Here is a 115,343-nt window from a genome sequence, read left to right as displayed (position 1 = left end):
ACCCGGTTTTGTTACCGGTGTTGCCAAGTTGATCGTGTGAAGTAAGAACCATGAGTATTTTCATAGGGCACCTTAACTGCCTGGATAATCGTAAACACCCGCGTGATCCGGCAAACGCATCAGCGGGGACTGGTCCTCGTACTAGACCAGACGCCCTCCCCTTCGTTTCCCCCCAGCAATGGCCCCTGACAGCCGGCAGGCCTTATCCGATCGATTTACTGGCCCGGCGTGTAGTCCAAACCGCCGGTCCGGAAGCTTTTCCCTGGCTTGAACCAGGGATGGTCGGCGGGGCAGAATACTGGATATATAACTAGCAAGTAGCCCCATGCAGATTCCTTCCGGCCCTGAATTTTACTATCTGGCCAACTTTCTCACCGCGATGGACTGGATCTCGTCTCGCTATGACGATTTGCTTGATGAGCAGGAACGCCAGTTCATAACGGATTTCCGAACCCTGGCGCTTCCCGCCCAGGCGTTGCTGGTGCGTCTGGTCATGCGTAAAGGGCCGCATTTTCGTCGCAGCAAACTGAGTTATGCGGAGATTGGCGATATCGATGCCGCAGCCGAGCCGCTCCTCGAGCTCGGCTGGATAAGCACCCAAGCGCCGCTGACGATTACCGAAACACTAGCGCTACTGCGCCGGGACGAAGCGGCTATCTGTTTTGCGGAGATCGCTCCGTTACGCTCGGCGGCAAAAAATGTGATGTATCAGTTGCTCGCTGACGCCTGTCCCGGTGCGCAGTCGTTCACCGATTGGTGCCCAGCGTTGAACGACGTGCTCTTTACGCTCGTTGTAAGCGATCTCTGCGACCGGTTGCGGCTGATATTTTTCGGTAATCTGCGGCAAACCTGGTCAGAGTTTGTGCTTGCCGACTTGGGCATCTTTCGTTACGAGCAGGTTTCAATATCCCGGGAGTCACGCGGATTTGGCTGCCGTACAGATGTCGAGCAGTACTTACATATCCATCGCTGCCGGGAGGACGTTGAAAGCCAGATGCCCATCGAGCAGGTGCTCGAACGTCTCGGCACGCTAGAGTGCGCAAACCCTTATGTGCGCAATCGATACGCCAAGCTGTTATTTGCTATGGCGCGTCAGCTTGAACGCGCGGGTGAATCCTGCCTGGCACTGGAGCTATACGAGCGCAGCCGATACAGCGGTGCACGCCAGCGCCGCGTGCGTATTCTGGAAAAATGTGAACGGTATGGCGAGGCCTATGCGCTCGCTCGGGAGGCGCTTGCTGATCCGGAAAGCGATACCGAGCAGCAGCTGGTCGAGCGCGCGCTCCACAGGGTGGCGCGAAAACTGGGAGTCTCCACTACGCAAATACCTAAACGTCTCGCTGAAAACAGGATTGACTTGAGTCTGCCGGGCCCGGCTCCGTTTACCGTCGAGTTACTGGTGCGGGACCATCTGGCCCGGCCCGACGCGCCAGTTCATTACGTCGAGAATGCACTCATCAGCAGCCTGTTTGGGCTGTTGTGCTGGGAAGCGATATTTGCGCCACTGCCCGGTGCCTTCTTCCATCCATTCCATAACGCACCGGTGGACCTGCACAGTCCTGATTTCCGGCACCGGCGCGCCGATCTGTTTGATGCGTGCCTGGGGCAGCTCGATTCCGATGCCTACAAAGACAGCATCTGGCGCACCTGGGAGGCCAAATACGGCATTCAGTCACCCTTCGTGTTCTGGGGAGCCCTGTCCCCCGAACTCCTCGAGCAAGCCCTCGCCTGTCTTCCCGCAGCACATCTGCGCATCTGGATGGAGCGGCTGCTGTGTGATGTACGGGCCAACCGTGCCGGAATGCCGGATCTCATCCAGTTCTGGCCCGCCGAACAACGCTATCGGATGATCGAGGTCAAAGGGCCCGGCGACCGACTGCAGGATAACCAGCGGCGCTGGCTCGCCCTATGTGCCCAGCACGACATGCCGGTTGACGTCTGTTACGTGCAATGGGCCAGCGCGTGAATTACCGGATTGCCGTGCGCGCGCTCTGCGAGTTCACCGCCAAGGAAGGTGATCTGGACCTGCGCTTCACCCCCGCACCCACGGCGCAGGAAGGCATTGCCGGTCACAAGACAGTCACTTCCCGACGTGGCGTTAATTACCTGTGCGAGGTTGCATTGGCGGGTAGCTACTCCGGATTGCTGGTGACTGGCCGGGCCGATGGTTACGACCCTGATCTAAATCTGTTGGAAGAGATCAAAACCCACCGCGGCGATGTATCGCGCATTCCGCAAAACCATCGCTTGCTGCACTGGGCTCAAGCCAAGGTCTATGGCTGGCTGCTCTGCGAAATGCAGGAGCTGGAAGAGATCGATCTGGCAATTGTGTACTTCAATGTCATCAGCCAGAAGGAAACGGTATTTCGCGAGCGCTTCGGTGTAGAAACCTTGCGCGATTTTTTCGAGCTGCAGTGCCAGCGTTTCCTTGCCTGGGCGAAACAGGAAGCGGCACATCGAACAGCGCGGGATGGAAGTTTGACAGCACTGCAGTTTCCGCATGCCAGCTTTCGCCAAGGGCAGCGCCAGCTGGCCGAATCCGTGTATCGCGCAGCGCGGGACGGCCAGACACTGATGGCTCAGGCCACCACCGGCATAGGCAAAACGCTGGGCACGCTGTTTCCACAGCTCAAGGCTTTTCCGGAGCAACAGCTCGATCGCCTGTTCTTTCTGACCGCCAAAACGCCCGGCCGGAGGCTCGCACTGGATGCTCTGTCGACCCTGCGCGAACAGGATCCGGACATGCCGCTGCGCGTACTGGAACACGTTGCCCGCGACAAGGCCTGCGAGTATCCGGACCGTGCTTGCCACGGCGAGTCCTGCCCCTTGGCACAGGGGTTTTACGACCGTCTGCCCATCGCCCGGTCGGCTGCACTGGCCCGGCGCGTATTGACCCAGCAGGTGGTACGGGAGGTCGCGCTGGAACATCAGGTGTGTCCTTACTACCTCAGTCAGGAGCTGTGCCGCTGGGCCGACGTCGTGGTTTGTGACTACAACTATTACTTCGACATGAGCGCCCTGCTCTACGGGCTCACGGTCCTTAACGACTGGCGCGTCACGCTGCTGGTGGACGAAGCACACAACCTGATTGACCGGGCGCGCGGCATGTATACCGCCGAGCTGAATCAGGCGCGTTTCAATGATGTGCGCAAGCTGGCGCCAGCTGGACTAAAGACGGCGCTGGACCGCGTAGGACGGCATTGGAATCAGTTACACCGGGATCAGGACGCCGATTACCAGATATACCCCGGCATCGCTGACCTGTTCATTGCGGCGTTGCAGAAAGCGGTAAGCGCCATCACGGATCACCTGACCGACCAGCCCACCGGCAACGATGGCTCGCTGCTGCGTTTTTATCTGGACGCCATGTTGTTCTGTCGTTTGGCAGAAGCCTACGGCCCGCATTCACTGTTTGATATTTCCCGCCATCCAGGCAACTACAAGCGCACCCTGTCGACGCTCTGTGTACGCAATATCGTGCCGGCGCCCTTTCTGGCGCCTCGTTTCGCCGCAGCCCACAGCACGACGCTGTTTTCCGCCACGCTCAGCCCGCAAAACTATTACGCCGACCTGCTCGGCCTGCCCCAGCAGTCGCGGTGGCTGAACGTGCAGTCACCCTTTGCAGCAGAGCAACTCGACGTACGCATTATCGCTAATCTTTCGACTCGCTACCGGGATCGCGAGGCGAGCCTGGCACCGATAGCCCGGTTGATGGCGGAACAGTTTGAAGGTCAGCGAGGTAACTATCTGGCGTTCTTCAGTAGCTACGCCTATCTGGAGCAGGTGCTGGATCGCTTCCAGCGCGATTACCCGGATGTTCCGGTCTGGGCGCAGTCACGCAACATGAACGAAACCGATCGACATGCCTTTCTGGCGCGTTTCAGCGCTCACTCGGAAGGGATCGGCTTCGCGGTACTGGGCGGTGCCTTTGGCGAAGGGATTGATCTTCCCGGCGACCGCTTGATCGGCGCCTTCATCGCCACGCTGGGTCTGCCGCAGATCAACCCGATCAACGAAGAGATCAAGGCCCGCATGCAGTCGATGTTCGGTAACGGCTACGAATACGCCTACCTGTACCCGGGGATGCAGAAAGTGGTGCAGGCGGCGGGACGGGTAATCCGCTCCACCGAGGATCGTGGTGTGGTGTATCTGCTCGACGACCGTTTTGGCCAGGCAAACACCCGCCACTTGTTCCCCGACTGGTGGCGGCCGGTCCGCCAGCTGATTGAAATCAGGCCGCATGCTTCCAGCCGCCATGAACCCGAAGGGAGAATCGATCAGCTGTTTCCCTGAGGCCTGTTAACGGTTGAGCATGAAAGTATCGTATTTCAGCTCATCCAGCGCGCGGTTCAAACGCACCAGCGCCACGAACACGCAACACACCAGCGATACGGTGAAACCGTAACCGAAGAAGCTCGGGCCGAGATACTGGCTCAGCAGCGTCAACAGAGTGTTGAGCACAACGAATAGACCGCACAGCTGAAGTACGACCACCCGCTTGTCCAGATAGAAGAACACGTTCAACAACGCCATGAAGACGACCTGCACGCTGACACCTACCAGGTCGACGTAGAACAGCGGCAGGTAATACCGCGACATACCAAGCCAGTCCAGCAGGTTCGGCGCGAACAGCAGAAGCAGGACCACCGTGAGCCCCTGCACCTTGCATATTTCCTGCAGGCCCTGACGGATCGATAGCGTCATTTCGTTTTTCAGATGACCGATGTGCTGCAATGTTTCGCCATCGCGGATCGCCCGAAACAACCGTTCGTACCACTCGGCGAAGTCGGTTTCGATGCGCACCAGAAACACTGCCATGCCTGGGATGATCGCCAGATAAGCGAGAAAGATCGGCAAGTCGTACAGCATCGAGGCGCGGAGCGGCCCCACGATCTGATCCGACGTCGCCGGATTGAACCAGAAAATCAGCTTGTCAATCCAGATTCCGAGGTTGTAGCAGAAGCCCGTCAAGAGGAGACTGAGGAAGATCTTGTTGCGGTCGAGAAAGTCGAAGGCTATCAATCGGTCGGAATCGTAGTCGCGGACGATATCGAAAAGGAACATGAAAAATAGACAGCCGTGTCCGATCAATAGCGCCAGCAACAAGCCGTCCACCGCCCAATGCCTGAGCAGGAAGGCGCTAGCCACCATGACCGAATAACCGCCGGCCATTATCAGCAGGATGCGGTTATAGGCTTTCATGCCGGACAGGAAAATGATCACCAACCACAGATTGCAGAGCACGACGAAGTTGGCCAGGACCAGTAAACGGTAAACGAAAGGTTCATCAAACACGGTGATCAGCACCGCGCAGCCCAACACACCTGCCCCCAGTGTTACCAATAGCAGTATGCCCAGCAGATTTGGCAGTATGACTTCTGCTCGCTTTTGAAACAGCTGATCAGAAACGAAGCGCGTAAAGAACAGTTGCAACCCACCCGTTACGATCAGCGAACTGGCCATGAGGTAGGTCACTGTCACCAGAAACTGGCGCACCAGCGATTGCGAGCCGACTACTCCGACGCTCAACAAGCCGATCAGCATCACGCTGATGATCGAGAGCACCCATGGTCCTGAACTGATCAGCCCTGCATAGACATAGGCTCTAAGGGTTGCGGTGTAGGAATCTCGGGTGAGGATTTTTCGAAGTTCGAAGCCGATACCAGCCATTCGGTATTCTCCATGGCAACATAGTAAATATCGCGATAGCAGGCGAGCATCATCGCTTCACCGTAGTATCGATTAACCCGAGCGAGCCCACTGGCCTGAGCCGCTTGCCAGCGTGTCGGGTCCAGTAACAGATCGAGAATTGCCCGTGCAGTAGCCTGCGGATCGGCGATTGCCACCACCTCCCCGGCGCGTCCGAGCGCGTGATCTTCCCACGTACCTCCTTCAATGAGCTCCCGGCAGGACCCCACATCGGTGCTGACCACTGGCGTGCCGGCACACCAGGCCTCGAGAATAACCAGCGGCTGAGCTTCACTGATCGATGTGAGCACCATGACACCCAGCTGCGGGAGGATTTCCTGAATATTCTGGAACCCGAGGAAGCGTACCTTGCCTTCCAGCCCCAGGCTCGCGACCAGACTGTGGCATTCGGCGGCATACGCAGGATCCTCATCCTCGGGACCTACGATCCAGGCCTCGGCCTCTGGCATCGCGCTAACTACTCCACGAATCGCCCGAATGAAGGTTTTGAGGTCCTTGATCGGAACCACTCGCCCTATAAAACCCACCACAGGGGCGATGCCTTCAGCGCGCTGCGCCAGCCCATCCCGCCAGCGTTGCAGGTCGATACCGTTAGGGATAATGCGGGTTCGCGTCGGGTCGGCACCATCGTTAATCTGCCGTTGCCGGTTACCTGCGTAAAGGGAGATGATCGGATCGGCCGAACGATAGGTAAGCAGGCCGATGCGCTCGAAATAGCGAATCCACAGCGAACGAATGTAGCCAGTACCGGCGTCGAGCCCTCCACCGAGGGCTTCCATTGGATCCTCCCCGATCCAGCTGGCCTGCGCCAGATCAATCTTGCGTTCCTTGGTATAGATGCCGTGCTCGCTGAGCACATATTCGCAGCCCCACAGTTGCTTGAGTATGCAACCAAGCAGACCTGCATAACCGGTAGAAATGGAATGCAGGACTCGCGCCTTTGGAAACTGGCGAGCCGCCTGGGCAAGCATTACCAGAGGTGCCTGGATGGATCTCAAGGTCCAGAAAAAATCGATGAATGACGGATCGCTGCAATGGCTGCGGTAGCCATCGGTGACAATGTCCCAGTTTTCATGGCTGTGCAGCACATCGTCGAGGCCGATTTTCCCTTCAGCCAGAGTAGCCAGTAACGCATCACCCGTTGCCTCGTCAGGCGCATCCGGATGGTGTAGAAAGCGGTATAAACTCAGCAGCTGATCGCGCGGTGCATTTCGTTTAGGGCGTCTGCTTTTACGCCCATGGGGCTGCCACGATTCTTCAATGTACAGTTCTTCGATGTGTACGACGTTGGCAGGAATGTCATATCGCCGCTGGGAATAGGCGTCGCGCTTCCCACCGATGAAAATGACGCTGAATGTCAGCTCCGGAAGTCCCAGAATCATTTGGTTGACCCAACTGGACACACCTCCGCGCACGTAGGGCCAGGTGCCTTCAAGCAGCAGACAAATATCAGCCTTGGGCACTTCATCAGTGGCAAGCGAACGCGTCATATCCAATACCTCGCCAATTCGGTGAAAGGTGGCCGCCTGAGTACATCGCTCGACAAACTGACAAGTAGCCCCGGCACTTCGGCGTATTCGGCAGAAAGAAAAGCGGCTTCAGCTCGAAACGGCGTGAGTTTTTCCGTCGAGATCCCCCCCTGCTCCGCCCGCCTCAAAAAGAGCTTGGCGTCGTACGGCAGCCCTTGCTCCAGCGCAATGCGGGCGCCCAACAATTCCAACTCGGGATTCGGTGAGGATTCCAAGGCCGTTTCCAGGTGGTTCCGGGCCTGCATCAGCACGTGCTGCAATACGCTGCCCTGGGCCAGCCCCAGATAACTCAACTCCCAATACCAGCGTGCCAGCGCGGCATGCAAAGCGGCTTTCTGGCTATCGTCAGCAGTAGTCAGCCGCGTCAGCAGCGCCTCAATCCGCTCGTTGATCTGTGTCTCCTGCTGATCAAGCATTGAATAAGCAAGAAGCCGAACGTCATCGATCGGGTCCCTTAACGCCAATTTGAGAATAGACACGGCTGATTTTCCGACCATGCGGCGGGTGGCTAGCAGCGCGGCAAGGCGTTGCTCCGGATCGGGCGCCAATTTGACAACGTCGTGCAAACTACCGTCATTGAACAAGGGCGACAGCTGCTGAGCGGAAGGACGAAATGGGAGTTGCGGTGCGCTTAGCGCCCGCCAGGCCTGGTTTTCGCGCCGACGCTGACGCCATAGAGCTGGCATCAATGCCAACAGAATTCCCAGCGCACCGAGCCCGGGGATAAAGAACGCCAAGCTGAATAACAATAATGGCGCCCATGGCAAGGGTCGTTGATAACGCGCCGGCAAGACTTGCCATAGCCCCGTTGCCAGCAACACACAGGCCAGGCTGTGCAACAGTAGAAAATACCGGAGCCCATCGGCCAGTTCGGGAGTCAGGCCAAGATGCGTCCAGCCGCCGACCTCAATCACAACGGCGCTCAGGATCAAGGCTCCGCTAGATAGCAATCTGACCTTCATTCAGCTCGCACTCCTTGAACAGGAATTCACGTAATGCGCTGCGGGAGCCGGTGGTCGGCAACTCGAATTGTCTGACCACAACCTCGAGTTCCAGCAGGGTGTAGCCAGGACCAAATCGCTTCGTCAGCAGTTGCTCCAGGCGCGCGACAAACCCACCCACACCCGTTTGCGGCGTAAGCGGCATAAGAATAAGCAGACAGTCGTGCCCACGCCCGTTGCGCACGCGCAGATGCAGATCCAGACCGCGCTGACTCTCGAAAAACAACCGCATCAGGTCCTCGTCGACCTCCGGCAGTTCAAGCAGACACAGCGTTCCTGGCAATCGATGACGTTCCGCATCCAGCAGTGAGCGGTACAGGTGTTGCGAAAAGCTCTGCATATCTGCGCCCGGTAGCTGCAATGCCCGTGGATCGCTCTGGAGCAGATCGGCAGCGTGCCCGGCCAGCAGAACCAGCAAGCTCAGCGTCTTATCGTTGAACAGGAAAAACGGCATCTGGCGCACGGCCAGCAGTGCGATCAGGTTGCCGTGGGTATCGATCAAAGGAATGCATGCCTGCAGCGAGGAAAAAGTTTTCTCTTCTCCACGCTCAATGGAATCAGCACCCACACTCACCAGATCTCCGCGATCAACGCACAGCCTGATCATCCGGTCATCTGCGTCGATTTCTCCCATTTCGCCGATCGTCGCAAGGGGCCAGGGCAGCACCTGCTGCTCTTTGTTGACGGCGTACAAGCCGGCCACTCGCAACGAACCATATTGACCGAGCAGGCTGATGATGGGCTCGGCCATCCAGATCAAAGCCTCGTCGGGGGTTTTCACCTCCCGCATACGTTCGCGCAGCAGCAGCAACGAGCTGCGCAAACTCTGGTCACTCCCTGCCACCCGCTGCTCCAGACGGTCATGGGAAATACGCAACATCTGGTGCGCACGCGTAAACTCGTCAAGGCGATACTGGCGATAATCGTTGGCCATCTTCAGACGTTCGAGGCGACGTCCCCATAAGTCGCGAAACTCGCCTACCAACATGCTGCTGACCAACACGCCGATGATGTATGGCCCCGGCAGCTCGTCATAGAGCGGCCCGTAAAAACGTAGCAATAACAACGTAAAGACCAGTAACGAGGCACTGACCAGGGCCTTGAAAAAACCGTAGCGCACGCCGAGCAATAAAGGAGCAAGCATCGGCCAGGGAAATCCGAAAACCTGAAGCGGGTCGCCAGGTGCCAGCCAAAACCCAAGAGCCAACACCAGCGCAGTAAAACCCAGTGTTTCGGCCCAGGCGGTTAGGCTGCCGACCTGGGGAGCAAGGCTGTCTTCCTTGTGCGAAAGATCGATATCCATCATTCAATCCGCAGGTCATCAACCAGCTCAGCCAGAACCTTCTGTGCGGTACCCGCCAGGCTTTCCCGGGACCATCCGGCACGTGCCGCGCTATTACTCCAGATAACCTTGCCCGTGGAAGGGTCAATCACGCGTAGGCTGATTCCCACGGCAGGCTCTCCGTCCAGACCGTTCTTGTACTGCCATTCCTCGACGCTTCCGCTGACCACATAATCAAAATCCTGCTGTCGGGCCCAGGCCATGGCCTCGGCGAAGCGGGTCTGATCATCGAGCAGCACTGCATCCTGCTTCTCTGAAAACGGGTAAACCTGCGGCTGGATATTTTCTTTGCTGAGGATGCTGAGCAAGATCTGTTCGCTACGCTCACCTGCCTGGGGCGCCTGCGAATAGTTGATGATAGGCATCAGCCCCCAGTCGGCATCAGCCGGCAGAACCGGACTCTCCTTGCTGGTAATACTGGTGCAACCGGTGGCAAGCAAAGTCGCCATTGCCAGGCTCAGACAACGTATGGATTGCATAGTGTTTCTCCTTGATAAAGTCAGCGTCCGAAACGCCGGCTGTAAGATAATCCCAATGACCCGCCAGGGGAGCCGTCGCTGCCACGCGGCGCGGACTGATACCCCAGAGTTAGTGCCAGTTCGTCGTCACCCGCCACGCCGGTGCCCACGCCAGTGGTCACACCGTAAGTGAACTCACGCTCTGTCCATTCCCAACCGGCTTGCACATCAAACAACCAGGTGAATTGCGCCTCGGTTCGGTTGAGCGCGCCCGGCGCGCCACGTCGCAGCGTACTGCCGAGATAAATCTGGCCGTAACGACTCTGTACAAGGTCTTCAGAACCAGGCTGGTCGAAAGCAAGCGGCCCGTCATCCACCAGGTCCGACAAGGATGAGTCATCCAGCTGATTGTTCTGATAATCGAGGCCAGCGCGGGTAATCCAGGTGGGTCCGCGGAACTGTTGCACCTGGCTGAGTTCCAGACTGAGTGCTTGTCCTTGCCCGAGATGCTCTCCCGACCGGGTCGAAAAAGCCTTGTGCGCGACAGACCAGGACAGCTGATCGCGCGCAGAGATGCCATGGCTCCCTGCCAACCACAGTGAGTCCTCACGACCCAGCGCACGCATTAACCCGCTATCCAGGTTTTCCCGGTGCCAATTGAAACCGAGTTCCAGTTCGTCACGTGCGCCAAGCTGCCATTTCCGCGATAGCCCGAAGCCGCTACGGTCGTCATCATGCCGGGAGCTGTTATCCAGCGATAATGAAAAGGCGCCGTTATCCAGCGACCGTTGCAACGTCAGTGAAACGTTGGATTCAGCGCCCATGGCCCTTTCATCAAGGCTGACGGCCTGATAACGCTCCCGCGCAAGTCTCAGGCTGGCATACCAGGTATCGTTGACGTACCGGGCCATAAGCAACTCTGGTCCGGACAGCTCTAGCCCGCCAAAATCCCGGCGTAACCACCCAAGGCGAATCCCCTGAGGTTGCTGTTCGAGGATATCGGTGGCCATCAGTCGCAGCGGCCCGTTGATCAGCGCGGAGGAACTCTGGCCAAGATTTCCCAACGCGGTGCTCAGAGCCTCACTGTTTCGCCGAAGCAAAGACAGTGCGCCAGCTTTCTGAACAGGGTCCAGTTCGTTTCTGGCCAGAGCCTGCTCGAGCATTTGACGGTTGTACTGGCGCAGCCCCTGCTGAAGCTGTTCATAACGATCAATCTTCACGCCACGACCGCGCGCCCAGGCTAACCATTGATCCTTCACAGACGCCTGGTTCGTGTTGTCCAGATGAGCCAGTACCTGATCGAACCAGAGCTGCAACATCAGCGGATTGTCATCACGTCGCGTTGCTGCTGATCGCTGTGCATAAAGCCCCGACCGGGTACTCGCAACCAGCCGCAACCACGTTGCATACCGCTCCGGTGACGTTTCAGCTGCTTCCTGCTCAAACCGATCGAGTAGCGACTTGCGTAAACGCAGCGCCTGGTCGGAGCGGCCAGCGCCCTCCAGCGCGTCGGCATAGGCTGCCCTGATCAGCAGGTCTTCCGGCTGTCCACGCAGATAGAAGTGATACCAGGCCAGCGCCTGATCATAGCGGCCGAGCATCTGGTTGGCGGCAGCAAAAGGCAACCACAGGTTGCCTGAATGGATCGCGACGATACGCCACTCGTGTAGCAGATCAGCCAGCTCCCGAGTGCGTCCGTGGTCAATCAGAAACCACATCAGCCGTTCGCGAAATACGCCGACAGATGGCGATTGCCGGGCGCCGCGGCGGTAGATTCGCTCTGCATCATCGAGTCGATTCTGATGCTCCGCCAACGCGCCGTAAGCCAACATGACCTTTGGCAGGCTGACGATAGCGGGATCGCGTTCGGCATCGGCCAATAGCTCGGCGATCAGCTCGAAATCGTTATAGGTTTCGGCCAGCTCAAGGGCATTGACGAGACGCTCCGTTTTCCCACGCATGCGCCAGCTGGCAACTGTCAGATCAAGCGCCTTGCGTGGCGCTTCAATGCGGTACAACTCGATCAGCTCCGATTCTTCGCTGTATTGAAGACCGATGTTTCGCTGACGCATGGTTTCGTATGCGTGGCGCAACTGCCCGTCATTTTCCAGCTCCCAGGCTAATCCTGCCCGGGTACGCCAATAATCAGGGTCGGCTACGCCTTCTGTATCAATGTCCAGAACACGCCAGGCCTCATTGGCTTGATACAACTTCCAGTGCACGCTGGCCCACTCGACCCGTTCAGCAATGCTTAGCTGAAATTGCTCTGCCATGGCCTGCCAGGCTTCTGCTTCGGCCTCATATTGCAAGGTGTTTTCGAGGTTCTGAATCAGCCGGACCCAGCCAAGCCGGTGCTCGGGGTAGGCTTGAAGATAGTCACGCAGCCAGCCCTCAGCCCTTGTCGGGGTCCCGCGAGACTCATGTGCGTAGATCAGCGCATCGAGCTCCTCATCGCTCAGCTGTCTTTTGGCGGTCAATTCGGTAAGCAGCGGCAGGCCACGCTTGAAATCGAAAATCTGAAAGGCCAAACGCCACACATAATCCTGTAATTGTGGATCGGGCCGCAGCCGGAGGTAGGCAATCCACAGCGTCAGAGCATCAGAGTTGAGACCGTTCCACTCGGCCACCTGTGCCATCTGACGTTTCAGTTCGGCATCATCCGGGCGCAGCTGTAACAGCAAGCTTCCCGCCTCCCACGCGCCCGGCATATCTCCGGAGGCCAGGGCAAAATCCAGGGAGGCCTGTACTGCGTCGGGATCGGTAGGGTGGAGCTGCTGCCAACGCGCAACAATAGGCGCCGCCAGATCCAGGCGTGCCAGTGACATCGCCACGTTGCGGCCCTGCTCCAACCACGTGCGGTCAGATGTCGAGCTGGTCAGCAGGTCCAGCTCGGCAACCAGCGTCAGGGTCGCGTCCTCTTCCCGTCCGATCTCCAGAAGCGCTGAGTAGGCTTTGCGAGCAAAGGCTAAACGCTTCTCGGGATTTCGGTTTTCTTCCAGCAGTATCAAATACATCTCACTGGCCTTGCGAGGCTGATTGCTCGCCTGATACCACTGCGCTGCGGCTTCGAGATATTCGCTGCGATCCAGCGGCTGCGCCTGCGCAAGTTCCTGATAGATATCCGCAGCCAGCCAGGGCTGCTCGAAGCTGAGCGCCAGCTGTGCCAGGGTCAGCGACCGGGACGCGGGCAAGTTGCTGCGATCGAAGGCAGGCAACTGGTTCTGGATCGCTTCTATTCTGTCGGGTTGCTCGGCCTGCAATGCCGTCTGCGCATCGATTAACAGTCGAAAGAAATCCGCCAGTAATGGCTCGGTTTCTTGCCAGTCGAGCAGGTGAAGCCGCGCGCGATCATACTGACCCAGGTCGATGAGCAGCTGCACTAACTCCTGACGCAGTTGCGTTGCCTCAGGACTCTGGGCAAGCATCAGCTCGGCATAACTGGCCGAGACGGCATCTGCGCCCCGCCCATCCGGCAGGAAAGCTTCTTCCTTTGCCAGTACCAACACCAGCAACACCAATACGGCGACAGCGGCCACTACCAGTGTACGGAGCCGTAGCAGCCGGACGGGTTTAGTCGCAGAGGAGTAGCGCATCGCGGACCTCGCTGGTGTCGAAATCGAAATGCCAGAGGCCCTGCTCCTGGCGCCCCGCTTGTCGCGTTCCGCCGACGCTAACCTTGCAAGGTCTGTCTGACCGTACTGAAAAACTCAGGGGTAAGGCGCCGGCAAAGGTGAAGCGCACCCGGTTTTCAGCGTCATAGTCCCACCGCAGCAACGGTAGATTGGCCTCTTCCAGCGCGGGTGCAGGGTCGCGTTCTGAACGCAGCACTAATCGGGCGCGATCAGCACTGAGGTGCACATAACGGCCTTGGGGTAAATCACGCACCCCAGCCACGCCAGAGGACTGCATCAGATCAGGCCAGCCGAGCGCGGGGTCCAGCCGCACGGTGCGCAAACCTTGCAGGGAGCGAATCTGCCACGAGCCGTCTGCAGCCAGAGCCAGCGAGGCGCTATGCAGTCCAAACACGCGTTGCAGATAATCACTCATCCAGAGAGAGAGAGGTTGCTGCGCGAGCATGTATTGGTAGATCTCGTCCATGACCTTGATCGAAGCCTGCTTGGTACCGGAGTAAAAGTGGTAGTACAGATGCAGGCCACGGAATCGGCGCGGCGTATCGGTCAACTCAAAGGTTTCGATCACACCGCGAAACCCGTAATAAGGCCCGTGCCACAGATTGGTGTACACGTTCTCATTGATGATCGGGGCGTACACGTGCAGACCGCCCGCTGTCGGCCTCAGCAGAGGAGAGAGCCCGGTCAGTGAAGGTTCAGCGTAGGTCAGCTTTGTCGTTCCGCCGTTGACGTTGAGCAAACCTGCCTCGTAGGTGAGACGCAGGGTCTCGGCATCCGGCATCGCGTCACCGCTCCAGAACATCACCTTTACCGGCTTACCGGCGGGAGCAAGCTGTTCGTTGATGTACCGGGTCGAACCGATAATCTCCCGCCTGAAGTCCAGCTTTTCGTAGCCGGGAATCTCCATGTGAAAACCGTATTCCGGGTTGAATCCCTCCCGCTTGCTCGCCACTTCCGGCTGCCAGAAAAACGGGTGGCTGAAAGAATGTGAAGCGACTTCCACCCGATCTTCTGCAAAGATCTTCCTGGCGATGGGTTCCAGCTCGTCCGCCAGCTCAGGGAAGGCGCCAGCGGGGCTGACCTCGCCTTCCACAATCGATACGGACGTGAGCAGCGGATAAGGCTTGATGAAAGCATCCAGAACCTGCTGGCCTGCGAAAGGCGTGCCGGGTATCTCGGCTCGGGATGGAAACCCGTCGCCATCGATATGCACCGTAGCAATACGTCGACCGTTCTCTGTGCTGACGTCAGGCGCAGGGATCGGCGGCAGGCGCAAGGTCTGCTGCAGAAAGGCAAAAGGATCCAGAATCCAGCGGCGGGTTTCGCCTCCTTCTTCCAGCACATAGGGCGCCAACGCCATGCCGCCCCAGTCCGCAACGACGAGCGGCGAGTATTCCTTGCCTGCTCCATCGCGGATCAACAGTGCCGTTCTCAGCTGATCCCCTCGTACGGAAACTGGCAGCAGTCCACGGGTACGGGGCGATAAAGGCGCTTCGAACTGTCCGAGTAACCCGGCGTCATGTTCGATGATTTCAGCACCGGTCTGCACGGTATCACTGGACCGACGCAGCCCCAGATGGCGCAACAAAGCGGCATCCTCAACGGGTAATCCAGCCATGAACACCAGGGGGACTTTTTCATCCAGCCGCGCAGTTAGCCACCCGTAGAAGTTTTCACTTTGCAGCGGCACGCCGCTGGTCATCCACACGACGATCCCAGCATAAAAACCGACGCCTCGCTTCATCGGCAGCGTGCCATCCACCGGCAGGTAATCCACCCGATATCCCAGGTACTCGAGCAGTCCCCCCAACAAGTGATGACCAGAGCTCTGATCCAGAGTCCCTTCGCTGGGATCGTAGAGCATGGCGATACGGCGCGGTTGCACCTCCAGGGTGCTGATGCCGAGGTAATCGAGTTCAGGGGTGGTAACGAAGGGTATATAGCCTTCTGCATGCAACCGTTTGGCCAGCTTGCGTGCTTCAGTCCTACGGTGTGGCGGCAGGTAATCGATAGCGATAATCGGAATGCCGCGCTTGCGCAAAGGCTCAAGCTGGTCGACCAGCCAATCCCGATCCGCCCGGGGCACCTTCCTGAACCGTTTAGTGCCGGCGTCCCACCCCTGATAGATAGATTCCGCCGCGACAGCCGCGACGGTATCGCCCACCTCATCCATTACTTCAAAGCCGCGGTTGAAAATCAGCCGGAGATGGGGAAAGCGTTTTTTCATATCGAGCAATAACTCGACCAGAGCGTCTCTTTGAGCCTTGCGCTCCGCTTCCGGAAGCAGAGTGAAACTGTCCAGCGTGTCCAGGAACAGGCCGCTATATCCCTGCTCGTAGAAGTTGCCCGCCTCGGCCATCAGATGGTTACGCCAGCCGGTGGTCGTCAGGTCCATCACCTGACTGTCCCAGGCAGCATTGCGCGTTGGAGAAGCGAATTCCCGAAGCGATGGATTCCTTTGCGCATCATGTGGATCCAGTTCGCCTACCGACAGGTACGCGAAGGGTTGAGATCCCTGGGCACGAATATAGGTGACATCATCCCTATCGAAGTGCTCAGGCTCGACCACCAACCAGTCGAATTGCGCCAGCTCCGGCAATGGAGGCCTGTCGCCGTACCAGAAGCCTACGCTGGTCGGAGCGAGCGGTTCAGCTCGAGCTAATAAAGTGAATAAACACAGAGCGAACAGCGTTCCGACCGATAAGCGGAATCGTCCCTGGCGTAACCGCCTTTCCATTGCTGTGCCTTACTGTAGAAGTGTGATTGTTCCGAATGCCGCTGCCCTTCAGGGAGCGAATGGCGTCAATAAACGCTCCATTTCTTCGTTACTCAAGCGGACATGTCAAAATACTAGCAGCAGTTCAAAACTTGACTAGAAATCGGCCTGAAAATTTGGGATGGATTACTCGCAAGTCTCGCCTGGTGCGACCTTAGGGACGTGCTTCACATCCCCGGAGCAAGCACTGAACACGATTCCTCTACAACATCAAAACGATGTCATAACGATGACTTTTGCCACGTAAAACAGTTACTTTCGCCTGGCTAAAATTCCGGTTGAGACCGAAAGTAACGATTTCCAGCCACCAAGGACGGTGAGCGATCGGGTATAACTGTTACAATACCGGCCCTCGCGCATGCTCAAGCGCGGCATCAACGCCTTGTGCGCAACCATGATCGTTGATCACCTAGTCGGATATACCTAGCAGGCCTCAGCCAATGCCCCTGGAATCATCAACCCAACCAGTCCTCCCTCGACCCGAACCTGCACGCCGCTTCTGCGTTGCCCCGATGATGGACTGGTCTGACCGACACTATCGCTACTTCGCTCGCTTGATCAGCCGGCACGCGCTGCTCTATACCGAGATGGTGACGACCGGGGCGATAATCCATGGCGATCGTCAGCGCTTCCTGGGGTATTCCGCGGAGGAACAACCGCTGGCGCTTCAACTGGGCGGCAGCAATGCCCAGGAATTGGCGACGTGCGCGGCGTTGGCGCAGACAGCCGGTTTCGCCGAGGTAAACCTGAACGTCGGCTGCCCCAGTGATCGGGTACAGAACAACTTGATTGGCGCCTGCCTGATGGCGCGCCCTGATCTGGTAGCTGAAGGCGTCAAGGCAATGCAGGACGCTTCTGATCTACCGATCACCGTGAAACACCGGATTGGTATAAACGGCCGGGACAGCTATTCGGCGTTGCGCGATTTCGTTGGGCAGGTACACGAGGCCGGTTGCCAGACGTTCATTGTCCACGCGCGAATCGCCATCCTTGAAGGGCTTTCGCCCAAAGAAAATCGCGATATTCCGCCGCTTCGCTATGAGGTGGTCCACCAGCTCAAGAATGATTTCCCCGCGCTGGAAATCATTATCAATGGCGGACTGACACAGCTCGGGGCAATGACCGAGCAACTGCAGCACGTGGACGGCGTGATGATCGGACGCGAGGCCTATCACAACCCCTACATGATGGCCGACGTCGATCGCCTCTTTTATGACGACCCCCGGCCGGTGCCGGGCCGGGTTGATGTACTCAAAGCAATGCGTCCCTATATTGAACAACATCTTGAGCGCGGCGGAATGATGAATCACATCACCCGGCATATGCTTGGGCTGTTCCAGGGTTTGCCCGGTGCGCGGCATTTCCGGCGTGAATTGAGCAGCTCCCTGCACCGTACAGACCAGCCGCTTGCGCTCTATGATCGATTGATCGACGAGATGTCACAACGGCTCGCGCCACGGGATTGCTCCGCCTGATCGCCATGGGGTAAGGTCAAGGCATATTCGTCTCTCGCGGAACCGTCCATGACCAGCAAACTAGACAGCCTCAAGCAGCTTACTCAGATTGTCGCCGACACCGGCGACATCAATGCAATCCGAACCCTGCAACCCGTCGATGCGACCACCAACCCGTCGCTGATGCTCAAAGCTGCCAGCCAGAGCGAATATAAAGACATGCTCGAGCAAGCCGTTCGACAATCGACTGGCGGTTTTGAACGCGCCAGCGATGCGTGCGACCACTTTGCCGTAGCGCTCGGATGCGAGATCCTGAAGCTCGTTCCGGGCAGAGTTTCCACCGAAGTGGATGCGCGACTCTCATTCGATCGTCAAGCGACCCTCGACAAGGCCCGGCGCCTCATACAGCGCTACGAGGAAGCGGGCGTGACCCGGGACCGCGTGCTGATCAAGATCGCTTCGACCTGGGAAGGCATTCAAGCTGCGGCGGAACTGGAGAAAGAAGGCATCCAGTGCAACCTGACTCTGCTGTTCTCCTTCGCCCAGGCCCAGGCATGTGCGGATGCAGGCGTCTACCTGATATCGCCCTTCGTTGGCCGCATCTATGACTGGTACAAGCAGCACGAACAGCGGGACTATGTCGGCCAGGAAGATCCGGGCGTTCAGTCGGTCGCGCGTATCTACCGCTACTTCAAGCAGCATATGTACGCAACCGTAGTGATGGGCGCGAGCTTCCGGAACCTTAGTCAGATCGAGGCGCTTGCCGGTTGTGATCGTCTGACCATCAGTCCTGCTTTGCTGCAACAGCTATCAGATGAGCAAGGCGAGCTTGCCCGCTCCAGCCTGCTTGAACCTGGCGCAGGCGAGCCGCGGGTGATGCTCAACGAGGCGGACTTCCGCTGGTCACACAACGAAGACGCCATGGCTACCGAAAAACTGGCCGAGGGTATTCGTGCATTTGCAGCGGATCAGATCAAGCTGGAGCGACTAATGGCCGAACGAGCCAGATCAGTCGCCTGATTCGAGGGTACTGACTAGGTCACGGAAGGCCTCGCGGTTGTTATCGTTGAGGTTCATCAGAATCCGATGCGCCTCCAGGACCTTTTCCTTCACGACCGCTTCCGAAAGAACCTGGCCGGGCAGGTCTTCCAGCTCTACGCTGGAAGGCGCGGCTTCGGACAGGATATTGAACACCTGATCGAATCCCATGCTCTGCAACAGACGGTTCATATCGTCGTGATTGGACACCAGCGTCGGCAATAAACCGACCTTCTGCCTGGAAAGGTTGGACAGCTTTGCCAACAGGCCCAACGAGGTACTGTCGATATTTTCTGTCTCTGTCAGATCGATGATGATCGAGTCGAAACTGAGCGCACTGAAAATTTTCTCGATATACGCATCCAGCGCCGCACACAAGGTCAGGCGTACGTCACCGATGAACTTCAGGACAAAGGTGCCCTCCGATTCCGCGAACTGGATCTTGCCAGTAGTCATCATCTCGGGTTCCTGCTTAGCACCAGTAGGGAAATGTCATCCGGCATCGCTTGCCCGGGTACCAGGCCAAGTTCGGCCAAAATTTTGGGGAACTCGCCATCCGCCTGTTCGACCAGACCGGGCAGACGCGCTTCCTTTTCCCTAAGGGTAGCCCCTTCCAGACAATCGAGCACTCCGTCAGAGCACAGCGTCAGGCTGAAATGCTCAGGCAGACTGATCTGGTAGTTATCGTAAACCGCGTCATCGAACAGCCCGACAGGTCGTCCCTTTCCCTGCAGGTATTCCGCCTTGCCATCAATATAAAGTACCGGCAATGGCAGGTGCCCTCCAATGCTGTAGGTCAGCGTATGGGAGGTCTCGTCAATCACGCCGCCGAGCATGGTGACGTGCTTGCCAAGCTTGCAGCTGATCAGGCTGCGGTTGATATGCCCGAGAACGTCCGAAGGCTGGAACGCGATAGGTCCGCTGTTTTCCTGTCGACGCTGCTCATACAACAAGCGCGTTGTCATGAACTTGAGCAGGACCGTAACAAAGGCCGAAGACGCGCCGTGCCCGGAAACATCGGCCAGATAGAAGGCGAGCTGGGTGTCGGATACGCGAAAATAATCAACAAAATCACCGGAAAGATACAACGACGGAATGATCCGGTGTTCCAGACGGTACTGACCACTGGACCAGGGGCTTGCCGGCAGCATGTTCAGTTGTACCTGACGTCCTGCGGCTTGATCGTCCTTGAGTTCCTGCAAGTGGTTTTCAAGTTCGCGGTTGGCCCGTTCAAGGCGCTCGCGGATACGCTGGTTCTCGACTTTCAATCGCGTACGGTCAAGCGACCGCTGCACCGCGTGCTCAAGTACCGCCGGATCGTTGAAGGGCTTGATCAGATAGTCGCTGGCACCGAGGCGCAAGGCCTCTACCACGTCGTTCATGATGCCCGCAGCCGACATCACGATAACGGCGGTGTCGGGCGCGTCGTCGATAAGCTGGCGAATCAGTTCGAAACCGCACATGTCTTCGATGTGCAAATCACACATGACAAGTTCCGGCCTGTGCTTCACGAACAGTTGGAGCCCTTGCTCCGCGCGGCTTGCCTGTAATACATCAAAGCCGCTGTTTTCCAGATAACCGGTTACTTGTTGACGCGATGCATCGTCGTCATCAATGACCAGTAAAGTCGTGCCAGGAAGCTGCATAGAGTCCCTACGTCAATACCATGGTACAAGTGAGTCCCACAGCCACAGGGTGTGTGCCGTGTCAGGATTGCCTGACGCTTTCAAGGGGCAAACAGTACTCCCATCCAATGCGCCAGGCAACCGCTGCCAGGTCACGAAAACAGAGGTGCGAGGCTTTCGCATCTCAGAATTCGTCTACCACCTCTCCGTCACGCACACGGTACTCACGGTTTTGCAAAAAAGCATTGCGAACAAAGGTATAGCGATCACCGCGAATCAGCCTTTCCTGCCCCAACAATGCCGCCCGGGTATCAAGTATGTCTGTACCAAATGCAGTATTGCGCGTTGGGACGTGATCGACCTGACCCGTATAGGTGTATCCGATGAAACTCTCGGGCAAACGCGAACCGGCATCACGCACAGTCGAAGGGCCGAGCAAGGGTATAACCACGTAAGGGCCGCTCGGTGCCCCCCAGCTACCAATGGTCTGTCCCAGATCCTCGTCATTGCGTTGCAAACCCATGCGCGTAGCGACGTCGAAGATCCCCACTACACCCAGGGTCGAGTTCAACAGGAACCGCGAAAGATCCACGCTTGCATCATGAAACTTGCCCTGCAGGGTGTTATTGACCAGATTTCTGGGCTCGCCCAGATTACTGAATACATTGGTAACGCCGTCGTTGAGCATCTCAGGCATCACCGCGTTATAACCTTTCGCCAGAGGCTTGAGCGTGTAGGTATCTATCGTGTCGTTAAAGCGAAACACCGCACGATTGAAGGGTTCCCATGGGTCCGGATTGGTATATTCATCAGCATACTCATCGTAGCTGTCCTGTGCGAAGGCCGGCGTCATACCCAGAAGCGAGGCTGCGCAAGCCAGGGCCCATGGGGTAACAGACTTCAATTTATTCATACAGCGTCTCCAATTGCAGCGATCAACCTGGCCAGTTCGGGATACTCCGTGGTCCGCGAATTGTAATCGAAATAAACGCACCATAAGTGGATTCCGTCGTCAGTGGGGGAAACGCACCCCTGTCCGGGAAGCCGAGAAGCTGGGGTGCCAGCGGTACCGGATGAACCTGGTCGGCGAGCTGTATAGGAACCGGGGCTTTTTTGAATGTACCGATTTTTTTCCTGCGGCACGCAGATCATCCGGCAACAGTTCTGGTCCGATAGTATGCCGGCGAGGTTGGTCGCAGCGGTGTTCACCCACGCAGAACGCGCTCTGTGCGAGAACCTGACCGGTATGACCGGGCGGCGCGACGCTGGCCGGAAAGACAGGGTATAGTGCAAAAAGATCGCCAACGCAGGAGTAGTGAAGATGGCCGAGCAGCATCTGAAAGAACAACTGGAGTCACTGGAAGAAATGCTGGGTGACCCTGAAGCGCCCTTGTCGGCCGAAGAACGCGACTCGCTTCAACAACTTGCGACCAATATCAAAGCCAGACTGATAGCCAGAGACGCGAATGAGGAAGCTGAAGCAGACCCGACACTGGTGGACGGTGTGAACCTGATGGTCGAACGGCTTGAGGCCAGCCACCCGACCACAGCGGCAACCCTGCGCAGTGTTATGCAAACGCTGGTAGATATCGGCGTCTGAAGCCACTCAGCCCGGCGCGCTTCAGGCCGGGCTCCCCTAGCCGGGCTCCCCTGAACGTCACCAAACTTACTGCCTGGCCAGACGGAAGTTATCCGGCGGACCCGGTTCGGTAGAACGGTATGGATTGATATCCAGCCCGCCCCGCCGCACATAACGAGCGTAAACCGTCAGCTCGCAGCGACTGCCGAGCAAGGTATACACATCCGTGAAGATACGCTCCACACATTGCTCATGAAAATCGGCCTGCTGACGAAACGACAACAGGTATTTCAGCAAGCTCTTCCTGTCCAGGCGGGCACCCGCATAGCTGATCACCACACTGCCCCAATCAGGCTGGCAAGTCACAGGGCAATTGGATTTGAACAGATGGGTATATAAGGTTTCCCTGATACGGCTGGCATTCGGCGCCAGCGTCAACAGATCCGCATCATATTCGTATTGATCGATTTCCACGACCTGATCATCCAGGCATTCACCCGGAAGTTCAGCCATACCGGCGCGGTACAGCTGATCCATCGTCAACAGCTTGACCATTACCGGGCCCTGCGCAGTTACCGACAGATCAGACTCGAGTGTACGCAGCACCTCGTGGCGATCCCGAAACACTGTCTGATTGAACGAATTCAGATACAGCTTGAAGGATTTCGACTCAACGATCCGCTGCGCAGTGATCGGAAAGACGAACTCGGCAGCAGCCACCTCCGGCTTGCCCGATGGCGTGAGCCAGGACAGCTCATAACAGTTCCAGACATCTGCACCACTGAACGGCAGGTCGTCCGGGTTGAGTCCCAGCTCACGCCACTTGGGCAGCCGCGAAATCGGAAAGAGTAGAGACGGGGTGTAAACACTTACGTAAGCACTTGATTTACCAAGCGGCGATTGCTCTGCCGGGTGCTCATTCATAACATTTCTCCATGCCGGGCCGGCAGCATACCCTGCGCCGCCCGCCCAGCCAACCAGCGCTACTGGCGCATCCCGGTGCCGCGTTTGAGCAGCCAGTAACTGAAGCAATACAGCACGGCAACGAACACCAGCATCAACACCAGCGCTACACCGATATGGATATCCGACACACCCAGAATGCCGTAGCGAAACGCGTTGACCATATGCAGGATCGGATTGATCAAGGATACCTTCTGCCAGAACTCGGGCAGCATGTTGATCGAATAGAACACACCGCCCAGATAGGTCAGAGGCGTCAGCACAAAGGTGGGCACTATCGAAATGTCATCGAAGTTGCGTGCGAAGGTCGCATTGATGAACCCGCCCAGCGCAAAGACCAGCGAGGTAAAGAAAACCACTGTAATCGTCAGCCCGACGTGCTGCACCTGCAACCGGGTGAAGAACAGCGACATCAGCGTGACGATCAGACCGACCGCCAGGCCCCTGGCCACGCCACCGAAGGTATAGCCGAGCAGAATGACGTGCGGCGACACCGGCGCCACCATCAGTTCCTCGATTGAGCGCTGAAATTTGGTGCTGAAGAAGCTCGACACCACGTTCGAATAGCTATTGGTGATGACCGACATCATGATCAGGCCGGGGACGATGTAATCGATGTAGGGGTAACCATCCATTTCACCGATACGGCTGCCAATCAGGTTGCCGAAGATAACGAAGTACAGCGCCATGGTGATGCCCGGCGGCAACAAGGTCTGCGGCCAGATGCGCGAGAAACGACGCACTTCCTTTGACAGGATCGTGACAAAAGCGACCCAACCACTACGCCAGTGAGACATCAGGCCACTCCCTTTTCAGCGTTTTCATCCACCAGGGTCAAGAACAGCTCTTCGAGCCGGTTGCTCTTGTTACGCAAGCTCAGCACCTCGATCCCCTGCCCGGCCAGTTCGACAAACAGGCCGTTCATACCCTGCGCCTTGTCAATCTGCACCTCCAGGGTGTGCTCATCAACCAACCGGCACGGGTAAGCATCCAGCACGGGCGCCGCCTGCAGGCTTTCGCGGCAATCCAGCAGGAAGGTTTCGACGTGCAGCTCCTTGAGCAGACGGCGCATGCTGGTGTTATAGATGATGCGACCCTGATCGATAATGGCGATGTTCTTGCACAGCTGCTCGGCTTCCTCCAGATAATGCGTGGTCAGGATGATGGTCACACCCTGCGCGTTGATCTCCTGCAGGAACTGCCACATCGACCGACGGATCTCGATATCCACACCCGCTGTCGGCTCATCGAGAATCAGCAGACGCGGCTCATGGATGAGCGCCCGGGCAATCATCAGCCGACGCTTCATGCCGCCGGAAAGCATGCGTGATGCAACGTCACGCTTGTCCCACAGACTCAGGCGCTTGAGATACTTTTCTGCGCGCTGGGCAGCTTCCCCGGCAGGAATGCCATAGTAGCCAGCCTGATTGACCAGGATATCCATCGCCTTCTCGAACTGACTGAAATTGAACTCCTGCGGCACAACACCTATACAGCGTTTGGCCGCCATCAGGTCGGTATCAATGTCATGACCGAAGACACTCACTTGACCCGCTGTCTTGGTAACCAGCGATGAGAGGATGCCGATGGTGGTGGATTTTCCCGCCCCGTTGGGTCCCAACAGGGCAAAGAAATCCCCCTGCTGCACGTCCAGATTGATGCCTTTGAGAGCGGTAAACCCGTTGCCGTAGGTTTTTTCCAGCCCCTGGATACTTATAGCTGAGGTCATGCAAACGTTTCCGGCCTTGAGAGTCGATGGCTAATGATGGGGGCGCGGGTCGAAAAATCAAGACCTTGCGCTGGGTAATGACCAGATGCGGATCTGGTGCGAGCACAACAACCTGCGCACTCCTATCTGGCGGTCGCATCATCAAGCAAGACACCGTCAGCCCGGAGCTAACGTGAAGCTGCCCGTTCTGTCGCGGCTATACAACCCCGACAGACCCTCGCGCTTTAACCGGCTATGCTAGGGTTTGTTGACGTTTCACTACGGCCGCGTCCACGGCATTTCAGGTCACGCGTCAAATGACGTTATAGCGCTGCGGAAATTGGTAAGGCAGCAACCATTACCTAGCCCTGCGCCTAGCGGATCGCTGCCCGACCTTGCGCCCTCTACACAACGCGGCTCGTGATGAAACGTCAACAGACTTCAATTTCTGGACATTCCTCAATCGAAGGAGCGCTAAATGGTGACCCTGCTCTGGCTTATCGGCCTGTTACTCTGCATCACCGTGCTGGCTCACATGCGCAGCGGCTTGCTGAACGGGTGCATAGCCACCGCGGTATATCTACTGGCCATGACTGTATTCAGCCCCGCGCACTGGCTCTTGATGCTGGTCCTGTGGGTGATTTTCCTTGGTATTGCGATTCCGTTGAATCTGCCTGACTGGCGGCGCGCCAACATCAGCACACCGACTTTTCACTGGTTCAGAAAGGTGCTACCCCCTATCTCCGATACCGAACAGGAAGCGCTCGAAGCCGGCACCGTCTGGTGGGACCGCGAATTGTTCAACGGTCGCCCTGACTGGAACAAACTGCACGCGTTTCCGCGCCCGGCCCTGACCACAGAGGAACAGAATTTCATTGATGGTCCGGTCGAGCAGCTCTGCGCCATGACCCGTGAATGGGAGGTCACTACAGCTTTTCAGGACTTACCCCTGGATGTGTGGGAGTTCATCAAGGAAAACGGCTTCTTCGGCCTGATCATCCCCAAGGAACACGGCGGCAAAGGCTTCTCGGCCTTTGCCCACTCGCAGATCGTCATGAAACTCGCCAGCCGCAGCGGCGACCTTGGCTCCACCGTCATGGTACCCAACTCGCTCGGCCCCGCTGAGCTACTCCTGCAATACGGGACCGACGAACAGAAGAATCATTACCTGCCCCGCCTGGCAGCGGGCAAGGAAGTACCCTGCTTTGCACTGACCTCACCCGAAGCAGGTTCGGACGCTGGCGCCATGCCCGATAAAGGCATCGTCTGCATGGGCGAATGGGAAGGCAAGCAAACCCTCGGGCTGCGCGTTACCTGGGAAAAGCGTTACATCACCCTCGGCCCGGTGGCTACATTGCTGGGGCTGGCGTTCAAGGTATACGACCCCGAACACCTGCTAGGCGAAGAAGAAGAGCGCGGCATCTCGCTGGCTTTGATTCCAACCGAAACCCCCGGCGTCGAGATCGGGCGCAGGCATTTCCCGCTGAACGCAGCCTTCATGAACGGTCCGAACTCAGGCACCGATGTGTTTATCCCCATGGACTATCTGATCGGCGGACAGGACATGATTGGTCAAGGCTGGGTCATGCTGATGAACTGCCTGTCGGTAGGCCGTTCCATCTCCCTGCCCGCCGGCAGTACGGGTGCGGCCAAGATGGCAAGCATGACGACCGGTGCCTATGCACGCATTCGCCAGCAGTTCGGTCTGCCCATCGGCGAATTCGAAGGCGTGCAGGAAGCACTCGCCCGGATCGGCGGCAACGCTTATGTCATGGATGCGGCACGGCGCATGACCGCTGGCGCCATCGACCAGGGCGAAAAGCCATCGGTGCTGTCTGCAGTGGTCAAGTACCATCTGACCGAACGGATGCGCCAGTGCCTGAATGATGCAATGGATGTGCACGGCGGCAAGGGCATTTGCATGGGTCCAAAGAACTACCTGGGCCGCGCCTATCAGTCGATCCCCATTTCGATCACCGTCGAGGGAGCGAACATCCTTACCCGCAGCATGATGATCTTCGGACAGGGAGCCATCCGCTGCCATCCGTATCTGCTGCAAGAAATGACCGCCACCCAGGATCCTGATGTGAACAGTGGGATCGAGCGCTTCGACAAGCTGTTGTTCGAGCATGTCGGCTTCGGCGTCAGCAACGCTGCCAGCAGTCTGCTGCTTGGGCTCACCGGCGGGATGCTGGCCAAGACGCCCGGGAATGCCGAGACCAAAGGCTATTACCAGCAGCTCTCCCGCCTGGCGGCCGCATTCGCCACACTGGCCGACACGACCATGCTGATGCTGGGCGGAGAGTTGAAGCGCCGCGAGCGTCTTTCAGCCCGCCTGGGTGATGTGCTCAGCAATCTGTATCTGGCCAGCGCCACGCTCAAGCATTACCACGACCAGGGCTCGCCCGAGGAGGATCTGCCGTTCGTACGCTGGGGGGTTGAGGATCTGCTTGCCCGCACCGAGCAATCCATGCATGAAATATTGCTCAATTTCCCGAACCGGGTTGCAGGCGTGCTGCTGCGCATTGTGGTATTCCCGCTCGGACGCCACCTCGCTCCCCCCAGCGACCGAACCGGCGCGGAGATAGCCCGGCGTCTGATGACACCCGGGGCGTCGCGGGATCGCTTGCTGGCGGGCTGCTACCGCAGCAACGACCCTGAGGATGTCACCGGCTTGCTGAACAGTACCCTTGAACAGGTTATCGCCGCTGATGCACTGACTGCACGCATGCGCAAGGCCAGCAAAGCAGGTGACATTGAAGCAGACCCGCAGCAAGATCCCGTGGCCGCTGCACTGGCCAGCGGGACAATTAATGAAGCCGAGGCCGAGCAGCTCAACGCTGCGATAGCCGCGAGACGCGCAGTGATCGAGGTTGATGACTTTTCCGCCGAGGAAATGAACCCTCAGCACGACACCTCTGTTCCGCTTAAAACCTGAGCCCGAAAAGAGCGATGCCGGCCAGCGTGCCGGCATCGCCGGGCCCGGTCTTTATACGCCCTTCCACACTCATTCAGTACGTCTTCTGCTAGACTCCCGCGCTTGTTTAGGAGACACCGATGAACACTTCACTGCCCTACCACACCTATCACCTGGCGCTTCTGAAGAGCCTGTTCGATACCTTGCGCGCCCAGTCCGTTTTGATGGAACAGGTCCCTGAGGAAAGCAATATTCTCTTCCTCGAGCGCTTCGACGAGCTGATCACCGAACTCGAAGCAGGCAATGACGACGCAATGCAGCAAGGACAGGAGATAATCTGTCAGATCATTTCGCGCTACCCACAGATCGCGCACATGATTCCCCGTGATCTGCTGTGGTATTTCGGCGGCGATTGTCTGCACTTCATGCCGGACGAAGAAATCGCCCTGTATCAGCTTCTCGACGAGCATCAGGCCGAGGCTGAAGCGCGCGGCGAGGCCTTCGATTGGGCACAAGCCAAACAATTATTGATGAGCAAACCGGGCCAGAGCTGAATCGACCAGGCTGAGTGCGCAAGCGCTCAGCTTTGAGCGCCAAATTACGGACACAAAAAAGCCGTCACATGGACGGCTTCTTTGATGAATCTGGAGCGGGAAACGAGACTCGAACTCGCGACCCCGACCTTGGCAAGGTCGTGCTCTACCAACTGAGCTATTCCCGCAAAACTGACGCCGAAGTGGCGTCCCCTAGGGGACTCGAACCCCTGTTACCGCCGTGAAAGGGCGGTGTCCTAGGCCACTAGACGAAGGGGACGTATCCGGACTTCACAGTGCCGAGGTAAATTACCCTGGCTACTTGCTGCTCCCGTGTTTCAATGTTCGCTGCAAGTGGCGCGCATTTTAGGCAGGGTCCTGAGAACCGTCAACCCCCCAACCTGATATTTTTTCAGGTTTTTTTCGTGCGCCGCGAAATATCTGGGATTGCGGGCAGCCAGGTCTGGTTCGGCATTACCCTTCCCTCCCTGAACTACCGAATCTAGCCTCGCCTGTGCTGATTTGCGAACTGCGACACAGAAATTCCTGCTTGCAACGTTCCCTGTTTAGTTCGATGCTTGGGCCTCTACCACGCACATCACCCAAGGAAGAGAGATCGATCGTGTCCCCTTTAGTTATTGGAGCCCTGGTAGCTGGCGGCGTGCTGATCCTTATCAGCATCGGTTTCATCAGCCACAGTCTTGAGCGCGCACGATTGGAGCGCGCCCGTCAGATTGCCGAACTGAACGCTCGCATCAGATACTGTTCTTCCCTCGGCAGTGAATTGCCCGGCCAGTTCATGACGGTCGAGCTGAAGTCCCTGCTGCTGACCATCGAAGAACATCTGTTAACGCAACTTCTGAAGCTGGACCGGAAGAACACCAAAGCTGAAAACCAACTTGCGATGATCCGCCAGCAGCTGACCACCGGGGATCTGAGTATCGGCAATACGCCGGTAGCCATCACCAACGAGACCCAGGCCCGCGACGTTCGCCTTCAGCTGGAGAACCTGCACAAGCTGCTTGCCCAGGCTCATAAGGACGGCCTGTTGGACAGTGCCACCCTGCAGCAATGGGTAGCCAGGATCCGTCAGCATATCGTGACCATCAACCTGGAGATGTTCCAGGCTCTTGCCAATCAAGCACTGCAACAAGGCAAGCCACGCGTAGCCAAATTGCAGTATGAGCGGGCGGTGGCGTTTCTGCAGAAGCAGAACGATCCGGCGTGCGCCGACTTGCTTACGCAGATGCGCCACAAGCTCAAAGAAGCCGAGCAGGCCGCCATTCGGACCGAACAGACTACCGACCCGGCAAACAGTGAACTGCTCGCCGGTCTGGACGCGCTTGAAGAAGATGATGAAGCCTGGAAAAAACGATCCGTGTACGATGACTGATGACTAGGGAAGCGCTGAACAATTCCCCGCGCTCTCTGGCGGCCGTTGAGTACCGCATGCGCGTGTCGCTGGCGTTTACGATCTAGCGACCACGGCATGTAAGAACCTCTGGGCCCTTGCTCATAACAACATAACGGAGCCCCCGCATGGCACTGACCCTTTATGGCGCGATTCTCTCCCCCTTCGTTCGCAAGGTCCGCATTCTGCTTGCCGAGATCGGACAGGAATATGAACTGGTCACGGTCAACCCCTTCGGCCAACCCGACTGGTATTACAAGATCAACCCGCTCGGCCGCGTCCCGGCCATACAGGATGGGGATCTCACACTGGCTGACTCTGCCGTTATCGCACAGTACCTGCATGAAAGCCGCGGCAGCTCGTTATACGGGACGACGCCAGAGCAGGCTGCAAGGATCCGCTGGCTGGAGAAATACGCCGATTATGAAGTGGCGCCCTTTGCGACTTTCACCGTGTTCTATAACCGGATCGTCCGGCCACTGAAGGGCGAGACCACCGACGAGCAACTGGTGAAGACAGCCTTGAGCGAAAAGCTACCGCCGCTGTTTGATTACCTTGAAGCTCAACTGGGCGATGATGACTATCTTGTCGGTGATCAGCTCAGCATGGCTGATATAGCAGTGGCCTGTCAGTTGATCAACTTCGGGCACGGCGGCGAAACGCTCGACCCGCAACGCTGGCCCGGTCTGGCGGGATTGCTCGACCGCGTCAGCGCACGCCCCGGCATCGCTGACCGCCTGACCGAGGAGCGTGAGCTGCTGGCCAAGATAGCGGCGCACGCTGCCCAGAAACAGCCGAGCTGAAATAAGTCTAATCTGGGCAGCGCTCCGGGCCACAGAATGCAAGTAATGGTCCAGCGCTTCCCTAGACCTCCAGCAAAGCCCGCCCTACCCAGGAGCGGGCGAACTGGTAGGCGCAACGCCCGTTTCGATTACCCCGCGCCAACGCCCAGCGTATCGCTTCCTTCTTCAATTCCTCAGTCCATTGCCAGGTCAGATCATGCTCGCTCGCCAGCGCGCCGAGCCAATGCTGAACCACTTCAAGATAATGCTCCTGGGAGAATGGATAGAACGACACCCATAACCCAAAGCGGTCCGATAACGCGATCTTCTCCTCGATTGCTTCACCTGGATGCAGCTCGCCATCAACCATCGCAGCCCCTTGATTATCGCTACGCTGTTCGGGCAACAGGTGCCGCCTGTTGGAGGTAGCGTAGAGCAGCAGATTGTCCGGGGTGGTCTCCAGCGTTCCATCGAGGACGGTCTTCAGGGTCTTGTATGCACTGTCATCCGCCTCGAACGCCAGATCGTCGCAAAACAACAGAAACTGCCAGGGCAGCGAGCGTACCTGCTCGATAAGCGCAGGCAGATGCACCAGATCATTCTTGTCGATCTCGATCAGACGCAGACTGCAATCTGCATACTCGCTCAGCAGGGCTCTGATCAGCGACGACTTCCCCGTGCCCCGTGCACCCCACAACAACGCGTTGTTGGCAGGCAGACCCTTCACGAACTGCTCGGTATTAGCCCGCAATAGCTCTTTCTGACGCTCCACGCCGACCAAGTCGGCTAGCCCTGTGTGTTTCCCTACCGTCAGCGGCCGCAACCAACCCTGGTCGCCCTGCCCCATCCAGCGCGCGGCCAGCGTCGCCTTCCAGTCAATGGCTACCGGAGCTGGCGGGAATGTCTTTTCAAAGCGATCCATGAAACTCGACGCACGTTTCATGAACTCTCCGGGAGTCATTTCATTCATACCTGTATTCCTGTTTGTAAAATGACTTAGCATGCCACGTCTAACGCGAACGACCGACACCATTCCATCACCAGGCAGCGGGAACCAAGCTAATCTGATGGCGAAAGCACACCGCAGGATGACCCGTGAACCATATACGTTTTACTGATCGCCTATCCTTCAAACAGGCGCGACAGGGTGTTCTGGCAGCTTTCGTTCTGGGCACCCTGCTTGGGCTGATCCAGGTGGGACTCGATTACCGGGCCGAAGACGCCGCGATCGACAGTGAAATCGCGGCGCAGATAAATGTCAGTCTGGGTCCGGCTTCACGCATCGCCTACAACGTCGATACCGAGCTTGCCCGCGAGCTGACCACCGGCTTGCTGCAGTCCCCGCCGATCATACGTGCTGAAATCATTGATGATACGGGCGTAGCCCTCGCCAGCGTGAGTCGGCCGATGCTCGCCAGCCGTTATCGCGCAGTCAGTGACGCGCTATTCGAGCCCGTACGCAATTACTCGCACCCCCTATACGTGGAACACGTACCCGACGAGCTGCTCGGCCATCTGGTAATCGAGGTAGACACCTTTCACCAGGGCGCGCAATTTCTGCGCCGCGCAGGCCTCACGCTGGTCTCCAACTTTATCCTGTGTCTGGTTCTGTCGCTGATACTGGTCGTGCTGTTTTACGGCATGCTGACCAAGCCATTGGTGCGCCTGATCACCGACCTGCTCGGCATGACAAGCGAGCATGAACGGAGTCGACTGCCCTGTCCCGCCGGGCATGAACGGGATGAAATTGGCGCGCTGGTCGAGGTCATCAATCAGCAACTGCATAGCATTGATGTCAATTTGCGGCAGAAGCTGCGTGCCGAGGATCGGCTCCGCCAGTATCTCGAAGAGCTGGAAACCATTGTCGAGGCGCGCACTACCGAACTGCAGAGTGCCAACCGCCAGCTGCGCGTATCCAATCAGGAGTTGGAGCGCTCCCGTCAGGAAGCATTGGAAACAGCGAGCTCCAGGGCCGCGTTCCTGGCTGCCATGAGCCATGAGATACGCACACCGATCAATGGCCTGCTTGGCATGATTGGCCTTGCCCTGGATAGCCCTCTCAATGACGAACAACGCCAGCAGCTATCCATCGCCTACGACTCCGGCAAGATTCTCGTCGAACTGCTCAATGACATTCTCGATCTGTCCAAGTTTGAAGCCGGCAAGCTGCAGCTGGAGGAAATCCCCTTCGACCTGGGCGCTCTGCTGGAAGACACCACCAGCCTGCTTTCCCAGAACGCCTACAAGCGTGATATCGAACTGAGCTGCCGGATCGATCCAGCGTTGCCCGGCATGATGCTGGGCGACCCCATGCGTATCCGGCAGATCATCAGCAACCTGCTCTCCAATGCGCTGAAATTCACCGAGCAGGGCCAGGTCTCCGTTTATCTGGCCGTACACCCCAACCGGGGCGGGCAGCAATGGGTGGACATCAGCGTGCGCGATACGGGCATCGGCATCCAGACGGAGGCGCTGGAGTCGGTATTCTCGCCCTTTACCCAGGCCGACGCGCAGATATCCCGGCGTTTTGGCGGGACCGGACTTGGTCTAGCGCTGTGCAAAAGCCTCGCAGACGCCATGCAAGGCACCCTGAAAGTGGAATCAGAACAAGGTCAGGGCAGCACCTTTACCGTGAGCCTGCCGCTCAAAACGCACAGTACCGGGCCCACCTTCCCGTTGCCCGCTCCGCGTAGCGTGTTGATCTGGAATCGCCTGGGCCGATTGCAAGGCAGTTTCCTGCTCGAACAACTCGAGCACTGGGGCATGCGCTGCGCCCTGATCAATTACAGCGACCAGATCCAGCCGCCGCTGAATAACCCTCCATTCGATCTCTGGTTACTCGACAGTCCCGAGGTCGCACATCAGCTCGCCGGCCAGCGTATGGAGATTCCACGCCTGCTGGTTTGCCCCTACACCGGCTGGTTGAGTACAACCGACGCGCGTGCCGCAGGCGTGCGCCAGCACGTAGCGAGCCCGCCCTCGCGCGCCCACCTGGCACGCGCCATTGATGATCTGTTCGCCCAACCCCTTACTAACACTGGCGGGGCTGTACTGACGCAGACACAAACCGGTTACACGGTTCTGCTGGTGGAGGATAATCTGGTCAACCAGATGGTCGCCAAAGGCATGCTGGGCCGCCTGGGGTACGACGTAGCCGTTGCAGAGCACGGCGAAGCCGCACTTCAGCGATTGCATGAGCGCGAATTCGATCTGGTACTGATGGATTGCAACATGCCGGTCATGGACGGCTACGAAACCACCCGGCGCATCCGCGAGCAAGCTCACTGGGCGACCCTGCCGGTCATTGCACTGACAGCCAACGCCCTGGAGGAGGACCGTGAGCGCTGTACCGAGGCCGGCATGGACGATTACCTGGTCAAACCCTTCAAACGGGAAGACTTGCAAGCGATGATGAACAAGTGGCTCGGCAACGACACAGGTCGCGCCGGTCCGGACACGCCTGCCAGCGATTAACTCCGGGCAAGCAGCGACTCGATATCCTTCGCCACTTGCTCCGGCTTGGTGGTCGGGGCGTAACGCTTCACTACCTGCCCCTCGCTGTTCACCAGAAACTTGGTGAAATTCCATTTGATACGCTTGCTGCCCAGCAAACCGGGCGCCTGGCTCTTCAGCTGGGTAAACAGCGGGTGTGCGCCGCTACCGTTTACCTCAATCTTCTTGAACAAGGGAAACGTAACGCCGAAACGCATCTCGCAAAACGAAGATATCGCCTGCTCATCCCCCGGCTCCTGCGAACCGAACTGATTGCAGGGAAAGCCAGCCACTCGCAGTCCCTTGTCCCCGTATGTCTTCCACAAGGTTTCGAGCCCCTGATACTGCGGCGTGAAACCGCATTTGCTGGCCGTATTGACCACCAGATACGCCTTGCCGCCCAGTTCAGCGAGACTGGTCTGGCGACCATCAATGGTCGTACAGGGAACGTGGAGCACATTGTTCTTGTTATTCATTGACGTTCTTCCGTTGAGTTAGTCGTTGCGCGGATGCAGCTTCAATGCCACCGAATTAATACAGTAGCGCAAACCAGTCGGCGGCGGACCATCCGGAAATACATGGCCAAGATGCGCATCACAACGGGCGCAGAGCACCTCGGTGCGAATCATGCCGTGACTGGTGTCCTGCTGTTCGGCAACCGCCTGCCCGTTTACCGGTTCGTAATAGCTCGGCCAACCACACCCGGCGTCGAACTGGGTAGCGGTATCAAACAAGGGCGCATCGCAGCAGATGCAATGGTATACGCCCGGCGTCGTATTGCTGTTGTAGATGCCTGTATAGGGTCGCTCTGTGCCTTTCAGGCGGCACACCTGAAACTGCGCCTCATCCAGCTGCTCGCGCCAGGCGTCCTCAGACTTGATGATCTTATCCATACTTCCTCCACACACTAGCGATTTTCAGACTTTCCCGATTATGGCTGCACGACGTATCATGCTCGCTCACTTTTCTGGCTTCGCGCTACGTCAGCCTTCAGGAACCCAAGGGAAACATCATGCAGGTTAGCAAGTCCAATAAATTGGCCAACGTCTGTTACGACATTCGCGGGCCCGTCCTGCACCATGCCAAACGGCTGGAAGAGGATGGTCACCGGATCCTCAAGCTGAATATTGGCAACCCTGCACCCTTTGGTTTCGAAGCCCCGGAGGAAATTCTCCAGGACATCATCCATAACCTGTCCACGGCTCAGGGCTACAGTGACTCCAAGGGTCTGTTCTCTGCGCGCAAGGCGGTCATGCACTACACGCAGACCAAGAACATCCCCGGCGTCACCATCGAGGATATCTATCTCGGTAACGGCGTGTCCGAGCTTATCGTGATGGCCATGCAGGGTCTGCTGAATAACTGCGATGAAGTGCTGATCCCGGCTCCCGATTACCCATTGTGGACCGCCGCCGTGAGTCTGTCCGGCGGCAAGCCGGTGCATTACCTGTGTGACGAGGAGTCCGACTGGTATCCAGACATCGAGGACATCCGCAGCAAGATCACGCCGAACACCCGCGCACTGGTCATCATCAATCCCAACAACCCCACCGGGGCTGTCTATTCGCGCGATATGCTCGAGCAGCTGGCGCAGGTTGCCCGGGAACATCACCTGGTCCTGCTCGCCGACGAAATCTACGACAAGATCCTGTACGACGGTATGGAACATGAGTCCATCGCCGCGGTGGCGCCGGACGTGTTCTGCCTGACCTTCAACGGGCTGTCCAAGTCCTATCGTGTGGCTGGCTTCCGTTCAGGCTGGATGATCATCAGCGGCCCCAAAGCCAAGGCTCACAGCTATATCGAAGGGCTGGATATTCTGTCCTCGATGCGCCTGTGCGCCAACGTACCGGCGCAGCACGCGATCCAGACTGCGCTGGGTGGCTATCAGAGCATCAATGATCTGGTGCTACCCGGTGGCCGGCTGCTTGAACAGCGTGACACGGCCTGGGAACTACTCAATGACATTCCCGGCGTGAGTTGCACCAAGCCGAAAGGCGCGCTTTATCTGTTCCCGAAACTGGATCCCAAGGTCTACCCAATCCATAACGACGAAAAAATGGTTCTGGATCTGTTGCTCAAGGAAAAAATCCTCATCGTTCAGGGCACGGCATTCAACTGGCCCTGGCCGGACCACTTCCGCATCGTGTCGCTACCGCGCAAGGATGACCTGGAAGTCGCGATCGGCCGGATCGCCAATTTCCTCAAGGATTACCGTCAGTAGATACTGCCGGGCGAGGCGAATATGGCCGACCTGCACATAGACGACTTCTACCGGGACGTAGCGGGGATCCTGCTTAGCCTGTACAACGGGTTCCCGTCACCGAGCATCCTTTTTGTCGAAGACCTCATCGGGCCGCACGAGCCCGATGCCTTTGGCGTTCCGGCACCCCGTCACCTCGCCTGTTTCAATGCGATGTTGTGGATGGCTGAAGAGGGCTTTCTGCGCTACAGCGATACCATTCGCCAGGAGGGGCTCGACCAGTGCAGCCTGACCGAGCGCGCCTTTCTCATGCTCTCGACGCCCGCGACAGACTGGCTTGACCAGACGTTACCTGCGAGCATTGCCCGGCAACGCGCTACGCCCGCCCAACGCCTGCGCGACGCGCTCGCCAGACAAAGCTCTACCGAGCTGGCAGAGATCGTTCAGCACTGCTTTGCGAGGGCGCCGGCACGCCGCTGAGCAATACACGATTTGAAATAGACTGCCGATTGAAAGCCGGACGGAATCCCCCAATATACCCACCAGTCAAAACGGGGACCTGAACGCATCAGAAGCAGGATGGAACCCTAATCGAATATCAAAGGAGTTATGAATAGATGATGCGCATCGTGCTGTTTCTGGCGACCAACCTGGCGATTATCCTGGTGGCCAGCGTCACTCTCAGCCTGCTGGGAGTTGGCAGTGTCCATGATGGTCAGGGCGGCATGAATTTGCAGTCGCTGCTCATTTTCTGCGCGGTCTTCGGCTTTGCTGGCTCCTTCATATCCCTGTTCATGTCCAAATGGATGGCCAAACGCGGTACAGGTACGCGCATTATCGACACGCCGCAGACCCGCCAGGAGCAGTGGTTGGTCGATATCGTTGCCGAACTGGCGCAGAAAGCCGGTATTGGTATGCCTGAGGTAGGCATCTTCCCTTCCCGCGCGCCTAACGCTTTTGCCACAGGCTGGAACAAGAACAACTCTCTGGTGGCCGTTTCCGAGGGCATGCTGCAACGCTTCAGCCCCAACGAAATCAAGGCCGTCATGGCCCACGAGATCGGCCACGTAGCCAATGGTGACATGGTCACCCTGACCCTGATTCAGGGCGTGGTGAACACCTTTGTCATGTTCTTCGCGCGCATCATCGGTAACTTCGTCGACCGCGCCGTGTTCAAGAACGAGAGCAGCGGACCGGGCATCGGCTATTTTGTCGCGACGATCTTCGCCGAGTTGGTACTGGGTATCCTCGCCAGCATTATCGTCATGTGGTTCTCGCGCCAGCGCGAATTCCGTGCGGACGCAGCCAGCGCGCAACTGGTCGGAAGCGGCATGATGATCGCAGCGCTGGAACGCCTGCGTGCGGAGCAAGGCATTCCGGTAGAAATGCCCGGCGAGATGACTGCCTTCGGCATCAATGGCAATCTGAAGAATGGGCTGGCAGGTCTATTGATGACCCACCCGCCGCTGGAGCAGCGCATCGCAGCACTGCGGGCCGGCAATTACTAAGCGAGCACTTCAGGCTCGCCGACGGCTTTGAAATAGACGCTCATCTGGCGTAGCGCAGGCGCGCTACACCCCCAGGGATGCGCCCGGCGCGGTCTGGGTTTGCCTGGGGTTGACGTGCGGCTCAGGCCGCGTTCGGACGCGCCGATAGGGTTTGCCTGGGGTTGTCGAGCGCCTGCTCGACGACAGGGTGTAGTCAGCGCAAACCTGGCCTAGCGCGGGTGCGCTACACCCAAAGCTATTCCGCTTCAGCCTTCCAGCTGACCGGATACAGCATCTCCTCCCGATACCCGCTCAACACCCGACGCAACCCGGTCAGACGCTGATCGAGATCCGCATCGCCGGTGTCGACCAGGAAAGGTCTGCCCTGCAGTGTTCTCAGCTTGGTTTTGGTGGCGACGACGAACAGGTTGTCGAGGCCTACGGCTTCAAGCACCCGCGGTGAAATCTGCTGGTTGCCACGGCCAAGAATATGCCCCTGTCCGCCGATCGCTGTGACCAGAATCCGCCATGCTCCCTGACTCACCAACTCCCACAGCTGCGCCTCGGTGGCATCGGCCAGAATCAGCTCGCCATTGCGCACAACATCGACGCCCAGCAATGTTCCCTGCAGACCCATGGCTTCAAGCAGACCCAGGTTGGTCGAGCCAGGCCCGAAGATCCAACCGTCCACGTCATCCTGAAGTTCCTGCAGCCAGGCGGCGACATCATCGAGAACCAGAGTTTCCTGCTCCCGACCGCCCTGTTTGACCTGCTGGACAAAACGCCCCTCCTCCGGAACCGATAGCTCACCATAGTGGCGCGTGCGCACCGATCCCTGGCGAAAGGCATCCTCGTCAATGTCACGTACCTCCGCTTCACCCAGACGCACCAGCTCGCCCTGTAACAGCAGCGCAACCAGCTCACCGGCAGCGCGCGGATTGACCGCATACACGCCGGAGTGGATCTTGACGCCCGCCGGGATGCCCAATGCCAGCTGTCCTGGCTGGATGCTGTTGCATACGTCACGCGCGGTGCCGTCACCGCCGGCAAACAGCAACAGATCAAGATCACATTCCTGCAGCAACCTGACCATGCGTTCGGTGTCGGCTGCGGTGGTCTCTGCAGTCGAGAGTTCGCCGACCACCTCATAGTCGAAGCCCATGCTGGCAAGCAGATCTTCACCCATCGCACCCGGCGCGCAGAAGAGTCGCAAACGCTCGCGCCAGGGTTCGATACGCTCCAGTGCCTGGCGCACGCGTTCGTGCGCGCGGGGCTCGATTCCCATGGCCAACGCCTCATGCGCTAAGCCATCGGAACCCTTCAACGCAGCCTGACCACCCAATCCAGCGAACGGATTGATAACCAGGCCCAGTTTAAAAGCCTCTTTCATTGGAATTTTCCTGGCCGTTTGGCTGTCACAAAGTTGCCACCTTTATGCCATACCCTGCCTTCGAGGGTCAGTTGCTAAGAAGTGTCGACCCATCATGCCGGATCGAGAGGAGCACCAACGACATGAGTTTACACACGCTGGACACCAGGAACGCTTGCCCGGACGAGAACAGTCTGAATACCGAGCCCGCCGGATACGTCATTGACGAACAGGGGCGTGAAATCGCCATTACCGAGCAGATGATCCAGCGAGCCTGCGCGGAGCTGGACCAGCATTGGCAACCGGTCAGTCCAGAACTGAACGAAAGCAGGGCCTGAAAACGCTAGGATCTGAATCCCGCCGCAGCCAGCCTGTCGGCCACCGGACGCTCCATCGGAGCGTCCATGCTGACGCGATAGAACGAATTCTCCCGCCGCAACGGATAGTGCTTTCGCAATAAATCAAATCCGCTACGTATCTCGCTGTCCGAGTCTGCCGTGCCAAGCATGGCTCTGAATCGGGCATCATCATCGCGCACGTCATATACCAGACGCAAAGCCCGGGCCAGCAGCCATGCGCTGGATGTCCCCGCGCTGACCCTGAGCTCTCCACTGCCATCGGAAGGCGCAATATCGTCCAGCCGTACGGTAGGCTTTTCTCCTAGAAACTGGCAAAGCGCCTGATAGATCTGCGCGGTGCCACGCAATTTGCCATCCAGGCTATAGCCTGCGATGTGCGGCGTCGCCAGGGCGCAGAGAGCGGCAAGCTCAGGGTCAACGAGTGGCTCATGTTCCCAGACATCGAGCGCTACCTGCAGGTCATCTCGCTGTTCAAGCAGAGCTTTCAGCGCCTGGTTGTCGATTACCGGGCCGCGACTGCTGTTGATCAACCAGGCGCCTGACCGCAATCTCGCCAGACGGTCAGTATTGAACAGGTGACGGGTTGGATACCGACCCGAATCAGTAAGCGGTACATGGCAGCTGATCACACCGGCTCGTTCGATCAGGGAATCCAGCCCGATAAATCCGGACTCCTGCTCTGACCGCGGCGGATCGCAAAGCAGGCATTCCACACCAAGCTGGCGCAGCGTCCGGGCAAGTCGCCCGCCCACCTGCCCGGCTCCGACAATTCCGACCACCTGTTGTTGCCAGTCAATGCCGGTGCGCTCGGAGAAAGCCAGCAAACAACTCAGCACATACTCCACTACCCCGCGGGCGTTACAGCCCGGAGCGCTGGCAACGCAGATTCCAGCCTTGTCCAGGCCGTGCAAATCAAGATGATCGGTGCCGATTGTACAGGTGCCGACGAAGCGCACTGTGCTCCCGGCCAGCATGGAAGCAGTGACCTTAGTCACCGAGCGCACCAGCAGTACATCTGCATGACGCACCGACGACGCGTCAATCTTGCGTCCGGGCAGGCGCGTGATGCGCCCGAAACCGGACATGAATTCATCAAGCAGAGGAATATTTTCGTCAGCAACAATATGCATGGGGAGTTCCGGTTTGCGCGGGTGGCTCATTGTCGGCCGCCGCCCGCTCGCCTGTCCAGCGACCGGGCGCTGGGTGCGATTAAAGCTGTTCGAGGCTAAAGGCACCCGCGGTGAGCTGGGTACCTGGCCGATAACAATCGAGCAGAGCCTGAATGAAACGCTGAGGCCGCTCGGGCACACCCTCAACCAGATAGCTGTGAACCTGAGCTACAACCCTGCGTTTGAATGGCAAAGGATCGGTCGGCTCGCCGCTGAGGTTATCCAGGCTGACACGGAAGGGATGGCCTGCCGCTTCGCAAAACAGCCACTCCAACGCCTGCGGCTTGACCTCAACCTGTTCAAAGGCCTGCTGCTGCTGCGCAGATCGACCGTCCGGTGCGTACCAATATCCGAAGTCAGGTAGCAGGCGCCGCTGCGGTCCTGCCACGCACCAGTGCGAAATCTCGTGCAGCGCACTGCGAAAGTAATCGCGGGTAAACAGAATGCGGTGATGCGGACTGGTTTGGTCTGCTGGCAGGTATTCCGGTTCGTCGGCACCAGGCACGAGTACGGTGTTGAAATCACTAGCGAAACAGTTCTCAAACAAGCGAACCAGATCTTTACAATCGTAGGTCATCTGCAGGTGGACAATATTGGGCAAATTGATAGGATGAGGCGCTTTTCTCAGACCATACCTTCATGACAATCGCTGAAAATACCGGCCGGTGGCGCCGCAGTGTAACAGAACTGCGCAGCCTGACCTGGCTGGCGCTACCTATTATCGCGGCGCAAATGTCGCATACTCTGCTTGGCTTCGTTGATACCGCGATGGCCGGCCGTGTCAGTGCCCTCGATCTGGCGGCCGTGGCGCTCGGCAACGCATTCTGGGTGCCGACCTTCCTGTTTCTCACCGGCGTATTGATGATCGTCACTTCGAAGGTGGCTGCCAGCAGCGGTCCGGCACAGATTGGCGATACCGGTGCCCTGGTGCGCCAGGGCGCATGGCTGGGGGTCGCCGTAGGCCTGGCCTGCGCAGCCTTTCTATGGTCGGTCGAGTCTGTCCTGCATGTAATGGATGTTCAGGACGACCTGATCCCTTTGACCATGGGCTATCTCAAGGCCGTAGCGCTCGGCTTCCCCGCAGTGGCGATTTACCAGGGTTTGCGCGGGTTGAGCGACGGGCTGTCACGCACCAAGCCCACTATGCTCATCGGTTTCGCCGGCCTGATACTCAACGTGCCACTGAACTACGTTCTGGTGTACGGCAAATTAGGCATGCCTGCTTTTGGCGCGATAGGCTGCGGGATTGCGACCGCAGTGGTCATGTGGTTCATGCTCGGTTGTATGCTGGTTTATCTGAAACGCTCCCCCGTCTACCGCGCCACTAAGCTGTTCGAGCGCTTCGACTGGCCACGCTGGCCAGCGCAACGGCACCTGTTAGGCCTGGGCTTGCCGATCGGCATTGCATTGTTCGCCGAGACCAGCATGTTCTGCGTCATCGCCTTGCTGATCGCCGGTCTGGGAGCTGAGGTGGTCGCGAGCCATCAGGTTGCGCTCAACTTCTCTTCCATTACCTTTATGGTGCCTTTCAGCCTGGGCCTGGCGATTACCGTTCGGGTCGGACATAACCTTGGCTTGAACGGCGCGCGAGCCGGCCTGTTTGCTGCAAAGGCCGGAATCCTCGCCTCGCTGGTGTATGCCGCCATTGCCGCCAGCCTGATGTTGGCCCTGGCGGACGCGATCCCGCTGCTCTACACGCGTAACCCGGAAGTCATCGCCCTCGCCTCCACCTTGTTCTTCTACGCAGCGCTATACCAGTTCTCGGATGCGGTTCAGGTCGCCTGTGCAGGTGCTCTGCGCGGCTATCAGGACACGCGCTTGCCCATGCTATTGACCATGATCGCCTACTGGGCGATCGGTTTGCCAAGCGGCTACATTCTTGGTCTGACCGATATCTGGGGACCTGCGCAGGGTCCCGCCGGATTCTGGCAGGGTCTGATTCTGGGCTTGACCGCTGCGGCCGTATTCTTGTCCATCCGCCTGGCAATCGTGGGGGCGCGGCGTAAACGCGACCAGCCCCATGGCGTCAGCCTGGCCGGTCGCGAGTAGCGCTTCAGACCTGCATCACCCGAACTGCCATACTGACAAGCTGTCATTGTGGTACCTGGGGAGGCCCTCGATGTTGCGCCTTGTCGTCATTCTGCTGGTTTGCGCGTTTGCGACTGCCTGTCAGCGCGCGCCGGAAGCAAGCAGGCAGATGGACAACTATCTTGACCGGGTCGGCCGCGTTCTCGGCCAGGACTGGCAGGCCTGGGATGAGGACACCTTGAGCCAGTACCGGTTGCCGTCGCGCAGAAACAGAATGCAACCGGTGCCTCAGCTTCGCCTGGGGATGATCGATCTGGTCGTTGAGTCGAACCAGTGCCCTGCCCTGCAACAGACCGTCGCACAGCGTAACAGCAGCCTCGGCAAGGTGATGCCCGGCAGCCACCTGCTTGCTTATGAGGGCGAGCTATTGCGCAATCTTGACGCCTGTATGGACATCATCAAGGACGACGCCGAACGCCGCGCACTGCACCAACAGCTCAGCGAGATCGCGGACATCAAACGGGCCAGTCTGCCCAGGGCCTTCTGGAATGCGCTGAACGCGAGCTCGGAATTCGAGCACTACATGCGCTTCGATAATCAACCGTTGCCTGTGAGTCAGGAGCCGCTTACTGATCACGGAGCCATAGATGCCCTGCGCCATCTGGCTGAAATCGGCCAGGCCCTGCCAGCGCGTCTGCCGCCAACGCAGTCGACGCTAGAACCCTTGTTCGAAGCCCTGCAGCGAAGCGATCGCAGCGGTCAGCTGATTCACAGCCTGGCACGCCTGAACCACACGCTGGACCAGGCCACCGCCATGTTGCGGGCGAGAGCGCCCGCCTTTCTGTGTCCATTGGGACAACCCACACGCCGTTCGCGCACGCTGCTGACTGTGTTCACCACGTTTTACGCTGGCGAGATCCAGCCACAGATGGCACAGGCCCAAAGACTCGGCCAACCCTGGCAGGCCGCGATCCTGCAGTTAGGCCACACGGCAGAAATCCCCAGCGCGACCGCAACCTATCTGCAGCGTCTCGCTGGTGAAGAGCGTTCCCTCTGGGAGCGTTATCAACGCAGTATCCAGGCGCATAGCGAAGCCTGGCAGGACGTGCTGGGCGCGTGCCAGCAGCGCCCGGGACAACCCGGCTGGGACGCCGGACGACGGGAATAGTACTGTGAGCCTCAGGCCTTGCGTATCAGATACCGGTAAGTACCGTCCTGCACGTCCTGTTCAACCAGCTGATGGCCGAGAAACTCACAGAATCGTGGAATGTCACGCTGGGTGGAAGGGTCCGTGGCGAGCACTTCAAGTAACTCGCCAACGCTGATATCGCGCACTGCATTGTGCAACATCATTACCGGTTCCGGGCACAGTAGCCCGCGAGTGTCCAGATGACGCATATCGGCTGGCTCGGTCATTACACTCTCGCTGGGTCAGCTTTCCTTATCGGACGCACCTTCAATACAGACAGCAAAGGTGAGCGCTTTAACGGAGTCCGAGAACAAGCTGTGACTCCGGGGGAAAAGGTTATCGAAAAAAGTACTTCTCTTGCCAGCAGCGCCGGCAGAGACAACACTATGGATATGCGGGATTAAACATCACTAAGGAAACTCCATGATCAAAGTGTTGATTGAGCGTGTAATTGCCGAAGGCCTGGAAGACCATTACGAAGCCGCGGCACGCAGAATCATCCAGCAAGCCATCCAATCACCAGGCTTCATTTCCGGCGAGTCATTCCGGGACCTGGAACGACCGAACCATCGCATCGTCATGGTGACCTGGCAGAATCGCCATTCGTGGGAGCGTTGGGAGAACTCCGACGGACGCCGGGACAGCCTCAACGAGTTCAGACCCATGTTGCTGGAAGACGAACGAATCACGCTGCTCGAGCCACTCTGATTCCTGTTGCAAAACCGCCGGATCCCGGGATCCGGCGGTGGGTAGATCTATTGCTGTACTGACTGCACTCGATAACTGCCGGCATGCAATACGCGCACGTGGCAGGTCACCTCTTCCCGGTCCGAGTACAGCTGTTTACACGAAATCGTCGCGCGTATACCCGCCTCGTCCAGCGCAGCCTGCACATGGTCAATACACTGCAACACTTCGAAGTAGCGGCGTTTCATCGGCAGCTTAAAATTCATGATGGCTTCGCGGCACCAGCCCCTGGACACCCACCGCGCCAGCAACGAACTGCTACGGGCCGGCTTGTCGACGATATCGCACACCATCCATTGCACCGGCACCTTGGGCTTGTACATATAGCCATCGGCCTCGACGTGTTCGACCTGACCGCTGTCCATCAGCTTGCGATCCATCGGACCGTTGTCCACCGCCACGACCTTCATGTGCCGGTTGACCATTTGCCAGGTCCAACCGCCCGGTGCTGCGCCGAGGTCAACTGCCAGCATGCCGGGTGCCAGACGACTGTCCCATTCATCCCGCGGGATGAAATGATGCCAGGCTTCTTCTAGCTTGAGCGTCGACCGGCTCGGCGCTTCGCGCGGCACCTTCAAACGTGGAATACCCATTGGCCAGGGCGCGGCGTTATCCGCCCAGGACCAGCCGACAAAGATCCGCTCTCCGCTCTCGAAACAAACATGCAGCCGCGGCGCATCGGTTTTGGTCGGGCGAATGAAACGCGTCTTCAGCAGCGCTGTTTCGAGCGGCTTGCCGAGCTTCTTTGTCAGCGCAGCCATTGCCTTGCCGTCGTTGGTATCGGCGGTCTCCAGCCACAGGCTGGAAGCCAGTGGCCCCTTGGAGCAGGCGGTGATAATCGGAGAGATCCGGTCATCAGCCGACACATCAAGCCAATCGCCCAGTGCCCACTGCCGAACAAAAATCAGATGGCGGAAATTCAGCTTGCGCATCAGGGTGGCAGCATCGCCCTCCCCCGGACACACAAAGCGCACCAGCGCCGTGCCTTCCCGCGTGACCGCATACCCCGCAATACCCTTGGCGGCAGCCAACTCCTGCATCTCGGCAGCGGCTTCGCCCTCGAAGCCCGGACGACAGTGCAACAACAATTCCTGCATGGAAAACCCCAGATAAGTAATCGGTCGCTACTTTACAGCGTACGCCGACGCGGAAGAAGGGAATTAGGCTCCCGTGACGCTTCCTGCGGGGATTGTTGACCGACGGCACCCACCCCGACGCGACGAGCGATCTCTCGCTCAAGAACAACGAAAATCAAACAGCCGCTGCCGTTCTTCGGTTATCCCGGGTGCTCGGCTGAATCAAACTCATCGTGTTAACGTTCAGCTTCTAGATGATTCATGATGAGCACAGCATGCTTGAGATCCGTCACCTTAGAACCCTCACCACCCTGCGCGAAGCTGAAAGCCTGGTCGAAGCATCGGAGCGCTTGCATCTGACGCAATCGGCCTTGTCACATCAACTCAAGAATCTGGAGGATGAGCTGGGTCTGCAGCTCTTCGTGCGCAAGACGCGGCCGGTGCGTTTCACCAGTGCGGGGTTGCGCCTGCTACGGTTGGCGGACAGCCTGTTGCCGCAACTACGCCAGGCCGAGCGCGACCTTCAACGTCTGGCCGGGGGACAGGCCGGACGCCTGCATATGGCGATCGAGTGCCATAGCTGTTTCCAGTGGCTAATGCCTACGATAGACCAGTTCCGCAATGCCTGGCCGGACGTGGAGGTGGATTTTGCCTCGGGTTTTTTCTTCGCTCCTCTCCCCGCGCTGGCCCGAGGCGAGCTTGATCTCGTGGTGACTTCTGATCCCCAGGAAATCGCCGGCATTACCTATGTCCCCTTGTTCACCTACGAGGCGCAACTGGCGATCAGCAACCAGCACCCGTTGATCAATCGCGCCTTTGTCGAGCCGGCGGACCTGGCTAACGAAACCCTGATCTGCTATCCGGTTGATCGGGAACGGCTGGATATCTTCAAGCACTTTCTAGAGCCTGCGGGCATTGAGCCACCTGCCGTACGCAACGCCGAGATGACAGTCATGATGATGCAGTTGGTGGCGTCCGGCCGGGGCGTGTGTTGCCTGCCGAACTGGGCCATGGCGGAGTATCTGCAACGTGGCTATGTCAGCGCCCGACCGCTGGGCCCAGACGGCCTGTTTGGCACCCTGTATGCCGCGGTGCGAGCCGACATGCTCGATACTTCTTATATGCAGGACTTCCTGCTTACAGCCAAGGACATCTCCTTCTCCACGCTCCCAGGGGTTACCGCCAAGTTACCCGGCTGACCGATTTCGACAACCGGTGGACATTCACCCGCTGACAACTCCATCGCCATGACGCCAGTTTGTCTTGAGCATGGTATTTCTCTGACGGCGCTCACGTTTTTAACCGGCTGCTCCCCCAATCGGGCGAGATCCAGCATCGCGCAGCTCAATATACATTGGTCGAATCCAGAGCCTGACTTGGGTCTCGGCCATAGCGCTCGGTAAGCAGTAACAATAAAAATCCACAGGATTCTTCCATGAACGCTTCCTTGCACAAACTTACCGCTGTTGCTTTTGGTCTGTTGCTGTCTTCTGGTGCGATGGCTTACAACCCGACTCCGCCGACCAACCCCGATCCCGATCCGAATCCCGGCGAAGGCTCCGGCTTTCCTTCCGTATCTGATTTCAGCCGCTCTGGATCATTCTCTACCACAAACGGCAACGAAGGCCCGAACTGCACGGTTTATCGTCCGCGCACCCTTGGCGACAACGGCCTCAAACACCCGATCATTCTCTGGGGTAACGGCACCGGCTCTTCACCCAGCACCTACAGCGCATTGCTGACTCATTGGGCCAGCCACGGTTTCGTCGTCGCAGCCGCACGCACCTCCAACGCCGGCTCGGGCGCAGAAATGATCGACTGCCTCGACTACCTTGTCGAGCAGAACGGCCGCAGCGGCGGCACCTATGGCGGCAAGCTGAACGTGAACCGCGTCGGTACTGCCGGTCACTCCCAGGGCGGTGGCGGCACCATCATGGCTGGTCAGGACAATCGCGTGACAGCCACCGCGCCGTTCCAGCCTTACACTATCGGACTGGGTCATCGTTCCTCCTCGCAAAGCAATCAGAACGGGCCGATGTTCCTCATGACTGGCGGTGCAGACACCATTGCCGCTCCAGCACGCAACGCCCAACCTGTATTCAACCGTGCCAACGTGCCTGTGTTCTGGGGCGAGCTGAATTCGGCCAGTCACTTTGAACCAGTAGGTAACGCAGGCGGATTCCGCGGGCCCTCCACGGCTTGGTTGCGTTATCACCTGATGGCCGACCAGAACGCGCGCAGTACCTTTTATGGCAACAACTGCACACTCTGTTCTGACCGCAGCTGGACCGTGCGTCGCAAAGATATCAACTGATAACCGGGTTTCACTTGGTTCCTCTCTTTTTGGCTGCTTAGGCAGCCTTTTTTTATGACACGCGTCTACAGCCCGATATTGACGCGCTCCTTGGGGGCCCGCCTCCAAAGCTCACCCAAATATGTCTCAGTTTCACCCGAACAGGCGACTGTGTATCAATTGGGAACGCGCTAGGGTTTGCTCCGTGAATGCGAAACACCGTCGTTGGAAGTAGCTGAAGAGCTCAATGATGAATCCCATAAGAAAGCTAAAAAAAGAGAGATCACCATGAAAGCACCCTTTTTGAAACTGACAAGCGTCGCCATCGGCGTTCTTCTTTCGGCCGGAGCCATGGCCTATAACCCACCTGGCGGAGGTGACGGCGGAAACGGCGGAGGCGGTGGTGGTGGCGATTTCCCATCCGTTTCCGACTTCAGCCGTGCTGGCTCATTCGCTACTACCAATGGCAACGAAGGTCCCAGCTGCAGCATTTATCGACCGCGCACTTTGGGTGAAGGCGGTCGACAGCACCCGATCATCCTTTGGGGTAACGGCACCGGCTCCAGCCCGACAACCTATCGCGGGCTGCTTGATCACTGGGCGAGCCATGGTTTCGTCGTAGCAGCAGCACGCACCTCCAATGCCGGATCAGGTCAGGAGATGATTGCCTGTCTCGATTATCTGGTTCAACAGAACGGCCGCAGCACCGGCACCTATGCTGGCAAATTGAACGTCAACCGCGTCGGTACCGCAGGTCACTCGCAAGGGGGCGGCGGTAGCATCATGGCGGGTCAGGACAGTCGTGTCACGGTTACAGCTCCGTTCCAGCCCTACACCATCGGCCTCGGGCATCGCTCCTCTTCGCAAAGCAACCAGAGCGGTCCGATGTTCCTGATGACAGGCAGCTCAGATACCATCGCCTCCCCTAGTCTGAACGCCGCACCGGTATTCCGTCGCGCCAACGTACCGGTATTCTGGGGCGAACTGGCACGGGCCAGCCATTTCGAGCCAGTAGGTAGCGCGGGCGGTTTCCGTGGTCCAGCTACCGCATGGTTCCGCTACCATCTGATGAGCGATGGCAACGCAGAAAGTACCTTCTATGGCAGCAACTGCGGCTTGTGTAGCGATCGTAGCTGGGATGTCGAGCGCAAGGGCATCAACTAACCGAAAGACGTAACGTCCCGGAGCCGGTTACCGAGAGGTAGCCGGCTTTTGCGTTTCTGGATCGTTCGATCCCCACCATACGACGTTTGATACATATTGCGTTTTTGTCTCAAATTCACCCTTTTGGGCGAGTGAATGTTGATTCACTCACGGCTAGTTTCGTACTCGCAATGAGCGCAGCAGATGTCAGGGAAGATCCTAGGTTCGAATTATCCCTACAATAATGCTAAGAGAGATCATGATGAATTTACCTGTAATGAAGCTTTCCGCTCTTACCCTCGGTCTTGCACTGTCCGCCAGCGCACTGGCTGGCAACCCTCCCGGTCAGAATCCTCCAGGCGATCTACCGGTCGATTCCGGCTTTCCAGCAGTAAGCGATTTCGCTGCGGACGGCCCGTTTGCTACAACCGCTAACAGCGAAGGCCCGAGCTGCCGTATCTCGCGCCCGCGCACTCTTGGCGAAGACGGCCTTAAACACCCGATCATCATCTGGGGTAACGGTACGGGTGGTGGTGCGACAACCTACGCCGGTCTGCATGAGCATTGGGCAAGCCACGGTTTCGTCGTAGCCGCAGCCACGACGGCCAATGCCGGCAGCGGAGAGGAAATGATTGCCTGCCTCGACTATCTGGTCCAACAGAACGGCCGCAGCGGTGGCACCTATGGCGGCAAGCTTGATCTGAACCGTGTCGGCGCATCCGGCCATTCGCAAGGCGGTGGCGGCACCATCATGGCCGGCCAGGACCCACGCATCACTACCACAGCACCCTTCCAGCCATACGTGCTCGGCCTGGGCCATGTATCGTCTTCGCAGCGCAATCAGAATGGTCCGATGTTCCTCATGACCGGCAGCGACGATACGCTGGCAGGCTCGACATTGAACGGACGTCCCGTTTTCCGCAACGCAAACGTTCCGGTTTTCTGGGGTGAGCTGCAGGGAGTCGATCACTTCGAACCCGTGGGCGATGCCGGTGGTTATCGTGGGCCCTCTACCGCCTGGTATCGCTACCAGTTGATGGGCGATCAGAACGCTGCCGGTGTCTTCGAAGGCTCCGACTGCACACTGTGCACATCACGTGACTGGGACGTTCAGAAGAAGAATTTCAACTGATATCAGGCTCTGACGAGCTAAAGCACAGCATGACCGACAGCCGGCTATCATCCGATAGCCGGCTTTTCTCTTGCCCTCACAATCAGGCTGACTATATCCCGACCAGCAAGTCATGACCTGACTGATCGCCCGGCAGACAAAGTGGCAACCCGGCCGAAGCGGATACAAACAACCACTGCATATTGACAAGGCACTAAACTGCGGAGTGTGTGCGAAGCGCACCAATAAACACGCGAAGCAGCATTTGCTACGTGCGCCAAATCCGGGACACTTCTATTCTTGGTATCAGCCTTGCTACTATAGGCGCCAACAATGACCATCCCGCTATCAAATAGGCAGTCAATATGAGCAAGCCGAACACCCCGTTGGCCCTGGCACTCTCGCAGCGTAAATCAGATGAACGCGCGACGCCGTTGAGTGCCTTTCGCATGGCGAGACGGTGGTGGTTGGAGGGTCGTAGGCTGAATCTTTCATTGCTGGCAGAAGAATTGGATATCGGTCGGGCGACGCTGATGCGCTGGGTGGGCAACAAGGATTTGCTGATGGGCGAGATTCTCTGGTCGCTCTACAAGGAAATCTATGACGAGGCGATCGAACGCGCGCAGCAGGATCCCAAGCTCGAAGGCATCGATTTTCTGTCTCGGATCTACAACGACATCAACGTTGCTCTGATCGAAGCAAAGCCCATGCACAACTTCCTGCACGCCGAACCGCAATGGGGGCTGCAGTTACTGACATCCAACGTGGCAGGCCTACAAAACCGCTTGATCGAGACCTGGCGCAAACTGTTCGAACAGGAAATACAAGCCGGCAGGATCAACCCTGAAATGGACGCCGAGAGCCTGGCTTATTTCATCATCCGTATCGGTGAGAGTGCCATCTACTGCGACCTGATCTGCGGCCGCACGCCTGATGCAAAACAGGCTGAGACGGCGTTCCGGCTACTGGTCAACGGTCACAGCCGCTAGACATTTCTAGCTTCGACGCAGCGGCCAATCCAGAATAAAGGCCGCACCATCCAACGTGGTGGAGCGCTCAACCCGAGCGCTTCCCTGATGCCAATAGATAATTCTACGCACGATAGCCAGCCCGAGTCCGTAACCGCCGGATGAGCGAGTGCGACTATCGTCCAGGCGCAGGAATGGCGTAAAGATTCGTTCCCGAAAGTCCTCATCAATGCCCGGACCATCATCCTCCACCATGATGATGCAGCGCTCATACTGCACTTGAGTAGTAACCAGTACGCGGCTCTTGGCGTAGCGCATCGCGTTGGTCACCAGATTGGCGACGGCGCGCTGCAGATAGCGCGATTCGGCTTCAACGTGAAGCGCCCTGCCCATCGAATGGTCATCGTGGCGCACCTCAAGCTGTTGATTCAGCGGAGCCAGTTCGCTGACTATCTGATCCACCATCGCAGGGACGTTGGTACGCTTGAAGGTCAGTTCGGGCGCGTCCTGATCCAGTCGCGCGTACACCAGAATTTCGTCCACCAGACCGTCCAGCTCGTTGAGATCGGCATCCATGCCTTCTACATACTTTCGTCGATCTTCCGGCCTTACCGCGGTATCGACCATTTCCAGACCGAACCGCAACCGCGCCACGGGCGTGCGTAATTCGTGGGATACCGCGCCGATCATCTCCTGTTGAATACGCATCAAACGTTGAAGATGCGTCGCCATCCGGTTGAATGCCCGGGCCAGACGGCCCACCGCATCGTTCCCTCGGGCATCCACCCGCGCGTTCAGGTTGCCTGCGGTGATATGCGCTGCCGCGGACTCAAGTGTCAGCAAACGTCTTTCCAACTGCCGGACCAACAAATAGATAAGCAAGCCGCAGAGCGCCAGCATCAACATACCGGTGATTAACAAGAGACCTGCGGGGTATTCGTTCATCTGATACAGCGGACCGAGACTCAGAATCCACTGGCTGTCCGGTATTTTCAGATAAAGTAGCACTGAATCGCCGTCCGGCCCGAGGGTCATTACGGTATCGCTTTCCTCCAGCCGGCGACGCTGATCAGGATCCAGGTCAGCCTCGCGAGCCGGAGTCAGGCGCAGCGGATAACCAAAGCCCTTGTCGCCCCTGAGCTGTTGCAGCCGACCCGGCATGTCGCCTTCGGGATAACGGACCAGTTCATCAGCAACCAGAAACAGCGTAGCCCTGCCCAACTGTTCGGATACACGGTGAATCGCCGCTGTTAACACCACTCCTTCTGCCTGATTCACCAGCGCATGGACTTGCAGACGCGGATTACGTGAAGGTCGTACCAGCACGCGTCCCTTGGTCAACCGGGACCAGGCGCTGGTCTCAAGATCAAGTTCGTCGACGTGCTTCATTTCGAGGGGTACACCGATCAACCGCGTCCAAGCCGCCAGGGCACGCAGGCGTTCGGCGTGATCCATATTCTCAAGGTTATCGGCCATCAGCCGGAACGTACCCGTGGCGATGCGCTCGCGGTACTCTTCCGTACGTATATCGTTGACCAGCCAGATGGCCGCCAACCCCAGCAACAGCACCGTGATCAATACCGCCAGGATTCCGCCATAAACCCGGAAGAAAATCGAGTTCACTGGGCGGCAGTCTCGGGCGCGACGAACAGATAACCTTTGCTGCGAACGGTCTTTATGATCCGTGGCTGCTCAGGATCATCGCCGATCTTGGGACGGATTTTCGAGATACGCACGTCAATCGAGCGGTCCTGGCCGTCGTAACCGATGCCACGCAATGCGACGAAGGTTTCCTCCCGGCTCAACACCCGGCCTGCGTTGCTCGCGAGCAACCAGAGCAGGTCAAACTCGGCTCCGGTGAGGTCGATCAACTCAGAATTAAGCCAGGCTTCGCGGCGGGTACTGTCGATAATCAGCGAATCAAACTGCAGTCTGCTCGGCGGCTGCTCAGGTTGTTGCTCGACCTCGCCCCTGCGCCGCAATAGCGCTCGAATACGCGCCAACAGTACCTGCGGCCGTACCGGCTTGTTCACATAATCATCCGCGCCAAGCTCCAGCCCCTGGATGTGATCCTTATCATCGCTGCGTGCTGTGAGCATGAGAATTGGACGGGCGTAACCTGCTTCGCGTAGACGCCTGCAAATGGAAAGGCCGTCTTCTCCTGGCAGCATCAGATCCAGCACCACCAGATCCGGGGTCTGCTTCAGCACCCGCTCGACTGCCTTGCCGCCGTCAGATTCTATTGCTGCCTGCAAGCCTTGAGCGCTGAGGAAATCGGCAATCAGGGAAGCAAGCTTCAAGTCATCCTCGACAATCAGAATGCGTTCATTTTCGTCCACGTTTCCCTCGGTCGCGATCTATCTAACAGAGCGCGGCATTGTAACATCAGCGCCGCACCCTCCAGCAGTCCGTGCGCCCTGTTTGCAACCCGCGTGATTCAATTCAAAGCGGTAGCGCGTCGAGTCCCAATCCACCCGCTTCGACATCGCGCACCAAGCCGCCACGGTATTCGCCCGGCGTCATGCCGGTCCAACTGCGGAAGGCACGGATGAAAGAGCTTTGCTCGGAATAGCCCAGCAGCAATGCCACATCTGTCTGGGCCAGCGCCGGGTCTGCCAGATACTGTCGGGCCAGAGTGTGGCGGGTGTGTGCCAGAAGACCGCGGTAACTGTATCCGGCGCTGCGTAGCTGACGGTAAAAAGTACGCAGGGAACACCCGAGGGCAGCTGCGACCAATTCCGCGCTGACATCACCGTTCTTCATCGATTCGACGATCTGCTCCTGCACCTGCGAAAAGAACGCCCCCGCCTGCTCACCTGCAAACCGGGGTTGTTGCTTCAGCAGCGCCTGGGCCTGCTGCTCCAGAAGCCGCAACAAGTAAGGATCCTTGCTTGAAACCGGCAGCGCTAACAGGTGCGCCGGCAGGGCCAATTCGATCGCCTTGCAATCGAAGTCCACCGGGCAGCCTAGCAGCGCCTGGTACACGTTCGTATCCTGCGGCCGGGCAAAGGGCAACCCTGCCCTAACCGGGGTCACCGGCCGGCCAATGAGCGCCTGGCACAGGGCGACAAAAACCGCCAGGCTGAACTCGGTAGCCGGTGGCGTATTGGCCACTGCCTGGGTCCAGCGCATGTGCAGCACGCCGTCCTTTAGCCGGGCGCGAGAAGTCAGCCCTTCCTGCAGCAATGCGTGATAACGATCGTAGCGCGCCAGTGCCTGGCCCAGCGTGCCGCAGGACGACACCATATAGCCCACCACACCAAACTGCCGAGGCTCGGCCGCCAACCCCAATCGAATGCCTAGCGCCTGAACCGGATCGAGCTGCGATACCGACTCCAGCAACTCGCAAAACTGCAGGGCTGACACGCTTGGCAATTCCAATCCGCTATCCAGCTGGCCCATCAGTGCGGGCGCTGGCAGGTTTCGCTCGCGCACATAATTGCGCAGCGTCTCTATAAAGCCGGAAGGAATGGAATCGGTTCTGATCATGAAACGCACTATCAGGAAGCTGGCACGAAATGTCAATCGGGCACTTCCTGCCAATACGAATCTGCCTGTGCCGACATATCATATTGCCTTTTCCAGCCCTCGTGCGGAGCGGACCATGGCATACGTAGTGACCCAGAGCTGTATCGGCAATAAACACACCAGTTGCGTTGATGTGTGCCCGGTCGAGGCTTTCCGCGAAGCGCCGGAAATGCTGTTCATTGACCCCGACACCTGCATCGATTGCAACGCCTGCGTCTCGGCCTGCCCCGAAGGCGCGATTTTCCCGCGCAGCATGGTGCCGGAAGATCAACAGTCCTTTATTACGTTGAACGCGGAAGGCGCCAAGACACATCCGGTCATTCGCGAAAGCATCCAGACCGGCCAGCATGCAGCGAGCCCACTCGCCCGCCTGCCCGCTCGCTTTGCCATTGTCGGCTCGGGCCCCAGCGGCTTTTACGCCGCAGAGGCCCTGATGAAGCAGATGCCTGCGGCGCGTATCGACATGTTCGAGCGCCTGCCGACGCCATTCGGCCTGGTCCGCTACGGTGTGGCGCCCGACCACCCGCGCATCAAGTCCGTTACAGCCGGTTTCGAGCGCATCGCTGAGTCGGCGCAATTCCGCTTCTTCGGTAACGTGCACATCGGCCAGGATCTATCCAGCGCCGAGCTGCGCCAGCACTACCATGGCGTGGTATACGCCACCGGCGGCTCCCAGAGCCGAGCGCTCAGTCTGCCGGGTGCAGACAGCAAGAACATATTCGGCTCGTCCAACTTTGTCGGCTGGTACAACGGCCATCCTGACGAAGCCCAGCTTGCCCCTGCGCTGGCTGGCCCCACGGCGGTAATCATCGGCATCGGTAACGTGGCGCTGGATATCGCCCGCCTGCTGGTGCTGCCACAAGATCAACTGGCCAAGACCGATATTGCAGATGACGCACTGCATGCTCTGGCCGCCAGTGGCATTGAAGAAGTACGTCTGCTGGCTCGCCGTGGTCCGGCACAGGCCGCTTTCACACCCAAGGAACTCGAGCAGCTGATGGGCATTGATGGCCTGCAATTGCTGGTCGATCCGGCAGATCTTGAGCTGGACGACGCCACCGCGCGCCAGCTTGAGCAGCCCGAATTCGCCGAGGCGCGTCAGAACCTCATCCTGTTGCGTGAAATCGCGGCTCGCCCACAGGCTGAAGGCAAGCGCATTCGCTTCATGTTTTATACCAGCCCGACCGGCTTCAGCGCCGACAACGGCCAGGTCAGCACCGTGCATGCGCAACGCACCGAACTGGTCCGCAATGATCAGGGCGATCTGATAGCCCGCCTCTCTGAACAGACGCTGGATATACCGGCCAGCCTTGTGGTGCACGCCATCGGCTATCAGGGCTCAGCCATTGACGAGCTGCCCTTCGATACTGGCCGTGGCGTGATTCAGCACGAGCAGGGACGCATCACTGGCCACGCTGACGCCCGCGATTATGTTGCAGGCTGGATCAAACGCGGCGCCAGCGGCGTGATCGGCAGCAACCGTCAGTGTGCGACCGAAAGCGTACAGCGCCTTCTGGATGATCTGGGCAGCAGCCTGCCGGCCGTCGGTGACGAAGACATTGATATGCTGCTGAAAGCCCGACAGGTGGACACCGTCAGCCTGGCAGACTGGCGTCTGCTGGATCAGCACGAACAGGCTCGCGGTCGGTCCCAGGGGCGGACACGCCGCAAGATCGTCAATATCGAAGAGATGCTGACAGTCATCCGCGACGCGCGCGCACGCGAGGCCGAGCAGGCGCGGATGCCGGTAAAAACCCACCATCGTGCGTGCACGCTATGTGAAGCCATGTGCGGCGTGGTCATCAAAACCCAGGGCGAGCAGATTCTGTCCATCGCCGGTGATCCGGACGATCCGCACAGCCTGGGGCACATCTGCCCCAAGGGCTATTCCCTGCAGGACCTGCACACCGACCCGGACCGCCTGCGCACCCCGCTGGAAAAGGTCAACGGCGAGTGGCTGCCCATCGACTGGGACAGCGCGCTGGACAAGGTTGCTGCCAAACTGGTCGATATTCAGCAGCGCCACGGCAACGATTCCATCGCCGGGTACTGGGGTAATCCTGCGTCCCATAACCTTGGCCTGATGATGGCGTCCGGCTCGTTACGCAAGGCCATTGGCACCCGCAATATTTCCTCGGCCGCATCGCTGGATCAGATGCCGCATCAGCTGGTGTCCTACCTGATGTTCGGTCACAGCACGCTGTTTACCATTCCGGACATTGACCGCACCCAATACATGCTGATGCTCGGCGCCAACCCTGCGGTATCCAATGGCAGCCTGATGACAGCCGGCGACATTCTCAAGCGCATGGAAAATATTCGCGAACGCGGCGGCAAGATCATTCTCGTTGATCCGCGTCGCACCGAGTCTGCGCGTTATGTGGACCAGCATCTGTTTATCCGCCCGGGTACCGATGCCTTCTTCCTGCTCGGCCTGATCCGCCACGTGCTCGACAAGGGCCTGACCAAACCCGGCCGCCTGCGGGAACTGGCCGATAACTGGGATGCTCTGGAGCCGCTGTTCGACGGTATATCACTTGAGCAGGTCAGCGCCCGTTGCGGGATTGCCGTCGAAGACATCAAACGCATCGCCGAAGACTTCGCGGCTGCCGAATGCGCCGTGTGTTACGGCCGCATGGGTGTCGCCACTCAGAGCTACGGCGCGCTCAACCACTGGCTGATGCTGGTACTGAACATCCTGACCGGTAACCTCGATCGTCCTGGCGGCATGATGTTCACCACGCCTGCTTTCAACAAGGCGCAGAGCCGGCCCATGGGCAGCTTCAATACCTATCAGAGCCGCGCCCGCGGTTTGCCGGAATTTGACAGCTACTTCCCCGCCGTCACGCTCGCCGAGGAAATGCTCACCCCTGGCGAAGGTCAGGTGCGTGGTTTTATCTGCGTAGCGGGCAACCCGGTACTGTCCACGCCCAACGGGCGGCAAATGGATGAAGCGCTGGAACAGCTCGAATTCATGGTCTCGATCGATTTCTATCTGAACGAAACCTCACGGCATGCCGACATCATCCTGCCGCCTACCGGCCCGCTGGAACACGAGCAGTACGACATCGTCTTCAACATGCTCGCAGTGCGCAATCTGGCACGCTTCAGTGACCCTGTGTTCGAGCCGGCGGAAGACGCGCGTGGTGACTGGGACATCGTCCAGGGTCTTACCGACCGGATCATGGCCCTGAAAAATCCCGACGGCGCGCCGGCACGCAAAGCACCCACCCCGGAACAGATTCTCGACCATGGCCTGAAAACCGGGCCATATGGGCAGGGCTTTACTGAATACAACAGTGGCGAGCCGGTGCAGCGTGACGAGCCGCTCAGCCTTGAAGTACTCAAGCGCTACCCGCATGGCCTTGATCTGGGGCCGATGCGCGAGTCCTTCCCCGGCTACCTGTTCACCGCTGACAACACGCTGCACCTGACACCCACCGAGCTGGTCACCGACCTGGGTCGTGCCCTGGCTGATCTGCGCGGCACTGAGCGCAGTGAGTTGATGCTGATCGGTCGTCGCGACCTGCGTACCAACAATTCCTGGATGCACAACAGTCAGCGCCTGGTGAAAGGGTCCGACCGCTGCGCTTTGATGATCAACCCGGCCGACGCCGCGCGTCTGGGACTGGAAACCGGCAAGCAGGCACGCATCATGTCGCGCACCGGTGAGCTGCTGGTCAGCGTGCAAATCAGCGACGACATCATGCCGGGCGTGGTCAGCCTGCCCCATGGCTGGGGTCATGACCGTGAAGGTGTGAGCCTGCGGGTGGCGCAGAGCAATCCGGGCATCAACGTCAACGACATCACTGATGATCAGGTCGTCGATGTACTGTCCGGCAACGCGGTATTCAACGGCATTCCGGTATCGGTGGTAGCTGTTTGATTCGGACTACCGCCAGACCGTGATGACTCTGGTCAGGGCACAGCCATACTGTGCCTCGCTAGCTACATCACGGCCTCAACTGAGGCTTATCGACCGCCCAACAAAAAGCCCAACATTCGCTGGGCTTTTTGGTTCTTCGCGCTCAGGTGCTCAAGGCACCCGGGGGCTTAGACGGCGACGATGTTTTCAGCTTGCGGGCCTTTCTGGCCCTGCGTGAGCGTGAACTCAACGCGCTGACCTTCAGCGAGGGTTTTGAAACCCGAGCCGCTGATGGCACTGAAATGTGCGAACACATCCGGACCGGATGCCTGTTCGATGAAACCAAAGCCTTTTGCTTCGTTAAACCATTTTACGGTGCCAGTAGTGGTAGTAGACATGATGTACATCCTGAATTGACAAGTGATGGCCCATATGGACCGGAATGCTGGAGAGATGCGGTAACTTAGACACTTCAGGACGAGCACGACTAGCGATACTGCGAAGCAAAGATCTGAACTAAAGACTGTCTTTCAAGCTGGCGCCCAATGTACAGCATCGCCGCGACATAGCAACATAAATATTATTCACCCCTGCGCGGACTACCGCCCAACACTCAACAAGACCGCCGCAATCCCGGCCGAATGGTTACACCCCGGCGCGTTTTTCATTGCGACTAACAGCGCACACAGCCCCGGCAACAACAAGCGCAACAGCCGCAACCACGTCCGCCATCACCACCCTGCCGATCGCCTCGTTGTAATCCCCCACCGCCCATGCGATGGCGATAAATGACACCACACTGATGAAGCCCGCACCTATCGCCAGCAATTGCAGCCCCGGCCTGAACGCCGCGTAGACCAGAAACAGACCAAGCAATCCAAACAGAATTGCACGATGCCGCATCAGGATCTCAAGGTTGGGCTCGCCCAGCGACACGCCATACAAGGCAGCCAGGCTGTCCACTCCGAGCACACCAGAAACGGGGAGCAGATGGATAATGCCGACAAGCACCAGCAGGCCGGCGATAACTTTCTGCATGTTCTGGATCTCCAGCAGTGATCAGGATGTGCAGACCAATAATGCATAACGACTGGATCGAGACAATCTCACGCGAACTGAGACGAGAACCGGTCGACCTCGGGCCTGGAATCTAACCGCTTCAATTGCCAGCCAGACCCGATCCAAACGCCTCACCGGTAAACTTCAAATAACCGAACGCAGGCATTAATCGAAGGAACGCCAGTCAAGCCTGTTCGGTCATGGGCTCAACCCCAGGCCAGGAAACGAAACTGAGCACTTTGTTCCCATCCTTACTGGCACAACTGCAAAACGCAGCGGTCAATCAGATATACCCGCCTGAAGTGTAGACAGGGAAACAACCCATGCCCGACTCCGCGTTGCAAACCGATCTGCCTCGCGACCTGCATTACGTCGACGACACCCAACCCGGCATCAGCCGCAAGAAATACCGCGGCAAGTTCCGCTATTTCAGTGCCAAGGGTGAGCGCATCACTGACCCTGACGAGATCAAACGCCTCGATTCCTTGGCTGTGCCGCCCGCCTACACCGACGTATGGATCTGTTCAGACCCGCGCGGGCACCTGCAAGCCACCGGTCGCGACGCTCGCGGGCGCAAACAATACCGCTACCACCCACGCTGGCGGGAAGTACGCGATGCCGACAAATATGCGCGCCTGCAAGCCTTCGGCAAGGCGCTGCCAAAACTGCGCAAGCAGCTGGAAGCGAAAATGGCGGAGCCCGGGTTCACCCGCGAAAAAGTCCTGGCAACCGTGGTGATGCTGCTGGATGCCACGCTCATTCGCGTCGGCAATGCTCAGTACGCGAAAGAAAACAAGTCCTACGGGCTGACCACCCTGCGCACCCGCCATGTCGATATCAAGGGCAGTGAGATCAAGTTCCAGTTCCGCGGGAAAAGCGGCGTCGAGCATCAGATCAGCGTGAAAGACCGACGTTTGGCCAGAGTGGTCAAACGCTGCCAGGAACTACCGGGACAGGATCTCTTCCAGTATCTGGACGAAAATGGTGAGCGCCATACCGTCACCTCCTCCGACGTCAATGACTACCTGCACAGCCTTACCGGGGCGGACTTCACGGCGAAGGATTACCGCACCTGGGCCGGAACGGCGATCGCACTGGCGGTACTCCGAGAGCTGGAATGGCAGCCAGAATCGCATGCAAAACAGCACGTGGTTGCGGTGGTCAAGGAGGTTGCCAGGCAACTGGGAAACACCCCCGCCGTATGCCGCAAATGCTATATCCACCCCGCCGTGCTTGAGCATTTCAGCCTCGGCGAGTTAACCAAACTGCCCAAGCCGCGCGTGCGCAAGGGTTTGAAAGCTGAGGAAGTTGCACTGGCGATGTTCCTCGAACGGCTGGCCGCCGACATGCCGAACACACCAGTTTAGCCTCCGGTGTCGACCCAAACAGGGTTGGCTAGACTGATATCCAGGCAGGCGTCGCCAACAGGGCGCCGATTGATGGAAACGGGAAGCGGTCGCTATGAACCACCGCATCTCACGCAGACAAAGCCTCAAGCTCATCGGCGTGGCGTTGGCTTCTATGCTGCTTCCTTCTGTATCGCTGCGGGCCAACACAAGCGGACAGCCTAAGGCGCTCCCCCGCATCGGCCTGGGCACCTGGCGCACCTTCAATGTGGGCAGCGACCCGGAAATGCTTGATGCCCGCACCGAGGTGGTGAAAGCGTTTTTCCAACACGGCGGCGGCTTGATCGACTCCTCACCCATGTACGGCTCTGCGCCGGATGTCATGGGTTATGCGTTACAGCAGCTCGGCACGCCTGAAAGTCTGTTTTCCGCAGAGAAAGTCTGGAGCCCGGCTGGCGGTTCAGCCCGCGAGCAGGTGGCCGAGTTAAAAGACCGCTGGAATGTCGAGCACTTCGATCTTGTGCAGGTACACAACCTGACCGACTGGCGCGAACATCTGGCCGCGCTCAAGGAACTGAAAACCGAGGGCAGCATCGGCCATATCGGCATCACGACCTCCCACGGCCGTCGCCATCGGGAGATCGAACAGATCATCACATCAGAAGATATCGACTTCGTTCAGCTCACCTACAACATCGCTAACCGCGACGCAGAAGACCGGCTATTGCCGCTGGCGCAGGAACGCGGCGTCAGAGTGATCGCCAACCGGCCATACGATGGCGGCAGCCTGATCAGAAACCTCAAAGGCCGCAACACGCCACTGCCAGAGTGGGCGATAACCGAATGCGGCTGCGCCACCTGGGCGGATTTTCTGCTGAAGTTTATTGTCAGCCACCCGGCGATTAGCTGCGCCATCCCTGCGACCACCAAGGTCGAGCATCTGCATGAAAACATGCGCGCTGGCCAGGGCCCCATGCCTTCAACCGAGGCACGGCAGCGAATGGCCGCCTACATCAAGTCGCTATGAACGAGTGGGCGACCTACCAACTGCAGGACTTCATCCCCTTCACCGCAGACGTGTACTTCCGCCTGCTGGAGCGCATGGGCGAGACGTTCTGGCCTTTGCACCTGCTGACAGTCGCGCTGGGCGCAGCCTCGGTTGTACTCGCGCTGAAAGGCCGACTTCGGCTTGCCTGCCTGCTGCACGCTCCGCTCTGGGCATTCATTGGCGTTGCGTTCTTTATTCAGCGCTATGCAGAACTCAACTGGGCCGGCGGTTATATTGGCTACGCCCTCATCGCTCAGGGCTTGTTGCTGGTCTTGATAGCGCTGACCGGGTCTGGACTGGATAGAGCATCCCACCCCACCAGCCCGCCGGCCGTTATCGGTATCGCAATCGTCCTGTTCGGCCTGACCGTGCTGCCGCTGCTGGGACCGCTAACCGGCAAATCGTGGTATCAGGCAGAGGTATTCGGCATTCATCCCGACCCCACCGCTATGACCACCCTGGGTCTGATACTGATCATGTTGCGCGGCCTGGCCCTCTGGATCGCCATCATCCTTCCCGCGCTCTTGTTGCTGATTTCGGCGATCACATTGCAGGTACTGGGCGCGTCCGGATCCATCGCCCTGTTCGCTGTGTTGGTCACGGCTTTGCTCGGCCTGGGGTTAACGAGAACCACGTCACACTCGGCCACCACGAAGGAAAGCTGATAATCTGACCGGCTGCGAAGTGTCAGACAAGAAAAGAGAGCACCGATGTCCCAGAATGCCGACCGCCCGAACATGGTCCTCACCGTGCTGTGCGGCACCCTCACCTCCCTCGTTGTAATCGGGTTCGCCCGCCTGGCCTACGGCATCATCCTGCCGGCAATGCGCGCTGACCTTGGCCTGTCCTACCAGCAAGCCGGTATTCTCAGTACCGTAACCGCCCTGTGCTATGTGTCCTTTGTGCTGGCCGGCGGCCTGGCCGCTGCCCGCTGGGGAGCAAAATCTTCGGTCATGTTCGGCATGCTGACAGTTGCCACGGGGTTCTTGGGCCTGGCAATCGCCACCAACTACTGGCTGGTGATGCTCCTGATGGGCTTGCTCGGCTTCGGCACCGCGTTTGCTTTCGCGCCCATGGTGGCGCTGTTGGCAACCTGGTATCCGGATCAACGGGGGCTGGTGATTGGTTGCATGACCAGTGGTGTCGGTATCAGCATTCTGATCTCCGGCGTCCTGGTACCCTTTCTGTTCAGCACATTTGGCGAGCAGGGCTGGCGGGTCAGCTGGGGCCTGTTTGCTTGCGCGGCTCTGTCTGTAGCCGTCATGATCGGACTGTTCGTACGCAATCCGCCAAAGGCCCCGGCCAGCGCTGCCGGCCAGCTGCCGTCGGATGAAAAGTGGCGCATCTACCGCAACCCACGCGTGTTGATCGTCGCCACCACCTACGGCATTATCGGTCTGGGCTATATCGTCCAAACCGTATTCATGGTCAGTTTCATGGTCGAAAGCGGCCATAACGAAGCCATAGCGGGACGCTTCATGGCCATGATGGGCCTGATGTCCATAGCCGCCGGGCCACTGTGGGGCTGGTTGTCGGACAAATGGGGCCGGGGCAACGCACTGGCGCTGTGCATCTTTCTGGTGATCGTGGGCATGGGCTTACCCCTCACCGGTCAGACCCTGCCCTACTTCTTCTTTCACTTCATGGTGATGGGCGCTTCGGTGAACGGCTTGTTCGCCATGATCCAGACCAGCGCAACCGATCAGGTCGCGCCCCGCTACATCCCTATCGCGTTCAGCTTCGCCACGCTGTTTTTTGCCTTCGGCCAGTTTCTCGGCCCCGCCATCGCCGGCTGGCTGATCGAAACCACCGGCGGCTTTACCGCCGCGTTCAGCTTCACCTTTGTGGTTTTGTCGGTGGGTTTTGGGATGACATTGCTGATACGTCGCTTTCCCAAGGAATGGGCCGTCGGCGAGCCGCAGGCGGTGCCGGTTCAGTCTCCTGAAACGTCGGGAACTGTTAAATGAGCAAGGAGCCCCTATCCAGCGGGGCGGTAACTGAGCGGCATACTCGAGGCTCGCAACTCAAATGCGCTCCTGGGGGTGTAGCGCGCCTGCACTACGCCAATACTCGCCTTCACTCGGACATTCCGCACACCGCTGGCTTATCCTTCGGCCATCAACCCTCCTGCAGAGCCTCTGCAATGAGCTGCACCGACATCAGCCGCTTCTCCGGATCGAAGATATCACAGACGATCATCAGTTCGTCCGCTCCGGTTTCCGCAATCAGCTGTTGAAGGCCGCGGCGGACGGTTTCTCGGCTGCCAACCACACTGCAACTGAGCATCTGCCCCGCCTGGTACTTTTCCTGGGGCGTCCAGTAGGTCTCGATATCCTCGATCGGTGGCTGCATCAGGCCGCGTGTCCCGCGAAACAGATCGGCGAACGACATCTGCTGTGAGGTAGCGAGAAAACGCGCCTCCTCATCCGTCTCGGCTGCGATCACGTTAACCCCGACCAGCGCGTAGGGCTTGTCCGCCTGCGCCGATGGCTTGAAGGTCGACCGATAAACATCCAATGCCTGGTGAAGCGCCTGGGGCGCGAAATGCGATGCGAAGCCGTACGGCAGCCCCAGTGCCGCCGCCAACTGCGCACCGAACAGGCTGGAGCCCAGAATCCAGAGCGGCACATTGGTGTCCACGCCAGGTATGGCCTCGATGCCCCGTCCGGCCTGTCTGGGCCCCAGAAATTGCTGTAGCTCTTGAACATCCTGGGGAAAATTCTCGGCATTGGCCGGATTGCGGCGCAAGGCGCGCAACGTCATCTGATCAGTCCCCGGCGCACGGCCCAGACCGAGATCGATGCGTCCGGGAAACAGGGTTTCCAGGGTGCCGAACTGCTCGGCGATCACATAAGGCGCATGATTGGGCAGCATGATGCCGCCAGCGCCCACGCGGATACTGCTGGTGCCGGCGGCAATGTGAGCAATCACGACCGAAGTCGCCGCCGTCGTCACACCCGGCATATTGTGATGCTCAGCCACCCACATGCGGCGGTAGCCCAGACGCTCAGCATGCTGAGCCAGCGCGCGAGCCTCGTTGAGTGCAGTACGTGCGTCTGCCCCTTGGCGCACACGGCCAAGTTCAAGAATAGAAAGCGGGATCATGAAGGGTTTCCTTTGATAAAAGTCAGCTGCTGCGCAGCCGACAGTAAAACTCGGCTTGAACCGATCGGATGGATACAGTCTGGTTGAGATCTGTTGTGGCTACAATTGGAAGCTTGCAGAAACTCTATTGCAAGAGGTGAAGTGCCGGAGTTTTAGCGCGGTGGCGCTCGACGCTTTTTAGCGCGAAAACCGGCGTCGATGGCGATGCTGGCGCAATCATGTGAAGGGTCAGGAACGTAGAAACGACCAACTAGGTGCCGGGTGTGAAATTGGCCAAGCGCTGGCTAGCTCCACCGGCCGCTATCGGCCAGAAGCAGCCGGTCTGTCCTAAAAATAAATCTGTCCGCTTTCGGAGCCCCTATTTATCAATAACTAGCTTGCACTTGATTCCTGGAACCGCCTGGCCTATAGGGAGGTTCCTGAGGCCACTATTAGCCTGACTTTTAAATGAATGCCTTAAAGGTTGCTGGATCATGGCCGATAACTGCATATACACACTTAAGGACTCTCTCCATGGACGTTGGCATTTATAAAATCTCTGAAGTCACCAATGAATTCATCATCGAAAAGATCAAAGCGCATGAGAGCTTTGTCTTGGAATGCCAGGAATATAATCGTTACACGAATACGTTGACGTGGCTTGAGCAGGCGATTGAAAACCAGGACATGTCAGTTAGAATATATTTGCGGGCTCGAAGGCTATCGATGGGAAGTGTTGCCGGCGTTACTGGGGCTAGCGTTGTTGGCGCTCCGGTGGCACTTGGAGCGCTTGCAATAGGCATGCTCGCCGGAGTTGGCATCGCCGCTCACAACCTCGCGACACTGAACCCTGATTACGAAATTGGAAAGCAACCTTTCAGCTCGACGCTCCACGTGGACTACAAGAAGTAATCGCTTTAAGTGCCAGAGACCCTGCAAAGCAGGGCGAAATCTATTGCTCGCCCATAACTCTCCTCAATTTGGCAGGTCTATAGTCTGGCCAAGTTCAGACTCATTCGTGCGCGAGCGGTCGCTTTTCAGGCCGCTTCTGGTCGGTTTCGATCCGTCACGAATGACCGCTTTGGGTCGATAGCGGCCTGAACCCTACCCAAGAAACAAATTCTCCCGATGCCATCTAACAAACCCGTGATCCGGCATAAACCGCTCAGGCAACACGATGTCAGCCCCCTCCAGCCCCACCAAAGCAGACCGCGCAAACGAATCAGCGGTTGCCTTTGCCTTCAGCTCGTCACTCACCATCACAGTGAACTCATCAGTCAACGCAATAAGCCCCTGGTCAAACGCCCGGTCATGGAGAGCTGAAAGACAGAGGCCGTTTGCTGGGTTTAGTCGATTTGCGGTGTCGACGCTCCACGGGACGATATGGCTTGCCAGAAGCAGTCGCGGCTCGCTTAAGCCAGACATGCAGCACTTCCCGCCGTAGCTTGCCAGTACGGCTTTGCGGAAGAAGCTCTGTCGAACTCGTATTTGAACCTGAGCCTCCCGCGTTTCGCCAAAGTAATTGGCGGCGGCTTCAGCGACCTTTGGGTAATCAACTGGCGAAACGTCTTCAGGCGATGCGAGTAGCGCACTGCATTCATCTACCAAGCCCTGCCAATCGTCATTGAATTGTTCCCAAATGACTCGGTCGAACTTTGAAGCGCCGGATAAGCCCTTCCGCCCCGTTCCGGTAATCGCAGGATCGAGGCTGGCGAAGTTGACAAGTTTCATTGCTACCGATGAGGGCGTCCTGCCAAGGCGTTGCCCCAGGCGGATGATGTCTGGGTTCCCTCGATGGAGGCGACCGAACGGAAGCTGGCAATACAAGTAAAAAGCTAATTTGAGCTCTTCGGCGGTCCAGCGTACTTGCGACAAAACGGACTTCCTTCTCGTTCCGTAATGAAAACGCTCACGACTTCAACAATAGCGTAAGGCATCGCCAGGATAGCTCAGGGAGTACGCTAAGGATATGATCGTCTCTCAGCAAACCAGCAAGGAAGCCACATGCAAAAATGGAGCGATCGCCCGCCCAGCGAGGACGCGATTGAAGTCGTACTTCGAGTCTCTCCCGCTCTTCTCAACAAGTATGGCGCCTTGCTTGCGAAAGCGCTCCCTCCCCTCGTTGGATTTGGCATCTTTCTGTTGTATTTCTACCGAAATCGCTTTTTTCCCAGTTTCGATCTGTTCCAGTTCTCGTCGCTATTATTGGCAGCGGCTTGCATTGGATTCGCTATCGTCGGCGTAGTCATCATCACAATGGTCGCGCCGGGGGCCGCCATTTTTCACTGGTGTCTTAACACCAAGAAGGTCAAGGAAGAGCTTATGTACGCGTTGCCCTATTCGGAAAATGCGCGCATAAGAACCGTGTGGCAACTCGTAGGGTTAGCGTATTTCGGACCTTTCTGCGTAGCAGCCCTCGGCATGATGACAGTGCTAGCGCTCGCCCCGAGTCTCTTCCTCACCACCGTTTTGCTATGGCCCGCATTTGTCGCGCTAGGCTTCGGCATTGCGCTGCAGATACGTTTCGAGCTGCCTCGCTGGAGTTTCTGGAATTACAGCTGGGCCGCTTACTTAGCACTGCTCATTTTTGTTGTCTTGTTATCGCTCGTGTTCCAAAGCAGCCTGCCCATCGTCCAGCAACTGAACACCTTCTGGCATTACCCGATCCTTTGGGCGGTGCCGCTGATCATCGCCTGTCTGGTATCGATCTGTTCGATGGCTCATTTTGCAGGCTGGAGCGCTGCTTTCCATTTTGGCCTGTTTTTTGGAATCCTCTTGGCGGGCTATAGCGGCTTGCTTACAACGCTGCCTGAAAAGACCGTCAAGAGTTTGGGCCTTGGAGCATACGAAGCGGAGATGATTATCCTCGATCCGGCGTTCTGCGACCGTGACCTCAGCGAGCTTGGAGTCTCCGAGGACTGCACGCTAAGGGACGTGCACGTGGTTTGGTCCTTCGGCGAATCAATCGTCCTGCGCCCTTCGCTCGATCAACCGCGCCATGTTCAGATTCCTGCTCAGTTTGTCCGCTCGCTCGTTCGCTCAACTGCCCGAGATAATTAGCGCAATCCAGTAATCCGCCTGATTATGAGCAGGCTGAGCGCTCCGACCGCAGCCACCAGGGAAACGCCTTTCAGGCGCTATGTAGGTTCACCCTTCGGTTAAGCAAATACACCAATGCAACCCCAGCCAGACGACCGAGCCTGGACCTACGAAGAGAACTCCCAGCAGGCCGAAAACCACCACCAACACACCTCGGCGTGACGCTTGCATGGCACACACACCGTCTTGGTGTCGGCACTAACCTCGTTTATCGTGTCGAACTATCAGGCCGTTGGGCATTTCCGTACCGAATACCAAGGAGACAAGCATGAACACTGCAGCAAGTCGGGGCTCTGAAATCCGCAGCGCACTGCAAGTGAACCCCAACCTGAAGGAAGCCACTGAGCTGAAGCAGGAGATCGAGCGGCGGATCGAATTCATCAAGGACACCGTGCGCCGCTCCGGTACGCGGGCGCTGGTGCTGGGAATCAGCGGGGGTGTGGATTCAACGACTGGCGGCAGGCTGTGCCAGTTGGCTGTTGAATCCCTTCGTCAGGAAGGCTATGAGGCTACTTTCTATGCCATGCGCCTGCCCTATGGGGTGCAGATGGATGAACACGATGCGCAGGCGGCACTGGATTTCATCCAGCCTGATCAGATTCGCACGGTCGACATAAAGGGCTCTGTGGACGCACTGATGGAAGACTTCGCTGACGAGCCGGTGGATGCAGCCAAGCGTGACTTCGCCAAGGGCAACGTGAAGGCCCGCACCCGCATGGTGGCGCAGTATGCGCTGGCCAATTTCGTAAATGGATTGGTGGTCGGGACTGACCATGCTGCTGAAGCAGTAATGGGCTTTTTCACCAAGTTCGGTGACGGCGCTTGTGACCTGGCGCCGCTGACAGGGCTGGTCAAAGGTCAGGTTCGGCGTATCGCTGCGGAACTGGGTGCGCCTTCTCATCTGGTCGGCAAGATTCCCACCGCCGACCTTGAAGAGCTGGAACCCGGCCGTCCGGATGAGGATGCATACGGGCTGAGCTATGAGCAGATCGATGCCTTTCTGCTGGGCCATCCGGTGGATGACGTGACCGCGAGAAAGATCATCGAGCGCTACGATATGACCGCGCACAAGCGCCAGTTGCCTCTGGCGCCGTAATCGCCCCTGCCCGGTCGCGTTAGCCTGCGGCGGTTCGCACAACCGTCAAGGGCACCGGGCGCGCTTCGCGCTGTGCCAGATAACGGGTGCAGCTGACCCGCAGGAACGAGGCGAAGTTAACCACTTCGCCTCGCAGTTCCATGATCTCTTCATAGAGTTTTGTGATCAGCTGGTTGGTGGTCATGCCATCAACTTCGGCGATTTCCTGCAGGATCTGCCAGAACTGATTCTCCAGCCGCAGCGTGGTCACCACGCCACGTATGCGCAGTGAGCGCGAACGTGACTCATACAGAATCGGATCAGCTTTGACGTAAAGCTCACACATGCGGCTATCACCTGATTAGAGAGTTATCTGAGCGCCCAGCAGTTTAACGAAAGCGGCCAGCCACGCTGGGTGCGACGGCCAGGCGGGTGCTGTGACCAGGTTACCCTGCACGTGCACCTGATCGACGGGAATATCCATATAGGTGCCGCCGGCCATTTTTACATCCGGTCCGCAGGCTGGATACGCACTGCATTCCCGGCCTTCCAGTACGCCAGCCGCTGCCAATAACTGCGGACCGTGACATACCGCGGCGATCGGCTTCTGGGCCGTGTTGAACTGCTGCACGATCTCGATGACCCGCTGGTTCAACCGCAGATATTCCGGCGCCCTGCCGCCCGGTACTACCAGGCCGACGTAGTCCTCAACCTTCACCTTGTCGAAATCATAGTTCAGCGCGAAGTTATGCCCCGGCTTCTCGGTGTAGGTCTGATCACCTTCGAAGTCATGAATCGCAGTACGCACCGTGTCCCCGGCTTTCTTGTCCGGACACACCGTGTGCACCTCATAACCCAACATGGTCAGCGCCTGAAACGGCACCATGGTTTCATAGTCTTCGGTGAAGTCACCAGCCAGCAGCAGTAGTTTCTTGGCACTCATGTTCGGCCCTCCTGTTTATGATGGGGCCAGCATGCACGGGAACGCATGGCTGCGGGTAACAGGTGGCTACTACAAAGGCGTCAGCTAGGCTGATGACCGTCCCGGTAGCTCTCCGCGGTAGAACGCTCAATCAAATTGTGACCTAGCTACAATGCGGCCTGTCAGAAATTGACCTAACCTCATCACCCATTAAGGTCATCTACCATGGAAGACGGCCGAACGCTGCAAAGCTGGCTGCCAAGCCTGATTACAGACAGGTTGGATATTGTTCACATGGAGTGTCACACGTCATGCTCAGCATTGGGATCGGTTCCAAAACTTCAACCGGCGGTGAGGTAATTGAGGGTAACCAAGGCCTTGTGTTTGACGGTCTGGTAGCCAGCTCAGTGGGTCACAAGGCTACTTGCCCCGCGTGCAACCAAGGTATTGGCGAAATTGTGGCGGTGGGCGGCAGGACCGTGAACCTGCCCGCTGGACCGGCTGCTCGGGCGGGCGATTATGTAGCCTGCGGGTGCCCCCCCGGTTCTAATACGTTACTGCCACACGGCACCATTCGCGTCAGCAATGTTCACTCAGACTCGCCGGCTTCGGCATTGGGTCTTAGTGGCGGAGTCAAACCGGCCAACAAGTCAGTCGATCGTCTTTACTTCACCTTTGGCAAAGACCGGACGCCGCTTGGTGACAACTCTCGTTTCTACACCGATGTAAATCTCCACGCCGACACGTCCGGCTTTGCCCCAGGTGACGTTGTCGAAATAGCTGTTGCCGGGGTAGTAGACGCTGCATTCAGTGGGCGCGTGGGCAATGACGGCAAGGTGTTTATACCTGCGGCATTCACCTCTCGTTCGTTGTCACTGCAGGGAGATATCTGAATGCCAAACACCCTGACAGTATCCGCCGGAAATGTCTCATCCAGCATCATTATCAAAAGGCCTCGTTTCGATGACCTTTGAAACGCCTATGCCGAAGTTGGAATGATGGATTATCAGGGCGTTTATGACCTGGTCGGTGGCAACGTCGCCGCACTGCGTCGCGGCAACCCCGACGACTATACCAATGCCTGCGCGCTGCGCATGAGCAGAGCCTTCAATTACGGAAGTTATCAAGTCCCCTCCGGCACTATCACTCCCCGCACCAATATCTACCGCGTCCGCGGCGGCGACGGCTTGCCTTACATAATGAGGGTCACGGGTGTGATTGACTTCATACGGCACAACTGGGGACAGCCGGACAAAACTCTCACTCCTGCTCAGTCCGCTACACTCAACGGCCTCAAGGGTCTGATTGTTATCGAGGTACAGGGCTGGGGCGATGCAACCGGGCATGTCACACTTTGGGACGGAAGCGCTACAGGTGATGGCTCCGATTACCAGAACCCTGCCAGCAGTTCCTACCGCAACCCCAGCGTTTCGCCCGTGCGGATACTTTATTGGGAGCTGAAATAATGAAAGCCCTGCTATTGGCGGCACTGCTGGTGTCAGGCTGCGCCACGGGTCTGAACGACACAACTCTCGAAGAAGCCAGGCAATCGCTGAAAAACTATGGGCTCAGCCGTTGCCTGTTGGAGAACTTGCCAAGAGATGACTCCGCGCTGCGTGAAGATCTCGCCAGCGCCAGCCGTGCTTATCATTTCATGGGCAAAGGCAGGCACCAGATTCTGCAGGATGAAGAAAGCCTGAATACCCTCCACGATCCTTACCAGGCGACGCGCAATTTCGTCGTAGCTCGCTATCCGGCTGCGGGCTCGGCAATGAAAGCGGGCAACGGCAATAGCGCCTTCCATGCTTGTCTGACGATCTACAATTCAGCGGAGTTTGATGAGTTCGTTCGTACCCAGGATGCTTATCTTCCGTAGTCGCTGAACACCGACAGCCCTACTTCCCCTTCAACGACCCCAACAGCCCGCGCATGATCTGCCTGCCAAGCTGCGTGCCGAAGGAGCGCATGGCGCTGCGTCCGGCCTGTTTGAAAAAGTCTCCCATGACGGATTTCTCTGCCGCAGGCTTGCGGGGTTTTTTGGCTTCGGTTTGGCTGCGGGTGACGACGGTTTCTTCAGACAGGGCGCGTTCAGCCTGCTGCTGCAGAATTTCATAGGCTGATTCGCGGTCGAGCACCTCATCAAACACCCCGGCCAGCACCGATTGCTGGATCAGCGTGTTGCGCTCCTGATCGGTAATCGGCCCCATCTGGCTGGCAGGCGGGCGGATCAGCACGCGCTGGACCGGAGTGGGCACGCCCTTATGGTCAAGCACCGACACCAGCGCTTCGCCAACGCCCAGTTCGGTAATGACGGTTTCGGTATCCAGTCCAGGGTTGCTGCGAAAGGTCTGCGCTGCGGTGCGCACGGCCCGTTGATCCCTGGGGGTGAATGCGCGCAGCGCGTGCTGTACCCGGTTACCCAGCTGTCCCAGAACTGCCTCGGGTACATCCAGCGGGCTCTGGGTAATGAAATACACACCGACGCCCTTGGAGCGGATCAGCCGCACCACCTGTTCGATGCGGTCAATCAGCGTTTTGGGCGTGTCCTTGAACAGCAAGTGGGCTTCATCAAAGAAGAGCACAAAGCGTGGTTTGTCTGCGTCCCCCACTTCGGGCAGTTGCTCGAAGAGTTCGGATAGCAACCAGAGCAGGATGCTGGAATAGGCCAATGGGCTGTCGCGGTACAGGCGCGCGGCATGCAGGATGTTCACCACGCCTTTGCCGTGCACGTCGGTCTGCATGAAATCATCGAGGGTAACGGCTGGCTCGCCGAACAGCTGATCACCGCCCAGGCTGTCCAGACTCAGCAGCGCCCGCTGGATAGCACCGATACTGGCCGGGGAAACGTTGCCGTATTTGGGGCCGATCTCGCTCCTGTTCTCGTTTACATAACCCAGCATGGCGCGGAAGTCCTTGAGATCGAGCAGCAGCCAGCCGTTCTCGTCCGCGACCTTGAACAGCACCTGCAGCACGCCGGTCTGTGTCTCGTTGAGATTAAGCAAACGCGCCAGCATGATCGGACCAAAGTCAGCCATGGTCAGGCGCAGCGGGTGGCCGTGCTCGCCGTATACATCCCAGAACACCGTCGGCGCGCCGCTCATCTGCAGATCATCCAGGCCAACCAGGGTGGCTCGCTTCTGCAGACCGTCGCTCATGACGCCATGCTTGGCGATGCCGGAAAAATCGCCCTTTATGTCCGGCACCAGCACCGGCACGCCTATGTCCGAGAACGCCTGCGCCATAACCTGCAGCGTTATGGTCTTGCCGGTCCCGGTGGCGCCGGCGACCAGACCGTGACGGTTGGCCATGCGGGGTTCAATGGCAACGCGCTGTTCAGAGTTGGCGCCAAGCAACAAGGGCGGCGGGCTGGTATCGGTCACGGCTAAGCTCCAAAAAAAATAATCGACTGAGTGTAGTCAGCTTGTACCGCGCGGGTGAAGCGAATCATTACGCCGCGCTCAATGCCGCAGCCCTGCCCCGCGCCGCATGCAGTTTTTTCAGGCTTTCGATCATGCGGTGATGCCTGTCCAGCCCCTCCAGTTTCATGCTGGTGGGCGTCAGGCCATAGAAGCGAACGCTGCCGTCCAGCGAGCCGATCACTGCATCCATGCGCTCATTGCCGAACATGCGGCGGAAGTTGTGCTCGTAGTCTTCCAGCGCCAGCTCGTCGTCCAGCTCTACCTCCAGCGCCGCATTCAGCGCCTGGTAGAACAGCCCGCGCTCGGCGGTGTTGTCGTTGAATTGCAGGAAGGTTTCGACCAGTTCTTTCGCTTCGTCGAACTGCTGCAAAACGAGATAGATCAGCAGCTTCAGCTCGAGAATCGTCAGCTGACCCCAGACAGTATTGTCGTCAAACTCGATGCCGATCAGCGTGGTGATGTCGGTGTAGTCATCCAGTTCGCTCTCTTCCAGACGCTCGACCAGCGCTTGCAGGCTGTCTTCGTCCAGGCTGTGCAGGTTGAGAATATCCTCGCGGAAGAACAGCGCCTTGTTGGTGTTGTCCCAGATCAGATCGTCGACTGGATACACCTCCGAATAGCCCGGCACCAGGATGCGGCAGGCAGTAGCGCCGAGGTGTTCGTATACCGCCATGTACACTTCCTTGCCCATGTTCTGGAGGATGCCGAACAGGGTGGCGGCCTCCTCGGCATTGGCATGCTCGCCTTCAGATGTGAAGTCCCATTCAACAAATTCGTAATCCGCCCTGGCGCTGAAGAAGCGCCATGACACGACCCCGCTGGAATCAATGAAGTGCTCGACATAATTGTTCGGCTCGGTCACCGCATGGCTTTCAAAGGTCGGTGGTGGCAGATCATTCAGGCCCTCAAAGCTGCGGCCCTGCAGCAGTTCGGTAAGGCTGCGCTCCAGCGCCACTTCAAAGCTCGGGTGCGCGCCGAAGGAGGCGAACACGCCGCCGGTGCGCGGGTTCATCAGAGTGACGTTTATCACCGGGAATTCGCCGCCCAGGGACGCATCCTTCACCAATACCGGAAAGCCCTGCTCTTCCAGCCCCTGAATACCAGCCAGAATCGCTGGATACTTTGCCAGCACCGCCTGCGGTACATCCGGCAGCGCGAGTTCGCCTTCAAGAATCTCGCGCTTCACCGCGCGCTCGAAGATTTCCGACAGACACTGCACCTGCGCTTCGGCCAGCGTATTACCCGCGCTCATGCCGTTACTGAGGAACAGGTTCTCGATCAGGTTGGAGGGAAAATACACCACCTCGCCATCGGACTGGCGTACATAGGGCAGCGAGCAGATACCTCGCTCAACGTTGCCGGAGTTAGTGTCATACAGATGCGAGCCACGCAGCTCGCCTTCCGGGTTGTAGATTGCAAGACAATACTCATCGAGAATCTCGGCCGGCAATGCGTCTTTGCGGCCAGGCTTGAACCAGCGCTCGTCGGGATAGTGCACGAAGGGCGCATTGGCGAGCTCTTCGCCCCAGAATTGGTCGTTGTAGAAGAAGTTGCAGTTCAACCGTTCGATGAATTCACCCAGCGCCGAGGCCAGCGCGGCCTCCTTGGTCGCGCCCTTGCCGTTGGTGAAGCACATCGGCGATTGCGCGTCGCGCACGTGCAGCGACCAGACGTTGGGGACGATATTGCGCCAGGAGGCGATTTCGATCTTCATGCCCAGATCGGCCAGAATGCCCGACATATTGGCGATGGTCTGCTCCAGCGGCAGGTCCTTGCCGAGGATACGGGTGCCCTCCGCCGAATCATTAAGAGGCATCAGCAATGCCTGGGCGTCGGCGGCCAGATTCTCGACCTGTTCGATAACGAACTCGGGGCCGGTCTGTACCACCTTCTTGACAGTGCAGCGGTCGATGGAACGCAGGATGCCCAGGCGGTCCTTGTCGGACATATCCGCAGGCAGCTCGATCTGGATCTTGAAGATCTGGTTGTAGCGGTTTTCAGGATCAACAATGTTGTTCTGCGACAGACGAATGTTGTCGGTGGGAATGTTGCGCGTGTTGCAGTACAGCTTCACAAAATACGCCGCGCACAATGCCGATGACGCCAGGAAATAATCAAAGGGACCCGGCGCAGAGCCATCGCCCTTGTAGCGGATGGGTTGATCGGCCACCACCGTAAAGTCATCGAACTTGGCTTCAAGTCGAAGGTTGTCGAGAAAGTTGACCTTGATTTCCATGGGGGCACCAGAATAACGAGCGGGACGAATTGGGCCGCCATTATCCGGCTTTTGAGTGGGAAGTCATGCGCAGGTCATCAGGTGCTGCATCAGGTTGCGTGGTACCGCAGACGTGTGAGATACCCCTAGGCTGGCACCGGGACGGTCTTCAGCGTGGTGCTTCCAAGGAATCCGAGCGACGCTGCGAGCGCGTTCGATGCCCGCATACAGTCGCAACGCCCGCGGCCGCTATAGGGTTGTTGGGGCTGCCGGGTTTAGTCTCGTTTGCTTCGCAGCAAGCGCTATTACGGACGCGTGGCGCGCGTTTTCGAGCGGCGCGATGAGGTCGAAACGGACAAAGCGCAAGACTCAACGCATATCAAACAATTCCTGATGGAAATCATCAACATCAAAGCCCCGCGCGACCAGCCCCTCGCGCAAGGCATGCCCGAAGCCCGCAGGGCCACAGAACCATACTGAGGCTTCCCGCCATTGCGGTACCAGTTCGCATAGCCGGTCGGGCGTCAGACGCTCATCCTTGCCGCTTATGATCACATGCAGACGTACCCCTGCTTCTTCGGCCAGCTGTTCGAGGCGCTTGATGAATTCCTGGTCCGGTTCGGCGGTGGAGTAAAACAAATCGATTTCCCGACCATCTTTCTGCACGGTCAATGCCTGCAAACGCGCGATAAAGGGCGTTATCCCGATGCCACCGCCAACCCATATCTGGCGATCCTGTCGGCTGGCAAAATCAAAGCAACCGTAGGGCCCCTCGACCGTAACCACCTCCCCCGCTTTGAGAAGTTTGGGCAGTTCGCTTGTGTAATCGCCAAGCGCCTTGATATGAAAACGCAGCGTGCCGAGGTGGCTCCAGCTGGAGGATATGGTGAAGGGGTGCGCGCCTTCTTGGTTGTCGAAGGTGACGAAGGCAAACTGACCTGCCTTGTGACTTTCCCAGCGATCACGTAGCTGCACCATCACTGCCAGCACGCGGTTGTCGCGGTGATATTCGAGTGAGTCGATATACCCAATCGCCTTTTTATTACGTCCGATCCCACCCATCAGCGAGACCACCGCAGCGATACCGCCAGCAACCATGAGCGCGGCCATGACCAAACCGATAGCCGAATTCCAGTAGCCGGGTTTCATGAGAATGACCGAGTGGTAAACCAGTACCAGATAGACCAGCGCAAGCAACCGGTGCGTGTTGAAGAATAACCGGTAGGGAAACAGCTTGATGAGCGCGATCAGGATAAGCACAACGGCGGCGTAGAATGCCCACTCACCTACCAGCTCGGCAAAACCGCGCTGGCTCTGCATCATCTCTACCAACGCAGAGTGAGCGGGTCCGCCGGAGCCTCGCTGCGGCTTGGTCAACAATCCCCAGCCAACCAGCCATTTCGGCACCACCGCCCACGCCCAATGCACGATGGACACCACCAGGGCGGTCACCCCGAGCCATTTATGCAGGCGATAACTCTTGTCCATGCCGCCGAGAAAGGGTTCAACATGGAACGGCCGTAGCGCCAGAACCATACCAACACTCATCGCACCCATGGCGAGCACGCCGGTGAGGTTCACCAGTGACGCACGCACCGGGAAGAAGGTGCGCGGGCCGGACAGAATGTTATCTGCCACTAACCACAACGCGACCAGACCAATGAAAAGAATGGAGTAGATCAGACGGATGTTCTTCAACGGAGCCTCCTGCCGGCACGTGATCGTTCTGGCAGGGGTGTCAGGGCATCACGCGATGCGGGGTGGAGAAGCCATTGTAGTCAGGGTCCGATGACGATGACTTGATCCAGGACAATTGCTGGTTAATCGCTGCAACACGATAATCTCGTTCCTGATAGCTCAGCTAAATCCGCACCGTGCAAATGACCTGGGCAACTGGCGCGTCACCCTACTCCGGCACAGGCGCATTCTCCGCCATTAACCCTTGCTGCTTGGCGGCTGCCCAGAATTCGGCCGGTATGGTGGCTGACATCGAAGCCACGTTTTCCCTAACCTGCTCAGCTGAGCTGGCACCGTGCAGGACAGACGAAACAACCTCGGGCGCATTGCAGAACTGCAGGGCGGCCGTACGCAGATCCACGTTGTGCTGCTCCGCCAGCTCGCGATAGCGCTCACGCTTTTCGCGCATGTCCGCCGGCACGTCCTTGCTGTAGTTGAAGTATTCATTGCCGGCGAGATAGCCGGAATTGAGCGGCGCGCCGAGTACGAAGGTTTGCCCCTGCTCACTGGCAAGCGGAAACAGATCGTTCAGGGCGTCTTCGTGTTTGAGTAGCGAGTACTGCGTTGCCAGCAGGATGACATCGGGGTCGGATCGCTCTATAGCCGCGCGTGCCGGCGCCAGCTCATTCACGCCCATGCCCCATCCTTTGATCAGTCCTTCCTCGCGCATTTTGATCAGTTCCGGCATGGCGCCTTCCACCGCCTGGTCCATGTATTCCGTCCAGCGTTCGCCCATGTCCACGTTGTCTGGCGACAGGTCATGTATGAATACGATGTCCAGGCTCGGCACGCCCATACGCTGCAAGCTGTCCTCAATCGAACGCCGCGTGGCGCTCGCGCTGTAGTCGTACTCGTAATTGAAATGGTTCACGCCCTGCCAGTTGTCATGGGAGTAGCCCGCTTCGGGTTTGAGGATGCGGCCTGTTTTGCTCGATAGAAGGTACCCGTCCGGCTCCAAAGAAGACAACAGCATTGCGTGGCGCCGCTCACTGAGACCCAGGCCATACCAGGGAGACGTATCGTAGTAGCGAATGCCCTGTTCCCAGGCAGTTCTCAGCAGATCAAAGGCATGTTGTTCGGACCATTCCTTACGCATGTTTCCCAGGCCGACAGCGCCGCCCAATCCGACCCGGTATTCCGGTCTGTAGCGCCGGGCGCTGCCGGTGTTGCGAGGCAGCGGATGGGTTTCGGAATTGGCTGCGGAGCCGGTTGTCCGGGCGGCGGACGACCCACCGGCCGTGTTCGTTGCGGCTGATTGTGCACTGACGAGCAAAGGCGACAGGGCAAGGCAGGCGGTGCCGAGTGTGACGGACGAGAGAAAAGCACGGCGCTGCATGGAAACCTCCATGAAACTGGGACTGGGTAACGGAGCTGGTCAGCTTGTGACGCCGTATCGGCAAGCGGGTTCCAGTCCGGGCATCGCCTCCCCGTTTCGCATGTCAGCACCGCACGCAGAGCCCAGCCCCTTTTCAGCCGCTCAGCGCAGGAAATCCACAATCGCGTTCTGAAAACTCGGTTTCACCAGCACCGTGGTGTGGTCCCCCGGAACCAGTTTGAGCTGCGCGCCGCGGATGGCTTTCTGGAGTTTGCCCGGCTGAAGGGCGAAGGGGTCGTTGTCACCCGCCAGTATCAACGTCGGTGCGGTGATACGTTCCAACGGAATGCGCTTGGAATGAAAGGCAAGCGCCTGCGCCGCCATGGCTTTTCGATCCGCCCAGACCATTTCTGCCAGCAGACGAAAGCCCGCCAGTGTCGGATTACGGATCCTCCAGCGGCTGCCCAGCATGGCGTCGGCAAGGGCCTTGTTTGCGCCTTTGCGGTAGCGGTTTTCCAGATGCAGCGTGGCCCCACCAATCCCCGACGCGATAACGCGGCGAATACGTTTTTCCTGCGTGGCGGTAATGAGTGCCACTGTGCCGCCCATGGAATAGCCGACCAGATCGACTTCCTCCAGGCCCAGCTGATCCAGCAGGCAACTCACATCCATGGCCATGCGCGACTCGCCATAGGCGGCGGGGTTATGCGGTTTGCCGGAACGCCCGTGCCCTCGGGCATCCAGCGCAATAACACTGCGCCCCGCCAGATTGAGCCGCCGGACCATGCCGGGCACGACCCAGTTCACACGCATGTTTGCTACATAGCCGTGGTGCAACACCACCGGCGGCAACGCGGACTTCCGTGCCCAGGTCTGGTAGTAAATCTCAACGCCATCGAACGACTTGAATCGACTCATACACCCCCCTGAAGCTTGCGCCTGTTATGGCGCAAGTATTGGGCGGTGGTCCTAGAGTAAAAAACCTAATTTTGTATTTTTCGATAGAGATACGGTTTGTGCTGCGTCCCGTTCTCGCCGCCAGGCATCGCCGCCTGGGCCACAATCGCTACTCGCGCAGTTCCAGCCCCATGGCCCAGAAATCGATTTCAAGCCGGGTTGCATCGCTGAATATCCGCGCCAATCGCTCGAAACGCCTGGGTGTTACATCCGCCAGTTCACGGTTCAGCCAGTCGATTTCGGCACGCATGGCGTCCTGAAATTCCTGGCTTTCGTACATGGCAATCCAGGCGTCATAGGGATTCTGCGCACCGCGCAGGGTTTCCGACCGGCTGTTGAGCCAGTTGGCGATTTCCCCATAACCGACGAGACAGGGTGCCAGCGCGACGTGCAGGTCGAGCAGATCGCCACGGTTACCGGTATCCAGCACATAACGGGTATAGGCCAGCGTTGCCCGCGCTTCCGGCAGCGCCTGCAACTCCACTTCGCTGATGCCCCATTCCTTGCAGTACTGGACATGCAGCCCAAGCTCCAGATCCACAATCGCCTCAAGCCCGGCCTTGGCCTGGCGCAGATCATCAAGGGTGGTGCTCTTGTACGCGGCCAGCGCAAAAGCCCGGGCGAACTGAATCAGAAACAGATAATCCTGCTTGAGGTAGTGACGAAACGACTCCGGCGCCAGCTGGCCCTCCCCCAACTGCCTGACGAAGGCATGCTGAATGTAGGCATCCCACTCCTGCCGGCAGTGTTCCTTGAGGTGATCGAAGGTATAACCCATGTTGTATGTTCCTGTTTTTGAGCACTTTTTAGCGGGGATACACCATAGCAGTTTCCGGTAAAGATTTGCCGGGGCGGCTATGGTGACAGGCTCCGCTCAGCAGCCACGCGTCATGCGGGACCGCGCCCAATTCTGCACAATGACCGAAAAGCCGCACGGCGGCAGCTCGCTGGCTTGATAGACCATCATCAGCGTTCCGGATGATGCGAGTGGTGATCACTTCAGCAGGTACCATGACCTATCAACCCACTCAGCGGAGCGCCCATGAACAGCACCACTTTGAACATTGCCAACCGTTTCTGTGGCCCACCGAACAGCGGCAACGGAGGGTACGTCTGCGGTCTTGTGGCCAATCATATGCAGCAACCCAGCCAGGTTACGCTGCATGCGCCGCCGCCGCTGGATACTGATTTGCAGATTCATCCAAAGGGCGACGGGCTTGAGTTGAAACTCGGTGAGCAACTGCTGGCCAGCGCGCGTCCTTACACTTTTGATCTGGATATCCCTGCGCCGCCCTCGTTGCAGGAGGCCGAACAGGCGCAGGAGCGCTTTATCGGTTTCGGGCAGCACAATCTGCCCGGCTGCTTCGTCTGTGGCCCGAGCCGTGAGGCCGGAGACGGTCTACGCATTTTTACCGGCAGCGTGTGTGATCATCAAGGTCAGGTTGCCGCAGTCTGGACGCCCGCTGAAGACCTATGCGACGCCGACGGCCTTGTTGCCAGCGAATTTCTCTGGGCCGCACTGGATTGCCCCGGTTACTTCGCCGTGCAGCCTGTATCAGGGCCGGCGCTGCTAGGCCGCTTCAGCGCCCGTATCGAACAGCCGGTGCGTGCAGGCGAGGCCTTGATCGTCTCGGCATGGGCAATCAGCCACGACGGCCGCAAACATAACGCCGGCAGCGCTCTTTACCGCAGCAATGGGGAACGCGTCGCTCACGCCGAAGCGACCTGGATCAGTCTGAAGCGCTGAACGATCAGCCGGCGTGACGCGCGGTTCCGCACGCCGGCCTTAAGGTTTAATCCCTTGATGTTGCAGCTAATTTCCCAAACGGATCGCGCGATCTGCGAAGCTTCCACTGGTCACCAAAGCGTGATTTTCCTTGGGTAGATAGGCTTCTTTTGCTTAACATCCGGGGGAAATTCACATTTCCAACCACGGCTGTTTCGATGACCACACCGTTCGACCTCAACCGCGACGTAGCAAGAATCGCCAAGATAGATGCTGTCTCGCTTATCCTCAGCATGGTCAAACACACGACCGGGATGCTGTCGCCAGAGTCACCGATTCGCGATGGGTCGCCTGCGCGGTGGACGATTCGATCGACTTCGGCCTGGAACCCGGCGGAGAGCTGGAGCTCGAGACCACCATTTGCCATGAGATCCGCGATCACCGACGCCCGGTGATCTTCCGGCACGCCAGCAAGGACAACGTGTACTCGGTGCATCACACACCCAGGCTGTACCAGCTGGAAAGTTACGTATCCATCCCCATCATTACCGCTGACGATAAGTTCTTCGGCACCCTCTGCGCCATCGACAGCGTTCCGGCCGAGTTCGATGAGATGGCTGTGCTGAATACACTAGGCCTCTATGCCCAACTGATTGGTCTCCAGCTGGACATGCATGAAGCCCAGGAAAAGACCCAGGTTGCGCTGATCAATGAGGAAGAAACGGGCCGTCTGCGTGAGCAGTTTGTGGCTGTTCTAGGCCACGACCTTCGCTCGCCGCTCACCGCAATCGGCATGAGTTCCGAACTGCTGGAGGCCAAGCTGACCGGCGAACGCGAACGCGAGCTGGCGTCAGGCATAAAACAAAGCTCGAAGAGAATGAGTGCGCTCATTGAGGATGTACTGGATTTCTCCAACGGACGCCTTGGTGCCGGCATTCCTGTCACTCGCGCAGTAACCGGTGACCTGCTCCAGGCGCTCAATTCCGTCAGTGATGAAATCAAGGTCTCTCATCCGGAGGTGCTGATGAACTGCGATTTCTCGATTGCGCCCCAGAACTATTGCGATGCGAGCCGAATGGGACAGTTACTTTCGAATCTCATGATGAATGCCGTCACCCATGGCGCACCTGATTCCCCGATCAATGTCACTGCGGTGGCAGAGCGCGACGAGATTTCCCTGTCGGTAACCAATCAGGGCCCTGTTATTCCGCCAGAGCTGATGTCGCTGATGTTCCAACCCTTTACCCGACCCAAGGAGGGCGGTAGAGGCAAGGGTCTTGGCCTGGGTTTATATATTGCCTCCCAGATTGCTGCGGGACACGATGGCACCCTCTCCGTCTCCTCCACGCCGGAGGACGGCACCCGCTTCATGGCAAGAGTCCCCAATGTAGTCGAAACAGCAGCACTGCTCCCGTTCGGCGAGTCAGCCTAACCAGGCTGCCGCTGCCGGGGCATTCGGATGTGGTTTGTGAATGTGCCAACCGCTGTCTATGCGTCCGGATGCGTTCCGCGGTTTTGCCGAACCCTGTCGGCGCGCAGGCGCACGCCAACCCCAGGCAAATCCTCGCCGCTGCAGTCGAGGGGTGCAGTGCGCCTACCTGGGGGTGTAGCGCGCTTGCGCTACGCCGAGGCTCTGCCGTGACATCAACCCCTGTCCGGATGTGGTTTGTGGATGTGCCAACCGCTGTCTGTGCGTCCGGATGGGTTCCTCGATTTTGCCGAACCCTGTCGGCGCGCAAGCGCACGCCAACCCCAGGCAAACCATGGCCGGGGCAATAGAGGTGTGCAATGCGCTTGCCCTACGGGATCAGCCTGCGCTCGCGCAGCGTAGCGAATACATCAAAGAAGGCCTCGTCGCTGGCCTGATAGCCGGTGAATCCAAGCTTGCGGCTTTTAGACATGTCGGTCACCACCTCAATCGGCCGGCCAAGATCTGCATCGGTATGCCAGGGCGACACGAGTTTGGTGATGTCGGCTTCGACCAGCCCCTGTTTTGCCGCTACGTCTCGCCAAATGGCGGCATCGTTCGCCATTTGCTGCTCAAGTGGGAGAAGCGTGCCGTCGAAGGCAGCTGGCTGGATGTCGAACCATTCAGCGATGCGACTCCACATCCAGCTCCAGCGGAACACATCGCCGTTGACGATATTGAAGGCTTCATTTGCTGCAGCTGGCGTTGTAGAGGCCCAGACCATGTGCCTGGCCAGCTGCCTTGCATCGGTCATGTCCGTAAGGCTGTTCCATTGCACCTCCGACCCCGGAAAGCGAAACGGGCGGCCAGTCGCTTTGCAGATCGATGCATACACGGCCAGCGTCGTAGCCATATTCATTGCATTGCCCACCGCTACACCTGTGATGGTGTGCGGCCGGTGCACACTCCAGTTGAAGCCGTCCCGCTCGGCTGCGGCAAACAACTCGTCCTCCTGCGCATAGTAGAAATTTTCAACATCGAGCCGTCTCTGCTCCTCCCTGAACGGTGTCTGCGGCAGCGTGCCCTTGCCATAGGCCTCAAAGGGCCCGAGATAGTGCTTGAGCCCAGTGACCAGTGCGACATGGCGGACGGACGCTGCGGGTCGCAATGCATCGAGAACATTGCGGATCATCAGCGCATTGACGCGGATATTCTCCGCCTCGGTTGCCTGACGAGCCCAGGTCGTCAGGTAGACGTGGGTAGGCTCAAGACCCCTAACGGCTTCAGCAAGGGCTGATGGATCCAGCAAATCTGCGCTGATCGGCTGGACACCGGTTTCGTCCCGCGGCCGGCGGGCTAGCCCGGTCACGTGCCATTGCTGACCAGCGAGCTCGCGCGCCACGGCGCTCCCGGCTATGCCGCTTGAACCAACTACCAGAGCGCTACTGTTCATGATGTGCCTCGAAAAGGAATAGTCTGAGTACCCAGTGGATGCCCCATCCCTCCAACAGTTCCGCCAGAGACGTCAGGGTATTGTGCGCTTCGGTCGGGCGCCCGCGTATGCCGCACATGAACGAGCACGCAACCCGTTGGATTTATCATAAACAGAACCGCACCCTGGTTATCAGCGCGTCCCGCGACTCACCCGCCTCCGGTATCGTATTCGCATTGTTTACAACGACGGACCCAATTCATGGCTATTACTGCATCCAACGACTCCGTGCTCGCTGAACGCCGCGGCCCTACCCTCGTGCTTAGTCTAAACCGTCCGGACAAGCGCAATGCGCTGGAGACGGGCATGTATATCCAGATGGAGAGTCATCTCGAAGCGGCACTGGATAACCCGGAGATCGCTAACATTGTGCTGCGCGGAGAGGGCGATTTCTTCTGTTCGGGCGGTGACCTGCGCTCGCTGGAAACCCGTGCAGCGTTGCCCGTGGCGGAACGCGAAGGGCTGATTCAGCGACTGCATGATCTGGTACTCAAGCTGAAGTTCTTCCCCAAACCGGTGATCGCCGCGATAGAAGGAGGCGCAGCGGGCGCCGGGGCCTCGCTGGCCTTTGCGGCGGATCTGATTGTTGCAGCGCAGGGAAGTTACATATCGCTGGCGTATGTAAAGGCTGGCCTGGTACCGGATGGCGGTGGTTCTGCATTTCTCGCCACCGCCCTCCCCCATCAACTGGCAGCTGAAATTGCGTTGTTTGGTGGCAGGCTGCCAGTCGAGCGATTCGCTCAGGCAGGCGTAATCAACCGCATCGTCGCGCCGGGCAAGGCGTTGGAAACTGCTTTAGAGCTGGGCAATCAACTCGCCGAAGGTGCCCGCACCTCGCAGACTGCCATTTTGCAGCTGCTGGACGGCCCTGAAAGGGAGGTGTTCGAGCGCCAGCTTGAGCGCGAGAAACAGCTGATGGCGATCGCGCTGGGCGGAGCGGAAGCGGCGGAAGGTATCGCGGCCTTCAAGGAGAAGCGCGCACCGCAGTTTCCGCAACCTGATTGATTAAACTCCCCCGATGGCATGACTCCGACCGATTTCTTCCGCCAGTATCAACAGGGCGTCCGCGCTCCGAAGGTCAGCATCATCGGCTTCAAGAGTCTTTGCAGCAACCCGTTCGCCCAGGGGTCTCCTGAGCGGAACAGACTACGGGAACGCTTAGTCGAGCGTTGCCGTTTGTCCCAGAAAATCAATCAGCAGTCGGCTGACCTCTTGCGGCCGCTCCTGCTGCACCCAGTGCCCGGCGTTGTCGATCAGGTGTTTGCCCTGTAACCGGGGCACCGTGCTGTCCATGGCCTCGATGTCTTCTGCGGTTATCTTCAGCACGCCGTCCAGCGCGCCGGCGATATAGATCAGCGGCTGGGTGATGCGCGCGCCGTCCCAGAACGGCGTCTGTGCCCAGTTCCGATCCATGTTGCGATACCAGTTGATGCCGCCGCGGAAGCCGGAATGCTGGAAGTGGTCGATGAAGGTGTCCAGATCCGCTTCAGACAGCCAGCCGGGGAGCTCGTCGGCGGTTGTCAGGTTGTCGACAAGCCGGGTGTTCTTGTCGAAGAACACCATATTGGTCTTCGGTTGTGCCGTATTGATGCGCGATTCGGCCGCCCCGTCATACAGGATGCCCAGCAAACTGCGGCGTACGTCCGCGTCCAGCTCCGCTTCTGCCCGACCTGGCGTTTGGAAATACGTCTGATAAAAATGCGCTTTCTGCGAGGCCATTTCGTAACGTACCGCTGGCCTGATGGACTTGCGCTGCATGAACGGAACGCTCAGCAGCCCTACCCGCTTGAACATGTCTGGACGCAGCAACGCGGCGGCGGAGGTAACAATCGAGCCCATGTCATGTCCGACAATGGCGGCCTGCTCCTCCCCCAGTGCATTGACCAGCCCTACTACGTCGCCCACCAGATCGAAAATCCCGTAATCGCTGATTTCGAGAGGCGTTTCGGTATATCCGTATCCGCGCTGGTCGGGGGCAACCACCCGGTACCCTGCCTCAGCAAGCGCCGTAATCTGATGCCGCCAGGTATACCAGGTCTCCGGCCAGCCGTGCAGCAGGAGGACCAGCGGCCCCTCCCCATGCTCGACGTAATGCATGCGGATGCCATTGGTGTGAACGTAAGCATGCTTGAAAGATGTCAATATGCGCCCCCCGGTAAAATGACGACGATGAGCGAATGCCGGCCCTGCCCGGTTACGGCAGCTTACCCCGTCCGAGCTGCTGAACCTGTTCGACCCGTTGCCGTAACTGCGCTATGGCATCGACCATGTGCTGCTTGAGATCGGTATTGCGCTCATCCTGGACTTTCAGCATAGACGCTGACATATCGAGGGTTTGCAAGGGGGTGGACAGATCGTGAGCCAATCGACGCACCGCTTGGGTATGCGCCTCTCGCGCCGCCGTCGCCTGGGCGAGGCATATTTCCAGCAAGTCGACTCGCAGGCGTTGGGCGACGGCGATATCAGCGTCTGTCCAGCGTGTCTGATCGCCGGAGGACGCATCCTGCTTGCGGAACCAGAGCAGCCAGCCAGCCTCGCTGGGACTGAACCGCACAGCCAGTACGCTGCAGAATGTATCGTCCTCGCGCGCTTCGCGGCCTTCCGCCGCGCGCTGGATACAGACCTGTTCCTGATCGCCCGTGTCTAGCAGCGTTTCAGCCAATTGGAGAGCAAGATAATCAAGCTCTCCTGCGGTGCTGGCAGCCTCTCCGTTACGTGTTACCGCTGCGGCTTCGCACGGCAGGAGATTGGCAATGTTCAGGTCAGCTGCTGTCAGGGCTGCGAGAAGGTTGTCGTTCTGCCTCAGACGGTCGACCAATTGTCTGTACTGCGGAGATGTGTCGTGCACCCGCACGGCATTTACCAGGTTCACCTGAATCGCTTGTGCCATGAATTTTCCGATATCTATTGTTATGAGATCTGCGTTGCGGAGTGTAGCGCGAGATGATTGGTTAAGCTCAAAGCGTGCCCATATGCACAGCACAAGCGCAAGCACTCATGAATTGGAACTGACGGCTGGTCAGGTTAGAGTGTCTCGCTTTTCACCCAGTATGCAACCTGAGTGATTGTTTCAATGGAACGGCTCGGTTTCGCGAGTATCTGTATTCTAGGCAATCAGCTCAGCATCCAAGCAGCCAAGAGATCAAATGGATACTACATCCGCGCCACCGGCACCTTCGCAAGACGTATCGCAAGGGTCCACGACCAAACGCAGTCATTTGAATTTCCCAGTCGTTGGCATCGGCGCATCGGCTGGGGGACTGCAGGCGGTTTTGCGTTTTTTCGAGCACATGCCCAACGACAACGGCATGGCGTTTGTCATCATCATGCACCTCTCGCCGAACCATGAAAGCAACGCCGGCAAGATCATCCAGAATGTCACGAAAATGCCAGTAAGGCAGGTGACCGGGCCGGTACCGATCGAGAAGAATCATGTATATGTGATCTCGCCGGCACTGGATCTGACGATGCATGACGGGCATTTGCGCGTAAGCAAGCCAAAGCCCAAGCGTGGCGGCCAGATCGCCATTGATCTGTTCTTCCGGACGCTGGCTGATACACATCACGAACATGCGTTCTGTTTCGTACTGTCAGGAACGGGCAGTGACGGTGCGGTGGGTTTGTCGCGCATCAAGGAGCAAGGCGGAGTCACTTTGGCGCAACTGCCGGATGATGCGGAATACGACGATATGCCGCGCAGCGCCATCGCCACCGGAATGGTTGATCTGGTACTACCGGTCGCGGAGATGCCGCACAAGCTTCTCGAGCTCTGGCATAACTCCCGCCAGATAAAAATGCCGGCGGACCTCAGTGCTGAGGTGCGTGCACCCACCAACGAGGAAGAAGCGATTGCTGCCGAGCGCGCATTACGTGACATCCTTGCCCTGCTATACAGCCGCACCGGACATAACTTCAAGCATTACAAGCGGGCAACCGTGCTGCGGCGCGTAGAGCGACGTTTGCAGGTCAACACGCAGCCCGACCTGCAATCGTATCTGGGCTACCTGCAGGCGAACCCGCAGGAGGCTGACGCGCTGTTGGCCGATATGCTGATTGGCGTGACCAACTATTTCAGGGACCGCGAGGCTTTTGAAGCACTCGAACGGGACGTGATACCAGAGCTTTTCACAGATCAGAAAGCGCCTGCTCAGACCAGGAGCACCGAAATTCGCGTCTGGTCAGCCGGCTGTTCCACGGGAGAGGAAGCCTATTCGTTGGCGATGCTGCTGGCAGACCAGGCACGCATCGAGCAGAGTCCTGTCAAGTTGCAGATTTTCGCCACCGATATCGATGAGCGTGCCATCTCGATTGCCCGGGCGGGGGTCTATCCTGAATCCATTCTCACCGATATCGCGCCCTCTCGATTACGCGAACACTTCGTCAAGCATGACAATCGTTACCACGTCAAAAAAGAGCTTCGCGAAACGGTGTTATTCGCTCCCCACAGCCTGCTGCGGGATCCTCCGTTCTCCCGCCTGGACCTTATTACCTGCCGGAACCTGCTGATCTATCTTGACCGCGACGTTCAGGAGCACATCCTCAAGACGTTCCACTTTGCGCTCAAGCCCGGCGGCTATCTGTTTCTCGGCGGCTCCGAATCGGCCGACATGTGTTCCAGCCTGTTCAGCCCGGTCGACAAGAAGAACCGAATCTTCCGCGCACGCACTGATCAGGTGCCGAACCGCTCTATATCTGCGATGCCTGTCAACACGGCGGGAGTCACGCGCCCATCTGACGGGCGCAACGCGAGTGGCGAACAGCTGCGCAAACGATCCTACGCCGAAATCCATCAACGCGTATTGGAGGAGTACGCCCCGCCCAGCGTGATCGTTAATGCTGACGCTGAAATTGTGCATATGTCCGACAATGCAGGTCACTTCCTGCGCTACATAGGCGGCGAACCTTCACACAACCTGCTCTCGCTGATCAGGCCCGAACTGCGCGTCGAATTACGCACTGCTATTTTTCAGGCAGTCCAGTCCAGACGCAGTGTTGAAGCGCGCCGGGTGCGGTTGAAGCGCGACGGACGTGCTTTGTATGTCAACATGATTGCCCGCCCGTTTCGCGACGAGGATTCGGCTAGCGATTACATCCTGGTGCTTTTCGATGAAGTAGAAGACACCATGAGCCGCGAGAGCACCGAATCCCATGAGGAAACCAAGGACAGCGTGTTGTTGCAACTGGAAGCCGAATTGCAACGCACCCAGCTCGAACTTCAACACACCATCGAACAGTCGCGGGTATCTACCGAGGAGCTCAAGGCATCCAACGAAGAGCTGCAGGCCATCAACGAGGAGTTTCGCTCGGCGACTGAAGAGCTGGAGACCAGCAAGGAGGAGCTTCAGTCGATCAACGAAGAGCTGATCACGGTCAATCACGAGCTCAAGATAAAGGTTGAGGAAACCGACAAGATCAATGATGACCTGCAGAATCTGATTACCTCCACCGACATCGCCACGGTGTTCGTCGACAGGGGCATGCGGATCAAGTGGTTCACGCCGCGTGCCAAGGACCTGTTCAGCATGCTGCCGGTCGATGCCGGCCGACCGCTGATGGATATCACGCACCGCATGGATTATCCGGAACTGATGTCGGACGCGACCCAGGTATTCGAGTCGCTGCGACCGATAGAACGCGAAGTGCCGGCACAGGACGGCCGCTGTTATCTGGCGCGACTGCTGCCCTACCGCACCACTGAAGACCACATCGAAGGCGCGGTATTGACCTTCATTGATATCAGCGCTCGCCGCGCAGCAGAGCAGGAAGTGCGCCTGGGCGAGGAGCGTATGCGACTGGTAGCCGATAGCACCGAAGACTACGCCATCATCGTGCAGGATGCCGACGGGGTGATTACCAGCTGGAATAAAGCTGCCGAGCTGACCTTTGGCTACAGCCGGGACGAAGCCATCGGCAGTCATAGCAGTCGGCTGTTCGTGCCCGAAGATCAAGCTGCCGGCGTACCGGAGGATGAGCTACGCAGGGCCCGAGAAAGTGGCCGAGCGGAGGATGAACGCTGGCATATGCGCAAGGATGGCTCACGTTTCTATTGCAGTGGCGTAGTGACCGTACTGAACGGAGAAAGCTTTCAGGGCTACGTGAAGATCGCGCGCGACCTGACTGAACGACAGAAGCAACAGGATGAGCAGCAGGAGCAACTGGCTCAATCGCAGAACGCTATCCAGCTGAAGGATGAGTTCTTCGCAGTTATGTCACATGAGCTGAAGCATCCGCTGAACCTCATCCAGCTGAATGCGGAGCTGCTCGGCCGCTTGCCGGTCACCCGTACAATGCCGGTGGTTGGCAAGGCCGTGAGGACAATAAGCGACGCAGTGCGCAGCCAGGTGCGCAGCCAGGTGCGCATCATCGATGATCTGCTCGATGTGTCGCGGATCGCCACCGGCAAGCTGAACCTCCAGCGCGGTCCGGTGGATCTGGGCAAGATGCTCAGAGGTATCGCTGAAGTCGTCCAGGCCGATACCGAAGCAAATCCACTGGTGTTGGAGATTGACGATAAAGAAGAGCCCCTGGTGCTGCATGCCGACCCGCTCCGCGTTGAACAGATCATCTGGAATCTGATCAACAATGCGCTGAAGTTTTCCAATGCCAATGACGAAGTGCACGTCCGCGCCGTCCGGGAGCAGGGTCAGGCACGCCTCGACGTAATAGACAGTGGACATGGCATAGCGCCGGAATTTGTCGATAAGGTATTCGACCTCTTTGGTCAGGTTGAAACGCAGCACGCGCGTTTGCACAAGGAGGGGTTGGGCATCGGCTTGTCGCTGGTGCGCCAGCTGGCCGAGGCTCACGAAGGTGGGGTGCAGGTGCGCTCGGGAGGAATCGGAAAAGGCAGCCACTTCACCGTTTGGCTGCCCTTGTACACCGAAGAATCCATCGATTCGGTGGCGGAGCAAGCCTCCTGCTCCGAGGGCAGATTGAAGGGTATGCATGTCTTGCTGGTGGACGATGCGGCGGAAGTGGTCGAGGTCATGGGTATGCTGCTGAATGCCGAAGGCGCTCAGGTAAGCAGTTTCACCGATGCCTCGCAGGCGTTGCAGGCGGCAACCAAACGCCCTCATCATTTCGATCTGATCATGTCGGATATCGGTATGCCCGGCATGGATGGTCATGAACTGATCAGGGCCCTGCGGGCCATCCCCGGTTATGCCAGCGTACCGGCTATCGCACTGACGGGTTATGGCGGAAGCGAGGATGCGAAAAAGGCACTGGCCTCGGGTTTTGACCGGCATATGGGCAAGCCGGTCACCTATGATGGGCTGATGGATACCATAAGAGAGATCAAGCTCAAGCGCTGACAGGAGGATCAAGCATGGCGATGAATGATACCTACACAGACCAGGCACCTTCACGCGCTGAAGTCGATGCCCTTCAGGGCGCTACGGTCATAGAGTTTGGCACCGGATGGTGTGGCCATTGCAGCGCTGCGCAGCGGCATATTGCCTCGGCGTTTGCAGGACACCCCGACCTGCGTCACCTGAAGATCGAGGACGGGCCAGGCCGCAAGCTGGGCCGCTCGTTCAAGGTCAAGCTCTGGCCAACATTGATATTCATGAAGGATGGAGAAGAAATCGAGCGGCTGGTCAGGCCAACCGATGCAGAACCTATCCGCCAGGCGATGGACCGGATCGATCCATGACTGGCGTTAATACGGGCAGCGCTGTCAGCTAAGGGGTCAGCGCGGCGACCGGCGGATGGTCTTGAGCAAGTCTTCCGGCGTGATGGAACCAACTATGTTCCGTCCGCTACTTAAGTTCTGGCCACTGCCCGGCTGCGGCGCATTGAAAATATTGCTGCGCATCTTCCCGATCACGTGCATCTCGCAGGGTTTGCAGTCGAACTTCAATGTCAGCACATCGTCCCCGTGCACAAGCTGCATGGGGGCAACCTTGGTCCGTACGCCGGTCACGCCCTTGGCCTGCTTCGGGCATAGATTGAAAGAGAAACGCAGGCAGTGCTTGGTGATCATCACCGGCACCTCGCCGGGCTCTTCATGCGCCTCGTAGGCCGCATCAATCAACTCCACGCCATACCGCTGATAAAAGGCGCGTGCCTTATGGTTATAGACGTTGGCCAGGAAGGTCAGGTGCGACTGCGGATACACCGGCGGCGGGACACTCACCGGCTTGCGGCCGCCATGCGGGAACGCCTCAATGCGCGCTTCGCTCAACCGCTCGATCAGTTCGCGGCGCAAGGCTTTGAGCTGGGAGTTGGGCACGAAGGGCACAAAGTCACCGGCGATATCGACCTGCTCGGCGTGGTACTGGGTTGTGCCAAGTTGACCGAGCAAATCACGCAGTTGATCCAGCGCTCTCTCCTTCTGCTTGGCGGGCTCGAAGGGGCCGCTCAGCGCGCCCGAGACAACGACGCCCTCCTCGCTTATCGCGCTAAGCTTGAAGCTCTCCGCACCCAGTTCAACCTGCCAGCGCACACCGATACGGCGCTCTGCGGACACCTTCTGTAGTGCCTGTTGCCAGTTGTGATCCAGATTACGACTGAGGGTTTGCGGCAATCGGACACGACGCAGCGGTTCGGGCAATTCGTTCGGCTCGATGCGGTATTCCCAGCGCGGCTGGCCATCTTCCTCAAACTGCCGCAGCTGCTCTGCCACGTTGGCGCGGAAGCCGACCACCTCGCGCTTGACCATCACGTTCAAGCCGTCGCCATTGGACAGAGGGGTATCGGTTACCGCCAGCAAGTCATGCTTGCGCACCTGCTGCAGCTCGCCAACGACCAGACCGGTGAAGGTCGGCGAATCAAAGGCGCCGATATCAATCTTGCGATCAGTAACAAAGTAATCGGTGCTGCCGCGGTGGAAGGTCTTGTCCGGATCAGGCACGAAGAAGTGCTCGGTACGGCCACTGGATGCCCGCGCCAGATCAGGGCGCTGCTCAAGGATGGCGTCCAGCTGCTGCCGATACCAGGCGGTGATGTTCTTCACATAGCCCATATCCTTGTAGCGCCCTTCTATCTTGAAGGAACGAATGCCGGCGTTGACCAACGCATCAAGGTTGGCGGACTGGTTGTTGTCCTTCATGGACAGCAGATGTTTTTCGTAGGCGATCACCCCGCCGCTTTCATCTTTCAGGGTGTAGGGCAGCCGGCAGGCCTGGGAACAGTCACCCCGGTTGGCGCTGCGGCCGGTCTGCGCATGCGAAATATTACACTGACCGGAAAACGCCACACATAACGCGCCGTGAATGAAGAATTCGAGGGTTGAATCCACCTGCTGATGGATCGCCCTGATTTCCTGCAGGTTGAGTTCGCGGGCCAGCACCAGCTGCGAGAACCCCGCCTTGTCCAGGAACTGCGCCTTGTCCAGGCTGCGGATATCACACTGGGTGCTGGCATGGATCTCGATGGGCGGGATGTCCATTTCCATAACGCCCATGTCCTGGATAATCAGCGCATCCACGCCCGCATCGTACAGCTGATGAATCAACTGCCGTGCCGGCTCCAGCTCATCGTCGTGCAGGATGGTATTGAGCGTAACGAAGATACGCACATGGAACAGCTTGGCGAAGCGCACCAGCTCGGCGATATCAGCCAGGCTGTTCTCGGCATTATGCCGCGCACCGAAGCTCGGGCCACCGATATACACCGCATCAGCGCCATGCAGGATCGCCTCACGGGCAATGGCCACATCCCGGGCCGGGCTGAGGAGTTCGAGGTGATGCTTGGGAAGGGACATGGCAGGCTACCGCGCTACGGGAAAGCCGGCAATTGTAGCTGGGTTGGGTGCTTGCTGCACGGTTGGGCGATCGTTGGGGTGCCAGCGCGAAACAACCATGGCGGGGTTACCGCCATGGTGGTCAGTTTGGTTACGGGGTGCAGGCGGGCAGATCATCTCTCGTTGTGATATTCAACTCTGCCGGGAATGCCCGAGTGAAGGTACAGCCATAGTCTGGATCTGCCACCACATCGGGATCCAATACCTCATCACCGGCAGGCTTGCTCCCACCATTCACCCAGGCCAGCCAATCGGTCATCGCTTCGACCATCTCACCCGGGGAAAAATCACAATGCCCTGGAGCGCGAATGGCTCGTTGTACCAACAGGTCCGCGTTACCATTTTCCTCGGCTCCCTGACGGTACAGTTGCTGATGACGGAAGGGTACGTAAAAGTCGCCCAAGGTATGCATGGTCAGCACGGGGACATCGAAGTCACCGTTGACCAGAGGGATCCAGCGCACTCCATCATTACGCAGCGGGTTTGCGTCGGGGTCGGCACTGACCCGGGTTATACGCTCGTTGAACTCGAGTTCTTCGGCGTCCGGCTGTGGACCGGTGGTCCAGCGGTATACCTGATCCTCATTGCCGTAGCCGTTGCGTGCCAGGATCCCATTGATATCACCACCGGAGCCACCCGTGCCAAGCACTGCTCCCTGCCACATGTCCACCTTGAAACCTTCTTCGAAAATAGGGCGCGGTCCGCCGGTCAGATTGAGCGCGATTGCTTTCAGCCTCTCGCCCGCCTGATTTCGCGGTACCCAGGTCGGGCCATCTGCGTCGACCTCGAACAACGTCCCAATCATCTGAGGCAATAAACTCTGGAATTCAGAATAATCCCTGTCTCCAAACCCGCTTAATTCCATCATGGCCCTTGGATAATCACCCAGCCACTGGAACTGATTCTGCTCGGCCTGGCAGAAAGGAGCGGCGCCTGCATAAGGAACTTTGTGTTGCGTGCGCTCCATGTTCTCTCGATCCACTGCGGCGGCGGCGGTATGCCCTCCCAGAGATACCCCTGAGATCAGAAACTGCTTCGGTTCTTCCAACTGGTCACCGTGGTCATACTGGACATAATCCATCACGTTTAATGCCAGCTTGTTGGTATCCTCAATACCTGCGCGCACATCGTAGTAGTTGGCGGAATAAGACGAAGATGCCCAAGCATAACCGTGACTCAGCACGACCATTCGCCAAGGCAAGGGCGGCTCTACTGTAGGGAGTTCATCGCCCTCGCCACCGTAACCACGAGTCCACATAACGAGCCCGCGACCATCCCAGTTTTTAGGCACTTCCAGGGCGTACGACGCCTCCCCTTGCAAGCCATCGTATTGACCAAAATAGATGCTCTCGGCTAGAGGAAGCTTGTCAAACGGCTTATCTACCGCTTCAAAGGAGCGCTCATCATGCTCCCGTGTTACTTCGGGGGTTCCCTGTCCTGGGGCTGGGGATGTGGGCTTATCAGAACTTCCACCGCCACTGCTTAGACAACCGCTCAGCACAATCGCTGAAAGTGCCATGGGCACGGCGGCCGAGTACCAATGTTGAGTGCGCAAGGTAAACCTCCATTGTTCTTTTTTTAGTTTTGTTTTTCGCGGGCATCTGAGCCCAGCGCATTCCGAAGAATAGCCAAGTATCAGGCGGAATGCTTCGGCATCACTGCAATTGATAGTTGCACCACCGCCTGGACGATTATCGGGCCTTGTACGTGAAGAAGAAGCAGGAGAAGTAGCGGCCACGTTCAGGTCGCTGGAATGACCATGGCGGGGTTACCGCCATGGTCGGCTGGTTCAGTCTGGATCAGTTAAGGGAGGAACAGGCCGCCAAGCCCGCCCGTTCACCGACAGTAAAATTGCAACCGTAGTCCTCGTCCGCAACGACCGCTGGATCGAGCACTTCGTCCCCTTCTGGCTTGGGTCCACCGTTGACCCACGCCAGCCATTCAGTGACCAGCGCGCGGTATTCGCCGGCGGAGAAGTCGCAATGACCTGGCGCACGAATCGCGCGTTGAACCAGCAAGTCAGCATTGCCATTCTCCTGGGCTCGCTCGCGGTAAAGCTGCTGGTGGCGGAAAGGCACGTAGAAATCGCCCAGGGTATGCATGGTCATCACCGGTATATCGAAGTCACCGTTGACCAATGGAATCCAGCGCACACCGTCGTCGCGCAGCGGGTTGGCATCCGGATCGGCGCTTACGCGGGCGATACGTTCGTTGAACTCCACTTCTTCAGCGGTCGGCTCCGGATCGTTAGTCCAGCGATATACCTGGTCTTCGTTGCCGTAGCCATTGCTGGCAAGGATGCCGTTTACGTCCCCTGTCCTTCCGCCCGTAGCAAGCACCACGTTGTGATAGGGACTGGCAAACCCGTACTCAAAATAAGGACGTTCACCGCCGGTAAGGTTTTGCGCTATCGCCATCAACCTTTCGCCCTCCGGCCCCCGGGGCTCCAACCACTTGGGCGTAGTGCCGTCCATTTCGAAAAGCGTGCTGACCATTTGCGGTAGCAGGTCCTGAAACTCTGAATAGTCTCTGTCCCCAAACCCGCTCAGCTCCATCATTACCCGGGGGTAATCGCCCAGCCACTGGAACTGATTCTGCTCTGCCTGGCATAGCGGCGCAGCGCCAGCGTAGTCGACCTTGAACTGCGTCCGCTCCATGTTCTCCCGGTCCACAGCTGCAGCGGCAATATGACCACCCAGGGACGCACCGGAGATCAGATATTGGCTGGGCGTCGCAAACCTCTCACCATAATCGCGTTCGACATAGTCGATAACATTCAGCGCCAGCTTGTTGGTGTCCTCGATACCCGCCCGGGCATCGTACCAGTTGGCTGAGTAGGAAGAGGCTGCCCAGGCGTAGCCTGCGTCGAGTACAGCCTGACGCCACGCCAGACCGGGTCTTGAGAGGCTCAGCTCCAGGTTTTCACCCCCGTAGCCCCGCGTCCACATGATCAGACCATCGCCATCCCAGCCTTCGGGCACCTCGAAGGTGTATAGCGCATCACCTTGCAAGCCTTCATATCTGCCAAAATAGATAGCCGCATCGTCAAGCGCCGCCGGGAGTTCCGATTGCTCAGGCAGCTCAGCTGTAAAGGCGCGCTTGTCATGCTCCCGCACTTGAGGAGGAGCAGGCGTGGCCGGTGTATCAGAGTCACTATCGTCGTCGCTCAGACAACCGCTTAATACGATTGCCGACAATGCCATGGGCACGGCGGCTGAATACCATTGATGAATGCGCAAGGTACACCTCTCATTGTTTCTTTTATTGTTCTTCCCCAGGCATGTAAGTCCGGGGCTTTTGAAGAATAGGCAAGCCCTTGGAAATGCGCGCTTCCATCACCATGATTGATAATCCCACCCCTGCCAGAACAATCATCCGGACTCCATAGTCAACACTGCCAATCTGCCCGCCCATTACAGGTTGTGCCGACTGACTCACAACCTTCGCCGGTGGTATTTAGGACAATACGCAACCATGGAAAGGTATCGGGCCAGAGCGCTTCGTTACTGCCGCAACGGATTTGTACAAGGAACAATGGATGTTCTCACCCGCCAACACGCCCCAGTTCACCCTGCGCATCCAGGGTGACGATCACGACTTCAAGGTACTGGGCTTCACTGGCCTCGAAGGTCTGTCGAAACCCTATTGCTTCGAGATTGAGCTGGTCAGCGAACAGCCTGACCTGGATATTGAAGACCTGTTGCATGTGCCGGCGTTTCTGGATTTCGAGGGCGAGAACAAGGGTATTCACGGTCTGATCTACAGCGTCGCCCAGGGTGAAGCCGGCAAGCGTCTGACCCGTTATCGCCTGACCCTCGTGCCACACCTTGCCTATCTGGAACACGCGCGCAACCAGCGCATCTTTCAGCACCAGACCGTCCCGCAAATCATCGCCAGCGTGTTGCATGAACACGGCATTCACAGCGATGCGTTCCGCTTTCAACTGCTCAATGAGGGGCCAGAGCGGGTTTATTGCACCCAATATAACGAGACCGATCTGCACTTCATCCAGCGGCTATGTGAAGAAGAAGGGATTCACTATCACTTCCAGCACGGTCCCGATGGGCATGTGCTGGTATTCGGTGACAACCAGACCGTATTTCCCACATTGGCACCGACCGGCTTCGATCAGGGCAACGGCATGGTGGCCGACGAGCCTGTTATCAAGCGCTTCGCCCTACGCTTGGAAACGCGCCCGAGCAGGGTAACCCGCCGCGATTACGACTCTGAAAAGCCGCGTCTGCAGATGCAGAGCGATGCCCGCAGCGAAACACTGCCGGACCTGGAGGATTACGACTATCCCGGCCGGTTCACTGACCGCCAGCGCGGGAATGATCTGGCGACAATCAGCCTTGAACGCCACCGCAGCGACTACCAGTTGGCGAATGGGGAAAGCGACCAGCCGCTATTGGTCAGCGGCCATTTTCTCGCTCTGCAAGGTCATTCACGCCAACAGTGGAATGATCTCTGGTTACTCACCGACATCCGGCACGAAGGCAAACAGCCGCAGGTGCTGGAAGAGTCCATCACCAGCGACACCAAATCCGAAGATGGGTTTACGCAGGGCTACCGCAACTATTTCACCGCCACGCCCTGGGACGTTCCGTATCGCCCGCCGCTTGCGCACGCCAAATCACGCATTCGAGGCAGTCAAAGCGCAGTGGTAACCGGCCCTGAAGGGGAAGAAATACATTGCGATCAATACGGACGCGTCAAAGTGCAGTTTCATTGGGACCGCCTCGGCCAGGCGAATGACAAGACCAGTTGCTGGCTCAGAGTGGCCAGCAGCTGGGCCGGCGATCGCTATGGCGGCGTAGCCATTCCCCGGGTTGGCATGGAAGTACTGGTCAGCTTTCTTGAAGGCGATCCAGATCAGCCGCTGGTTACCGGCTGCCTTTATCACAAGGAACATCAGGTTCCTTATGACTTACCCGCAAACAAAACCCGCTCTGTATTCAAAACGCTGAGCAGCCCCGGCGGCGATGGCTTCAATGAACTGCGCATCGAAGACAAAAAGAACGAAGAGCAGATTTTCATCCACGCCCAGCGCGACTGGAATCAGAACGTCCAGCACAACCAGACCATCCGGGTTGGCAACGAACGTCACGACCGCGTCGAAGCCAACAGCTATACCGAGCTGCTAGCAGAACAACACCACACCACCCACAGCGACCGCAAAACCGAACTCAAGGCTGACGACCACCTTACCGTAGGCAGCAACCAACATATCCAGCTCGGCAAAGCGCATCTGCTCAAAGCCGGTCGTGAAATTCATCTCAAGGCCGGGCAAAAAATGGTTATCGAAGCCGGTGCCGAGCTGACTTTACAGGCTGGTGGGAGCTTTATTTCGATCACCCCCGCTGGGGTGAGTATGAATGGTCCGGCCATCCGGCTGAATGCGGGCGGTCACGCGGGTAAAGGTTCAGGCACGAACGTGCTGCGGCCCGAGGTTCCAGTCCCGGCAGATATCAGTCAGACCGGGAAAGTGACCAAGCCAGTCAGCGCTCAGGCTACACCCTTAACGAGCCCCACCCTGGCCAGCGCTCAACGTTCGATCGCACAAGCGGCGCGTGAAATAGGCGCAAGCCGCTGCCCCGTATGCGAGGCCTGCATGGAGGGTGTATGTCCGGTATAACCACTATCGCCGAGCCAGCAAGGGATTGGATCACCGAACAGCAGAGATTGAATCGGGATCTGTTCATGGTGGTAGACCGCCTCGCCGAACCAGACCCGATTCCAATGCTCTTTGCGTCGGGGGTAATGGATGAGTACCTGAACCTCTATCAGGGTACGGAATATCATGAGATGGCCGAAACAGCGCCCTGGCTTGTCAAACTGCCGACAGGGAATGCCGACGCCATATCCGAATTTCTGGAAACACCACAGCGCAACTGGGGCTGGTTAGCCAGCGCCACTGAGTTGAAGCTCTCGACGTTTGCAACGCATTGGCGCGAGCGGATGGTCATCAAGGAGCGCGGCACGACAGCGCTCTATCGCTTTCAGGACAACCGGGTGATCGCCCACCATCTCGCTTCGTTAACGCCGGAACAGGTGCACTTGCTGCTGGGCCCCGCCAGCGCTGCTCTTTGCTGGGACGGCAATAGCTGGCAAACGACCCGAACCGATGCCTCCGCACATCACACCTCCCCTTTCAATCGCCCATGGCTGGATGTGCCTGAACCGGCGCAGGTGCTGAGGGGTATCCGGCGCAAAAACCTCCAGCAGTGGCTGTGGGAGGAGCATCCATCGGCCACCACACGGCTGGCGTCCACCGAGCCATTGCTACCTTGGCTGGATCGACAGCTCGATACTGCCGAACGATGGGGCTGGGAAGAAACCGAGCAAATAGAGTTTCTGCTGCAGCACCAGCTCGACCCTAGACTGGCCCAGGCTCCGCTTTGGTCAGCGGGACATGAAGAAACCCCTGAAGAACATTTCAAGCGCTGTCACCGGGACATCGCCAATCTAACCCGGAGCCATGCATGAAGAAGTCTTTGTTACTCCTACCCCTCGTATTGCTCACCGCCTGCAACGCGACAGGCTCACTGGTAAAGGAAAGCGCCTTATCTCTAACTGAACGCGAAGGCCGGGAAAGCTTCACCCTTGCCGGCGAGTTGCCCGCCAACTTTCTGATCCAGGCCACTGCCCAGTTCAACCCACTTAATCCCGAGCGCTGCCAGGTTTACAACATGGGGCTCGGGCATAACGTAACCCGGGATACGCGCACTCAATACCGAACCGAATTCCAGGATAAACCTTCGTCTTTCAGTTTTGATATACCGCTGACGTATCACATTGGTCTCTGTGACATGGAGTTGAGCGGAGTCGGGCTTTTGATACGCGGTCGTTACGGTGAGGAGAGCTGGCAGCATCACCGCTCCACCGGGGGGATTGGTATCGCTGATACGCGTCCAGCGGGCGCACCGGAGTTTGATTCCAATGGAATACAGACGCTCCGTGGGGTTTGCACTTGGTTATTCCAAATAAGCAAACTCCGGCTGGAGCTCAGCAAGGTCCTTAGCTGCTCGGAAACCGACGAGTCGTGGGAGCTGGATCCAGACTTCGTCAAGCGACGGTCCATTGGCGTAGCTCTAGGGCGTGACGAGTTGCCCGGTAAAACGCTTGCCCTGGACCTTAGAGTGAACCCAAGAGAGCAGCCGGCCTATCGAAACACCTGGATTGAATTCGCTGAAGGATGGAAGCCGTGCCAACCTAAGGAAGGCGGCTGGATAAGTTGCCAGTCCCCGCCAGTGTTCAAAACTTTCAAGATGAACGGGCGGGAATGCACCGTTTATCCAGCATGTACGGAGTAACTCGTCATGGATGAGCAAGCAGGGAAGCGGGAAAATTTGAAGTGCCCAAAAAGGAAATGCTGGGTAAGCGTCCGCCTTGTCAACGAGTCCGGCGATGGCAAGCCATTTGCTGGGCTTGGATTTACCTTGCATACGGAACACGGGGAGACCACCAGAGGCGTATTAGATAGCGAGGGCTATTTCCGTCGCGAGAACTTGTATTGCGGACCCACTACGCTTGTACTGTCATCCGCTGCGAGTACTTTCCCAGACCCTTGGTATGAAACGCTTACATTGCGTGATGCCTTCCCTATTCCTCTTTCCGCTTTACAGATAGCTGCTGAACAATCTCCCGCCGGCCCCCGTAAAGCCAACGGATTGACCTGGATGGCCGAACAGCGCGCTGCAGAGGAAAACGCTCGGTTCTTCCGCGTTGAAGTCAGCGATTTTGTCTCAGCCAACAAGCACCTGCCAGACCCCGACACGAAGTGGGGACCGCGACCCAGCGCAGTATTGAAATCTGCGGCAGGCGAGACGGAAGGTGTAGCGCTAGAGCCAAACCAGCATCATGTGTTCGAGATCAAGGCATTGCGCGCTTACAGCCCGCTACTCTCCTTGGCTCCTGAATTCAGTGCATTAAATGCTTATCACCTGGCTGTAATGAGCGTTTTGTCATACGCGCCATTCGGAGCCAAGCCAGGCCTTTTGGGGCCCTATAGACCTTCCCCGCCGCCATATGATGTCGAAGGCAGTATTGGCCACGTGTTACGAGAGCAATTGGCCCGCTTAGAAAAGCCTACTCAGTTCGATACCGCGAACTACCACCTGCTGTGTGAAGAAGTACCTTACTCCAAGCGCCTGGAGGTGGTGCCCTACGATCCAGAGCGATACCCACAGCAGCAAGAAGGCAGCACTCCGGAAAGCGTGCACTTTCTCCATGATAAAGACACCGAAACACAAGCCTTCGTGACCCACAATGACCGAACGGTGCTGGTATCAATCCGGGGTACTGTAGGGCCTCGCGACTGGCTTAGAGATATCGATGCCCGGCAGATTTCTGCTGTCGGTATGGAAGGCCAGGTCCATCGTGGCTTCTACGGCGGCTTCTTGGCAGTTCAAAAATTCCTCGAACCCTATCTGGAAGATTTTTATACCGGGAGCCAGACAATTTTGATCAGCGGCCACAGTCTCGGCGGGGCCATCGCATTGCTTGTGGCTCAATGGCTGAGATCGCTGCCCGCCGCTCCGAAGGTAGTTCTTTACACCTACGGCGCCCCACGGGCCGGCAACGCCGCCTTCATCGAGAGTGCAAAAGATCTGGTTCACCATCGTCTGATCAACCACAACGATCCTATCCCCAGCGTGCCCTTTACCTGGATGGACGCCGAATGGAAGTTGGCCCTGCCCGGCACGGTCTCACTGCTGGCTTCGATCGGAGCGCCCTATGCTGGCGTCGCCTTGCTACTGGGCGGTCTACTAAATCTAAAAGGCGATGACTACGGTCATCATGGCGAGCAGAGACATTTCATGCCGCGCAAGAGAGGCGGTGGTAGCGAGGCTTCAGTCCTGTGGCAACCGGGCGAAGCAATTGAACACATCGCCGGCGCAGAGCTTGCTGCCAAGCTGGATCTTGAACGCAATGAAGTAAAGCGTGGCAACCTTCTGCTCCAAATGGCCGGCGTCGGCCATCATTCCTCAAATACCGGTTACGCCCGTGCGGCCCTGGCCAACCTGCTGCGCTGGAATGCCAGCCTCAGCCGCAACGGCACGCTTTTCACCGATGAGGAGCTGCGGGAACTGCAGCCGCAACTCCGAGGACTGGAGGAATACTTGAGCAACTGGGAAGCTGGTAGCTTCCAGGAATTCGAGAAACAGATTCGCACCCGTCACGACACGCGCTTTTACAAACTGTCAAAAGCGGAGCGATTCCAAGCCTACCATGACGGGGTAGACAGAGCTCGTGACGAGCAGATGGAACAACTCGCCGGGCTGTCCCGAGCGCAGGAGCGGCTGCTCCAGCAGGCACAGCAGCCGGTAACACCGCAAGGCGTTTTCGGGGACCGGGCAGGACACGAGGCCCTGCCTCAGCTGCTCAGTGAATGGCGCCAGTTAGCAGACGTGAAACAAGCAGAGCAACTGGCCGTGAGGCTGGCCAGAACGGAGAATGCCTTCGCTTGAAGTATTCCAATCATTGACTGAACCGCGTCATCGACACGCCTCGCTGACATCCCACCAGCGAGGCGTTCGTCAGTTCGCGCAGGATTACTCTCCCCAGCGCCCCGGCGCATAGGAAAATACCGGCAACGCGAGCGACCAGCGAATCGCACTCAACCGCAGCGCAAGGCCGACACTGAAGGAAGCCAGCAGATTGATATCTTCGTTTACGTTCAGATGTATGAGACCAAGGTGCAGAAGCGCCACCAGCAGCGAAACGCTAGCGTAAAGCTCCTTGCGCAGCACCATCGGTGTTCGGTTGCACAACAGATCCCGCAGAATGCCGCCAAATATACCGGTGGTAATGCCGGCCATGATCACGACGGGCGTGGGATAGCCTAACCTCAGCGCTACGTTACAACCAATCACTGTAAAGGCAATCAGGCCCATGGCATCGAGCACCAGAAACAGTGAATGCAGATGATGCATGAAGCGCGCAATGACCATGGTGAACAGCCCGGCGGAGATGGTCAGGTAGATATACATAGGGTGCTGCGTCCAGGTAACAGGATAGTTACCTAGCAACATGTCGCGGACGGTGCCGCCACCTAATGCAGTGATAAAGGCGATGAAGGCAACGCCAAACATATCCATATTGCGCCGGCCTGCGGCAAGGGCGCCGGACATGGCTTCGGCGGTGATGGCGATCAGATAGACGTAGATAAGCACACAGTACTCCTGCAGCTGTGTCGCCTCTCCCCCTGTCCGTTGTACCTGAGAGTTACACAGTCATCGACTGCTTGCCCCTTCGGTGGGTTGCCTGAACAACCTCTCTCCAGCTGGCGTTACGAAGACATCGTCTGTCTCCGGTAAAATTCGCAGTACGTGTGCCTGAGCGATTATGGGAGTTTGCGCCTTCGGCGGAGGCTCGAAGCCTCTCTCTCCTGCGAGCCGGCGATTATACCGAAAGCTGCGCGTATTCATAATGGTTGCTAAAATCCTGCGCCCTAAGGCAAACCGCGTCTGGCACAGGCACTCAGATCCAGGCTATGGCAGAGCGCTGGCGGGAATATTTCACGGCTGGGGCTGGAGGTTTCATTCAGCATCGATTTCTCCGCCGATCCACAGTTTGGGGGAGTAGCAAGCCAGTCCGGAACCGCGCTGATGACCAAGCCATTTGCGATAATGCAAATGGAACGAAGGGTGCGCCGATTTTTGATGAGTGAACTTACCAAGTTCGGTTCTATTCCAGTTTTTCCGCACTCTTCTGGTTTTCTAAAGCGTTGCGGAATTCGAACTTAAACTTCAATTTCCTCGCCCAGGGCATACCTGTTAGTTACTCTGTTAGCGTTTGATATTTATTGGTTTTTTAATGAGGCACAACAACATCACTTCACCACTATAGGCACTGCTGCGAGACAAGTTCCAAGCGTCTGGACTGCACAGTCGCCACCGTCGAACACCATTCCGCATAGGCATATTCGAAATGCAGGCGGTATCACCCCTACGGGTTAATTGATCCATTTAGCCGAACAGATACCGGAACTCCCTCTCAGTTCATTAAATAACACCTACGCAATACGTGCACCACATCAACTTCCGCCAGGTCAACCCAGACAGTAGCTGTTTAACATTTATACCCCATACGGGTGGACTTACACTTGGACCGTTGACGTTTTTAATTGCAACGCTAAGACTCTGTTTCCGGCCACCGGTAGTTCGATGTCATGGCCAGCATGGAAACAATAGTTAGTTTAAAATCGAACAGCTCAACGGAGTTATAATGAATAACAAGAAATCGCCGAAATCGGCACTTTCCCTGCTTGTCGCAGGCGCATTGTTCCTTTCTGCTTCGGCCATGGCAGCGAATCCGGTTCCACCACCAACCAATCCCGGCAACCCGGACGGCGGATATCAACGCGGACCGGACCCAAGCGTCTCAATGCTCGAAGCCCGGAACGGCCCGTTCTCGGTAAGAACAGAGAGCGTATCAAGTTTCACCAGCGGTTTTGGTGGCGGCACAATCCACTATCCCACTAATACTACTGGCACCATGGGCGCTATCGTCGTGATTCCGGGGTTCGTTTCTGCTGAGTCGTCAATCGAATGGTGGGGTCCGAAACTCGCGTCCCATGGTTTCGTGGTCATGACTATTGATACGAACTCCGGCTTCGATCAGCCGCCAAGCCGCGCTCGCCAGATCAACGCTGCGCTGGATTATCTAATAGATCAGAACAACTCCCGCAGTAGCGCTGTGTCCGGCATGATCGACCCTGAGCGCCTGGGTGTTGTGGGTTGGTCCATGGGCGGCGGCGGCAGTCTGCGTGTAGCCGCTGAAGGTCGTCTGGATGCCGTTATTCCGCTGGCACCCTGGGACACCACCAATTTCCGCAGTGTGAATACGCCCGCGCTGATCTTCGCTTGCGAGTCAGATACTGTCGCGCCTGTCCGCAGCCACGCATCACCGTTCTACAACCAGATACCAGCCAGCACGCCCAAAGCCTTTGTTGAACTCAGCCGAGGCTCACACTACTGCGCCAACGGTGGCGGCTCGAGTGATGAGGTTCTCAGCCGACTCGGTGTTTCCTGGATGAAAGTCCACATCGATAAGGATCAGCGTTACGAGCAGTTTATTTGCGGACCCCGCCACGAATCGGACCGTAAAATTTCCGAGTACCGTGGCAACTGTAGCTAAGCAGCTTCGTTGTTGAGATAAACCCTGAGGCCGTTATGGCCTCAGGTTTTTTTATTGCAACACCAACGCCGCAGGCTTTTCAGTTCATACTTCGCTTTTGGTTGACAATCCGGTCGCCATATCGATTACCAAAAGCAGCAGTAAACTCAATCCGAACACCGGTAACGCAACCCCCAGCAAGACTGCAAAAACGGTTGTGCCTGCTTTGCCTGGCAGGGACAGGCGAGTCCAGACCTCTACAACCCCTCGGCTTGCAAGGCTACGTAGCGGACGACGGCGCCACCAAATCAGGTATCCCAACACGACCATCGCTGCTGCGCCTGCGGCAGACACAATCAGAATGATCTGATTAGCCAGACCGAACAATGAACCCATATGGGCATCGATCCCCCACCGAGTGAGCTTGCCTGCCAACGGAAACTCTGCAAATCGGAGTTCATCCGTGATTGTCATGCTACGCGGATCAATCGCAACTGCATCGACCTGAGTAGGCCAGCTTCGATCAATCTCAACCACGCTCCAGGCTTCACCGGAGGTACGTGCTGGCGTGATTTCAAGTTTGTTTGCATTGATGCCGGACGCCCGGGCAGCCAAGAGGATGTTGTCGATCAAGGCGTACTCAACGGTCGCTCCGGAATTCGTGGGCTCACGCTGCTGATGGTTATGGTGGGCTCCGGTGGCGCTGCCCTGCCCGGCAAGCTGTGTGGACAGACCCGGAGTGGACATTCCGAACGCAGCACGCACGACGCCGATATTACCGCCAGCCCATTTTGACCAGGTCAGGCCCGTAGCGGAAAAGAACAACAATGCAAGCAGCAGGATGACACCCAACAGCCCGTGCCACTGCTTCAAGCCGGTTGGTGCGCCCGCTTCGACTGATCTCGACTGCTTCCTGCGTACAAGCCATATCGTCAATCCACCCAATGCAATCAGCCATAACCATGAAGCGGCCATTTCGCTGTACAGGCGGCCCCAATCGCCAAGAAACAGCCGCCTGTGCATATCACCGATCCAGTTGCGCAGCGGAAGTACCCCGGTGGTGCCATACACAATGAGGTCGCCCCTTGGCTCGGCTGTAACCGGGTCTATGAATACAGCTTTATGTTCAGACGCATCGAGTCCGTCGGCAGCGAACATCACCCTGGTGGTCTGCCCCGCTCCGGGTGCTGGCCGTACTGCAGCGAGCCGGAGGCCAGACTCGCCGAGATGCGTCTCAGCAGCCTCGATCTGTGCGCCCAACGGCGCAACGGGCCCGTGACTTTCGGTATACAGGTGCTCCGAATACAACCAGTTTTCGAGCTGAGGCGTCAGCGCATACAACAAGCCACTGAGTGCCGCGACAAGAATGAAAGGCCCTATAAGGACGCCCGCATAGAAATGCAGCCGGGCCACCAGGGCGAGCAACAGCTTGCTGGATTCAGTAGCGCGTGGTGTATCGGTATCCGAAATTCCAACGCGGGAAACGCTGGGCATGGCTGGGTGACCTTTGGCAAGCAGAACAGTGAAATGCTTCGCGCCATACGCAACGTTGAAAGATCAAACCAGCAATGCCACGGCGATTGAGCATTTGACTCACGAGTGCGTCCGGCCCGGACAGGCTCCGAGTGTAGAACGCAATCGCCGCGTTGTCAGGCAATCGCCGAAGTGCTGCCTTCGCCGAACGGCTAGGCTCGCAACCGCTCGGCGGCTTGCATCAGGGCCGCTTCAGTCTTGCTCCAGCCCAGGCAGCCATCGGTAATCGATACACCGTACTCCAGCCGCGATGACAGCGGCTGGCAGCCGTCGTACAAGTGCCCTTCGAGCATCACGCCGCGGAGTAATCGCTCGCCTCTCCGGCGTTGCTCGACAACCGACTCGAGCACGGCGGGCTGGCGCAACGGGTCCTTACCACTGTTGGCATGACTGCAGTCAACCACCAGGCCGGCGTCGATCCCTTGGCGAGCCAAGGCTGTACGCGCCGCCGCTATCGCTTCCGGATGGTAATTTGGTCCTGCATAGCCACCACGCAGCACCAGATGCGTATCCGGATTACCCCGGGTCTGAATCAACGCTGGCTGCCCGTTTTCACTGATTCCAAAGTGCTGGTGCGCATGCTCAGCTGAGCGCATTGCATCGCAGGCGATGCCCAGGCTGCCATCCGTGCCGTTCTTGAAGCCCACCGGCAGATCAAGCCCACTGACCATTTCCCGGTGTATCTGCGACTCGCTGGTTCGCGCCCCGATTGCAGCCCAAGCCAGGAGATCATCGAAGTAACCCGCAGCCATCGGCTGCAACAGTTCAGTAGCGATGGGCAAGCCTGCCTCGGTGATAGACAGCATCAGGCGACGCGACAGCGCCAGCCCTTCGGCCATGTCGCCGGTGCCATCGAGACGCGGGTCGTATAACAACCCTTTCCACCCTATGGTAGTTCGCGGCTTTTCGACATAGGCGCGCATGACCAGCAACAGTTGGTCACTTACCTGATCATCCAGCTCAGCCAGACGCTGGGCATACTCAATGGCAGCGTCCGGATCGTGTAGCGAACAGGGGCCGACCACCACCAGCAAACGATCGTCTTCGCCGTTCAGCACAGCGCGGATTGCAGTGCGATGGTGTTGGATCGATACGGCCAGCTCAGGTGAAAGCGGCAGGCGGCCACGCAGCTGGGCGGGAGTGGGGAGCGTTTGTGCAGTGCGCTGGAGTACTGGCGAAGTCGGCGTGGCTATAGCCAGATCACTGGGAGTCAGGGCTGAAACATTGGCGTTCATGAATGCTTTCCTTAGCCGGGCGGCAAAGCCGCTGCGGCGCTATCGTAGTGTTCGTTCGAGGTCTGGTGTGCGCAGAGCACTGGTAAATCGCCAGTTGCGGTAGCAAAACGAAGCATGGCTGCGGTAGCTGTACATAGTCATATCCTCAATCGATAGAAAATAAAAAACCCCGGTCGGGTTGCCGACCGGGGTTTCGAAAATTCTTTGGTCGCGACCCGTTAAATCTGGCCGCCTGGGGGTATCAGGCGCGCCAGTGGCTGAACCAATACCCAAAATAGAAATACTTGCCGGCTGCAACCGAACACCCGCGCGCCAACGCTGCGCGGAGGGCGCAGGCAGAAGCTTTGAGGTGATCACGTTGCAGCAAGGACATGGGAATCTCCATTGAATTGACCCGACTTTAGCTGATCGGCCGGCAAGGAAGCAACCTCTGCCCGCCAATTCAACGCGAGACCTTCTTAACCAGCCTTGGCAAAAGAAACTCTGCCGAAATTGCCCAACCAGAGCACAGCAGGCCAAGCCTGAAACGGGCAACCTTGAGCGTTGCACTTGACACAGACGAAACGCAGAACTAGTACCAATATTGGACATACGTCCAGAACGTCTCAGAAGAATAATATTGGAGCCCTTCATGATGCGCGACAGAACCGCTTCACCCCAAAACGGGACGCAGTCTGCCCGAAGTCCCTTCTTCCTGCTGGCTGGCCTGGCGCTGGGCTTGTCCTGGTCGACCAGCCTGCTTGCGGCACCCGCGATCGACGGCCCTATACCGGGCTCGCCTCCCGGCGATCCGCTCGCAGCAAAAATCGAGAATACCTACCCGTTCTTCGCCACTCACGACGCGCTGACCCGACGCGGCTATGTAGAAGAAGAGTTCTATCTGTCCGGGACCGCAACCGGATACAGCGTTGAGGGCGAGCAACTCGCTGAAGATGTCCCCTATCGCACGCGCATCGTCGTACGTCGCCCGAAATCACCGCGTAAGTTCAACGGCACAGTCATCATGGAATGGCAGAACGTGACAGCCGGCTATGACCTGGATGCACTCTGGCATGGTGAGCAGCTCATGCGGGCGGGCTTCGCCTGGGTGGGTGTGTCAGCCCAGCGCGTCGGGGTAAACCAGCTAACCGAGTGGAGTCCTACCCGCTACGGTGAACTGGATGTCACAGGTGGCGGGACTTACACCACAGACGAGCTGTCCTATGACATCTTCGCCCAGGCAGCGGAAGCGGTTCGGCAGCCAGGCGATATCGATCCCATGGGCGGGCTGAACGTCGAGAAAGTACTCGCAGTGGGCGGCTCACAATCAGCCGCACGAATGACGATCTACTACGACAACATCCTGCCCCAGGTCGAGAATCCGGTATTCGATGGCTACAACTTTGTCGTGGGGCCCGGACCTTCGCGCGCGGGCGCCGAACCGGTATTTCATATCCTGTCAGAAACCGACGTGAGAACGCCTGAAGGCCGGCGGCCCGATAGCGAAGTATACCGTCGATGGGAAGTGGCCGGGGCGGCCCACTCCGGTTATCAGGGGCAGGCCTACCGCGCACCGCTTTCGGAACGGGACCTGCCAGATGGCGCGCCGGAATATGAGTGCGTGGCCGAACCCTTCAGCCGGATCCCGCTGCATCACGTTGTCGTGGCCGCACATGATCACCTGGTGGACTGGATTGACGGAGAAACGCCGCCCAGCGCGCCTTATCTGGAGTTCGAGGGAACCACCAAGGTGCGTAACGAGTTGGGTCTGGCGCAGGGCGGCATCCAGCTTTCACAGTTGGCCGTTCCGACGGCAATCAACACCGGCGATAACGCGGGAGAGACGTTCTGCTTCCTGTTTGGCAGCCATGAGCCGCTTGATCAAGCACAGCTCAAGGAGCTTTATCGCAACCACGGTAAGTACGTGGCCAAGGTGACCAAAGCGGTAGGCAGCAATGTATCGGATGGCTATGTACTGCCGGCGGATGGACTGCTAACCATCAGGGAAGCGGCCAAATCAGACGTCGGCAAAGGGCGTCGCAAGCATTAACGGGTAGCATCGCAGGGCATGGATGCCCGCCCCCTCCGAAACCGCTGCGTCATTCCTGATGTTCGACTATCCCATCACCAGCAACGCCACCCCGAGCAGATACAACAGCACTATCGCAACGCTCTCCGCGCCAACACGCCCCGGCCCCTGCTCCTGACGTCTGATCAAGCCCATCATCAGCACCGCCGACATGACCATGGTCAACGAGACCCATAGCAATATCTGTCCGGACATCACGTGGTAAATCGAGCCGCCACGGTAAGCAACATCCGAAGCTGCGGTGAACAAGGTATCGAATGCATTCCCACCGACGATACCGCCGACGGCCAGCGTCAGCGCGCCCCGGCGGACTGCCGCGATCGAGGTAACCAGTTCAGGAATAGACGTGCTGATGGCTGTCAGCAGCACCCCGACCGTCGTCTGGCCGAGGCCGGTGAGCCGGGCAATATTGGTTGCAGCCGGCTCAAGCAGCCAGCCGGCGATGCCCAGCCCGCCCATCAGCAGCAGGAAGCTGACCCAGAGCTTTGCCAGCGATGGCGTGGCCGACTCGTCGTCGGGCGTATCCTCACGCGTTTCATCGGTCACCTGGGGATGCCACATGGGATGGCTGCGGGCCTTGCTCACCAGATTGATACCGTACACGTACAGCGCCAACAGGATCGGGGTAACCGGATGGATATTCCAGACGGTCACGTCAGGCAGGTTGGGCGCCAGCAACAATACGCCAAGCAGGGTAATGAGCAACGCGTTCTGCAACATGTTCGGCGCCGAGGCGGCTGCATGCTCCAGATTCGCCCGGGTGTGCGTCATATCCGCCACAACCAGAAAAAGGGTCTGCACAGCGATGCCACCCAGAGCATTGGCCAAAGCCAGATCCGGGTTGCCATTCCAGGCGGCGGTAACGGACAGCACCGCGCCTGACAGCGAGGTAGCCGCCCCCAGCAACACCGCGCCCACGACGGCTTCGCCCAACCCGGTTCGATCCGCCAGCTGATCAACGACCCGCGTTATCAGGGTGCCCAACATGGTGATCACGCCGGCACACAGGCAGAACACGAGAACGCTCAGGGTCAGCGACCAGGTTGAAGGATTGAAGAAGTTCAAATCCGTCTCCTTATGCGCAGCAAGGCGGGTTGCCTGCCCACCCTCATCCATTGAACGGGTTGGGCAGTTTGCCAGTCTACTGATCGTGCATAGCGAGCATTGGTGGTGTTTCCCCGCCTGGCTCGCACAACCTTGATATTGCTATCTGAAATTTACCGGCCCGGAGCCGCCTCGCACAGGCGACTGATTCGCGGCCATGTCCCAGGAGACACGCTTTATGCATCCTCTCAAGACACTGCTAACGGCTTCAATTCTCGCCTCATTCAGCCTCGCCGGCCCAGCGGTACTGGCAAACCAGGAGAATGGCGAACACAAGACAGGCCAGGCTACGACGAGTAGCCAATCGGGCAGCCAGCAAAGCAATACATCCAATAACCGCGGCGCGGAATCCGGCGAAACAGACGACGCAACGCACACCAGTCCTTACAAAAAGACTTATCCTGCTGAGGATCCGGTCACCAATGGCGAAGCAAACGACACTGAGAGCGACACCGACAACCGGGACAACGATGGTTAGCGCTAGAAGCGCATAAACTGCGCTCGCAGAACGAGCAAAGGGCCATAGGCCCTTCGCTCGTGATGCTCATAATTGTCGGCTCAGCGATCGATCCCGCACCTGAGCCGACCCGCGCTTACAGACCCGGGGTCGTCTTGGGATGGGTTTCGTGGCCCATGGGGGTGGTGTCAGGCATCGACGTACCGGCGTCCTGGAAGTCAGGACTATGCACCTCGGAATCGAGCGGCATATGGCTGTAGCGTTCCTTGGACTCGTGCTTACCGGAGCGCCTCTCGACCAGCTGACGCTTCATCTTGCACTGACCGGTAACGCCGCGTAAAAGCGCCATGCCGCCCAGAGCAAGTTCCAGAACGCTACCCACCCCACCGGTACGCATGCCTCTTTTCAACAACATCAGACCACCAGCAACTGAAGCGGCACGCTCCCACCCCTGGACATTCTGTGGTGCGTTCGAATCGTACAGTTTGTTCATCATCTAACTGATCTCCTTGATAAGGCACATCGTTTATAGATGACCCTACCAATGGACAACCGTTCCGGGCAGCAGATGGAATACGTGCGAAATCTTTTCTCCTGCTGTTAGCGCACGGGCTCACCAGGAGAGTGACGCGGCAACGCGACGGAAATCAGCGCTGCGACCACTACGAAGGCGCTGGACGCCCAGAGACACACTTCCAGCCCATACGCCTGATACAACCAACCCGAAAGCAAAGTGCCGATCAATCGCCCCATGGCATTGGACATGTAATAGAAACCCACATCCAGCGATACGCCATCGTCTGTGGCATAGCTGACGATCAGGTAGCTGTGCAGCGAGGAATTGATAGCGAACAGCACACCGAAGACCAGTAAGCCGCCCACCAGCACCAAAGGCTCAGACAGGTCTGTGCCCAATGCCAGTGCGATAGCTGCTGGCAAGCCGGCGAGCAACATCGCCCAAAGCAAGGCAGCGCCGCCGTCGGGCACTCTACCGCTAGGTGAGCGAGTCAGCGCAGGAGCAAAGGTCTGCACAATGCCGTAACCAATAATCCAAAGCGCCATGAAACCGCCCACGCGCCAGAAGTCCCAATCAAAGGCGGTACTCAGATAGACTGGCAAGGCCACCACAAACCAGATATCGCGGGCGCCGAACAAAAACATGCGTGCCGCTGACAGAAGGTTGATTGCCCTGCTTTTGGATAACAGCTCCCGGAACTTCGGTTTGGCGCTGGCCTTGCCCAGATCCTTTTTCAGCGTAATCACGCTGAAAACCCACACCAGCGCCAGCGCACCCGCCATCCCCAGCATCGCACTACGAAATCCTGCGGTAGAGAGCAAGAGCGCGCCGAGGAAAAACCCGACGCCCTTGAGTGCGTTTTTCGAACCGGTCAGCAACGCAACCCATCGATACAACGCACCCTGTTGATCAGCAGGCACAAGAAGCTTGATCGAGCTCTTTGCCGACATCTTGTTCAGATCCTTGGCGATCCCCGATAGCGCCTGAGCGGCCATAACCAGCGGCACACTCAACCAGGAAACTGGCGCAGTGAGCACCAGGAGCGCCACCACCTGCAATGCCAGCCCGACATTCATCGTGCGGTTCAGACCGAGCCGCGCACCCAGGTAGCCACCGATCAGGTTGGTCAGCACCCCGAATATCTCGTAGAACAGGAACAGCGAGGCGATCTGCAGAGGCGTGTACCCCAACGTATGAAAATGCAGCACCACCAGCATGCGCAACGCGCCATCGGTCAACGTGAATACCCAGTAATTACCGGTCACCACGAGATACTGGCGTACCTCCGGGGACAGCCCTGACACCCTCTTCATCAAACCTCCCTGCTACCTGTAGGGGCAACCGACACCGATCGCATCAGCCTGCAGCACCCACCAGCCGAGCCAGCTCGACCGTACGGTTCGCATAGCCCCATTCGTTGTCATACCAGGCGTAAAGCTTCACCTGGGTGCCATTGACCACCATGGTCGACAGCGCATCGATGATGCATGAACGCGGGTCCGTTCGGTAATCAATGGAAACCAGTGGACGCTCTTCATATCCGAGAATGCCGCGAAGATAATCAGCCGCCGCAGCCTGGAACAACGCATTGACTTCCTCTACTGTGGTCGCCCGCTCCACTTCGAATACGCAATCGGTCAATGACGCGTTTGCCAGCGGCACGCGCACCGCATGGCCATTCAGGCGGCCTTTGAGCTCCGGAAAAATCTCGGCAATCGCCGTGGCCGATCCGGTCGTTGTCGGGATAAGACTCATGCCCGACGCCCGCGCCCGACGCAGATCCTTGTGCGGTTGATCGAGAATGCTCTGGGTATTGGTCAAATCATGAATAGTAGTGATCGAGCCATGGCGAATCCCCAGATGTTCATGGATGACCTTGACCACAGGCGCGAGACAGTTAGTCGTGCATGAGGCGGCGGTGACGATGCGGTGAACGGCCGGATCGAACAGATGATCATTCACGCCCATCACGATATTCAGCGCGCCCGGCTCTTTGACCGGCGCACTGACGACTACACGCCGCACACCCTGCTGCAGATAGGCTTCGAGTAGCGCGACGGTCTTCATCCGACCGCTGGCTTCGATAACCACATCACAACCCGACCAATCCGTATCGGCAATGGCCTGATTAGCCGTGACCCCTATCCGCTGTCCACCAGCCAGAATGGTGCCATTCTC

94 protein-coding genes, 2 tRNA genes, 1 pseudogene and 2 riboswitches (2 of these 99 cut by a window edge) are annotated in these 115,343 nt (G+C 58.2%); of the genes and pseudogenes, 45 read left to right on the top strand and 52 right to left on the bottom strand.

Annotated elements, in window-relative coordinates:
* Positions 1–64, bottom strand: the start of a protein-coding gene (locus tag HG264_RS02770) for a type 1 glutamine amidotransferase domain-containing protein (RefSeq protein ID WP_169406221.1). Its footprint begins 614 nt before the window's first position; only the first 64 of its 678 coding nucleotides appear in the window; its start codon is at positions 62–64; the stop codon falls past the left edge of the window.
* Between the two features lie 261 nt (positions 65–325).
* Here HG264_RS02770 and HG264_RS02765 point away from each other — a divergent pair, with 261 nt between their 5' ends.
* Both HG264_RS02765 and HG264_RS02760 read left to right on the top strand, forming a co-directional pair.
* Entirely contained in the window at positions 326–1,966 is a 1,641-nt protein-coding gene (locus HG264_RS02765; RefSeq protein WP_169406220.1) for a VRR-NUC domain-containing protein, read from the top strand.
* Positions 1,963–4,293: an ATP-dependent DNA helicase gene (locus HG264_RS02760; RefSeq protein WP_169406219.1), complete on the top strand. Its 2,331-nt coding sequence runs from the start codon at positions 1,963–1,965 to the stop codon at positions 4,291–4,293. Before HG264_RS02765 ends, HG264_RS02760 begins: the two co-directional genes overlap by 4 nt.
* A 6-nt stretch (positions 4,294–4,299) precedes the next feature.
* On the opposite strand, the gene pelG is transcribed toward HG264_RS02760, so the two are convergent.
* The 7 genes and pseudogenes from pelG to HG264_RS02725 form a co-directional block, all read right to left on the bottom strand.
* Complete coding sequence (pelG, locus tag HG264_RS02755; RefSeq protein ID WP_169406218.1) at positions 4,300–5,670, bottom strand: exopolysaccharide Pel transporter PelG; 1,371 nt, start codon at positions 5,668–5,670, stop codon at positions 4,300–4,302.
* An 11-nt stretch (positions 5,671–5,681) separates the two neighbouring features.
* Positions 5,682–7,199 (bottom strand): annotated as a pseudogene (gene pelF, locus HG264_RS02750) (GT4 family glycosyltransferase PelF); the annotation flags it as partial.
* The gene (locus HG264_RS02745) at positions 7,196–8,200 is read right to left on the bottom strand and encodes a HEAT repeat domain-containing protein (RefSeq protein WP_169406216.1); all 1,005 of its coding nucleotides are present in this window, start codon (positions 8,198–8,200) and stop codon (positions 7,196–7,198) included. The pseudogene pelF and the gene HG264_RS02745, both read right to left, overlap by 4 nt.
* Positions 8,178–9,542 (bottom strand): PelD GGDEF domain-containing protein, encoded by a 1,365-nt coding sequence (locus HG264_RS02740; RefSeq protein WP_169406215.1) that lies wholly within the window; start codon positions 9,540–9,542, stop codon positions 8,178–8,180. Before HG264_RS02740 ends, HG264_RS02745 begins: the two co-directional genes overlap by 23 nt.
* Positions 9,542–10,060 (bottom strand): penicillin-binding protein activator LpoB, encoded by a 519-nt coding sequence (locus tag HG264_RS02735; protein ID WP_169406214.1) that lies wholly within the window; start codon positions 10,058–10,060, stop codon positions 9,542–9,544. The genes HG264_RS02740 and HG264_RS02735 overlap by 1 nt, the downstream gene beginning before the upstream one ends.
* Before the next feature lie 20 nt (positions 10,061–10,080).
* Positions 10,081–13,632, bottom strand: coding sequence for a tetratricopeptide repeat protein (locus HG264_RS02730; RefSeq protein WP_169406213.1), 3,552 nt, complete (start codon positions 13,630–13,632; stop codon positions 10,081–10,083).
* Complete coding sequence (locus tag HG264_RS02725; RefSeq protein WP_169406212.1) at positions 13,610–16,408, bottom strand: bifunctional glycoside hydrolase 114/ polysaccharide deacetylase family protein; 2,799 nt, start codon at positions 16,406–16,408, stop codon at positions 13,610–13,612. The genes HG264_RS02730 and HG264_RS02725 overlap by 23 nt, the downstream gene beginning before the upstream one ends.
* A 479-nt stretch (positions 16,409–16,887) precedes the next feature.
* Between HG264_RS02725 and dusA the strand changes: the two genes are divergently transcribed.
* Both dusA and tal read left to right on the top strand, forming a co-directional pair.
* Positions 16,888–17,922, top strand: coding sequence for a tRNA dihydrouridine(20/20a) synthase DusA (gene dusA, locus HG264_RS02720; RefSeq protein ID WP_169406211.1), 1,035 nt, complete (start codon positions 16,888–16,890; stop codon positions 17,920–17,922).
* 48 nt (positions 17,923–17,970) lie between these two features.
* Complete coding sequence (gene tal / locus HG264_RS02715; protein ID WP_169406210.1) at positions 17,971–18,921, top strand: transaldolase; 951 nt, start codon at positions 17,971–17,973, stop codon at positions 18,919–18,921.
* Here tal and rssC read toward each other — a convergent pair.
* The 3 genes from rssC to HG264_RS02700 form a co-directional block, all read right to left on the bottom strand.
* Positions 18,910–19,395: an anti-sigma factor antagonist RssC gene (rssC, locus tag HG264_RS02710; protein ID WP_169408990.1), complete on the bottom strand. Its 486-nt coding sequence runs from the start codon at positions 19,393–19,395 to the stop codon at positions 18,910–18,912. The two genes, tal and rssC, sit on opposite strands and share 12 nt — an antisense overlap.
* Positions 19,395–20,585: a PP2C family protein-serine/threonine phosphatase gene (locus HG264_RS02705; protein ID WP_169406209.1), complete on the bottom strand. Its 1,191-nt coding sequence runs from the start codon at positions 20,583–20,585 to the stop codon at positions 19,395–19,397. The genes rssC and HG264_RS02705 overlap by 1 nt, the downstream gene beginning before the upstream one ends.
* Before the next feature lie 163 nt (positions 20,586–20,748).
* Entirely contained in the window at positions 20,749–21,477 is a 729-nt protein-coding gene (locus HG264_RS02700; protein WP_372240193.1) for a VacJ family lipoprotein, read from the bottom strand.
* 408 nt (positions 21,478–21,885) lie between these two features.
* Here HG264_RS02700 and HG264_RS02695 point away from each other — a divergent pair, with 408 nt between their 5' ends.
* Positions 21,886–22,164: a DUF4404 family protein gene (locus tag HG264_RS02695; RefSeq protein ID WP_169406208.1), complete on the top strand. Its 279-nt coding sequence runs from the start codon at positions 21,886–21,888 to the stop codon at positions 22,162–22,164.
* Positions 22,165–22,230: 66 nt separating this feature from the next.
* On the opposite strand, the gene queF is transcribed toward HG264_RS02695, so the two are convergent.
* The 3 genes from queF to HG264_RS02680 are packed head-to-tail and all read right to left on the bottom strand — an operon-like array spanning position 22,231 to position 24,835.
* Positions 22,231–23,067: an NADPH-dependent 7-cyano-7-deazaguanine reductase QueF gene (gene queF, locus HG264_RS02690; protein ID WP_169406207.1), complete on the bottom strand. Its 837-nt coding sequence runs from the start codon at positions 23,065–23,067 to the stop codon at positions 22,231–22,233.
* A gap of 59 nt (positions 23,068–23,126) precedes the next feature.
* Positions 23,127–23,903: an ABC transporter permease gene (locus tag HG264_RS02685; protein ID WP_169406206.1), complete on the bottom strand. Its 777-nt coding sequence runs from the start codon at positions 23,901–23,903 to the stop codon at positions 23,127–23,129.
* Positions 23,903–24,835 (bottom strand): ABC transporter ATP-binding protein, encoded by a 933-nt coding sequence (locus tag HG264_RS02680; protein WP_169406205.1) that lies wholly within the window; start codon positions 24,833–24,835, stop codon positions 23,903–23,905. Before HG264_RS02680 ends, HG264_RS02685 begins: the two co-directional genes overlap by 1 nt.
* 460 nt (positions 24,836–25,295) lie before the next feature.
* Between HG264_RS02680 and HG264_RS02675 the strand changes: the two genes are divergently transcribed.
* Positions 25,296–27,752, top strand: coding sequence for an acyl-CoA dehydrogenase (locus HG264_RS02675; protein ID WP_169408988.1), 2,457 nt, complete (start codon positions 25,296–25,298; stop codon positions 27,750–27,752).
* A 119-nt stretch (positions 27,753–27,871) separates the two neighbouring features.
* The gene (locus HG264_RS02670; RefSeq protein WP_169406204.1) at positions 27,872–28,285 is read left to right on the top strand and encodes a PA2817 family protein; all 414 of its coding nucleotides are present in this window, start codon (positions 27,872–27,874) and stop codon (positions 28,283–28,285) included.
* 91 nt (positions 28,286–28,376) lie between these two features.
* Here HG264_RS02670 and HG264_RS02665 read toward each other — a convergent pair.
* Positions 28,377–28,452 (bottom strand) — tRNA-Gly (locus HG264_RS02665).
* Between the two features lie 16 nt (positions 28,453–28,468).
* Positions 28,469–28,544: transfer RNA gene (locus tag HG264_RS02660), tRNA-Glu, on the bottom strand.
* Positions 28,545–28,886: 342 nt separating this feature from the next.
* On the opposite strand from HG264_RS02660, the gene HG264_RS02655 reads away from it, so the two are divergent.
* Positions 28,887–29,657, top strand: coding sequence for a hypothetical protein (locus tag HG264_RS02655; RefSeq protein WP_169406203.1), 771 nt, complete (start codon positions 28,887–28,889; stop codon positions 29,655–29,657).
* A 146-nt stretch (positions 29,658–29,803) separates the two neighbouring features.
* Positions 29,804–30,478, top strand: coding sequence for a glutathione S-transferase family protein (locus tag HG264_RS02650; RefSeq protein WP_169406202.1), 675 nt, complete (start codon positions 29,804–29,806; stop codon positions 30,476–30,478).
* A gap of 61 nt (positions 30,479–30,539) precedes the next feature.
* Here the strand turns inward: HG264_RS02650 and HG264_RS02645 are convergent, their stop codons facing one another.
* Positions 30,540–31,427, bottom strand: a complete 888-nt coding sequence (locus HG264_RS02645; RefSeq protein WP_256663756.1) for an ATP-binding protein — start codon at positions 31,425–31,427, stop codon at positions 30,540–30,542.
* Positions 31,428–31,552: 125 nt separating this feature from the next.
* On the opposite strand from HG264_RS02645, the gene HG264_RS02640 reads away from it, so the two are divergent.
* Positions 31,553–33,931, top strand: a complete 2,379-nt coding sequence (locus HG264_RS02640; protein WP_218573034.1) for an ATP-binding protein — start codon at positions 31,553–31,555, stop codon at positions 33,929–33,931.
* Here HG264_RS02640 and HG264_RS02635 read toward each other — a convergent pair.
* Together HG264_RS02635 and msrB are read right to left on the bottom strand one after the other, a co-directional pair.
* Positions 33,928–34,425, bottom strand: a complete 498-nt coding sequence (locus tag HG264_RS02635; protein ID WP_169406201.1) for a glutathione peroxidase — start codon at positions 34,423–34,425, stop codon at positions 33,928–33,930. The two genes, HG264_RS02640 and HG264_RS02635, sit on opposite strands and share 4 nt — an antisense overlap.
* An 18-nt stretch (positions 34,426–34,443) precedes the next feature.
* The gene (gene msrB / locus HG264_RS02630; protein WP_169406200.1) at positions 34,444–34,842 is read right to left on the bottom strand and encodes a peptide-methionine (R)-S-oxide reductase MsrB; all 399 of its coding nucleotides are present in this window, start codon (positions 34,840–34,842) and stop codon (positions 34,444–34,446) included.
* 119 nt (positions 34,843–34,961) lie between these two features.
* Between msrB and HG264_RS02625 the strand changes: the two genes are divergently transcribed.
* The 3 genes from HG264_RS02625 (at position 34,962) to htpX (ending at position 37,660) form a co-directional block, all read left to right on the top strand.
* Positions 34,962–36,173 carry a pyridoxal phosphate-dependent aminotransferase gene (locus HG264_RS02625; protein WP_169406199.1) on the top strand — a complete coding sequence of 404 codons (1,212 nt, stop codon included), beginning with the start codon at positions 34,962–34,964 and terminating at the stop codon, positions 36,171–36,173.
* 21 nt (positions 36,174–36,194) lie between these two features.
* A complete protein-coding gene (locus tag HG264_RS02620) occupies positions 36,195–36,632 on the top strand; it encodes a hypothetical protein (protein ID WP_169406198.1) in 438 nt (145 codons plus the stop codon).
* 137 nt (positions 36,633–36,769) lie between these two features.
* Positions 36,770–37,660, top strand: a complete 891-nt coding sequence (htpX, locus tag HG264_RS02615; RefSeq protein ID WP_169406197.1) for a protease HtpX — start codon at positions 36,770–36,772, stop codon at positions 37,658–37,660.
* Between the two features lie 235 nt (positions 37,661–37,895).
* Here htpX and HG264_RS02610 read toward each other — a convergent pair whose 3' ends face one another.
* Positions 37,896–39,029, bottom strand: coding sequence for an ATP-NAD kinase family protein (locus HG264_RS02610; protein ID WP_169406196.1), 1,134 nt, complete (start codon positions 39,027–39,029; stop codon positions 37,896–37,898).
* A 122-nt stretch (positions 39,030–39,151) separates the two neighbouring features.
* Here HG264_RS02610 and HG264_RS02605 point away from each other — a divergent pair, with 122 nt between their 5' ends.
* Entirely contained in the window at positions 39,152–39,346 is a 195-nt protein-coding gene (locus HG264_RS02605) for a PA1571 family protein (RefSeq protein ID WP_256663755.1), read from the top strand.
* A 5-nt stretch (positions 39,347–39,351) separates the two neighbouring features.
* Here HG264_RS02605 and pdxB read toward each other — a convergent pair whose 3' ends face one another.
* Complete coding sequence (gene pdxB / locus HG264_RS02600) at positions 39,352–40,497, bottom strand: 4-phosphoerythronate dehydrogenase PdxB (protein ID WP_169406195.1); 1,146 nt, start codon at positions 40,495–40,497, stop codon at positions 39,352–39,354.
* Positions 40,498–40,576: 79 nt separating this feature from the next.
* Positions 40,577–41,083, bottom strand: coding sequence for an elongation factor P hydroxylase (locus HG264_RS02595; RefSeq protein WP_306085225.1), 507 nt, complete (start codon positions 41,081–41,083; stop codon positions 40,577–40,579).
* A 92-nt stretch (positions 41,084–41,175) separates the two neighbouring features.
* On the opposite strand from HG264_RS02595, the gene HG264_RS02590 reads away from it, so the two are divergent.
* Both HG264_RS02590 and HG264_RS02585 read left to right on the top strand, forming a co-directional pair.
* Positions 41,176–42,585: an MATE family efflux transporter gene (locus tag HG264_RS02590; RefSeq protein ID WP_169406194.1), complete on the top strand. Its 1,410-nt coding sequence runs from the start codon at positions 41,176–41,178 to the stop codon at positions 42,583–42,585.
* Positions 42,586–42,655: 70 nt separating this feature from the next.
* Positions 42,656–43,732 carry a DUF3080 family protein gene (locus HG264_RS02585; RefSeq protein ID WP_169406193.1) on the top strand — a complete coding sequence of 359 codons (1,077 nt, stop codon included), beginning with the start codon at positions 42,656–42,658 and terminating at the stop codon, positions 43,730–43,732.
* An 11-nt stretch (positions 43,733–43,743) separates the two neighbouring features.
* Here HG264_RS02585 and tusA read toward each other — a convergent pair whose 3' ends face one another.
* Positions 43,744–43,980, bottom strand: a complete 237-nt coding sequence (gene tusA, locus HG264_RS02580; protein ID WP_169406192.1) for a sulfurtransferase TusA — start codon at positions 43,978–43,980, stop codon at positions 43,744–43,746.
* Positions 43,981–44,176: 196 nt separating this feature from the next.
* Here tusA and HG264_RS02575 point away from each other — a divergent pair, with 196 nt between their 5' ends.
* A complete protein-coding gene (locus HG264_RS02575; RefSeq protein WP_169406191.1) occupies positions 44,177–44,461 on the top strand; it encodes an antibiotic biosynthesis monooxygenase in 285 nt (94 codons plus the stop codon).
* A 47-nt stretch (positions 44,462–44,508) separates the two neighbouring features.
* Here the strand turns inward: HG264_RS02575 and rlmM are convergent, their stop codons facing one another.
* On the bottom strand, positions 44,509–45,597 hold the full coding sequence (rlmM, locus tag HG264_RS02570; protein ID WP_169406190.1) for a 23S rRNA (cytidine(2498)-2'-O)-methyltransferase RlmM: 1,089 nt from the start codon (positions 45,595–45,597) through the stop codon (positions 44,509–44,511).
* 254 nt (positions 45,598–45,851) lie between these two features.
* Between rlmM and HG264_RS02565 the strand changes: the two genes are divergently transcribed.
* The 5 genes from HG264_RS02565 to HG264_RS02545 all read left to right on the top strand — a co-directional run bounded on the left by HG264_RS02565 (position 45,852) and on the right by HG264_RS02545 (position 51,112).
* Positions 45,852–46,775, top strand: coding sequence for a LysR family transcriptional regulator (locus HG264_RS02565; RefSeq protein WP_169406189.1), 924 nt, complete (start codon positions 45,852–45,854; stop codon positions 46,773–46,775).
* 236 nt (positions 46,776–47,011) lie between these two features.
* Positions 47,012–47,890 carry an alpha/beta hydrolase family protein gene (locus tag HG264_RS02560; RefSeq protein WP_372240192.1) on the top strand — a complete coding sequence of 293 codons (879 nt, stop codon included), beginning with the start codon at positions 47,012–47,014 and terminating at the stop codon, positions 47,888–47,890.
* A 330-nt stretch (positions 47,891–48,220) separates the two neighbouring features.
* The gene (locus tag HG264_RS02555) at positions 48,221–49,033 is read left to right on the top strand and encodes an alpha/beta hydrolase family protein (protein WP_372240216.1); all 813 of its coding nucleotides are present in this window, start codon (positions 48,221–48,223) and stop codon (positions 49,031–49,033) included.
* Between the two features lie 238 nt (positions 49,034–49,271).
* Positions 49,272–50,144: an alpha/beta hydrolase gene (locus HG264_RS02550; protein WP_169406187.1), complete on the top strand. Its 873-nt coding sequence runs from the start codon at positions 49,272–49,274 to the stop codon at positions 50,142–50,144.
* 344 nt (positions 50,145–50,488) lie between these two features.
* Positions 50,489–51,112 carry a QsdR family transcriptional regulator gene (locus HG264_RS02545; RefSeq protein ID WP_169406186.1) on the top strand — a complete coding sequence of 208 codons (624 nt, stop codon included), beginning with the start codon at positions 50,489–50,491 and terminating at the stop codon, positions 51,110–51,112.
* A gap of 6 nt (positions 51,113–51,118) precedes the next feature.
* Here HG264_RS02545 and HG264_RS02540 read toward each other — a convergent pair whose 3' ends face one another.
* The 3 genes from HG264_RS02540 to HG264_RS02530 form a co-directional block, all read right to left on the bottom strand.
* Positions 51,119–52,714: an ATP-binding protein gene (locus HG264_RS02540; protein WP_169406185.1), complete on the bottom strand. Its 1,596-nt coding sequence runs from the start codon at positions 52,712–52,714 to the stop codon at positions 51,119–51,121.
* Entirely contained in the window at positions 52,711–53,430 is a 720-nt protein-coding gene (locus tag HG264_RS02535; protein ID WP_169406184.1) for a response regulator, read from the bottom strand. Before HG264_RS02535 ends, HG264_RS02540 begins: the two co-directional genes overlap by 4 nt.
* Before the next feature lie 103 nt (positions 53,431–53,533).
* The gene (locus tag HG264_RS02530; protein ID WP_169406183.1) at positions 53,534–54,616 is read right to left on the bottom strand and encodes an AraC family transcriptional regulator; all 1,083 of its coding nucleotides are present in this window, start codon (positions 54,614–54,616) and stop codon (positions 53,534–53,536) included.
* A 79-nt stretch (positions 54,617–54,695) separates the two neighbouring features.
* Here HG264_RS02530 and HG264_RS18685 point away from each other — a divergent pair, with 79 nt between their 5' ends.
* Positions 54,696–58,505 (top strand): molybdopterin-dependent oxidoreductase, encoded by a 3,810-nt coding sequence (locus HG264_RS18685; RefSeq protein ID WP_169406182.1) that lies wholly within the window; start codon positions 54,696–54,698, stop codon positions 58,503–58,505.
* Between the two features lie 167 nt (positions 58,506–58,672).
* On the opposite strand, the gene HG264_RS02520 is transcribed toward HG264_RS18685, so the two are convergent.
* Both HG264_RS02520 and HG264_RS02515 read right to left on the bottom strand, forming a co-directional pair.
* Positions 58,673–58,882 (bottom strand): cold-shock protein, encoded by a 210-nt coding sequence (locus HG264_RS02520; RefSeq protein WP_169406181.1) that lies wholly within the window; start codon positions 58,880–58,882, stop codon positions 58,673–58,675.
* A gap of 247 nt (positions 58,883–59,129) precedes the next feature.
* On the bottom strand, positions 59,130–59,522 hold the full coding sequence (locus HG264_RS02515) for a phosphopantetheine adenylyltransferase (protein ID WP_169406180.1): 393 nt from the start codon (positions 59,520–59,522) through the stop codon (positions 59,130–59,132).
* 344 nt (positions 59,523–59,866) lie between these two features.
* Here HG264_RS02515 and HG264_RS02510 point away from each other — a divergent pair, with 344 nt between their 5' ends.
* From HG264_RS02510 to HG264_RS02495, 4 genes are all read left to right on the top strand, one after another.
* On the top strand, positions 59,867–60,910 hold the full coding sequence (locus tag HG264_RS02510) for a DNA topoisomerase IB (protein WP_169406179.1): 1,044 nt from the start codon (positions 59,867–59,869) through the stop codon (positions 60,908–60,910).
* A 94-nt stretch (positions 60,911–61,004) separates the two neighbouring features.
* Entirely contained in the window at positions 61,005–61,916 is a 912-nt protein-coding gene (locus HG264_RS02505; protein ID WP_169406178.1) for an aldo/keto reductase, read from the top strand.
* On the top strand, positions 61,913–62,602 hold the full coding sequence (locus HG264_RS02500; protein WP_169406177.1) for a DUF6064 family protein: 690 nt from the start codon (positions 61,913–61,915) through the stop codon (positions 62,600–62,602). Before HG264_RS02505 ends, HG264_RS02500 begins: the two co-directional genes overlap by 4 nt.
* Positions 62,603–62,647: 45 nt before the next feature.
* Entirely contained in the window at positions 62,648–63,904 is a 1,257-nt protein-coding gene (locus HG264_RS02495) for an MFS transporter (protein ID WP_169406176.1), read from the top strand.
* A 151-nt stretch (positions 63,905–64,055) separates the two neighbouring features.
* Here HG264_RS02495 and HG264_RS02490 read toward each other — a convergent pair whose 3' ends face one another.
* The gene (locus HG264_RS02490; RefSeq protein ID WP_169406175.1) at positions 64,056–65,042 is read right to left on the bottom strand and encodes an LLM class flavin-dependent oxidoreductase; all 987 of its coding nucleotides are present in this window, start codon (positions 65,040–65,042) and stop codon (positions 64,056–64,058) included.
* A gap of 513 nt (positions 65,043–65,555) precedes the next feature.
* Here HG264_RS02490 and HG264_RS02485 point away from each other — a divergent pair.
* The gene (locus HG264_RS02485; protein ID WP_169405888.1) at positions 65,556–65,933 is read left to right on the top strand and encodes a hypothetical protein; all 378 of its coding nucleotides are present in this window, start codon (positions 65,556–65,558) and stop codon (positions 65,931–65,933) included.
* Between the two features lie 192 nt (positions 65,934–66,125).
* Here HG264_RS02485 and HG264_RS02480 read toward each other — a convergent pair whose 3' ends face one another.
* Complete coding sequence (locus HG264_RS02480) at positions 66,126–66,896, bottom strand: HNH endonuclease (protein WP_169406174.1); 771 nt, start codon at positions 66,894–66,896, stop codon at positions 66,126–66,128.
* 129 nt (positions 66,897–67,025) lie between these two features.
* Here HG264_RS02480 and HG264_RS02475 point away from each other — a divergent pair, with 129 nt between their 5' ends.
* A complete protein-coding gene (locus HG264_RS02475) occupies positions 67,026–68,081 on the top strand; it encodes a hypothetical protein (RefSeq protein WP_169406173.1) in 1,056 nt (351 codons plus the stop codon).
* A 307-nt stretch (positions 68,082–68,388) separates the two neighbouring features.
* Positions 68,389–69,216 (top strand): ammonia-dependent NAD(+) synthetase, encoded by an 828-nt coding sequence (nadE, locus tag HG264_RS02470; protein WP_169406172.1) that lies wholly within the window; start codon positions 68,389–68,391, stop codon positions 69,214–69,216.
* 19 nt (positions 69,217–69,235) lie between these two features.
* On the opposite strand, the gene HG264_RS02465 is transcribed toward nadE, so the two are convergent.
* A complete protein-coding gene (locus HG264_RS02465) occupies positions 69,236–69,541 on the bottom strand; it encodes a ribbon-helix-helix domain-containing protein (RefSeq protein WP_169406171.1) in 306 nt (101 codons plus the stop codon).
* A 15-nt stretch (positions 69,542–69,556) separates the two neighbouring features.
* Positions 69,557–70,138, bottom strand: coding sequence for a DJ-1/PfpI family protein (locus HG264_RS02460; protein WP_169406170.1), 582 nt, complete (start codon positions 70,136–70,138; stop codon positions 69,557–69,559).
* Positions 70,139–70,428: 290 nt separating this feature from the next.
* Between HG264_RS02460 and HG264_RS02455 the strand changes: the two genes are divergently transcribed.
* The 3 genes from HG264_RS02455 to HG264_RS02445 all read left to right on the top strand — a co-directional run bounded on the left by HG264_RS02455 (position 70,429) and on the right by HG264_RS02445 (position 71,993).
* Positions 70,429–71,010, top strand: a complete 582-nt coding sequence (locus HG264_RS02455; protein ID WP_169406169.1) for a PAAR domain-containing protein — start codon at positions 70,429–70,431, stop codon at positions 71,008–71,010.
* Between the two features lie 102 nt (positions 71,011–71,112).
* A complete protein-coding gene (locus HG264_RS02450) occupies positions 71,113–71,583 on the top strand; it encodes a T6SS effector amidase Tae4 family protein (RefSeq protein WP_256663754.1) in 471 nt (156 codons plus the stop codon).
* Positions 71,583–71,993 carry a hypothetical protein gene (locus tag HG264_RS02445; protein ID WP_169406168.1) on the top strand — a complete coding sequence of 137 codons (411 nt, stop codon included), beginning with the start codon at positions 71,583–71,585 and terminating at the stop codon, positions 71,991–71,993. Before HG264_RS02450 ends, HG264_RS02445 begins: the two co-directional genes overlap by 1 nt.
* A gap of 19 nt (positions 71,994–72,012) precedes the next feature.
* Here the strand turns inward: HG264_RS02445 and HG264_RS02440 are convergent, their stop codons facing one another.
* From HG264_RS02440 to tenA, 6 genes are all read right to left on the bottom strand, one after another.
* Complete coding sequence (locus HG264_RS02440) at positions 72,013–73,497, bottom strand: helicase HerA-like domain-containing protein (protein WP_256663753.1); 1,485 nt, start codon at positions 73,495–73,497, stop codon at positions 72,013–72,015.
* A 67-nt stretch (positions 73,498–73,564) separates the two neighbouring features.
* Positions 73,565–75,772, bottom strand: coding sequence for an OsmC domain/YcaO domain-containing protein (locus HG264_RS02435; protein ID WP_169406167.1), 2,208 nt, complete (start codon positions 75,770–75,772; stop codon positions 73,565–73,567).
* A gap of 348 nt (positions 75,773–76,120) precedes the next feature.
* Complete coding sequence (locus tag HG264_RS02430) at positions 76,121–77,449, bottom strand: ferric reductase-like transmembrane domain-containing protein (protein ID WP_169406166.1); 1,329 nt, start codon at positions 77,447–77,449, stop codon at positions 76,121–76,123.
* A gap of 208 nt (positions 77,450–77,657) precedes the next feature.
* Positions 77,658–78,824 (bottom strand): aldo/keto reductase, encoded by a 1,167-nt coding sequence (locus tag HG264_RS02425; RefSeq protein WP_169406165.1) that lies wholly within the window; start codon positions 78,822–78,824, stop codon positions 77,658–77,660.
* Positions 78,825–78,965: 141 nt separating this feature from the next.
* On the bottom strand, positions 78,966–79,721 hold the full coding sequence (locus HG264_RS02420; RefSeq protein WP_169406164.1) for an alpha/beta fold hydrolase: 756 nt from the start codon (positions 79,719–79,721) through the stop codon (positions 78,966–78,968).
* 148 nt (positions 79,722–79,869) lie between these two features.
* Complete coding sequence (tenA, locus tag HG264_RS02415) at positions 79,870–80,538, bottom strand: thiaminase II (RefSeq protein ID WP_169406163.1); 669 nt, start codon at positions 80,536–80,538, stop codon at positions 79,870–79,872.
* Between the two features lie 264 nt (positions 80,539–80,802).
* On the opposite strand from tenA, the gene HG264_RS02410 reads away from it, so the two are divergent.
* Both HG264_RS02410 and HG264_RS02405 read left to right on the top strand, forming a co-directional pair.
* On the top strand, positions 80,803–81,507 hold the full coding sequence (locus HG264_RS02410) for a PaaI family thioesterase (RefSeq protein WP_169406162.1): 705 nt from the start codon (positions 80,803–80,805) through the stop codon (positions 81,505–81,507).
* A 169-nt stretch (positions 81,508–81,676) separates the two neighbouring features.
* Entirely contained in the window at positions 81,677–82,918 is a 1,242-nt protein-coding gene (locus HG264_RS02405; RefSeq protein ID WP_306085230.1) for a GAF domain-containing sensor histidine kinase, read from the top strand.
* Between the two features lie 367 nt (positions 82,919–83,285).
* Here HG264_RS02405 and HG264_RS02400 read toward each other — a convergent pair whose 3' ends face one another.
* Positions 83,286–84,347 (bottom strand): SDR family oxidoreductase, encoded by a 1,062-nt coding sequence (locus HG264_RS02400; protein WP_169406161.1) that lies wholly within the window; start codon positions 84,345–84,347, stop codon positions 83,286–83,288.
* Positions 84,348–84,587: 240 nt separating this feature from the next.
* Between HG264_RS02400 and HG264_RS02395 the strand changes: the two genes are divergently transcribed.
* Positions 84,588–85,391 (top strand): enoyl-CoA hydratase-related protein, encoded by an 804-nt coding sequence (locus tag HG264_RS02395; RefSeq protein WP_169406160.1) that lies wholly within the window; start codon positions 84,588–84,590, stop codon positions 85,389–85,391.
* 153 nt (positions 85,392–85,544) lie between these two features.
* On the opposite strand, the gene HG264_RS02390 is transcribed toward HG264_RS02395, so the two are convergent.
* Positions 85,545–86,528, bottom strand: a complete 984-nt coding sequence (locus tag HG264_RS02390; protein ID WP_256663751.1) for an alpha/beta fold hydrolase — start codon at positions 86,526–86,528, stop codon at positions 85,545–85,547.
* A 52-nt stretch (positions 86,529–86,580) separates the two neighbouring features.
* Positions 86,581–87,276, bottom strand: coding sequence for a hypothetical protein (locus HG264_RS02385; protein ID WP_150300927.1), 696 nt, complete (start codon positions 87,274–87,276; stop codon positions 86,581–86,583).
* A gap of 256 nt (positions 87,277–87,532) precedes the next feature.
* On the opposite strand from HG264_RS02385, the gene HG264_RS02380 reads away from it, so the two are divergent.
* Positions 87,533–91,699, top strand: coding sequence for a CheR family methyltransferase (locus tag HG264_RS02380; RefSeq protein ID WP_169406159.1), 4,167 nt, complete (start codon positions 87,533–87,535; stop codon positions 91,697–91,699).
* A gap of 14 nt (positions 91,700–91,713) precedes the next feature.
* Positions 91,714–92,040 (top strand): thioredoxin family protein, encoded by a 327-nt coding sequence (locus HG264_RS02375; RefSeq protein WP_169406158.1) that lies wholly within the window; start codon positions 91,714–91,716, stop codon positions 92,038–92,040.
* Positions 92,041–92,076: 36 nt separating this feature from the next.
* Here the strand turns inward: HG264_RS02375 and HG264_RS02370 are convergent, their stop codons facing one another.
* The 3 genes from HG264_RS02370 to HG264_RS02360 all read right to left on the bottom strand — a co-directional run bounded on the left by HG264_RS02370 (position 92,077) and on the right by HG264_RS02360 (position 97,370).
* Positions 92,077–94,092 carry a U32 family peptidase gene (locus HG264_RS02370; RefSeq protein WP_169406157.1) on the bottom strand — a complete coding sequence of 672 codons (2,016 nt, stop codon included), beginning with the start codon at positions 94,090–94,092 and terminating at the stop codon, positions 92,077–92,079.
* A gap of 130 nt (positions 94,093–94,222) precedes the next feature.
* Positions 94,223–95,686 (bottom strand): alpha/beta hydrolase, encoded by a 1,464-nt coding sequence (locus tag HG264_RS02365; protein ID WP_169406156.1) that lies wholly within the window; start codon positions 95,684–95,686, stop codon positions 94,223–94,225.
* A 244-nt stretch (positions 95,687–95,930) separates the two neighbouring features.
* Positions 95,931–97,370 carry an alpha/beta hydrolase gene (locus HG264_RS02360; RefSeq protein ID WP_218573033.1) on the bottom strand — a complete coding sequence of 480 codons (1,440 nt, stop codon included), beginning with the start codon at positions 97,368–97,370 and terminating at the stop codon, positions 95,931–95,933.
* A 299-nt stretch (positions 97,371–97,669) separates the two neighbouring features.
* On the opposite strand from HG264_RS02360, the gene tssI reads away from it, so the two are divergent.
* Genes tssI through HG264_RS02340 form a run of 4 tightly spaced genes read left to right on the top strand, consistent with a single transcriptional unit; the run spans position 97,670 to position 103,601 of the window.
* Entirely contained in the window at positions 97,670–99,766 is a 2,097-nt protein-coding gene (gene tssI / locus HG264_RS02355) for a type VI secretion system tip protein TssI/VgrG (RefSeq protein ID WP_169406155.1), read from the top strand.
* The gene (locus tag HG264_RS02350; RefSeq protein ID WP_169406154.1) at positions 99,754–100,617 is read left to right on the top strand and encodes a DUF4123 domain-containing protein; all 864 of its coding nucleotides are present in this window, start codon (positions 99,754–99,756) and stop codon (positions 100,615–100,617) included. Before tssI ends, HG264_RS02350 begins: the two co-directional genes overlap by 13 nt.
* Positions 100,614–101,444, top strand: a complete 831-nt coding sequence (locus tag HG264_RS02345; protein ID WP_169406153.1) for a hypothetical protein — start codon at positions 100,614–100,616, stop codon at positions 101,442–101,444. The genes HG264_RS02350 and HG264_RS02345 overlap by 4 nt, the downstream gene beginning before the upstream one ends.
* 6 nt (positions 101,445–101,450) lie before the next feature.
* Complete coding sequence (locus HG264_RS02340) at positions 101,451–103,601, top strand: lipase family protein (RefSeq protein WP_169406152.1); 2,151 nt, start codon at positions 101,451–101,453, stop codon at positions 103,599–103,601.
* A gap of 84 nt (positions 103,602–103,685) precedes the next feature.
* Here HG264_RS02340 and HG264_RS02335 read toward each other — a convergent pair whose 3' ends face one another.
* A complete protein-coding gene (locus HG264_RS02335; protein ID WP_169406151.1) occupies positions 103,686–104,306 on the bottom strand; it encodes a trimeric intracellular cation channel family protein in 621 nt (206 codons plus the stop codon).
* 22 nt (positions 104,307–104,328) lie between these two features.
* Positions 104,329–104,426: riboswitch (glycine riboswitch) on the bottom strand.
* A 20-nt stretch (positions 104,427–104,446) separates the two neighbouring features.
* Positions 104,447–104,534, bottom strand: a riboswitch (glycine riboswitch).
* Positions 104,535–105,360: 826 nt separating this feature from the next.
* Between HG264_RS02335 and HG264_RS02330 the strand changes: the two genes are divergently transcribed.
* A complete protein-coding gene (locus HG264_RS02330; protein WP_169406150.1) occupies positions 105,361–106,272 on the top strand; it encodes a dienelactone hydrolase family protein in 912 nt (303 codons plus the stop codon).
* 84 nt (positions 106,273–106,356) lie between these two features.
* On the opposite strand, the gene HG264_RS02325 is transcribed toward HG264_RS02330, so the two are convergent.
* Both HG264_RS02325 and HG264_RS02320 read right to left on the bottom strand, forming a co-directional pair.
* A complete protein-coding gene (locus tag HG264_RS02325) occupies positions 106,357–107,745 on the bottom strand; it encodes a PepSY domain-containing protein (protein WP_169406149.1) in 1,389 nt (462 codons plus the stop codon).
* 191 nt (positions 107,746–107,936) lie between these two features.
* On the bottom strand, positions 107,937–109,019 hold the full coding sequence (locus HG264_RS02320) for a 3-deoxy-7-phosphoheptulonate synthase (protein ID WP_169406148.1): 1,083 nt from the start codon (positions 109,017–109,019) through the stop codon (positions 107,937–107,939).
* 631 nt (positions 109,020–109,650) lie between these two features.
* On the opposite strand from HG264_RS02320, the gene HG264_RS02315 reads away from it, so the two are divergent.
* Positions 109,651–111,048: an alpha/beta hydrolase domain-containing protein gene (locus tag HG264_RS02315; RefSeq protein ID WP_218573032.1), complete on the top strand. Its 1,398-nt coding sequence runs from the start codon at positions 109,651–109,653 to the stop codon at positions 111,046–111,048.
* 66 nt (positions 111,049–111,114) lie between these two features.
* Here the strand turns inward: HG264_RS02315 and HG264_RS02310 are convergent, their stop codons facing one another.
* Complete coding sequence (locus HG264_RS02310; RefSeq protein ID WP_218573031.1) at positions 111,115–112,152, bottom strand: sodium:calcium antiporter; 1,038 nt, start codon at positions 112,150–112,152, stop codon at positions 111,115–111,117.
* A 217-nt stretch (positions 112,153–112,369) separates the two neighbouring features.
* Between HG264_RS02310 and HG264_RS02305 the strand changes: the two genes are divergently transcribed.
* The gene (locus tag HG264_RS02305) at positions 112,370–112,669 is read left to right on the top strand and encodes a hypothetical protein (RefSeq protein ID WP_169406146.1); all 300 of its coding nucleotides are present in this window, start codon (positions 112,370–112,372) and stop codon (positions 112,667–112,669) included.
* Between the two features lie 115 nt (positions 112,670–112,784).
* On the opposite strand, the gene HG264_RS02300 is transcribed toward HG264_RS02305, so the two are convergent.
* The 3 genes from HG264_RS02300 to HG264_RS02290 all read right to left on the bottom strand — a co-directional run.
* On the bottom strand, positions 112,785–113,144 hold the full coding sequence (locus HG264_RS02300; RefSeq protein WP_169406145.1) for a DUF2892 domain-containing protein: 360 nt from the start codon (positions 113,142–113,144) through the stop codon (positions 112,785–112,787).
* A gap of 104 nt (positions 113,145–113,248) precedes the next feature.
* A complete protein-coding gene (arsJ, locus tag HG264_RS02295; RefSeq protein WP_169406144.1) occupies positions 113,249–114,478 on the bottom strand; it encodes an organoarsenical effux MFS transporter ArsJ in 1,230 nt (409 codons plus the stop codon).
* Between the two features lie 43 nt (positions 114,479–114,521).
* Positions 114,522–115,343: the 3' portion of an ArsJ-associated glyceraldehyde-3-phosphate dehydrogenase gene (locus HG264_RS02290; RefSeq protein WP_169406143.1), read on the bottom strand. The gene runs 183 nt beyond the window's last position; only the last 822 of its 1,005 coding nucleotides appear in the window; its start codon lies off the right edge, out of view; its stop codon occupies positions 114,522–114,524.

Source organism: Pseudomonas sp. gcc21, from assembly GCF_012844345.1.
Taxonomy (GTDB): Bacteria; Pseudomonadota; Gammaproteobacteria; order Pseudomonadales; family Pseudomonadaceae; genus Halopseudomonas.
This window is presented reverse-complemented; position numbering and strand designations above follow the sequence as displayed.

Coding starts and splice junctions, on each gene's coding strand:
- HG264_RS02765 (WP_169406220.1), top strand. CDS start 326: ATGCAGATTCCTTCCGGCCCTGAATTTTACTATCTGGCCAACTTTCTC.
- pelG (WP_169406218.1), bottom strand. CDS start 5,670: ATGGCTGGTATCGGCTTCGAACTTCGAAAAATCCTCACCCGAGATTCC.
- HG264_RS02745 (WP_169406216.1), bottom strand. CDS start 8,200: ATGAAGGTCAGATTGCTATCTAGCGGAGCCTTGATCCTGAGCGCCGTT.
- HG264_RS02740 (WP_169406215.1), bottom strand. CDS start 9,542: ATGGATATCGATCTTTCGCACAAGGAAGACAGCCTTGCTCCCCAGGTC.
- HG264_RS02735 (WP_169406214.1), bottom strand. CDS start 10,060: ATGCAATCCATACGTTGTCTGAGCCTGGCAATGGCGACTTTGCTTGCC.
- HG264_RS02730 (WP_169406213.1), bottom strand. CDS start 13,632: ATGCGCTACTCCTCTGCGACTAAACCCGTCCGGCTGCTACGGCTCCGT.
- HG264_RS02725 (WP_169406212.1), bottom strand. CDS start 16,408: ATGGAAAGGCGGTTACGCCAGGGACGATTCCGCTTATCGGTCGGAACG.
- dusA (WP_169406211.1), top strand. CDS start 16,888: ATGCCCCTGGAATCATCAACCCAACCAGTCCTCCCTCGACCCGAACCT.
- tal (WP_169406210.1), top strand. CDS start 17,971: ATGACCAGCAAACTAGACAGCCTCAAGCAGCTTACTCAGATTGTCGCC.
- rssC (WP_169408990.1), bottom strand. CDS start 19,395: ATGACTACTGGCAAGATCCAGTTCGCGGAATCGGAGGGCACCTTTGTC.
- HG264_RS02705 (WP_169406209.1), bottom strand. CDS start 20,585: ATGCAGCTTCCTGGCACGACTTTACTGGTCATTGATGACGACGATGCA.
- HG264_RS02700 (WP_372240193.1), bottom strand. CDS start 21,477: ATGAATAAATTGAAGTCTGTTACCCCATGGGCCCTGGCTTGCGCAGCC.
- HG264_RS02695 (WP_169406208.1), top strand. CDS start 21,886: ATGGCCGAGCAGCATCTGAAAGAACAACTGGAGTCACTGGAAGAAATG.
- queF (WP_169406207.1), bottom strand. CDS start 23,067: ATGAATGAGCACCCGGCAGAGCAATCGCCGCTTGGTAAATCAAGTGCT.
- HG264_RS02685 (WP_169406206.1), bottom strand. CDS start 23,903: ATGTCTCACTGGCGTAGTGGTTGGGTCGCTTTTGTCACGATCCTGTCA.
- HG264_RS02680 (WP_169406205.1), bottom strand. CDS start 24,835: ATGACCTCAGCTATAAGTATCCAGGGGCTGGAAAAAACCTACGGCAAC.
- HG264_RS02670 (WP_169406204.1), top strand. CDS start 27,872: ATGAACACTTCACTGCCCTACCACACCTATCACCTGGCGCTTCTGAAG.
- HG264_RS02650 (WP_169406202.1), top strand. CDS start 29,804: ATGGCACTGACCCTTTATGGCGCGATTCTCTCCCCCTTCGTTCGCAAG.
- HG264_RS02645 (WP_256663756.1), bottom strand. CDS start 31,427: ATGAATGAAATGACTCCCGGAGAGTTCATGAAACGTGCGTCGAGTTTC.
- HG264_RS02635 (WP_169406201.1), bottom strand. CDS start 34,425: ATGAATAACAAGAACAATGTGCTCCACGTTCCCTGTACGACCATTGAT.
- msrB (WP_169406200.1), bottom strand. CDS start 34,842: ATGGATAAGATCATCAAGTCTGAGGACGCCTGGCGCGAGCAGCTGGAT.
- HG264_RS02625 (WP_169406199.1), top strand. CDS start 34,962: ATGCAGGTTAGCAAGTCCAATAAATTGGCCAACGTCTGTTACGACATT.
- HG264_RS02620 (WP_169406198.1), top strand. CDS start 36,195: ATGGCCGACCTGCACATAGACGACTTCTACCGGGACGTAGCGGGGATC.
- htpX (WP_169406197.1), top strand. CDS start 36,770: ATGATGCGCATCGTGCTGTTTCTGGCGACCAACCTGGCGATTATCCTG.
- HG264_RS02610 (WP_169406196.1), bottom strand. CDS start 39,029: ATGAAAGAGGCTTTTAAACTGGGCCTGGTTATCAATCCGTTCGCTGGA.
- HG264_RS02605 (WP_256663755.1), top strand. CDS start 39,152: ATGAGTTTACACACGCTGGACACCAGGAACGCTTGCCCGGACGAGAAC.
- pdxB (WP_169406195.1), bottom strand. CDS start 40,497: ATGCATATTGTTGCTGACGAAAATATTCCTCTGCTTGATGAATTCATG.
- HG264_RS02590 (WP_169406194.1), top strand. CDS start 41,176: ATGACAATCGCTGAAAATACCGGCCGGTGGCGCCGCAGTGTAACAGAA.
- HG264_RS02585 (WP_169406193.1), top strand. CDS start 42,656: ATGTTGCGCCTTGTCGTCATTCTGCTGGTTTGCGCGTTTGCGACTGCC.
- tusA (WP_169406192.1), bottom strand. CDS start 43,980: ATGACCGAGCCAGCCGATATGCGTCATCTGGACACTCGCGGGCTACTG.
- HG264_RS02575 (WP_169406191.1), top strand. CDS start 44,177: ATGATCAAAGTGTTGATTGAGCGTGTAATTGCCGAAGGCCTGGAAGAC.
- rlmM (WP_169406190.1), bottom strand. CDS start 45,597: ATGCAGGAATTGTTGTTGCACTGTCGTCCGGGCTTCGAGGGCGAAGCC.
- HG264_RS02565 (WP_169406189.1), top strand. CDS start 45,852: ATGCTTGAGATCCGTCACCTTAGAACCCTCACCACCCTGCGCGAAGCT.
- HG264_RS02560 (WP_372240192.1), top strand. CDS start 47,012: ATGAACGCTTCCTTGCACAAACTTACCGCTGTTGCTTTTGGTCTGTTG.
- HG264_RS02555 (WP_372240216.1), top strand. CDS start 48,221: ATGGCCTATAACCCACCTGGCGGAGGTGACGGCGGAAACGGCGGAGGC.
- HG264_RS02550 (WP_169406187.1), top strand. CDS start 49,272: ATGATGAATTTACCTGTAATGAAGCTTTCCGCTCTTACCCTCGGTCTT.
- HG264_RS02545 (WP_169406186.1), top strand. CDS start 50,489: ATGAGCAAGCCGAACACCCCGTTGGCCCTGGCACTCTCGCAGCGTAAA.
- HG264_RS18685 (WP_169406182.1), top strand. CDS start 54,696: ATGGCATACGTAGTGACCCAGAGCTGTATCGGCAATAAACACACCAGT.
- HG264_RS02520 (WP_169406181.1), bottom strand. CDS start 58,882: ATGTCTACTACCACTACTGGCACCGTAAAATGGTTTAACGAAGCAAAA.
- HG264_RS02515 (WP_169406180.1), bottom strand. CDS start 59,522: ATGCAGAAAGTTATCGCCGGCCTGCTGGTGCTTGTCGGCATTATCCAT.
- HG264_RS02510 (WP_169406179.1), top strand. CDS start 59,867: ATGCCCGACTCCGCGTTGCAAACCGATCTGCCTCGCGACCTGCATTAC.
- HG264_RS02505 (WP_169406178.1), top strand. CDS start 61,005: ATGAACCACCGCATCTCACGCAGACAAAGCCTCAAGCTCATCGGCGTG.
- HG264_RS02500 (WP_169406177.1), top strand. CDS start 61,913: ATGAACGAGTGGGCGACCTACCAACTGCAGGACTTCATCCCCTTCACC.
- HG264_RS02495 (WP_169406176.1), top strand. CDS start 62,648: ATGTCCCAGAATGCCGACCGCCCGAACATGGTCCTCACCGTGCTGTGC.
- HG264_RS02490 (WP_169406175.1), bottom strand. CDS start 65,042: ATGATCCCGCTTTCTATTCTTGAACTTGGCCGTGTGCGCCAAGGGGCA.
- HG264_RS02485 (WP_169405888.1), top strand. CDS start 65,556: ATGGACGTTGGCATTTATAAAATCTCTGAAGTCACCAATGAATTCATC.
- HG264_RS02475 (WP_169406173.1), top strand. CDS start 67,026: ATGCAAAAATGGAGCGATCGCCCGCCCAGCGAGGACGCGATTGAAGTC.
- nadE (WP_169406172.1), top strand. CDS start 68,389: ATGAACACTGCAGCAAGTCGGGGCTCTGAAATCCGCAGCGCACTGCAA.
- HG264_RS02465 (WP_169406171.1), bottom strand. CDS start 69,541: ATGTGTGAGCTTTACGTCAAAGCTGATCCGATTCTGTATGAGTCACGT.
- HG264_RS02460 (WP_169406170.1), bottom strand. CDS start 70,138: ATGAGTGCCAAGAAACTACTGCTGCTGGCTGGTGACTTCACCGAAGAC.
- HG264_RS02455 (WP_169406169.1), top strand. CDS start 70,429: ATGCTCAGCATTGGGATCGGTTCCAAAACTTCAACCGGCGGTGAGGTA.
- HG264_RS02450 (WP_256663754.1), top strand. CDS start 71,113: ATGATGGATTATCAGGGCGTTTATGACCTGGTCGGTGGCAACGTCGCC.
- HG264_RS02445 (WP_169406168.1), top strand. CDS start 71,583: ATGAAAGCCCTGCTATTGGCGGCACTGCTGGTGTCAGGCTGCGCCACG.
- HG264_RS02435 (WP_169406167.1), bottom strand. CDS start 75,772: ATGGAAATCAAGGTCAACTTTCTCGACAACCTTCGACTTGAAGCCAAG.
- HG264_RS02425 (WP_169406165.1), bottom strand. CDS start 78,824: ATGCAGCGCCGTGCTTTTCTCTCGTCCGTCACACTCGGCACCGCCTGC.
- HG264_RS02420 (WP_169406164.1), bottom strand. CDS start 79,721: ATGAGTCGATTCAAGTCGTTCGATGGCGTTGAGATTTACTACCAGACC.
- tenA (WP_169406163.1), bottom strand. CDS start 80,538: ATGGGTTATACCTTCGATCACCTCAAGGAACACTGCCGGCAGGAGTGG.
- HG264_RS02410 (WP_169406162.1), top strand. CDS start 80,803: ATGAACAGCACCACTTTGAACATTGCCAACCGTTTCTGTGGCCCACCG.
- HG264_RS02400 (WP_169406161.1), bottom strand. CDS start 84,347: ATGAACAGTAGCGCTCTGGTAGTTGGTTCAAGCGGCATAGCCGGGAGC.
- HG264_RS02395 (WP_169406160.1), top strand. CDS start 84,588: ATGGCTATTACTGCATCCAACGACTCCGTGCTCGCTGAACGCCGCGGC.
- HG264_RS02385 (WP_150300927.1), bottom strand. CDS start 87,276: ATGGCACAAGCGATTCAGGTGAACCTGGTAAATGCCGTGCGGGTGCAC.
- HG264_RS02380 (WP_169406159.1), top strand. CDS start 87,533: ATGGATACTACATCCGCGCCACCGGCACCTTCGCAAGACGTATCGCAA.
- HG264_RS02375 (WP_169406158.1), top strand. CDS start 91,714: ATGGCGATGAATGATACCTACACAGACCAGGCACCTTCACGCGCTGAA.
- HG264_RS02370 (WP_169406157.1), bottom strand. CDS start 94,092: ATGTCCCTTCCCAAGCATCACCTCGAACTCCTCAGCCCGGCCCGGGAT.
- tssI (WP_169406155.1), top strand. CDS start 97,670: ATGTTCTCACCCGCCAACACGCCCCAGTTCACCCTGCGCATCCAGGGT.
- HG264_RS02350 (WP_169406154.1), top strand. CDS start 99,754: ATGTCCGGTATAACCACTATCGCCGAGCCAGCAAGGGATTGGATCACC.
- HG264_RS02345 (WP_169406153.1), top strand. CDS start 100,614: ATGAAGAAGTCTTTGTTACTCCTACCCCTCGTATTGCTCACCGCCTGC.
- HG264_RS02340 (WP_169406152.1), top strand. CDS start 101,451: ATGGATGAGCAAGCAGGGAAGCGGGAAAATTTGAAGTGCCCAAAAAGG.
- HG264_RS02330 (WP_169406150.1), top strand. CDS start 105,361: ATGAATAACAAGAAATCGCCGAAATCGGCACTTTCCCTGCTTGTCGCA.
- HG264_RS02325 (WP_169406149.1), bottom strand. CDS start 107,745: ATGCCCAGCGTTTCCCGCGTTGGAATTTCGGATACCGATACACCACGC.
- HG264_RS02320 (WP_169406148.1), bottom strand. CDS start 109,019: ATGAACGCCAATGTTTCAGCCCTGACTCCCAGTGATCTGGCTATAGCC.
- HG264_RS02315 (WP_218573032.1), top strand. CDS start 109,651: ATGATGCGCGACAGAACCGCTTCACCCCAAAACGGGACGCAGTCTGCC.
- HG264_RS02305 (WP_169406146.1), top strand. CDS start 112,370: ATGCATCCTCTCAAGACACTGCTAACGGCTTCAATTCTCGCCTCATTC.
- HG264_RS02300 (WP_169406145.1), bottom strand. CDS start 113,144: ATGATGAACAAACTGTACGATTCGAACGCACCACAGAATGTCCAGGGG.
- arsJ (WP_169406144.1), bottom strand. CDS start 114,478: ATGAAGAGGGTGTCAGGGCTGTCCCCGGAGGTACGCCAGTATCTCGTG.